The sequence below is a fragment of the Vibrio sp. 99-8-1 genome, assembly GCF_013114595.1.
In the GTDB taxonomy this organism is placed as follows: Bacteria; Pseudomonadota; Gammaproteobacteria; order Enterobacterales; family Vibrionaceae; genus Vibrio.
The window spans coordinates 1-87,197 of sequence record NZ_VTXE01000020.1; the positions used below are offsets into that span (position 1 = coordinate 1).

The window sequence follows — 87,197 nt, forward strand, 5'->3', positions numbered from 1 at the left end:
ACGAAACTGGAAGCAAGCGCTGAACCGCTTTATGATTATGTTCGAAGACCGATTAACTGAATACTTGTAACCAATGGCAGTTACACAGAATTATTTACAGGGTCGGATGTATAAATAGCCATTAACAACCGGAACAACGGTCTTTTTTGCTTTGGTAATCGATGATATTGCCTTGTTTATCAATAGAGAAGGTGCAACATTCATTATATAAATCATACAGTTTGGCACGACTTTTTTGTACTCTAGACTTCAGTGTTGAATAGTTTACCCCTAATTTCTGTGCGTACTGTTTTTGACTTAAGCCTTCTATTTCAATCGCGGTTAATAACTCCGCATCCTCTTTAGCTAACTCATTAATAAATGGAATAATGCACATTGATAGTTGTTGATTAACTTCAGGCTCGCTGTCGTGGTACCAAAGCTCCTTGTCCGTTATATCCGGTTGTTTGTTCTTTTTACGGTAGAAGTCAATAATGGTGTTTTTGGCGATTTGAAATAACCAAGATTTGACCTTTTTACTGTCATGTACTTTAGATAAATTCTGGTAGGTTTTAATCAGAATGTCTTGTAGAAGGTCATCTATATCATCAGGATCAGACACGTTGTTGTGTAGGAATCCTTTAAGACTGTTCTGATATTCTGACCAAACTTTTTCTACATTCACAATCGTGTACTCGTCAATATTCAATTTAAATTGGTGATAGATAGGTAAAGCGCTCGTTAGAGCGCTTGTCAAAAAATTAGTCGCAACAGTTGCTCGAACCGCATGCGGAAGGTTGAACATCTTTCCCTTGTTTAAGATAAGTATTGGTCAAATAAAAGTCTGAAAACTTTTCTATAAAATCTGAGGAAACCGACCTATCTGCTAGCCCTGTATCTAGAAGATTTTGCTGCCAAGTTTGAGCATTAGGCAAACCACACAAAAAGTCAAAACCAGTGTGTTGTTTTACGATAGCGGCACGGTGCAATAATGGTAACCAAGCAATATCAACATTGCTTATTACGTCAGATTTAAAGAACATTGAGTCATTGGTAAGTTGTTTCTCTACTTTTTCAAACACTGTTCTAAGTTTCGTTTCTCGCTGTTGGAAAGTGTCTTTATCCTTGCTACTCATTGTTCCACACTGCGGCAGATAATTTTTTGACCCTAAATAGCTCCACGCTCTATCTATGGCGCGTTGTTCGTTGGAAACCCCTTGCTCTAATGGGCCATATTCATCTTCGATATATTCAATAATCGCATCAGACTCAAACAAAACAGTGTCATTTTCCGTCGTTACAATAGGTACTTGGCCATTAGGTGATATCTCGAGAAACCATTGTGGCTTGTCTTTTAGGTTTATATATTCAATTTGATAAGGAAGATTTTTGGCTTCAAGAGCGGCCGTGACACGTTGAACAAATGGGCATATTTTAAAGCTTATTACTTTTAACATCATTTTCTCTCTTTTTAAGGGGGGCTTTGCTTACACTAGTAAGACGAATCAAGGGAAAAAAAGACGAACAAATATCGAAAAATATTTGAATATCTGGCATTAAACTAAAATGGACTTAGCCATTTCTTATGCTGGTACTACGCGGTAACGGATCGTATAATCCTCGGTTACTCAAAGATAAGGTAATGTTATGAAAATTTGTGGTGTTGAAATAAGTGGTAATGATGCAATTGTAAGTTTGCTCCAACTGTCTGATGGGGTATTTACCATTCTTGACTGCCGAGTAGCTAAGGTTTCTATAGGCAACGCAAACGACACTCAAAATATGAGAGACTTTCAGTTTTCTTTTGCTAAATTGATGCAAGATTACCAGATCAACAAAGTGGTGATCCGTCAACGTCAGACAAAAGGGAAATTTGCTGGTGGAGCGGTTGGTTTTAAATTGGAAGCAGCCATTCAGTTAATAGACGATCTTTCAGTGGAAGTCATTCCTGCAACTGAAACCAAAGAAGGTTTAAAAAAGAACCCACTCGCGGTGCCATTTAAAGAGACAGGTTTAAAACAGTACCAAGAATCTGCTTTCCTTGTCGGTTATGCTCACATCATGAGTTCTAAGCACTAATGCCAACATAGAAAAGGAGCACCTAAATGCTCCTTTTTTTGCGTTATTGTGCAGATCGCTTGTTATGCTTTAGCCAAAATATAAGTTCGGTATCCACCAATAAGGTTTCTTGCTTGAAAGCCGTTATTTACCAACTGTCTGTAGGCAACGTGGCCACGTAAACCCACCGCACAGTAGATAATGATCTCTTTATCTTTTGGTAGTTCATCCATACGATGGCGTAGGGCATCGACAGGGATGTTTACCGCACCTTCAATAAATCCAGTCGCTTTAAGTTCTCCCGGTGTACGTACATCAAGCAAAAACTGCTGGTCGGTCAGGCTATCCATTTGGTCATAATGAATCGCTTTCGCATCGCCCACTCTTATATTTTGTGCCACAAATGCCGCTTGGTTTATGACATCTTTTGCGCTGCCGAAAGGTGGTGCGTAAGTCAGTTCTAAGTGACGAAGTTGATCTACCGTCATTCCGGCACGTTGTGCTACTGCCATAATATCGATACGTTTATCGACGCCATCTTTACCTGCTGCTTGCGCACCAAGTATTTTTCCGGTGTATGGACAATAGAGCATCTTAAACGAAACCAGCTCTGCTCCCGGATAGTAGCTGGCGTGGCTGGCAGTATGAACATACACTTTTTCGTATGCGGTTCCTTCTGCTTTTAACGATTTCTCATTCTTTCCTGTGGAGGCAATCGCCAAATCGAATATTTTACAGATCGCTGTGCCTTGGGTGCCTTGGTAGCTGTCGTTTTTACCAAGCATGTTATCCGCAGCCATTCGGCCTTGTCGGTTTGCAGGACCGGCCAGTGGAACTAAAGTCGGCTGGCCAGTGACAAAATCTGCTTCTTCGATGGCATCGCCTACCGCGTAGATAGAAGGATCACTGGTTTGTAAATTTTCATTGGTATAAATGCCGCCCAATGCGCCAATTTGTAATCCGGCCTCAGCGGCAAGTTTGGTCTCTGGACGAACGCCAATAGCCATAATAAGAATCTCTGTATCCAGTGATTCACCATTGCTGAGTTGCAGGCTTAAATGCCCTTCGATATGCTGTTTGGTGTCTGTTTCTCCGCTTTCGAGTACAGGGACATGATCGCTGGGAATATACTCCACAGACTGCAAAGCGACACCGAGTTTAAGGTCAACACCTTTCTCTCTGATTTCTGCGTGTGCAAATCCTGCCATTTCGCGATCAACCGGCGTCATAACTTGATCTGCCAACTCTAACAGCGTTGTTTTAATACCCAATTGATGAAAGGCTTCCATCATTTCCAAACCGATAAAGCCACCACCAACCACGGTTGCGTGTTCTGGGCGGTTCATCTGCAAGGTTTTAATGATTTTATCCATGTCAGGGATATTGCGTAGCGAATGGGTAAGCGGGTTATCAATACCAGCGATTGGCGGAACAATTGGACCGGCACCGGGGCTAAGCAGCAAAAAGTCATAGCTTTCACTGTACTCGCTATTGTCCAGCTGGTTTTTAATTCGGATCTGTTTCTGTTCTCTATCGATACAAGTCACTTCGCTCATAACGCGAACATCAACATTAAATCTGCTGAGGAAGCTTTCTGGTGTTTGCAGTAATAAATTGCTTCGCTCTGTGATATCTCCACCAATATGGTAAGGCAATCCACAGTTGGCAAATGAGACGAAGGGGCCTCTTTCAAACATGATGATCTCAGCGTCTTCACTTAAACGACGCGCACGCGCAGCAGCGGAAGCGCCACCGGCAACTCCACCTACAATAACAATCTTAGTCATACTGGACTCCGTTATAAAACCTAAAAAAGCCGACAAGTGATCAGGGGCAGTTAACCTGATACTTGTCGTGCTTTTTTAGTGTCTATATTGTCTATCTGTATCGATAATGGCTTACGAACTCATGCCCATTTTTTTCAGTATCGATACCGCGGGACAAAACCCGGTAAATGCACTTTGTAATAGGTTTAACCCAACAAACACCGTTAGCCAAACAAAGTTAGCATGTACCGTTGCGGTTAAAATTACTGAGAGTAGTATCATGCTTCCTGCCAAAACTCTTACACCATTTTCAACTGTCATCTTTCTTCTCCTTAACTAGAAAACATGTAAACTATATATGTCTAATTTAGCAAAGTCTAATTAATTTGATAAATAATTAAAATTTACTAATAAAGAGTTGACTAAATTACATGTATTAGTAAAATCTAATTAAGATAAATTTAAAAGTTGAGGCAGTTATGGACGATGCAGTTATGAACATTGAAAAAATGCAAAGTAATGCGACCTATGTTTCTGAACTACTAAAAACCATGGCGCACCCTGAGAGACTGATGGTGTTGTGCCAGTTGATGCAAGAAGAGGTTGGGGCAGGCAAGCTTCAAGAGAACTCATCACTCAGCCAGTCGGCTTTTTCTCAGCATCTAACCGTACTGCGAAAGCAAGGGTTGGTCCAAATAAGGAAAGAGTCTCAGCAGGTTTTCTATTCCTTATCCGATGAACGTGTTGCGGCATTAATTAAGAACTTACATTCAATTTACTGTATTTAACTGCGCTGCTCTGTAACAACTTAGTGGCAGTGGAGAGCAAGGTTACGATGTAACTAATCCTCTACATGAAACAGCTTCTGAGTGAAACAGTAACAATGATTCTGCGGCCGCTGTATTAAGGTCATTGCCGGCTAAGTTTGCTGCGATACTCTCGGCATTCAAGATATTTTTCTAGCAATTAAGGCTTGTGATGCATCAGTAATTGACATGCATCAAGTGGCATCGTTTTGCCAGTCGAAAGTTATTAAACAACAACTAACATTAAGTTGTGTAATTTTACAATATTACCCATGTCTGATTATCGCGATGTGACGAGTAGTAAAAGGAGAACAAGATGACCAAGGAGTTTAAGGGTGGATTCGTTCATAGCGTTATGAACAGTTTTTTCCCGCCAATCCTGATCATTATGGCGCTGGTTGTTGGTGGAGTCTCTCTATGGCTTACGCCAAAAGAGGAAGATCCACAAATCGTGGTTCCTATGGCGGATGTATTAATTAATGCGCCGGGGCTCAGTGCCAAACAGGTGGAAAAACAAGTAACGGAGCCATTGGAAAAGTTGGTTAGCCAAATCGATGGTGTGGAATATGTCTATTCCTCGTCGATGAAAGGCGCAGCTCAAGTGATTGTTCGTTATTACGTGGGCGAAGGTCGTGAAGACGCGTTGGTCAAACTCTATAACAAGCTCTATTCCAATCAGGATCGAATTCCTTCATCGGTAACAAGCTGGGCGGTTAAGCCAATAGAAATTGATGATGTGCCGATTGTCGTCGCAGCGCTTTATTCAAAAAATCCTGAGCAAATCGATCGATACGAACTAAGAAGAATTGCCACACAAGCCACTCAGCGTCTTAAATCGCTGGACAGTACCAATATGGTAGAAGTCATTGGCGGGCAGTCTCGAAATGTTGAAGTAGCGCTAAATAGTGCTGCGATGGCAAGCCGAAAAACCACCATAGACGATTTACAAAACGCCTTTAAGCTTAGCCATCACAAACAGGACTCGGGCTTAATCCATCAGTCTGGAAATGTTTACGCGCTGGAGTCGGGACAATTTTTTACCAAAGCAGAAGAGCTCGGCTCTTTGGTGGTTAATGTTGTTAACGGCAAACCAGTTTACCTGCAAGATGTTGCGTCAATTATCGATGGTCCGGAAGAAGCCTCAAACGATACCTGGTTTCAGTATGGCCCGGCCGCTGAACAGAGTAGCGATGTTTATCCCGCAGTGTTTATCTCGGTAGCGAAACAGAAAGGATCGAATGCGGTAGCGGTAGCAGACAATGTGTTGCAAGAGCTCAATGAGTTACAGCTTACCCAGTTTCCAGACGAGGTTGGTGTAAGTATTATTCGTAACTATGGCCAAACAGCAGACGATAAAGTATCCAACTTGGTGTCAAGTTTGGGGATCTCTATCTTGACTGTGGTGGTATTTGTTGGCCTGTTTTTGAACTGGCGCAGTGCCTTGGTTGTGGGCATCGCCATTCCAATTAGTTACGGCGCTGCACTTGGCATGGATCTGGCCTTTGGTTATTCCATTAACCGTGTCACTCTGTTTGCGCTTATTTTGGCGTTAGGTTTGATCGTTGATGACCCCATTGCCAGTATCGACAACATTGAACGTTATCTAAAACGTAAAGAGTTAACCCGCACCAAAGCGATAGTGTTAGCAATGGCAGAGATACGAAGTGCGTTGTTGATGTCTACCGTTGCTATCGTCATTGTATTTACGCCTATGTTCTTTATTACCGGAATGATGGGCCCTTATATGGCACCCTTAGCGTTTAACGTTCCTATCAGTGTGGTATTTAGTACTATCGTTGCCTTTATGATCACGCCTTGGTTAGCAAGGAAGATACTACGCGCAGCCAATAATAGTGGACATTACGACGTCAAGACGACGCTGCTATATCGTTGGTACGAGAAGCTATTGCAACCCATCTTAAAAAGCCGCAGAAATAGTTGGTTGTTTCTTGGCCTTGTTGCTGTGTTATTTGTCGCAGCGGCCATGCTGCCTGCCATGCGTCTAGTGCCACTAAAACTGCTACCTTACGACAACAAAAATGAGTTTCAAATGGTACTAAATATGCCCGAGCAGACCAGTTTTGTTGAAACCTCTAACGTATTAAGAGACTTCTCTGACTACTTGGTGACGGTACCTGAGGTGGTTTCTGTCTCGGCGTTCTCCGCTGTGGCTTCGCCTATGGACTTTAATGGCATGGTACGTCACTACTTTATGCGAAGTTTGCCGAATCAAGGGGAATTGAGGATTGTATTGGCGGAAAAAGATCGTCGCCATCAGCAATCTCATGAAATTGTTACTCGGTTGCGGGCGGATCTAGAGCAGATTGCCGCTAAACATTCAGCGGATATCCAGTTAGTTGAAGTGCCACCCGGGCCGCCAGTTATCGCAACATTAACCGCGGAAGTCTACGGGGCGGAAACCACGCCGTATCAAACGCTGCAAAGTGAGGCGGAGAAGCTGGCGGATAGGTTACGTCGAGAGGAGTTTGTCTCTGAGGTCGATACCTCCATTCAGGGCGATTATCAAACATGGCAATTTATTGTTGATAGAGAGAAGGCCGCGTTGTCTGGTGTCTCTGTATACGATATTAACCAGACCATTTCAGCCGCGAACCAAGGCTTTGTGCTTGCTAATTTGCAAGCGGAAAGAGAGATTGAACCCTTACCAGTAAAAGTGCGTCTGCCTGCAACCAGTAGAGATGACCTCAATAAATTACTTTCTCTCTATGTTCGTGGTCAGCAGGGTATTGTTAAACAAGAAGTACACGGAGCTTTGATAGATGCGCCACAACCGTTGGTGCAATTGTCGGAACTTGGTGAGTTTGTAAAACAGCCTGTTGAACAACCTATTTATCACAAAAACTTAAAACCAGTGGTGTACGTGTATGCCGAGTCGGTAGGACGTGTTCCCGGTGAGATTGTGGCCGATGTGATTGCCGATTTTAATGGTGAGCAGAATGAATCTAGAGTGCCTGTTGCACAGAGAAGTTACCTAAACAACGGTGCGGGAGACAGCTGGAGCGTGGCGGACGATATTAATATCGTTTGGAGTGGCGAAGGCGAATGGAAGATCACAGTCGACGTGTTTATTGACCTAGGCATTGCGTATGGTGCTGCGCTACTTGGTGTGTTTATTGTCATGCTAGTGCAAACGGGTCTGCCTGCGGTATCAGGTATCATCATGCTGGCGATTCCTCTTACCGTTATAGGTATCATGCCCGGATTTTGGATTCTTAACGGGCTAGGGGATGAGATTAACGGTTACCCGAACCCTGCGCTGTTTACTGCGACAGCTATGATAGGCATGATCGCGTTGGCGGGGATTGTGGTGCGAAATTCACTGGTATTGATAGAGTTTATTCATCAGTCGCTCGCTGAAGGCAAACCGCTGCGTGAGGCATTAATTGAGTCTGGCGCGGTACGGATGAGGCCAATTCTATTAACCGCAGGTACTACGTTATTGGGGAACATTGTTATTACTTTAGACCCAATATTTAACGGTTTGGCGTGGGCTATCATCTTTGGTATCACAGCATCCACCGTCTTTACTTTGCTGGTTATCCCAGTGGTATACAACCTTGCTTATCAAAATACTCAAGGACACGGATTACCCGTGCTTAAGGAGGAAGAATAATGAATACGTCAAAAACCCTATTAGGTACGGTTCTTTTTGCAATATTAGGTGGTTTGTTTCTGTACATGGCGGGCTATTTTACCGAGAAGTTGCCCCAGCAAAGAGTGATCTCTCAATCTGACTATCCTGAGATGGAAACGGTAAAACTGCTGTCGAAAGCACAACCGATACAGCGTGAATTTACCGGAACGATTGTGGCGGATCAAAAGGCCATTCTGTCAGCCCGTATCACCGCTCGAGTCGCGGAAGTGCTGGTGGATGTGGGCAATGTGGTTAAGCAAGGTGATGTCATTATGCGTTTAGACAGTGATGATCTTGACGCACGAGTGAAACAGACGGAACAAGCTCTCTCCTCCGCACAAGCAAGGTTAAATGCCGCCCGAAAAGAGTACAAAAGAGTTTCTGAGCTGGTAAACAAGAAGCTGCTCTCTCAAGCAGAGTTTGATCGAGTGGAGAGTGAGTTAAAAACCGCACAAGCCAATTTTAAGCAATCACAAGCTGCTGTCTCTGAAGCAGAAACCACCTTTGGCTTTAGTATGATCACTGCACCATTCGATGGTTTGATCACGCAAAAGAACGTCAACCGAGGTGATACCGCTACTCCGGGTATGCAGCTAGTTAGCATGTACAACCCTGATACTTTGCAACTACAAGCCGATATTTCTGAGTCGCAAATTAAAGAGATCACCTTAGGTTCTTCGTTGCAATATCAATTGCCTACATACGGTATCCATGGTGTTGGAGACGTGGTGGAAATTGCGCCGGCGGCGGACAATACCTCTAGAACGTTTATTATTAAACTGTCACTCAATAGTGATGCTCTTATCTATCCCGGTAGTTTTGGTAAAGTCTCTGTGATGATTGGCGAGCAAGAGCTGTTAACACTGCCGAACAATACCCTTTATCAGGTTGGGCAACTCGATTACGTGAAAGTGGTGAATCAAGGGCTACTACAGACAAGACTGGTGCAGTTAAGTGACCAGAATGTGGTAAGGAAAGGTGTAGTCGCTGGCGATGTTTTAGTGGTTGACCCATTGAAATATGGGCAATAACAGGCTCTAATAGCCATGCAATTAACCACCTGTTATTTACGGACTTGTCACCATGATGAAAACAGCGCAACGTCGCAGCGAGATACTAGATTCAATACAACAAAATGGCTCCGGCGATGTGGAAGAGTTTGTTAAACGCTACGGCGTATCTAGTGTCACTATTCGTCATGATCTCAATCAGCTAGAAAAGCAAGGGTGTGTGGTGCGCTGCTATGGTGGCGCAACCTTAAATAACAGCTTTGCTTTTGATCGTTCGTTGCAAGAGAAGGGTAAAATAAAGGCGGATATTAAAACAAAATTGGCACAAAAAGCAGCGGAGTATATTGAACAAGGGGATACCATTATTCTAGATTCTGGTTCCACTACGGAAAAGATTGCCCATCAACTCTCTTTAGATATGCCGCTGGTTGTTATGACCAATGCCATTAATATCGCCTACCATCTGGCAAGCAGCGAAAGCATCGATGTTATGGTCACAGGTGGAACTATACGTAAAAATGCCTTTTCTCTGCACGGTGAAAATGCCGAAGAACAACTAAACAAATACCGATTTGATAAGTTGTTTTTGGGCGTTGACGGTTTTGATCTTTCTATGGGCATTACCACGCCTCATAAAGGCGAAGCGCAAGTGAACAGAACCATGTGTCAGGTGGCAAAAACCGTTATTGCCGTTTGTGATTCGAGTAAGTTTAACCGTAAAAGCTTTTGTATTATCGCGACTCTTGATGATATCGACATGCTTATTACTGACAGCGGTATTCCTGATAACTACCTCCACTCGTTGCAAGAACTCGGTATCGACGTTGTCGTTGTGCCGTTATAGCGTTGCGATTGACAACTTATTTTCGCTTAGCTTTGCCCTGAAACTGTTTGATACTTTTTTTACTATTGGTTCTTCGATTGGCCTGTTTATCTCTGGCAGCACGTTTATTTTCGCCAGTAGACGGCTTATCCGTGACTGGAAAACCATTGAGTTCACTTAACGGAAGCTCGCGCTGAGTCGTGTTTCTTATTGCGGCTAAATAGTCCGCTTCACCATGACAAACGAGAGAAATTGCGGTTCCTTTGTTACCCGCCCTTGCAGTTCGGCCTATTCGGTGCACATATACTTCGGCATTTGATGGCAGCTCTACGTTGATGACGACCGGTAAACTTTCTACATGGATACCGCGAGCCAGCAGATCGGTGGCGATAAGAACATTCACTTTTTGCTGTTTGAACAGTTTGAGCGTCGCTTCTCTTTCGCTTTGATCTTTGTTTCCATGCAATGCAGCAGCAGATAGGCCAGCTTTGTTCAACTTCTTACAAAGTCCATCTGCATTATCTTTAGAGCCGACAAATAGCAATACCTGTTGCCAGTTGTGCTGTTTAATTAACGCTATAAGGGCTTTAGTTTTACTGCCTTTGTTGACTAAATAAAGAGTCTCTTCAATGGCTTCTACAGAGCTGGTGGTTGTCTGCGCTTGAATTAAGATCGGATCATTGAGTAATGTCTTAGCCTTGTTTTCCAGCGGTTCTGGGAAGGTAGCAGAAAACATGATGGTTTGACGCTTGCTTGGAAGTTGTTCAATGATTTTTTGAACGTCTGTCCAAAACCCCATATCCAACATTCGGTCGGCTTCATCGAGAATCAATTTGCTTATCTTGTTCGCATCAATGACATTGGCGTTGAATAGTTCAATCAAGCGGCCAGGGGTGGCCACAAGGATTTCAGGCGCAGAAGCGAGCTGAACTATTTGTTGCTCTTTATCGACCCCACCACAAATGCAAACAGACGTGATATCGGTGTCCTTAGAGATTAAACAGAGTGCATCGTTTACTTGTGTGGCGAGTTCGCGAGTCGGAACCAAAACAAGAGACAGGAAGGAAGAGGTGCTCTGCTTTATCTGTTCTAACAGAGGCAAACCGTAAGCGTATGTTTTGCCGCTACCGGTCTTTGCTATTGCCAGCACATCCTGTTCATTGAGTATCGCAGGAATGGCAGCGGCCTGAATCTCAGTTGGTGTGCGAATTGGATCGGGCAGGGCATCAACAAGTTGCTGGCTTAGGGATAGCTTGGAAAACGGCATAGCTTATATCTTCATCTCTTGTTATAAGGTCAGTGTTACGCTTCGTGCTTGTCTTCAGGACGAAGTTGACGCTGAACACCCATCAAAAAGTTACGTAAAACCTGCGCGCCACATTCGTGGTAGTGTTTATTATCTGGTTTACGGAAAAATGCGCTGAGTTCATGCTTGCTCAGTCTAAAATCAACAACCTTTAGCGTCTCAAGTACATCTTCTGCTTTCATATTTAAAGCGATTCTAAGTTTCATAAAGATCATATTGTTGGTTAGACGACTTTCTGGTTGCGGCTGCTCCCCATCACGCTTGCCACGTTTAGTGTTGATCAACCCATTCAAGAATATGGCTAAATCAGTATCTGACGCGTCGCAATAGTCGGCTTCTGTGTCCTTTTTCAACCAGTTGGTCACTTGAATCTTGTTTACTGTGTGGTCTGCTGCTGCAAAGATCTCAACCATCTCTGTATCTTTAAAATCGAACGTATAGCGGATGCGGCGTAAAATATCGTTATTAGTCAAAATAGTTCCTAAATTATAGTATCAACTGTATGGCTTAGACATAGGGCTGTCTAATTGTGGTGCGCACCTTAACACAGCGGAAAAAGCATTGCTCTGTTTCTCTTTGTATCGCCATATATTCAAGTGACCTCAGGATTCAGAGCAACATCAACAAGTTCAGTTCAAGAAAGATAATTGAAGCAATGGCATTCCCTTTCAGGGTGTGTATATACGCTCGGTTAAATCGTCAAATAATCGCTTTCTTTCGGTCGCGGAAATAAAATATCGCGCTGAGTAGCAAGAACAAAAAAGTAAAATAATAGAAAAACGAAGAGAGAGACGCTAAAAAGTCGATGTTCTGTTCTATTTCTTCTGTGGTGTAGTTTTGAGAGAGTAATTTATAGTAGTAGGCATACAAAATGCCGATTAAACCATAGCCGAGATTAAACATCAGGCCTTTAAAGCTTAAAACGGTGGCTCTGTTGTGCGACTCGGTTTTTTTGTTTAGGTGATAACTGATAAATATATTCATTGTCATGATGATAAAGATCAGCACCAGAGCGGGTATGACTCCGTAAATCGACCATCCTAAGCTAATGCAGTAATAGGTCGCGATAGTGGCTAAGCCCATGACAATAATGAAGCTTTTTGGCGCCATACTTTCCGCTAACCGCCGGCTTTGTCCCGCTAGAATAATTTTGACGATACTGACTCCTGCGCCAATAAAACCAAAATAGAGAATGGGAATATCAATGGCGCGATAATATTGGCTATTCATGGTTAGAAACATCCGGGAGGTATGCTCGAATAGACTGTAGTAGAGCAATATGAACAGCACATAAGGGGTAGATAGTACCCATTTGCCAGTACTTGCGGTCAATTTGAGGCTGGCTATGGTGGTTGCTAACTTACTGCGGTCACTTGGTAAAGGTCGTTTCTCTTCCTTCATATTTATTGCTGCATAAATGGCGATCATGGCTACCATTAAGGTGGCATAAACGGGAATGCGCATGACCTCTTTTGTGCTTTCGGGCGCGGCCAATCCGAAGAATTGATAAATGTTAGCCATAAAATTAACATCATACATGGCAGCACCTAATAGGGTGACAAAGATACCGACACTGGATGCGACGCGAAGTTGAATCTGTAGCACCCGTGGCCACACATCTTCTTTTCCTTGCTCTTTGAGTGTGTCATAAGCCAATGCTTCGTCGGCACCGCTTGCTAACGCCATGGCTAAACCACTTAATATGCGGTTGATCAAAAATACCACGAACACCAGAGAGGGGTTACCGGTTGGTACAACGGCGATCATCGCTATTTCAATAAACATCACTACCGACGACAATATCACCAGCTTTTTGCGTCCTAAGGTGTCGGCAAATGCTCCAGATGGGACTTCAGCAAGAACAATGGTTGTCGCCCAAACCACATTAAGCATGGCGAATTGGGAGAGGGTTAAGCCGTAATCTAAATAGAGTAAGGTAAAAACCGGGTAGTAAAAGCGTGCAAAATAACTGCTTCGAAACATTAAGAAGTAGCGGACATTATCAACTTTAACAATTTCCTTGAGGGTCATTAGTTTCTTAGTATTCTTGAATAGCGCATTATTATCTATATCAGAGCATGGCATTGTTGCAGGAATTTTCAATTGCATTACGTTAATTTTTTACCTAGATATAAGCAGTTACCCGCAAAATCGATAAGTATTTCTGTGAAATGTATAAACATTGCTTAGCTTACAATTCTAAACGCGATTAATTTGCCAGCTCCCAGTAATGCCCATCATATGCGCAAGCTGTAACTTATCTAACTATCTTTGTTGAACTGAACCTGTTGAAGTCGCTCTGAGTCCTGCAGTTTGAGGCCACTTGAAGAACTCATTACTTAACCTCTCTGTTGAAAATCACTAAATGGCTTGATCGGAAATGTGCTACTGATTTCATTTTTTGACTATAAAGTAACTGGTAGTCTTAGCGACCAATAACTGTTACCTTGCGTGAGCATTTTAATCTATTGAAGTCATTATGGAAGCGACACTGGAACAACAAAACGGCGCATTAAATGGGCCGATTATTTCGACATTTCTAAAATACTTGCTGCCTTCTATTGTTGGTATGCTGGCGATGAGCTCTGCCTCAATCATTGATGGGATTTTTATCGGAAACTATGTAGGTGTCTCAGCGCTTGCTGCTGTAAATCTGATCATTCCGATACTCTCGGTGCTATTTGGTGTTGGTTTAATGCTGTCCATTGGTGGATCGGTAAGAGCAGGGAAATACCTAGGGGAAAAAAATAGCCTTGCCGCTTCAGCAATATTTAGTAAAACACTTATTGCTGTAACCATTTATGCGTTTGTCATTATAGTCCTAGGCCTTCTGTTTGAATCTTCACTGTTTCGACTTCTTGGGGCGAGCGAGCCATTGTTTCCATTAATGAGCGACTATTATCGCGTTATCATGCCGTTTCTTCTGGCGCAATTGATGATGATAGTGCTGTATTTTTTTATTAAGTTAGATGGCTTTCCCTCGCTCGCGTCTGCCGCTCTGGTTATCGGTTTGGTACTTAATATAGCCCTAGATTACTTATTTATTGCGGTGTTTAATTGGGGATTAAGTGGCGCAGCGTGGGCGACAGGTATCTCTCAGTTATTTCCGTTGCTAACGTTAATGACTTACTTTTTCAGTCGCAAGCGGAAGCTTCACTTCTCGATGCAGCAGAAGAATTGGTCAGAAGTCTTTCAAGCGGCTTATAACGGTTTATCTGAGTTCATTAATGAAATCTCAGGGGGAATAATCGCGTTTATTTTTAACTGGATGCTTATATCCCGAGCTGGTGTTGACGGTGTTGCGGCAATTACAGTTCTAAATTATCTATTGATGATCGGTTTCATGGTCTATTTTTCTATCGCTGATACGGCGCAGGTGATGCTCAGTCAGAACTTTGGCGCAAGAAACGAACATAGGCTAAAGCAGTTTCTAGCGATCACATTTTTTATCACCAGTGTGGTGAGTTTAGTTACCATCTTGATTTTGCTGTTTTTCAATGAGTCCCTCATTTATATGTTCCTAGATAAAGAAGGTGCAGAAGTGACGGTGGAAATGGCGATAGAATTCGTTTATTACGTCTGGCCTATGTTTATTTTTGCGGGGGCCAATATGACCATTTCAGGTTATCTTACGGCGATTCATTTACCGTTCCAGTCAGGAGTGGTTTCTCTCTGTCGTAGCCTTATTTTTCCTGCTTCATTGCTAATAATTTTGTTTATGATGTTTGATGATAATCGTTTTGTTACCGCGTTAGCCATTGGTGAATGCCTGACGTTTTTGGTTGCTTCTGTTTTCTATATTCGTCATAAACCAGAAAGAGCAATCGCAAAGGATATTTTGATAAACGGAAATAAATTATCGTAAAACGATAAATATATGTTGTTATACGTGTGTTTTGATCTTAGAATCTCTTTGTCAATTCAATAAGGTGAAAGATTATGTCTAAGATTCAAAAGCAAAGTCGACGGGTACGTATACTGTTTCAAAGTCTTTTTGTGCTTACTCCTATTATGGTGTGCTATTTCTGGCTGTTCGTTCAAACACCATACGACTTTCTTAGTACATTAGGTATTATACAAATGAGCTATGAAATAGATTCGTTCACACAGCAACCTCTTTCTTTAACGACTCGACTCCTTGCGGTTACTGCAAGCTTGTCGCTGTGCAGCATTATTATGTATGCTTTGAATGTACTCATTGCTCTATTTCGAAATTATGAACGTAACGAGGTTTTCTCGGCTAGTAACGCCAACTATTATCAAAAGTTAGGTTATTGTTTGTTTTACTGGGTAGCGGCTTCAATAGCGTATGGGGCGGTAATGTCGGTTATTCTATCTTTTAATAATCCACCTGGTGAAAGGGTGTTATCAATTAGCTTTGTAGGGATGGACTTTTTGACACTTGTTTTCGGCTTCATAGTTTTGATCATTTCTTGGGTAATGAAAGAGGGTTACATTCTTGCCGATGAAAATAGTCATACGATTTAAGGGGTCACAATGACGATCTGTATTAACTTAGACATAATGATGGCGAAAAGAAAGATACGTTTAAAAACATTGGCACAAGAAGTTGGGATCACAGAAGCTAATTTATCAGTATTAAAGAATGGCAAAGCAAAAGCGGTTAGGTTATCTACTCTCGATAAATTATGTGAAGTACTAGAGTGCCAGCCCGGTGATATTCTCGAATTTAAAGCCAATGATAATGACAACACGGTTATAGTTAAATGACGTAAAGGTACTGGCATGAACATCACATTGACGCTAGCCCTTTAGATAAAGCAAAGGAATGCTCTTTATTTATATGGATTAATGGTAATCAAATGATAAGAAGTGATTTTTTAACAATAGGAAAGTTATCTGAACGCAGCGGAGTAGCCGCTTCAGCATTGCGGTTTTATGAGTCTAAAGGCTTAATTGCCTCCATACGAACCCATGGGAATCAGCGACGTTACCTGCCGTCTATGTTACGTCGAATAGCATTAATTCAAGTCGCTCAATCTGTTGGGTTTACTCTGGAGGAGATCACAGAAGAGCTCAGTGAGTTACCCATGAATCGATCTGCCAGCAAAAGTGATTGGGATAAAGTGGCTAAAAAATGGCAAAAAGATTTAGATAGCAAAATATCTCGAATTGAGTCGTTAAAAAACAATCTAACGGGCTGTATTGGTTGTGGTTGTTTAAGTATGGATAAATGCCAACTATTGAACCCTGATGATCAACTTCATAAAGAAGGGCAAGGCGCTCAGCGACTCACTTAAGTTCCTTACTGTTAGTAACACTTACTTCGCAACATTTACTTCGACATTAACCACAGTGTTAGCGACAAACAATACAGAGCTTTGTTAGCCAACAAACTTGATACAGCAAACCACTCTATTTTTCATCAATCCCTAAGTTTCTTCTCGACAGGCCCGCTCCGATATCGGCTAGCCACTCTCTAACTCTTCGCTTCGCAATTACGCCAGCTCTTTTAACCGATAATAATCACCCATAAATACAAAAGTGTGACGTTGATCATTTCGAAAGCTGAAATATATAGGCTTCTTTCGTACGGTATTGACCTTTCACTTATTAGTCGCGTTATTTCCTTTTTATTGGCCTCTCGCCGCTTATTTTTTACAAAAACAAGCTTAAAACCTTTCGTTGTTGATCAAATGAAAGGTTTTTACCTTTCATTTTGCACCATGTTGCACTGTGATCCCCATTGCATCTTTTGCTCTTTGCCGATGTTTAAATAGATACCGTAAGAAAACGAAAGGCTGGTTTCTTACAGTGAAATAAAACAAAAGATATTTGGGGGCAATATGACCAGCACTGAGCGAAGACAAAAGATTGTCGAGTTGATTCGCAAAAACGGAGAAGGAAAAGTCGATGATTTTTCTGCGCGTTTTGCTGTTTCTACCGTCACTATTCGCCACGATTTAAATCTGCTGGAGCAACAAGGCTGCGTTTATCGCTGTTATGGCGGCGCTACTATCAATCATAATTTCGCTTTTGATCAACCTCTTCATCGCAAAGGTCTACTCAATAAAAGCACCAAAGAGAAGATCGCAATTGTTGCCGCATCAATGATTCAAGATGGCGAGGCCATCATTTTAGACTCTGGATCAACCATTGGTTATATGACTGAGTATTTGGATCGAAAGAAAGATCTGGTGGTTATGACTAACGCGATTAATACCGCTTATCAACTTACCGCGTATGAAAATGTAGACCTGTTTGTTGTGGGCGGAAACCTGCGTCGCTCTTCATGTTCTCTTATTGGTAGCCATGGTGTTCAACAAGTTAAGGACTACCGTTTTGACAAGTTGTTTCTAGGTGTAGATGGGTTTGACTTAGATGCAGGGGTAACTACGCCAAACCAAAATGAAGCACAAGTTAACCGGGCGATGTGTGAAGTCTCTCGTCAGGTTATTGCGGTAACGGACTCTAGTAAATTTGGCCGCAAAAGTTTTTGCATGATTAAAGCTGCAAAAGAGATAGATGTATTAATTACCGATAGCGAGATCCCTGAACATTATCTGCAAACACTAACAGATATGGGTGTTGAGGTGATTCTCGCTGACCAAGTAACGCTTAAGGGAAACAAATGAAAACGTTATTAGATGTTGTTAGTCAACATAAAGAAGGCCGTTCTATAGGTATCTATTCGGTCTGCTCAGCGCATCCAGTCGTCTTGCAAGCTGCATTACAGCAAGCCAAGCAGGACAGTAGCTATGTGTTGATTGAAGCGACATCGAACCAAGTTAACCAGTTTGGCGGTTATACCGGCATGAAACCAGCTGATTTTGTGGCTTTTGTCTACCAGTTGGCTGAGCAAGTAGGGGTAGCAAAAGAGTTGGTGTTACTGGGTGGCGATCACCTTGGGCCAAACTGTTGGCAGAACCTTACGGCCGAAGAGGCGATGGCAAACTCTGAACAACTTATCAAAGACTACATTGCTGCTGGATTTAGAAAAATCCACCTTGACTGCTCTATGTCGTGTAGCGATGACCCTGTTCCGTTAACGGATGAGATTGTGGCTCAGCGCGCCGCCAGACTTTGTGACATAGCCGAGTGCAGTTGGAAAACAGCTGGTGGTGAAGCTCCGGTCTACATTATTGGCACAGAAGTTCCGGTTCCAGGTGGGGCACAAGAATCGTTAGAGGACGAACTTGCAATTACAACACCAGAGGCGGCTAAACATACTATTGATGTTCACCGTGCTGCGTTTGAAGAGTTTGGCTTGCAACAGACGTGGCCTCGAGTCATCGGTTTAGTGGTACAGCCAGGTGTCGAGTTTGATCATCACAATGTTATTCATTATCAACCAGAAAAAGCAGTGGCGCTTTCTAAGTTGATTGACGCTTATCCAACAATGGTATTTGAAGCGCACTCTACGGACTATCAGCTCGACAGTTCATACCAAGCACTAGTGCGTGACCATTTCGCTATTTTAAAAGTGGGCCCTGCACTTACTTTTGCACTTCGTGAGGCGCTGTTTGCCCTAGACAAAATAGAGCAAGAGTGGATTGGCAGTGCCGATGCATCCCATTTACGAACCACGCTAGATCAAGTGATGCGTGAGACCCCTGACTATTGGCATTCATACTACAAGCAAGTAGGGCATCAACAATATTTGGATTGTGCATACAGCTTAAGTGATCGCATTCGATATTACTGGCCGCAAGCGGATGTACAAAAAGCGTACAACAAGCTGGTTGCCAACTTAGCCGCTAACCCTACACCAATTACGTTATTGAGTCAGTACATGCCTAATCAGGCAAAAGCAGTGGCAGCGGGAGAGATAGAAAACAACCCAGTTAATTTAATAATCAATAAGGTAATGGAAGTTACCAGCGTTTATGCACAGGCCTGCAACCAAGCAGCGAATGAGCATCAGGAGTACACGTTATGAGCAGTTATTTAGACCATGCCGAATCATGGTTGCTAGAAAAAAGAGCAATACACACGGCTAAGGAGATCGAGCAGCAACCTAGGTTGTGGCGCGAGTTAGCCGAGATAATAACGGAGAATAGAGAGTCGATAGATGCATTTTTGCAGCCACTATTTGCTAAACAGAATCTTCGTATCATTTTAACGGGAGCGGGCACCTCTGCATTTGCAGGTGATGCCATTGCACCGTATTTACAAAAATTTAATCAGTTTAGCGTTGATGCTATTGCCAGTACCGACATTGTTTCAAATCCAGCGCAATATTTGGATGCATCGCGTCCTACTCTGGTTGTTTCCTTTGCTCGTTCTGGCAACAGCCCTGAAAGTGTTGCTGCGGTAAAACTGGCGGATCAGGTTATTGATGATTGTTATCACCTGTTCTTGACCTGTAACCCAGATGGTCAGTTATCTAATCACGCAGACAATAGTTCAAACTCGCTGTGCGTGTTGATGCCAGAAGGATCAAATGATCAAAGTTTTGCAATGACCTCTAGTTTCACCTGCATGACCATGTCTGCGATTGCACTGCTTTCTCCTCACACTAATGAGGAACTGCAACAAAAAGTAGCAACCATCGCCGAGCTATGTCAGTCGCGTATTTCACAGTGGACTTCGATTACCGCTGAGTTGGCAAAGAAGAACTATCAACGGTTAGTGGTTCTGGGCAGCGGTGGATTTGCAGGACTCGCCCGAGAAGCATCCCTTAAATCACTTGAGCTGAGCGCGGGTAAAGTGATGGCGTCTTTTGAATCCTCGCTAGGTTTCCGTCACGGTCCAAAATTCACCATTAATGAGCAAACATTAGTTATTCAACTTTTATCGTCGGATCCATACACACGACAGTACGACATGGATCTGTACAACGAAATCAGTAAAGACGGTCAAGTGCTTAGTTTAGTTGCCCTTACCGAACAAGACTTTGACGGCGACGCCACCATAGAAATTGGTCGCACTGGCCTAGATGAGGTTTGGTTAAATTTCCCATTCATTATTTTTGCCCAGATGCTGGCGTTCGAAAAGTCCATACAGCTTGGACTTGGTCCGGATAACCCATGCCCAACAGGCGAAGTAAACCGTGTGGTTCAAGGGGTCATTATTCACCCTTACAAGCCACAGTAGAATCCAATTTATAAGGAATAGAACAATGCCAAATATTGTATTGAGTCGAATTGATGAACGCCTAGTGCACGGGCAAGTTGGCGTGCAGTGGGTAGGGTTTGCTGGTGCCAATATCGTTGTCGTCGTTAACGACGAAGTGGCGAATGATGAAATTCAACAAAACTTAATGGAAATGGTATTGGTTGAAGGTATCGCTATCCGTTTTTGGAGCGTACAAAAAACCATAGACACCATACATAAAGCGGCGGATCGTCAAAAGATCTTACTGGTTTGCCGTACACCTAAAGACTTCAGAATGTTGGTAGAAGGCGGAGTGCCTATTAGCAACATTAATGTCGGCAACATGCATTATGCAGACGGCAAAAACCAAATTGCCAAGACAGTATCTGTAGATGCTAACGACATTGAAGAATTCAACAAATTAAAAGCGCTTGGGGTGGCTTGTACTGTACAAGGCGTTCCCACAGAAAGTGCTACTGACATCTTTACTCTACTTTAATCTTAAGGAGCAAAATTATGGAGATAGGATTACTTCAGGCAGCGATGCTTGGCATCCTTGCTTTCTTTGCGGGGCTGGATTTATTTAATGGTCTAACCCACTTTCACCGTCCAGTTGTACTTGGACCTTTGGTCGGCCTGATACTGGGTGATCTTAATACCGGTATCTTGGTTGGTGGTACGTTAGAACTGATCTGGATGGGTCTAGCACCACTTGCTGGAGCTCAGCCACCAAACGTTATTATCGGCACGATCGTAGGGACGACATTTGCGATCACCACTAAAGTAGAGCCGAATGTTGCGGTAGGTGTCGCCGTACCGTTTGCGGTCGCTGTACAAATGGGTATCACCTTACTCTTCTCTGCCATGTCTGCTGTGATGTCACGTTGTGATGACTACGCCGCCAATGCTGACGGTGATGGTATTGAGCGAGTGAACTATTTTGCTTTGGCTGTTTTGGGAACCTTCTACTTTTTGTGTGCTTTTCTTCCAATCTATCTTGGAGCAGAACATGCAGGGGCGATTGTTGAGAAATTACCAAAAGACCTTATTGACGGCCTAGGGGTTGCGGGTGGAATCATGCCAGCAATTGGTTTCGCAGTATTGATGAAAATCATGATGAAGAATGTATATATCCCATATTTCATTCTTGGATTTGTAGCAGCAGCTTGGTTACAACTTCCTATTCTAGCAATTGCGGCAGCGGTTACCGCGATGGCAATTATCGATTTTATGCGCAAATCAGAACCTACTCCAGCAGCGGCACAAGCAGAGGACTTTAACGATGGAATCTAATGTAAGTAATGAAATAGAACTACGCCAAACCAACGCAAATGTTCAACCTGCTCCTGGCGTAAGTGATGACGAATATGAAAACAAGGAAGTCGGTACAGAACTGACTAAATCTGATATCAACAAAATGGCTTGGCGCTCGTTGCTACTGCAAGCATCGTTTAACTATGAACGTATGCAGGCTTCAGGTTGGTTGTACGGTATTTTGCCAGCACTGAAAAAGATTCACCCAAATCAGGCTGACCTTGCTAAATCAATGAAAGGTCATATGGGCTTCTTTAACACACACCCATTCTTGGTCACATTTGTTATGGGCATCGTGTTGGCAATGGAACGTTCTAAACAGAACATCAACAGTATCCAAAGTACTAAAATCGCCGTTGGTGCGCCAATGGGTGGTATCGGTGATGCGATGTTCTGGCTAACTCTGCTGCCTATTTGTGGCGGTATTGGCGCAGACCTTGCCTTGCAAGGCTCCATTATGGGCGCAGTGTTCTTTATGGTTCTGTTTAACGTTGTTCACTTTGGTTTACGTTTTGGTCTTGCACACTACGCATACAAAATGGGTGTAGCAGCAATACCAATGATCAAAGCCAACACCAAGAAAGTGGGTCATGCCGCTTCTATGGTCGGTATGACAGTCATCGGTGCCTTGGTTGCAACCTATGTAAGGCTGGCAACCACCGCAGAAATCACGGCTGGTGACGCTGTGGTGAAATTGCAAGCAGACGTCATTGACAAGCTTATGCCAGCATTTTTACCACTGATATACACCTTAGCGATGTACGCCTTAGTGAAACGTGGCTGGAGTCCTCTACGTCTCATCACTATCACTATGGTTCTAGGTGTTGCAGGCCGCTTTATGGGCATTCTTTAATCGAGACTATCGGGGCTGGTTTATATCAGCCCCAACTAAGGAAATAAAATGATCGCAGTAATTCTTTCAGGCCACGGTGGGTTTGCCTCAGGTTTGGCCAAAGCCATTGCACAGATTGTAGGTGAACAACCGCAGTTTCGTGCTATCGATTTTCCGGTAGAGATGACAACACCTCAGCTAGAACAAGCGATGAAAGAGGCCATGTCAGAAATTGATTCCGCTGAAGGTATTGTTTTTCTAACTGACTTACTAGGTGGAACACCGTTTAGAACAGCTTCTCTATTGAGCCAACAGCGAGACGATATTGAGGTAATTACTGGTACTAATTTGCAGATGGTAGCAGAGATGCTACTGGAACGTGACGAGCTAAATCTGGTTGAATTTAGAGATCAGGCGTTAGAAGCGGGTCATCGTGGAATGACATCTCTTGCAGAGCAGATGAGTAACAAACAACAACAGGAAATTGAGGCTGATGGCATCTGATATTCGTTATTATCGAGCCGCCAGAATCTTACAAGAGAGAGAGTGGCGAGATAACGCCATTATTGGCATTGATTCACTAGGCGCTATTGCCTCAATAGATGATGCCAAAGGATTTGCTAACCATTATACAGACTTAGGTGATTGCTCATTGATGCCGGGTTTGATCGACTCCCATGTACACGGAGCGATGGGATGCGATGTCATGGACGCGACTCATAGCAGTTTGGATACAATGTCGCAGTTTTTTGCTCAACAAGGTGTTACCGGCTTTGTGGCAACAACCGTGACGGCCCCTGTAGAAAAGATCAAACGAGCATTAATACAGATAGGCAAAAGTAAAGCTAAGGGTTTATCGGGGGCAGAACTGCTCGGTGGATTTTTGGAAGGACCGTATTTTACTGCAACACATAAAGGTGCTCATCCGGAACAACTATTTAGAGAGTTGGACAATGACGAACTCGATAAGTGGATAGGGTACTCAGATAGCAGTTTGATCGCGATTGCATTGGCACCAGAAAAAAACAACGCGCTAAAAGCGATTAAGCACTTAAAGCGCCAAGGTATCAAGGTGATGCTTGCTCATACAGATGCCAGTTATCAACAAGTGACGGACGCTCTGGATAACGGTGCGGATGGAATAGTTCATTGCTACAACGGCATGAGAGGCCTTCACCACAGAGATCCGGGCGTAGTTGGAGCAGGGTTATGTCACGATAACTGTTATGTGGAGATGATTGCTGACGGTCATCATGTTCACCCTGCGGCTATTGATGTTGCTCATCGTTGTTGCGGAGATAGGCTGACGTTAATTACAGACGCAATGCAGGCTGCGGGCATGCCTGACGGCCAGTATCAGTTGGGTGAGTACAACGTTACGATGTCACAAGGTGTGGTGAGAACGGACTCTGGTAGCCTTGCGGGCAGCAGCTTATTACTTATCGATAGCGTTAAAAACATAGCCGAATGGCTAAAAATACCTTTTGAAGAGGCGTGGTTATTGGCTTCATTAACCCCGGCTCGTTCTCTCAATCTGCACCATCAGTATGGCACCTTGTCGGTTGGCAAAATGGCCTCAATGGTCGCGGTTTCAGATTCTTATCAAATTTTACACACTTGGGTTAATGGCAAAAATGTATTTTCCAATAACTCGCACATTGCTTCGGAGGCAATATGTATCTGATTTCTTCTCGTGAAATGCTTAAACGAGCGCAAGCTGGCGGTTATGCTGTTCCTGCTTTTAATATTCATAACCTTGAAACTGTGCAAGTCATTGTTGAAACGGCATCGGAAATGGGATCTCCGGTGATATTAGCGGGTACGCCGGGAACCTATAGTTATGCTGGCACCGATTACTTAGTGAGCATCTGTAAAGAAGCCGCACACAAACACTCAATGCCATTGGTTTTACACCTTGATCATCACGAAGAGTTTGCTGACATAAAGAGCAAAGTAGACCAAGGCATTCGCTCAGTTATGATTGACGGTTCTCACTTTGCGTTTGATGAAAACATCAAAACAGTGAGGGAAGTAGTGCAATACTGTAACCGTTTTGACGCTAGCGTAGAGGCTGAGTTAGGACGCCTCGGTGGTCAGGAAGACGATCTGATCGTGGATAGCGCTGATGCGCTGATGACAGACCCTTCATCCGCTGCTGAATTTATTCGCTCTACGGGTATCGACTCGTTAGCTGTGGCGATTGGTACCGCTCATGGCATGTATAAAGCAGAACCAAAGCTGGACTTTGATCGCTTAGCTCAAATCCGAAACGTTGTTGATATTCCACTTGTGCTTCATGGCGCATCAGGGGTGCCAGACCAAGCGGTAAGACGCTGCATAGAGCTAGGCATCTGTAAAGTTAATGTGGCTACCGAGCTGAAAATAGCCTTCTCTAACGCCGTTAAACAGCACTTTGCCGAACATCCAGACGCCAACGATCCACGTAAGTACATCGTACCGGGTAAAGAAGCGATGAAAAAAGTGGTTATGGATAAAATCCGCGTGTGCGGCAGTGAAGGAAAAATATAAATAACATTTATTCACCTTCCCCCTATATAGTGGTGAATAAGAGAGGAAAGGAGACTTTCCTCTCGCTTCGTTTTATACCTCTTCTCTTTTTACTCATCTCTATCTTATTCCCTTACAAACATAACGAGCGTTACGGTTTTGATTGCATGGTTTTGGGCTACTTTTCTGTCTCAAAATTTAGACTATCCACAGGCTGATTTTGGCACTAGTGGTCGAGTTTGATCATGCTTGTGTATAAAACGGTCAACTATAGGTTTTTATGAATCAATAATCCCTAAGCATAAATTGTGAGATAAAACACCTACTTTTTACTGCGATATTTATCATTAAAAAACCTGAGTTAGCGTGAGCGCTTTTGCCAACAGGCTATCAAAAATTTCAACCCCAATTCCTCTATTTTTTATGTTTAATTTTCTTTATTTTGCTAATGGGATCTTAAGCACTAAGATCGATTTGATCTTACCCTTGCCTCTACTTTTATTGATCCAAATCAATACTTTTAAGTAGTGCTTCTCGTTAAATACGTCCACAATATATAGTGTTAGTCAGTTCGGTTTGTACCCTATATGGTGTATTTGTGGGTAATCTGTGGATATATCTAGGGTAAGGAGAAGTAGTGAAAGTAGTCGTAATTAAACGAGATGGTTCTCGGGCCCCATTTACAAGGGATCGCATAGTTGCAGCAGTGGAGAGCGCCTCGACTCACATAGATAATGAAGTGACCATTTATGCTAATAAAGTCGCTGAAGCCGTTGAGTTAAAACTTCTAGATCGCAATGAAGTTGATATTCAAGAAATCCAGACATTAGTTGAGAACGAAATGATGCAAGGCCCATATAAGGGTATGGCTCGTTCTTACATTGAATACCGACACGATCGTGACATTTCTCGTGAGAAGAAAAGTGCGTTAAGTAAAGAAATTCAAGGTCTGATTGAGCAAAGCAACGCAGATTTACTCAACGAGAACGCCAATAAAGATGGCAAAGTGATTCCTACTCAACGTGACTTGCTTGCGGGTATTGTGGCTAAACATTATGCAAAAACACACATTTTGCCACGAGATATCGTACAAGCGCACGACAATGGTGACATTCATTACCATGATCTAGACTACGCACCATTCTTTCCAATGTTTAACTGCATGCTGATTGATCTACGCGGCATGCTCACGCACGGTTTTAAAATGGGTAATGCTGAGATAGACACTCCAAAATCTATCTCTACTGCCACAGCGGTCACCGCACAGATTATTGCTCAAGTTGCCTCGCATATTTATGGCGGAACGACCATCAATGCCATTGATGAGATATTAGAGCCGTACGTAATTGCAAGCTATGAAAAACACTTAAAAATCGCGCAGGAGTGGGATATTCCTAATCCGAAAGAGTTTGCTACCTCGCGCACGGAAAAAGAGTGTTATGACGCATTCCAATCGCTTGAGTACGAAGTTAACACACTACATACTGCCAACGGCCAAACCCCGTTTGTTACATTTGGTTTTGGGCTAGGCACTAGCTGGGCGTCGAAACTGATTCAAGCTTCTATCCTCAAAAATAGAATTGCAGGCTTGGGTAAAAAAGGCAAAACAGCCGTATTCCCGAAACTTGTGTTTGCTATTAAAGATGGCTTAAACCACCAGCCAAGCGATCCGAACTACGATATTAAACGCTTAGCATTAGAGTGTGCATCGAAACGTATGTACCCAGACATTCTTAACTACGACAAAGTAGTTGAAGTTACGGGTTCGTTTAAAACGCCAATGGGCTGCCGTAGTTTCCTTAACCCTTATGAGGAAGAAGGTAAACTGGTACACGACGGCCGTAATAACCTTGGTGTGGTTAGCCTTAACTTGCCGCGCATTGCTATCAAAGCCAAAGGCGACGAGAAGGCATTTTATGCACTGCTGGATGAGAAACTAACGCTAGCAAGAAAAGCATTAGAAACTCGCATAAGCCGACTAGAAACGGTAAAAGCACGAGTGGCTCCTATTCTTTATATGGAAGGCGCATGTGGTGTTCGTCTAAATCCGGATGACTCTATTGCTGAGATTTTCAAGAATGGTCGTGCGTCTATCTCTCTTGGTTATATCGGTGTTCATGAAACAATTAACGCTTTATATGGTAATAGTGAGCACGTTTACGATAACCCTCAACTGTCTGAGAAAGCGTTAGATATTATTCGTCACCTTAAGCAAAAAGTGGATGAGTGGAAAGAAGAGACAGGCTATGCCTTTAGTCTTTACGGTACGCCAAGTGAGAACTTGTGCAGCCGCTTCTGCCGTGTTGATGCCAAAGAGTTTGGTGTTATCGAAGGCGTAACGGACAAAGGTTATTACACCAACAGTTTCCACTTGGATGTAGAAAAATCCGTGAACCCATACGACAAAATTGATTTTGAGATGCCATATCCACAGATCTCAACAGGCGGTTTTATCTGTTATGGAGAGTTCCCTAACATGCAGCGCAATATTGAAGCGTTAGAAAATGTCTGGGATTACAGCTATAGCCGGGTACCTTATTACGGCACCAATACACCAATTGATGAATGCTACGAATGCGGTTACGAAGGTGAGTTTGAATGCACAAGCCGTGGATTCACCTGTCCTAAATGTGGCAACCATGACGCAACAAAAGTATCGGTAACTCGTCGTGTATGTGGCTACTTAGGCAGCCCAGACGCAAGACCCTTTAACTTTGGTAAGCAAGAAGAAGTTAAACGTCGCGTTAAGCATATGTAACTGTAATGAACTATCAAAAATATCATCAAGTAGATGTTGTGAACGGAGAGGGTACTCGCTGTACTCTCTTTGTTTCAGGCTGCGAACATAACTGCCGTGGCTGCTACAACAAATCGACTCAAAATCCTAATTCTGGTCATCTGTTTACTCAAGAGCTTGAAGATCAGATCATCGCTGATTTGCAAGACACACGTATCAAACGTCGTGGATTGTCATTATCTGGTGGTGATCCGCTCTATCCGAGTAATCTTGACGCTATCTACCAATTGGTAACGCGAGTAAAGACAGAATGCCCAGATAAAGATATCTGGCTATGGACAGGCTATGTCATCGACGAACTGACGGATAAGCAGAAGTCTATTGTAGAACTGGTTGATGTGTTAATTGATGGTAAGTTCGAGCAAGATAACTACGACCCTGCGCTCTTATGGCGAGGCAGTTCTAACCAGATAATTCATCGGTTTAAGTTGGATTAAGCTTTACTTTCTTGTAGAAGTTTCGCTGCTTCAAATTAATGATTGAAATTGAAACGTTGACTTTTTAAGTTGGCGTTTTTTTTTGTAAAAGAGCTAAATCATGAGTTTTCAGTATATCAACCACTAAACCATAGTGTATGGCTAACTGACTGATCTATCATAAGATTATGGTTAGATCTGGATCAATTTAATTTTCGATATGTATAATAAAATTCTCTATGTTGCATATGAGCTATAAATGTAATTTATGTATTCTTGGCGGATTTATATTTAAATTTTGGCGTGGTAGTAGTTAATTATATAAGTTCTTCAATAAAATAAAATTCATTTAGGTTCAATTTTATACTTAAATATTACCTAACCATTTATAAAAGGAATAATAAAATTGAGATATTCAGCCATAATATTAAGTTTAGTTATTGTCGGTTGTTCTAGTACAGAATCGCAAAAAATAGAAGATACGACTCCTAGCGCTCTGCTATCTAAGGCTATTTTTTCTATTCAAAATAATAAATCACGAATAGCTATGGAGAAGTATCTTAATCCATTGATAAAGCATTGTAATAGTGAAGTTAAATCTGAAACTGAAAAAGTGTATAGTGCAAGAAGTAAAAAAGAGGAAGATTTCTATAAAAGCAAGACAGATACCAACGGAAGAACGATCAGGGTAATTGATGGGACTTGTGCTGATGCTCATTTTTTTGCGGGATATGTAAATGTCGAATTAAATAATGTTGATGCTGCTGAATATTATCTGATAAATGGCCTAAATATATCGCCTCAAAACTCTAGAATATTAAGCGAGTTAGGCAATATTTATCAAAATAAAAAATTATGGGATAAAACGCTAACAACTTATAAAAAAGCTCAGGTTTCAGCTAAATTATACTCACCAACTAATAGAGCGAATATGGAGTATTCTCGTGCACTAAGAGGAATAGGATTTGTACTGATTGAGCAAGGAAAATTAGATGATGCATCAACCAAATATCATGAAGCACTAGAGATAAACTCTAAAGATAAAATAGCATTGGCTGAGCTGCGTTATATAGAAAAATTAAAATTAAACAAATGATTTGATAGTAGGTTGTAAGTTCGAGGACAGGCACTTATGCAGGTACTTTAAGGGTGTAAATGGTGTCTGTCCCTTTTAGTGTAGTGATTAACCAAGGTGTTAATTTATATGAACTAACTCATTTAATGATAATTAGTATTAACAAAATATAAATATGGAGATTATAGTGTTTAAAAATAAAACTATCTTTTTATTAGTGTCGGTTGTATTGACTGGGTGTGCGAGCAACTCCGTTTCTTGGGACTCTCTTGAAGAGAATAACGCGGGTTCAAATTACTGTTCTACTGCGTTCACCAAGCCAGAGAAGATTGAGTCTTGTTCTGTTGAGTATACAGTTTATTCAAAAGCAAAGCGTGAATGTCAAAAAGATTCAAACCCAGGTTATTGTGTATTAATGGCTGAGTATAGCTGGGATACTTTCAAAGACATGGTTTTAAATGTCGAGCCAACCCAAGAGCATGCAAAAATGTTCCCTATCATGTGCGGTCACAAAGACAAAGCAGTCCAGCCATGTTCGAAACTCTAAGGTAGCTGAAATTAATAGCGAAATTAGAAATTAAAAAATTAATAAGACAGGCACAATAAACAAGTTTATTGTGCCTGTCCTGTTAGTTCGAGTATATACAGGAAGTAGTAAGCGACCAGATGAAATTGTTGTAACATACCAGATTGGTAATAGGGATCCGATATCTAAGTCGATAGAGAATGTGAGGATGTAAAGTGGATAACAACAAAATAAAAAATCCGCAAGAAATATATCAGGAAATAGGACGTCTGATTTGGTCTATCTTTCCAGAAAATGCTCTGGAGGCGTACTTTTATTGTCAAGTATATCGTTTATCTAGAGATTATAAGTATAACTGGTTGGATCATGATGGAAATATATCGAGGTATGATTTTGAACAACATCCAACTAGTGTTCTTCAGTTAATTTCAGCTCAGTTAAAAGAACTACAGCAGCATAGTGTTTTTGACCAAGAACGCTGGACGCATTGCAAAGTAACGCTAACTGATGAGGGACAGTTTCATATTAAGTTTGCGTATATTGAAGAAGAAGATAGCTGGAGTGGTCTGTACATGAGGGGTGTTAGCTCATTAACTAAAGAAGAAGCTGAAACATCTTCAGTTCCTGATAAGACTAACGGGGACAGCCATCTTAATAAACAATCAGTTAAGTTGATCTAAACGACGCCTTGTTATTTCCATAGAAAATCCAATCACAGCGTCAGTTGATCACCTCTATACAATAAATCCGCATAAAATTGTTGTTTTTCAATATGTTTCAACTAAATTATAGCAAAAATATATTAACCTACTTATAACTGAGCAGGTGAGAACTGGCTGGCTTGAACTTTTTTAAGATGCATGTCCTCGTTGTGCTTCTGGAACGACTCATCCGTCTGGTGTTGAATATACAGAGCAAGGTTTTCCAGACTTCTCGCCTTACGCAAAAGCAAAAGTTGAAATTAAAGGCTTAACTGGTAACTATGCTAAAGATGCAGCTATAGCAAATAAAGCTGTAGGCTTAAAAAGCACTCCCGATGGTTTTGTGTAGCATCACGTTGAAGACACGAAAACAATGCAGTTAAAACCTAAAGATATACATAATAATGCTAGACGTACAGGTGGAGCTGCCATTCTGAGGAATAAATAGGATCAGTGCATATACTATGAAAATAAAACTATCAAAACCATTAGCTATTTCAAGTCATGATATTGATGACTTTATTCAGGAAACAGGGGTAGACCTCCCAGAAGAGTTTGCTAAGTTTTTGCTTGAGTATAATGGTGCAAGACCCGAAACGAATATCTTCTCGATAACAGAGCTGAATGAATCAGGGGTAGATAAATTTATCCCTTTATCTTTGATGATTGAAGAAAGTGCTAGGCTTGAAAATATTGGAGCAAGTACTTTCCCAATTGCTTGGGCAGAAGGTGGGAACTATGTAGTGATAAACTTTGATAAAGAAGCGTCAGTTTACTTTTGGGATCATGAAGAACCCAGTCAAGAGTTCTTATTGGCGAAAGGGATTTACAAGTTCTTAGAAAAATTAGAAGCATTTGATCCTGAAAGCGTCGTCTTGAAAGATGGCCAGATAGAATCAGCATGGATAGACCCAGATTTCTTAAAAAGTCTTGAGTAGTAATCGTAAATTCATCTAACGCCACTCATCCGAGTGGCGTCCCACCCCCTAGAATCACCGAGCAACGGGGACAGGTATCTTATAAGAAGCTAACAGGGACAGTCATCTTAATACTGATACAGAAGCTAACTGTAGTGGTACATTGAATTTGGCCACCTGATTAGAGGTGTTATGATTCAGTTCATAGAAGAATTAGATCACAAAAAATAATCGATTCTTTAGTGTTTTCTAGTTGTTGAGATATGTGTTCTAGTTATTTAACAGTCTAATTTATATTATGTTTTCACTTTAAATTTAATGTTGAAATGAATCATGGTTATCGCTCGTAAAAGTGGATTTGTAGTAATATGTGCAGCTCTGTTGTTAACTGGATGTGTAAGTGATGTATGTAAAAAGCATGGTTTGACTTCCTACAAATGTACTCGATTAGAAGACTCTATCGCATACATCAAGGAGCATGAAGAGGAATTGGTTGAACTGACCAAGACATATAATAGTACTGGACTAGGATTCCCGTTATCGGAGTCAGATATAATCGGTTATAAACAAACGTTCTGTAAAAAATATCAAGATAAAAAGTTTGAACTTAAATCAGCAGAACAGGTGGCATTTAAGTTGGGCCCATACATGCAACATAGATTTTGCTACTACCTCAGTTCTATTGAAAAACCTATTATGATTGCGGCTCCAAAAGAGATGACGGACGAGGGTGGTAGAGTTTTTTACTATCTGATTGATCAAAACAGAGTTGTAGATTTTGATGTACACAACGTGGTTTATTCCAAGAATGGCTTTAAATACGGTAATTATTAGCATTTATACTTCAATGGAACATTTGATATTGAAGGTAAATAATAGTGATTAATAATGCATTGTCGAAAGAACAAGTTGCGGAAATATGCGCTCATTTAGAAGAGACTGCAAGCATGATAGGTGCACCTCTTTATAAGACTAAAGAGTCAATGGTAAATCTAGAGGGAATCCTTCTTAGTTTAAAAGAAATGACGGATGAAGAAGCACTCAATGGTGCAGAGTTTATGGCGGGAATTTATCTTGGAGAAGTACTATGTAAGTTCACGGGAGGTGAGTGGTTTTACTTTGATGCATCTGAGCAATTTACAGTTAAAATCAATGACCAATCATTTTTCCCCATTGAGCGAGTAAAGAGTTTTACTTCCAATCCGAATGATGAAGGTTTAGATTTTTACGTTCATGCTATTTTAGCGAAGCACAAGAAAGCGTAAATGTTACAAAAAGCCACTCACCCGAGTGGCGTCCCTCTTCCCAGAACCACCCAATCCACCCACAGAACCCTCTCTGATCTAACGAGGACAGCCATCTTAATACTAACTTTTTTAAGATGCATGTCCTCGTTGTGCTCTCCCTTGTTATTTCCATAGAAACGCCAATCACAGTATCTGCTGAGCACGTCTATACAATGAATTCGCATAAAATTGTTGTTTTTCAATATGTTTCAACTAAATGATAGCAAAAATATATTAACCTACTTATAACTGAGCAGATGAGAACGGGCTGGTTTGAATCTTTTTTAAGATGCATGTCCTCGTTGTGCCTACTCGTTGTGCCTACCATTAACTGGCGAAAAACAATCTAATGGAAAAAGGGATTATCAGTTAGGACACCCTGAAGACGATCCATGGGTGAAACAACAGGATACCTGGAAGGAGAAAGCAGAAAATAATGAAGATTTTACGAGGAAAGATGTATTGGATAAATATCAGGAAAGAGTAGAAGTTGAATGTGTAAATTGTAATGCTAGTGATGGTGCTAGAATAGGCCAAGAGAGAAAGAAACAGAAAAAAATCGAGAGTAATGAGAATGACTGATATAGCAGCTAATTTGATAAAAGGGCTGGGTAAAGTTCCTGAGAGAGCAGAAAGGTTTTATCTAGAATCCTTCGCAGTTGATGTTCTTATTTTTGAAGATAGGCCCTTTAAAGGTGCAAATTCACTGGTTACAGTTGGAGTTAGCAAACTTGATGATAGACAGGCTGAGCTAGTGGTTGTTTATGACCCAGAATCTCTCAATAAAGATACTGACCTTAGCGGTTTTACTATGACTTATCTTCAGCATTACTTTTTAAACTCGAAAGCCACGTATGGAGACTTGTTTATTAGAAGCCAATCTGTCTTGAATGGTTACGATTTTTCTGGAGTTTACATTACGTCTCCCTCATATTTCCCTGATGATGCATTGCTTGAAACTGATGGATTGAAGTTTCTTTGGTTAGTTTTATTACATGAAAAGGAGGTCGAGTATGCCTGTGATAAGGGTGTGTTAAAGCTAGAGGAATTACTGGAAGACATGGATCCTGATTTAAGTGATTTCCGTAGACCGTCAATGATCTAAAACGCAAGAAAGATAGGCTACTTATATGAGTTATTGGGGCATAGAGCCAGATAAAAATGATTTTGCATTCGATGGGGTAGGAGCCTATATACATTGTATCAGAATCCAACAGGGACATGCATCTTATGAAAAGGAACAACGGGGACAGCCATCTTAATAAACAGCATTAGCTGAGCACCTCTATACAATAAATTCGCATAAAATTGTTGTTTTTCAATATTTTTCAACTAAATGATAGAACAAGTATATTAACCTACTTATAGCTGAGCAGATGAGAACTGGTTGGTTTGATTCTTTTTTAAGATGCATGTCCTCGTTATGAGCTTTACCAAAATCTAATACAGCAGAGGTTGAACATAATGTGTCGTTAGGTAGCGACCAAGTTTTACTAGAAGGCAAAGGTCAAAGGGCAGCAAGGCCAGCAGTGGGCACATGATAATGCAATAGGTGGGGGCAATCAGGTCAGGTCGTTATAAATGGTGATATAAAAAGAGATGGTGAAGGGAAATGAATGTAAATAAACAGAACGAAAAGATTGTAGATGATATCTTAATGGCCTTTAATGAAGCAGGTTTTGAACGTGAAAGTCTGAGGCTTAAATGCTTTTGGCAAGAACTAAATTCAGGTGAATTAGGAAACAAAATTGAGGCAGCCCAAAGTATAATAGGATATTGCCATCCCAAAGCTTGGGGCGATCTATCGGTAGCAGGAAATGCAATTCCTATAAGTCTATTCAGGAATGGGATAGAGCTTTGGCAAAGCTGACAAGAATAACCAAGAATCAGTTAAAGCAGCACAAAAGAAATCTACAGGTCTAGCCCATCTTTATTATCGAGAACGTTCTACTTTTTTGTGTAAGCTTAAGCAAGCGCCACTCACCCGAGTGGCGTCCCTATTCCCAGAACCACCCAATCCGCCCACAGAACAATCTTGAATCTAACAAATCTAACAGTAAATCTAACAGGGACATGCATCTTATGAAAAGGACTAACGGGGACAGGCATCTTATAAGAGTTGCATCTTATAAGAGTTCGGTTATCAGTTAAGTTGATCTAAACGACACCTTGTTATTTCCAAAGAAACTCCAATCACAGCATTAGCTGAGCACCTCTATACAATAAATTCGCATAAAATTGTTGTTTTTCAATATGTTTCAACCTTTATTAAAACGTTTAAATATCAACCAAAAGGAGTGGCTAAAGGCGTGTACTCAACTAGAGAAGCAAAGAGCGCTCTGTATAGGCATGAAAGAGAGCATTCAGTGTAATTTATCAAGGCTACATCGACGACGAATGTGCGGTTATCAGTTAAATTAATCTAAACGACACCTTATTACTCTCATAGAAACTCCGGTCACAGCATTTGCTGAGCACCTCTATACAATAAATTCGCATAAAATTGTTGTTTTTCAATATGTTTCAACTAAATGATAGAAAAAGTATATTAACCTACTTATAACTGAGTAGATGAGAACGGGCTGGTTTGAATCTTTTTTAAGATGCATGTCCTCGTTATGAGCTTATGAGCTCGCAGATGATATTCGCATGTTAAGACAAGTGGGAGTGCCAAATGAGCGCATTTCAGAGTTACTGAAAATGAACAAGGATAAATATGAGTTTAGAAAACAAACAAAAGGTTGAGGACTTTGTGGCAGCTGTAAGGCATTCTAGTGATAGTGGGATGAGAATATTTGATGAGTGGATACATAGCGATCCGAAATTGTTAAAACAGTCAGACCCTGAATTTTATGATTGCTTAAAGTCATTATCAGAAAGTGAAATTGATAAAATTAAAATTATAGCTCCTATGCTTATAAGGAGTTCCTTTTACTCTCTTTTTGAGATGTTAGAGTTAGGCAAGCTAGAAGATACTTTTGAATTGTCTATGATTGTTGGTGAAACAGGTAATAAAAAAGTTTCACTTATTAATGATGGAGTTGATTTAGAACTTAGGAATAAAATAGATTTTTAGTTGGAGCTAGCCACTCATCCGAGTGGCGTCCCTCTTCCCAGAACCACTCAATCCACCCAGAGAACCCTCTCTCGCCACCAAAAACAGAAAATCCTAACGGTATCAGCCACGCAGACCTAACAGCAGATCTAACAGGGACATGCATCCCATGAAAAAACTAATATAAGTATTATGCAGAGTTTTCAATCTTTAATAGCTAATTGAATTTATTAAGATAATCATGAAGAAAGGCACCTAGAAAAGGTGCCTATCTTTTATCCGTTACTCTTCATCCTGATGCTTAAACTGGTTCAACAACGTCAGTAGAAAAACACGTATTTCGTTATCAATTGGGGTGTTCTCGCAGTTTGCGTTAAGGATAAAGTCTTCGACTTGAAGGTAGAAATCAGGTTGGTTTTGATGGGTCATGGTGACTTCCTAGTGATGAATTATGTTTAACACCACACAAAGGTTCCAATCTTAGGGTGGTGAACTGAACAAGGTTGGAACTACCGCCACACTAGGAAAACGGCGCGCCGAAGCGCCCCTGTCCAGCTCACCATAATTAAGTGTCTGCCTGAATACTAGACAAACTCACTTTCTTCAGGTGTGCTGAAGCCGCACATTAAAAGGCCAGCATAAAAAGCTGGCGACAATGCGCCCAGTGTTAGTCATTGCGGTGTTCCAATCCCGGCACTGGATTTTGCCAGTGCCGGGTAAGCATATGTTTTATCGGGTTTCTATGTCAATAACTGGCTGGTGGTTTGCGATAGGTTTGGTGTTTTTTATTAAATATCTCTTAACCACTCGGTCAGTGACCAACAAAACGGTCGCATGAATGAACGTGCAGCGAATTATGGATGCGCTTTGCTTATAGCCATTTAGGAACTGATGTTGCCTGAACCATCGCTAGATGAGTGGGAATGGATAATATTTTTGAGTAAGGGATTGAAATCGGCCTCTTGAGAGGGCAGATCAGGAGAGTGACATCAAACGCTCAGAGAGCAAAAAAGGGAAATCTATGTCTGAAAACAGTTTCGACGCATCGGAAGTTATCGGCAACAAAGATAATAAACGGCTCTCCATTCTGCTGGAGCTTTTACAATTTGTCCGTCCGTATAAATTAAAAATAGCGGCAGCCCTTATCGCACTGGTTTTTACCGCATCGGTGATGCTTTCTGTCGGGCAGGGGGTAAGAGTATTAATCGATGATGGATTTGCCCAGCAATCTTTAGAGCAGCTTAAAAATGCGGTGCTATTTATCTTTATTGTTACCGTACTGATTGCTGGTGGTACCTTTGCCCGCTTTTATCTGGTGTCGTGGCTAGGTGAAAGGGTGAGTGCAGATATCCGTAAAGCGGTGTTTAATCATGTAATTACCCTTCACCCTAGCTATTTCGAAACCAGCGGCAGCGGTGACATTATGTCGCGGCTGACAACAGACACCACGCTACTTCAAAGTATTATCGGCTCTTCTTTTTCTATGGCGATGCGAAGTGTGTTGATGTTTATTGGCGCATTGGTGATGCTGTTTGCTACCAATATCAAGCTGACCTTGATCGTGCTGGCCTCAGTTCCTTTTATCTTGTTGCCTATTCTAATTTATGGCCGAAGGGTAAGAGCTTTGTCGAGAAAGAGTCAGGACTCGATGTCTGATGTCGGCAGTTATGCCGGAGAAGCGATAGAGCATATTAAAACGGTTCAAAGCTACGTCAGGGAGTCACAGGAGAAGGCCTCTTTTGCTCGTGAAGTGGAGTCTGCCTTTCAGGTGGGCAGAAATCGCATCCAACAAAGGGCAACTTTGATTGCAGGTGTCATCATTATTGTGTTCGGAGCCATAACTGGCATGCTTTGGGTTGGTGGCAGTGATGTTATTTCTGGACAGATGAGTGGTGGTGACCTTGGCGCATTCGTGTTTTATTCCATACTGGTCGCTTCTTCTTTGGCAACGATTTCTGAAGTGCTGGGAGAGTTACAGCGTGCAGCGGGGGCAACCGAGCGCTTAATTGAGGTGCTTCAGGTTGAGAGCCATATTGTTCCGCCGGTAGAGAGTGCCGCCGATGCTTCTGCTCTGAGTGCGGAACTCAGTTTTAATCAGGTTAACTTCTGCTATCCATCTCGTCCTGCACAGCCTGCGCTTGCCAGTCTTTCCCTCAACGCTGAACAAGGTAAAGTCCTCGCGCTGGTCGGCCCTTCAGGGGCAGGAAAAACAACGCTGTTTGAGTTGTTGCAACGATTTTATGATCCTCAATCGGGTTCTATTGAGTTTGGTGGCACGGATATTCGTCAGTTGGAGCCAACGGAACTACGCCGGCAGATGGCGCTGGTTCCCCAACAACCGGCACTGTTTAGCAGTGATGTTTTGCACAATATCCGCTATGGCAACCCTGATGCAACGGATGAAGAGGTTGTTGCAGCAGCCAAAAAAGCTATGGCGCACGATTTTATTATGCAGTTGCCTGAAGGGTACAGCAGCTTTCTTGGTGAGCGTGGGGTTAGGTTATCCGGTGGTCAGAAACAACGTATCGCCATCGCTAGAGCGATCTTGAAAGATCCTCATATTCTTCTGCTGGATGAAGCCACCAGTGCCTTGGATAGTGAGAGCGAACACCATGTACAAAAAGCGCTTGAACAACTGATGAAAGGTCGCACCACCCTCATCATCGCTCATAGATTGTCGACCATTCAACATGCTGACAAGATAGCCGTGCTGGATCAAGGACAACTGGTGGCAACGGGTAATCATCAAACATTGATGGAGGAGTGCCAACTCTATCAACGATTGGTAGAGCTTCAGTTTAAACATATGCAGAACTAATGCTCAAAGAAATGTATAAGCTTAGAATAAACATCCGTCTTCGCGTGAAAACGGATGTCCAGCCTAAGGGATCAGTTGATTAAACCAAATGCTCTTGGTAATGCCAAACTGATGGATGGAATAAAGGTGATTAGTAATAAGGTAACAATCAACACCGCGCAGAACGGTAATATTGATTTAATCACACTTTCTATTTTAGCCCCACTAACACTACAGCCTACAAAGAGTGCGGTGCCTACTGGAGGGGTGGCGATACCAATGCAAAGGTTAAATATTATCATCATCGCAAAATGAATCGGGTGCATGCCAAGTTGTGTTGCAATAGGCATAAAGATAGGCGTAAAGATCAAAACCGCAGGGGTGAGATCCATAAACATACCGACCACAAGTAAGATGATGTTCATAAGGATGAAAATGATAACAGGATTATCAGAGATAGAGAGCATCCATTCGCTGATCATGCTAGGCAAGCCAGTAAACGCCATTGCCCACGACATAATGGTTGATGCACCGATCAAGAACAGCATAATGCCAGTGATCTCTGCGGTTTCCACACAAATGGTTCTTAACTCTTTTATGCCTAAACTTCGATAGCAGAGTGATAGACCAAATGAATAGAGTACTGCTATACACGCTCCCTCTGTTGCGGTAAAAATGCCGCCAATGATGCCACCAATAACCACAACAACTAAGCCTAAACTTGGTATCGCACGCCAAGTAATGGTCAGTTTTTCGCGTACAGTTAGCGTAATTGCCGCACTTTTATACCCTTTCTTGCGGGCGATCATGTAAGCGACAACCATACAACTTATACCCATCAGTATTCCTGGTACATACCCAGCGATAAATAGCGCGGCAATTGAAGTGCCACCACTTACAACAGAGAAAACAATCAGTGAATTACTTGGTGGTATGAGTAAACCTGCGGGGCAGGAAGCAACATTAACCGCGGTAGAATATGACTTGTCGTAGCCTTCTTTTTCTAATTCTGGTTCTAAGGTTTTACCAACTGCGGCTGCGGCAGCAACTGCAGAGCCGGATACCGAACCAAATAACATGTTGGCAAGCACGTTGACATGGGAAAGCGCACCGGGCAGACGACCAACCAATAACTTGGCAAACTGAACCAGTCGAGTTGCGATACCGCCTCGGTTCATAATATTACCCGCCAATATGAAGAATGGGATGGCAAGCAAACTAAAACTGTCTATACCCGTTACGATCTTTTGGCCAGCCGTCATAAAAGCAACATCCATAGGTAGGATGGTGCACATGATCACCAAAGAAGACATTGCAATGGCAATTGCAATAGGCACACTAAATGCGATTAGAACTAAGAATAAACACAGCAACCAAAAGCCGATGGAGATATCCATATCACTGTTCCTCTCTTGCTGATTGAACGGGTTTATACACATCGATGGTGCTTAGGGTTAAATAGATAACCATAAGCAGCCCTGTTAGTGGTAAGACTAAATAAACGTACGCCATAGGGATCTGTAATGCTGGCGAGTACTGCATCATGGTTCTCCCCATAAGCAACACTCCGCCTTTGATCATGGCTAAACTGATGAATACAATAGAAATTAAGTTGATAAGTGCATGAAAGTGTTTACGGTATTTGTGGTTAACAGAACCAATAAAGAGCGTTATTGCTAAGTGACCGTTTTTACCAAACAGGTAGCTCGCTCCACTCAAACCAAACCAAATCATGGTGTATCGAGCTAACTCGTCGGTAAATGAACTGGGATCATTCAGCACATAGCGGCTAAATACTTGCCAAGTAACGGTAATCACAAGAGTGACAATCGCGAACCCACAAAATGTGAGAATCGATTTATCTAATATGGCTTTTAGCCGACGCAAAATTGAATGCATCTTTCCTCCACGTCAAAAGTGGTCATATCGCCCTCCGGAAAGGAGGGCAGAAATAAAGGGATTAAATGGCGAGTTACATAGCTTCGATTGAGTTGATGTACTCTTTTAAGACAGGATCTTTCTTAGCGGTTTCAATCATAGGTAGAACCTTTTCGCGGAACTTGCTTGTATCCACCTCGATGAAAGTAACGCCAGATTCTTTTGCAATCTTCATGTTCTTGTCATCTGTTGCAGCCCAGATTTTTATCTCTTCTTCCATAGATTCAAGTGCGGCTTCTTTGACGATTTTTTGTTGTTCTGCAGTTAGCTCATTCCACGCATTTTCAGAGATCATGATAAGGTCAGGTGTCATCATGTGTTGATCCATTGCGTAAAATTTAGCTACTTCAGAGTGCTTCATCTCCACAAGACTAGAAATGTTGTTTTCTGCTGCGTCAATAACCCCTTGCTGCAGTGCTGTATATACTTCAGTAAACGGTACTGGCGTAGCGCGTGCGCCAAGTAAGCGAACCATTTCCATCATAGTTGGAGATTCTGGTACACGAATTTTCAACCCAGCCAGATCTTCAGGAGTATTGATTGGTTTTGCGCTGTAAAAGCTACGGGACCCAGAATCGTAGAGTGTTAGTCCAATAAACCCCTTGCCTTCACTTGACTTGAGGAGTTTCTCAGCAGCTTCACTACGCATGAAAGTGTGCATATGGTTAGAATCACGGAATAGATAAGGGATCGAAATTGCTTTATAAGTGGGTTCGAATGATTCTGCTAATGAGCCGTTAATTTTTGCCATATGCAGAGCACCTGTTACGACTTGTTCTGCTTGGTCTCGTTCGGATCCTAACATGCCATTAGGGAAGATCTTAACGTTAATATCTCCAGCTGATTTTTCTTTTACTTTATCTGCAAAGATAACCATTCCAGCGTGTGCAGCACTGTCTAAATTCATAGCGTGGCCTAGGGTAAGGGTTTTAGCATTCACGGCAAATGTAGATAGAACAGAGGTGGCGACTAATGTTATCAGAGTTTTCTTCATGTTGTTTTTCCTTGTTTTCACTTTTGTATTATGGGGATAGTAACGAGTCCGCTTATTAGTGTGACTGTATTAGCGTATTATTGTATGACAAATAAAATCAGAGGAAATAGATCTGAATCTCATTCTGATTTTTTATGCAATATTTTTAAAAGATTAGCGCTTTACGTCACACTATTTGGGTTGATATTTTTACACAAATGCTATCCATAATGACTGATTTATAAACTGGCTATTTTTAAATATATCAATATATTCAATTGGTTAGGTTTGATTTAACTGTCGAAGAAACTTGAGGCATAGGGTCTGTTTGAGATTTTCTTGGAATGAGTAAAGCTAAATTGATTATGTTGGCCAAATTATCCCCGGAAAGGGAGAATTAAACGGAGATAACGACCGTTAAAGAGAGTATAAGTGGAGGGCTTTTTGTAGAACAACTGGATACTTGAAAGTTTTTTTCGGAGCCGTTGCCTGTCAGATGTGTTACCCCAATATCACTTCAATGCCTTGTGCTTTAAGGTAAGCAATATCCTCTGCTGGTGCGGCATTATCGGTTAGTAGAATGGAAATCTCGCTAGGATCATTAATGCTAGAAGGGTAGATTTGGCCAAACTTACTTGAGTCAGTTAACACAATATTACGGCGTTTCTTGCTGATGATGGTATCCGCTATTTCAGCGCGCATCATATCTCTACTGGTAAAGCCAGTATCTTGATGATAGCCGTCTATCCCTAAAAACGCGGTACTAAAATGGATGTTGGCAATGCAAAGCTTGGTTAAAGGGCCAACTAAGCTCTCTCCTTGATGCTGGTACACGCCACCAAGCAGAATAATATTGGCAGAAGAGTTGCGAATAAGATGGGCAATGTAAGCTGACGGGGTAATAATGGTCACGTCCCCGCGCTCTGCTAGCGTTCTTGCTAACAATGCGTTCGCGCTTCCGCCTTCGATTAATACGGTTTCATTAGGTGCTACAAGGTCAGCCGCTTTGGAAGCAAGGGCCTGCTTAATATCAAATCGCACTTCAAGACGTGAATCTATGTCATCACTCTGTAGCGCGACAGCGGCGCCGTGAACGCGTTTTAAGTATCCCTGTTGTTCAAGAAAATTGAGATCCTGTCTTATGGTGACACCTGATACACCTATTGTCTCGACCAAGTCTGTGACTTGCACGCGTTTGCGTTGGTTTACAATTTGCAGAATTTCATTTTGTCTTGAGTTCACAACATTACTCCAGGTAAAAGATGAGACTATTGTAACGCCTCTTTCTTTCATATGAAAAGGACTTGAAACATAAAACAAACTTTATATAACAAGTCCTCTGCACTTACAGGTTAAATTTCATGCTCTGTTCGAGCAATAATATCGTCCTGAGCATCGGGAGAGAGGGCAGTGAAGAAAGCAGAGTAGCCTGCCACACGAACCACTAAATCACGGTATTGCTCAGGATTTTTCTTTGCCGCGAGCAGAGTATCCCGAGAAATAATGTTGTATTGAACATGCCACCCTTTATGGTGATTAAAGAAAGTTCGAATAAGCATCGAAAGCTTAAGTTTATCTTCCTCAGACTCGACTGCCGCAGGGTTCAATTTTTGGTTTAGTAACACTCCACCAAGGATTTTGTTGGCCGGAATTTTACCAACCGAGTTATAGACAGCCGTGGGACCTAAGCGATCAGAGCCTGATGCTGGGCTCGCACCTTCAGCAAGTGGCGTGTTGGCTTTACGACCGTCCGGAGTCGCCATGGTAGACGAGCCAAAAGGCACATTAGCAGAGATGGAGGAGGTTCCCGCATAGTAGCCTCCGCCTATTGGGCCACGACCATGACGAGTATTTACAAAATTCTCTACCTCATCAATATAGATTTGGTAGGCTTCTGCAAGTAGAGAGTCAACCGCGTCATTGTCGTTACCGTACTTAGGGGCAAAGTTTAAAATTCGCTGACGAAGTTGCTCCTGTTGAGATGACTGGAAGTTTTCAGCTAGTGCGTTTGCAAGTTCAGGCTGGGTTATCTGCGCGTCGTCGAAGACCATATGTTTGATTGCGGCGAGGCTATTACCGAGGTTGGCAATGCCGACCTGAAGGCCAGAGACCCAGTCATATTTTGCGCCGCCTTCTTTGACGGTTTTACCGCGCTCTAGGCAGTTGTCTACTAGCGATGAGCAGAAAATATCGTGCGCTTGCTGTTCAAGAACTGTGTCGACTACGGTATCTATCTCTATGGACTTACGAGTGTAGTAACGCACTTGATCCGCCCAAGACGCCATAACTTCATCAAAGTTATTGAAGTTGCCGTCTGCCAGTGACTTATCATGCGCTAAGAATGTTTTACCAGAGGTGGCGTCTTCGCCTTTATTAAGGGCAGCCAACAAAATACGAGCAAAGTTAATAAAGCTCATGCCGGTACAGCGATACCCCCACTTGCCGGGTACGGCAGTCTCAATGCATCCAATAGAGGCATAGTTGTATGCATCTTGCCGTTCGACTCCTAAGTTAATGAACTCTGGAATCACAATCTCATCGTTATTGAATGCTGGCATACCAAAGCCACATTTAATGACGTCGATACAGGCCATCAAAAACTGTTGATTCAAGTTTTGGTGATATCGAACACTTAGATTAGGCTGGGTAGAACGTAATTGACCACAGGATTCTAAAATCACCCATGAGAGGGGATTAACCGCATCTTCTGCTTCTCCCTTGTTATTGAGTTTTTGACCGCCAATGCAGACATTTTGATAAAGAGGCGAGCCTGCAGACGCCTTAGAGTGCGCACCTGAGCGGATTTTGTTTACCTCTAGCAGTTTTAACCAACAGCTTTGCAGAAGCTCTATCGCAAAACCTTTGTTTATTTCTCCGCGGCTAATGTCACTGAGATAGTAGTCATTTAAATACTGATCCATTCTTCCGAATGAAAGCGAGTGACCATTAGATTCAAGCTGCAGTATTAGCTGTACGAAATAGCACAGCTGTAGCGCTTGCCAAAAGTTATCAGGTGCGTGATAGGCGACATGGCGGCAGTTATTCGCGATGGTTTCAAGTTCTTCTTTGCGTTTTGCTCGTGTCTCTTTTAACGCCATTTCTGCAGCTAAGGTTGCGTAGCTGGCGATATGTTGCTGGATGGCGGATAGAACGATTTCAGTGGCTTTATAGAACTGCTCTTTCTTTAAGCCATCGAACGTTGCGGTGTCATTGTTGCTGCGGTATTGACGTACTTCGTTGATGAGTCCGTTCATGCCAAGGGATAAGATCTTTTCGTTATCTACCGCTAGGTGTGCATCTCCTGAGGTCATATTGCCTTCAGCTTTGATGATGGTGGTGGCAAGAATCGCTTGCTGTTCTTCGCTAAATAGCCCGTAACAGCGATCTTGAACCGTTTTACCTCGCCAATAAGGTGTTAGGGCGTGTATTGTTTCTTTATCTTGGTTACTCACCGCAAAACCGGCTCCCGGCCTGTCAGCAAGTTCATCAATTTCGCTTTCAATCCAACGCACTGTGTATTCAGGGAAAATTGGTGCAGCACGCAGTTTGCTGGCTTGGTTTCCAACTATCAGTTCATCGTTCTTAATCCAAATCGTCCGTGTTTCAAGGTGCTCTTTTAAAGCTAACGCTCTTTGGATGATGATCGGCTTATCTTCATTCGCTTTATAAGCATTGGTATAAGCCTGTGCTCGCTCGGTACAGATAGGAGGGGTAACGATATTAACCAATTCTGATTTGTGAGATTTGATGCGCTCAGGTAGAAAATGTAACTCCATAATTAACCTCTTACAGTTACGTTAAGTTGAGTGTTCTCTCTTGCGTATAGCTGTGCTCTTTCTAGTAACTCAGGATTGTTGAGTGGTTTGTCAGAACAAAGATAAGGCATATCGAGGAGACGATATTTGTTGATCCCTAGTGTGTGGTAGGGAAGTAAGTGAAGTTCGTTGCAGCTTTCAAGTGAAGCGGCAAAGTTAATGATCTCTTTCAGTTCGTCATCGGTGTCATTGAACTCAGCAACGACAGGAACGCGAATAACGATGCGTTTAGCGATGGAATCTAACTGTTTTAAGTTGCTTTTAATGCGTTTGGCTGAGCCTTTTGCCCAGCTGAAAAATTTTTCATCATCGGTATGTTTTAAGTCCGCAAGCCAGCTGTCTATATGAGGTGCGGTTTGTTGTATGTTTTTCCATGGCACGTGCAGGCAGGTTTCAATGGCGGTCGAGACACCATGTTGTTTAAGTTTTTCTGCTAATACGGAGACCAAACTTGCTTGCATTAAAGGTTCGCCACCAGAAAAAGTGACACCGCCGCCGCTTTGATCGTAGAAAGGTTTGTCTTTCATTAAGGTATCGAACAACTCTTCAGCTTTCGACTGTTGACCAACGACAGTAAGGGCTTGAGTAGGGCAGAGATCTTGCAACGCAATGAGTTGCTCTTGATTAAGCATTTGTCGGTTAATAGTAACTTTTCCGTTTGAGCGCTCAATAGCACTGCCTTGATTGCAGCATAAAGAGCAGTCGTTAAGGCAACTGCGTTCATCAAACAAAAGAGAGTACTTTTCACTGCGACTTTCAGGATTTTGGCACCATGGGCAAGCGAGGCTACATCCCTTAAGAAATAAAATTGAACGAATACCGTCACCATCGTGAGTTGAAAATCGTTGAATGTTGAAATGCATGCCTATTACCTTTGTCTCAATGGTTAAATACTAACGATCGCCAAGTTAGCTTACCGTTCATTTCTGATTTACTTTTATTAAATGAAGTTTGAATGCTTTCAAATGAAATTTCAATTGATTTATATCAAGATCTGATTCGATTGTCAGATCTATAGTGACCGAAACAACAAATGGTCTTATTGAATATGAGAGATATTAGAAATGATTGAACTTTACTTAGACACCGCAGATGTAGAACAAACCCAGCGTTTTAATCAATGTTTACCCCTTAAGGGCATTACCACGAATCCGACTATTCTCGCTAAGTCTCGACAAGGCCTTACTGATACACTAAAAGAGATGCAGAGTGTTTTGGGAGGCACTCCGCGCTTTCATGCACAAGTAGTGAGTAACACCATTGAAGGTATGGTAGAAGAAGCTCAACAGCTCAATGAGTTGCCCTATGATATTGTGGTTAAAGTGCCTGCGACAGAGAATGGATTAGCGGCGATTAAACGCATTAAAGCACAAGGCATTCAAGTATTAGCAACTGCGATATATTCTGCCCAACAAGGATTTCTCGCAGCACTGTGTGGCGCCGACTATCTAGCGCCATACGTTAACCGAATTGATGCAATGAACGGTAATGGGGTAGAGGTTGTTGCAGATCTGCAACTTCTGCTCGACCAAAATCAGCTTCCGGCAAAAATCTTAGCGGCGAGTTTTAAAAACACGCAACAAGCAATGGAAGTGATGAAACTAGGCATTGAAGCGATTACGCTGCCTGTAGATGTCGCCGCGGCAATGTTTGCCCACCCCGCTGTTGAGCCAGCTGTCGCTCAATTTGATAAAGACTGGAAAGAAGCATTTGGTGACAAGCGTTCATTTGAAAGCTAAGAGAATAACGTAACATTGGATATTTCAAGGTATAAAGAGGCGAATAGTCGCCTCTACTGACATGTTAGCTACTTATCTTATCAACAGCGTTGATGCCTTAAATCAGCGAGTTAAGTTCACTTGCCGCTATAAATCTCTTTTGATCTTGCGCAACTAATGATAACTTGGCTTCAATACTTGAATTGTAAAGGAATGTTACTTTCATGTTCTCAAATCTACCAGTACCACTTCAGGATCCTATCCTCTCTTTATCCGTTGCGTATCGTAACGATCCCCGCTCAGAAAAAGTAGATCTTGGCATCGGCGTATATAAAAACAGCCAAGGCCAAACGCCAATTATGCAGGCGGTTAAAGAAGCACAAATCATACTATCTGAAACTCAAACCAGTAAAGCGTATGTTGGCTTGGCGGGTTGCGAGCAGTTTAATCAATCTATGGTTGATCTATTGCTGTCAGGGACATCAGCAATGGACAGAGTCTCGGCCATTCAAACCCCCGGTGCGAGTGGGGCATTACGCATGCTTGGAGATTTAATTTCCGTAGCGCAACCGGGTACGACCGTTTGGCTAAGTAATCCAAGCTATGTTAACCATAAACCTGTTATGCAGGCTGCGGGCTTAAATGTTCGTCACTATCGTTACTTTAGTGCTGAAACCAAACAAGTTGATACCGCGGCGATGTTAGAGGATATTGCACAAGCTGGCCCCAAAGACGTGGTACTACTGCACGGTTGTTGTCATAACCCGACCGGAGCAGATATTGACTTTGATTGCTGGAAGGCGATTACTAAGCTAAGCCATAAAAATGGTTTCTTACCCTTTATTGATATCGCTTATCAAGGCTTTGGTGACGGTTTGCAAGAAGACGCCAAAGGTCTTAGATATATGGCCGATAACTTGCCTGAGTGCTTAATTACCACTTCTTGTTCGAAAAACTTCGGTCTGTATCGTGAAAGAACCGGCGCGGCGATTGTGATAGGTAATGATAAATCGCAAGCGGATAATGCTAAAGGCAAACTAATGCAGCTTGCCCGAGCTACTTACACCATGCCGCCAGATCATGGTGCCGCGTTAGTAAGAACCATACTTTCAAGCGATGCATTAACTCAAACATGGAAAAATGAGTTAGAAACAATGCAGTCCAGATTGGTTAATTTGCGAGCAGCACTTTGCAACGAATTCCGCTCAGTTCACAAATCGCAACAGTTTGATTTTATAGAAAGTCACAAAGGTATGTTTACTGTGCTAGGTTTTACTGAAGCACAAATGAGTAAGTTAAGAGAAAGCTACGGTATTTATGGTGTAGGTGATGGTCGAATTAATATTGCAGGCCTGACGGAAAAAGACATCCCTTATGTAGCAGATGCAATTATTAACGTCTTATAAAAACAATAAAAATGGCTTAGGAGTATTTATGATCAGTTATAAATCGACAATATCGGTACTGTTTTGTTTTTCTTTGGTGGCGTGTTCTACAACCAGTGTTCAAACTGACTCAACTGTAGATCAAAAGCCTGCGACTGAAGTTAAAACAGAGCAACCAGTAGTAAATCCTGAACCTGACGTTGTTGTAGAAAAGCCAGTTGAAGTGGTTGAAGAGAAACCTGAACAAAAACCGCAGCCACTTCCGACTAAAACAGCAGATGGTAAGTTGATTTTAGGTGAACAAGAGTGGGTCTTTATCCCTGGGTTGGATAAAAGTTTTAAAGCCAGAGTGGACACAGGTGCAACCACATCTTCTATTAGCGCAGTAGATATTGTTCGCTTTGAACGTGATGGTAAAGACTGGGTGAAATTTAAAATTGAGCATGACAATATTTCATCGAATGAAATCAGTTTGCCAATTTTGCGTTGGGCTAAAGTAAAGCAGTCCGGATCGGAAGAGATACAGAAGCGTCCAGTGGTAACCGCCTGGATAGAAATTGGCGATCTTAAAGATAAAGCGGATTTCACTCTATCGGATAGGAATCACTTAGAATTTCCTGTTCTTTTAGGAAGAAGTTTCTTCCGTGATGTGGCGCTGGTGGATATTGGCCGTAAATTTGTACAACCGAAAAAGAAATAGTGATATCCCCGTTAAGCGTATGACTTAGCGGGGATTATTTTATCTATTGGGGCTGTTTGTATTTGATGGCGAACACTATCAATGAAACTATCGCGCCTAATGTGTCACAAAGCATGTCTTTTTGTGCATCCCATATATCTCCCTGAGAACCAAGAAAAGCGATGCCTTCATCTCCTCCGGCAATAGCCGCATACCACCATTCGATGATCTCGTACCCCGCGGCAACACTCATCATTGCAAACAGTCCAAACAGTGCAGAGAGCAACTTGTTGCTGTGACCGTTTTTATAGAGAAACTCAGCAATTGGGAAAGCGTAAAGTCCGATAGAGAAGTGGGCTACGCGGTCAAAATTGTTTCTCTCTGAGCCAATCAGTTGGTTAAACCAATCAAAGGGAACTTCTGCAAAAGTGTACTTAGATCCTATGGTGTGCAACACCAGCCAAATAAACATCATAACGTATGCAGTGCGGCTAAAACTAAATTTAGCTGACAGTAGAAGTATGCCTGCCAGTATTAAAACCGCAGGAATAATCTCAGCAAACCAAACGGCTCTGGACAAAGGGTCAACAGCGGAAAACAGTAACACTAACCCATAGAGAGCGGTTAAAAGTTTAACGGTGCCAGTTAAGGGTTTTATTGATGCTGACATAGGGATACTCTCATAAACATATTTTATACGGTATAATTATGAACACTGTACAATTAAGGACGAAAAATTGCAATCCATAAGCAAATGTTATCAATATACAAAACAATTCTGTATATAAAACAAAGCTATAGATGCAATTCTAAATAGTAGAGAGCTTTCGTTAACTTAGATAAGCGACTAGCGGAACTGCGCTTTTCTCATCCGGTTTAATGTCGCCATCACATCAATGGTTCTTGGTTTAGCTAAATCACCGTACGCTGGCATTGTCGCTTTCCAATCGCCTTGTAAAAGTGACTTAATTGCTTCTGCTGGATCGTTACACCATCCCGGTTGCTGAGCCAGTTGAAACCACAGCCAGCCAATGGCGTTAACCTGATTGGAGGATTCAAGCTGTTCCAACGCTGTTAGGTCAACAAATTCTTTGCCGAAGCGAAGAGAGGTGAGGCCTTTTGCTGAAACTCGAAACTTGCCATCAGCCAGAATCTTTTGCAATGCTGCGGCATTAAGCGAGCGAGATTGAATTGTTTGGAAAGCGTCGCGATTTTCATGCACCCTTTGGCTAGGGTGAAGCTTGATAATTTCTTGAGCTTTTTCTGATACATCAACCGCTTGATAGTCATGCATCTGGATAACAGTATCAGCCACATCTAGGTAATCACCAGAGCCACCCATAACAATGATCGTTGAGATCCCTTGCTGATCTCTTAGCTGATCAATGCGATCAACTAAAGGGGTGATTGGCTCATCGCCTTTATTAACAAGCGCTTGCATGCGCTCATCACGGATCATAAAGTTGGTGGCAGAGGTATCTTCATCAATAAGAATAGTGCTCACCCCTGATTCCACTGACTCTTGTAACCATGCAGCTTGCGATGTCGAACCAGAAGCATCTTGAGTAGAAAAAGACTCAGTACTCTTATTTTGCGGCAGATGATTAATATAGTTGGAGAGGTTTAATGCATGAACACAACGGCCATCTTCTGCTCGTATTTTCATTGCATCGTGATTGGTGACGATGCCTTCTCGGCCATCTCCCGGAATATGGTTGTATATGGAGCGTTCAATCGCGTTCAGTAGCGTTGATTTACCGTGAAAGCCACCACCAACGATAACCGTGATGCCTTTGGCAATGCCCATTCCTTTGACCTTGCCATTATTGGGTGTCTCTAACTCTACCTCTAATTCTTTAGGGGATTGAAACGCGACAGCGTCTTTCATTGGAAGGTCACAGTTACCGGCGGATCTTGGTAGTATGCTGCCATTGCTCACAAATGCCGTTAGGTTCTGTTGGTTTAGTTGCTCGCGTAGTGCGTGTTGATTTTCGATAGTTTCGCAGTGGCTAATCAACGCCTCTTTATCTAGCTCGCGTTCAATGGTTGATTTTCGGATCATTTTAGGCAAGTGAAAGGTAAGAATATTCAGCGCTTTCTTAGCCAAAATATTACGCCCTTCGGCAGGCAGATTGACACGAAACCTTAACTCAATGCCGTGTTCGGTAAACAGTACGGCGCTGTTATCTAAAACCGTTTGACCGGTTGTAGCTATGGTCAGGTTATTGTCTTGTTTGGCGAAATCAGAAAATGTACGAGCAATAAAGTCGCGAGCGGCAATCTGGTAAGTTTCAGAACGTTGTTGTAGCCAATCTAAGCCTGTTAAAGACCAAGCACGAGTGGCGCGTAAGCGTGATGCACTCGCGTAGGGGTCACCTTGAACATGGTCTATGTACAGTTGGTAGTCTTCAAAATCATATTGACCTTTAATGGTTTGATAAGCGCGGTAGTTTTGCTTTTCGAGTTTCTTTAGTTTTGAGACTAGGTGATCCATAAATAATCGTACTTCTCTTTGGTAACATTGGCGGGTCCAATGTTATTCGATATTAAGGCGGCGATTATAAAAAACCTTGTTCAATATAGCAAAATTACTTCTAAGGCTAAGCACTATTGGCTTTAGCCTCCTTGAATGCAGTTTTCAAACTCTTTACCTGTCATTGGTTTACCGTATAAGTACCCCTGCGCGTAATCACACCCTTCATTAATGACAAAACGCTCTTGGTCGAGATCTTCTATGCCTTCAATCGTGACGTTAAGGTCGAGCCGTTTGGCGATTTGAACGATGGAGTGAACGATTTCTTTGTCATCTTGATTGTTATTGATGTTTTGGATAAAGCTTTTATCAATTTTAATGCAGTTAAACGGATAAGATTTTAAGTAACTGAAAGAAGCATATCCTGTACCAAAATCATCCAGAGACAAGGTAACGCCAAGTTGATGCAGTTTGGTTAAGGTTTGTTTGGCAAGATGTTCATTGGAAATTAAACAGCTTTCTGTGATCTCTATTTCTAGGCAACTTGGTGGAAAGTGGTAGCTCTGCAAAAGGTGCTGAAGATGATCGAAAAAGTGTTGGTTCTTCAATTGTATCGACGATACGTTGACGGCAATTTTGAAGTTCTTAAGCTGAGATGCCCATTGCGATGCGTGTTCAATTGCGGAGCGAAGCACAAAATTACCCACTTCAAAAATTAAGCCGTTTTGCTCTGCCATTTGAATGAGGTTCTCGTTGGATACATTGCCAAGAATAGGGTGGTTCCAGCGAATCAAGGCTTCGGCACCAATCCAGTTGCCTGATTTTAGTTCAACTTTTGGTTGAAAATAGAGAGTGAGATCGTCGTTACGAACGGCTTGAAGCAAGTAGCTTTCTATTTCGTTTTTGTGTTGCTGTTGTTGGTTGTCTTCATGAGAGTAATAGCTGTAGCATTGTCCTGTCTCTTTACAAGAGAAAGCCGCTTCATTTGCATAAAATAACAGCTGGTTAGCATCGTCGCTATTGTGACTGGTTGCTACCCCTACAAAAGCGTGCAGATGGATCTTCTCTTCACCAATGACGAATTCTGTGTGTGTTGTGTCCATAATGTGATGACTGAGCTCATCGATAAACGTATTTAACTCGGTTGTTTGAACCGCGATAACCATATTGGCTATGCTGGTTCTCGCTGTCATTGACACAATACTATCAATGTCACCTATTCGCTGACGAAACTCTTTGAGTAAGTGGCTAAGAGACTGTTCGCCAAATCGTTCCTGAATCTTCTTACCATTAGTAAAAATGATATGGAACACAATAAGATGGGTTGAGGATACCTTGGTGTCTACTAATAGCTGTTCTGTGCCTTTGGTAAGAGAAAGGTGATTTAAGAAACCAGTGGAAAGATCATGGTTGGTTTGATAGTTGAGCCGCTGTTCAATGGCTTTGCGTTTTTCGATCTCAGACGTCAATGAGTAATTAAGCGTTGCCAAATCCGTTGTGCGTTTGTTGATTCTCTGTTTGAGCTGATCGTTCAGTCTGGTCCATTTATTGTTTTGAAAGATGGTTGTTAGATAGCTCTCTATGGAGTTCTTAAAACAATGTAAGCTTTCGACGGTTAATGGATCAAAAGTGTTAGCCCCATTGGCTGTATTTTTGTCACCGTTGGTGCGGAGTAGACTGAGTACACCAAATAATGAACCATCAGGCCAATAAACAGGTTCTCCTAAATAGGCACTAATGCCATTAGAAGGCGAAAGAGCAGGGCTAGTAAAGGTGACTCGCTCTTTTTTGCGACACGCTGTATTGCAAAAGTCGGTGGCGTTGGCCATGCCGACCCTATATTGATCTGGGTGGTTGGCGCTAATGCAGATAAGTCTATTTTCCGTATCCTTGATATAACGGACAATAAGCGCACAGTCGGCCTGAGCAATTCCAACTAAGGTGTTAACAAAGCGCTGCCAGTGGTCGACAGCCTCGTTTGGTATTTCTATTAATGTGGTATTCACAATCGTCATAAAGCACCTATCCATGTGCATATGGGAATGGCAGCAGATAATGACATAACGTTATACTGCTATTAACATTAGTATATGCTTAAATTTCGTAATGTCAGTGTATAGAAGGGAGTTGTAGCCAAGATTGGGAGTTGGTTGGCCTTATCTGCAAATAATCTCCTCTGCTATTGATACCATTGTAATTTACTGCTAATAGAGTCTAATTGCACATCACTACTTAATTGGTTGAAGAATATTATTGTCTTAATCTATAGTGTTATCTTTGCTTATCTCTTTGATATGCTGATTTTGTGGTTATAACTATCGTCATAAATACTACTAATATAACATTATGCTAATTGGTGATGTGGTAAGGTGCTGCCTTATCATCGAATCAACTATTTATTTTCAGCAATGTAATCTCAGCAATAAATAGTAACAATATAAAGGACATGTAATGAGTGCAGTCATCGACACATTAAATCAATCCTATGCCTATTCCGTATGGAAGCATTTTCACGCCATAAGCCAAGTCCCTCGTGGATCTGGCAATGAAGCGGGTATTCGTCAATTGTTGATTGATTTTGCCAATGACAATAGCCTTGAATGGAAAACCGATACCATTGGCAACATTGTGATATACAAAGCTGCGTCTCAAGGTCGCGAAGAGAGCCCAGTGACTATACTGCAAAGCCATGTTGATATGGTCAATGAGAAAAACGATTTGAGTCAGCACGACTTTACTAAAGATGCGATCAGTTTTGTTCGAGATGGTGATTGGATAAGAGCGGATGGCACCACCTTAGGGGCTGATGATGGCATTGGTGTCGCGGCAACACTTGCCATACTTGAAGATAATTCGTTGAGTCATGGGGCGTTAGAGGCTTTATTTACCGTAGAAGAAGAGACAACTATGGCTGGCGCTATGGAAGTCGATGCGACTTTATTAAAAGGCAGACGCCTGATCAATATTGATTCGGAAGATAGTGAAACCTTAACGGTAGGGTGCGCTGGAGGGATTAACCTAGATATTGAGCACGAGTATAAAACGGATGTTGTACCGGACGGACACCAGATACAAAAAATTACTATCTCCGGACTAAAAGGCGGGCATTCAGGCTGTGATATTCATCTGCAAAGAGGCAATGCAATATTACTAATGGCACGCGTTATTCGATTGCTGCAGCAATTTAAGCTACGCCTTATCAGTTTAAACGGCGGGACGGTGGATAATGCCATTCCACGTAGCGCAGAAGCAGTATTTGCTATTGCTAGTGATCAGTTACAACCTTTTAGCAATCAGTTTTTATCTGTGGTTAGTGACATTCAAAGTGAGTTTAGAAGTGTAGAACCCGATGTGAAGTTTGACTTAGTAGCAACAGAGTCAACGGATCCTGTGATGGATAAGCAACAACAAGAACAGATCATTAAAGCCTTGCACGGATGTATTAATGGCGTTCATCGTAATAGTGATGATTTTGAATCTGTCGTTGAAACATCCAGTAACTTGGGTGTTTACCGACTAGAGAAAGGCAAAATGACAGCGGATTGTTTTATCCGTAGTTTGGTTGACTCTGCAACCGTTAATGCTGGTGAAAGGATTGCTGGGCACTTTGAGTTGTCTGGTGCAAAAGTAACTCGAAGAGGTCTGTTTCCGGGCTGGAAACCTGAGCCTAAGTCAAAACTGCTTGATTCTATGATTGAGAAGTATCGTGCCATAAACGGTAAAGCTCCAAAAGTTGAAGTGATTCATGCGGCATTGGAATGCGGGATTATTGGTTCGGCATTAGGTGGAGCGGATATGGTATCCATTGGTCCGATTATCGAACACCCACACTCTCCAGATGAAAAAGTTCACGTTAGTAGTGTGGACAGTTTTTATCGTTTATTGGTGGCTAGCTTAGCATCGGATTAATAGTAAAACATAATAAAAAGCACCACTTAGAAAAACTAAGTGGCGCTTTTTTATGTAAGTGAAAAACTAAGGCTGAAGTTTCTTTAACGTCTCGATATCAACAGGTTCATCATAATTTACGCCGTCTAAACCAAAACCATTAAGCTGCAAAAACTCATTTTTATAACCTAGGTAATCACCAACTTGTTTAAAGTTGTTGCTATCCATATGGGCCATAATGGTTTTTACTTCTCGCTGAGTATTGGCATCCAATTCGTATTCGTCCATCCTCAGCAGCCGTTGACCGTCAACTGGAACGACGTCTTGGCATAACTTGTCGGCAAACAGTCGCTGCATCTGTTGAATGCAGTTTTCATGGGTTCCCTTTTTCTTCATCACTTTGTATAACGCGAGAATATATGGGGTAAAGGCGGGAATATAAACGCTGGCTTTGGTCACTAACGCTTTACATACCGTCGCGTAAGCGCCACCGCCAAACTTTGCTAGCTTTAAGTTGAGAGAGTGACTGGTTTGGTGCAAGTCAACCTTTGCTCTACCCAATGTGCCCTCGTGATATATAGGATAGGTAGCTTGTGGACCAATGTAAGAAAATGCAATAGTTTGACAGCCTTGTGCGACAGAGTCTGAGTTGATTAATGTGTCTATCCACTCTTCCCAGTCTCCACCTCCCATCACTTTTATTGTGTCATCGATCTCTTGTGCTGTAGCGGGGGTCACTTGAGTATCTTGCCAGCTATTATCTTCTAGCAAAATGGTCGCGCCGGATACTGGCTCACCAATGGTTTTAATTGCCGAACGCCATACGCCTTCACCATTTGGCTTTGGTCTTATACCTGTTGCTAAGCTATAAATGATAAGGTCGACTTCACCTTCAAAGTAGGTCTCGATCGCTTCAACAACACTTTCTCTAACTTGTTTTGAAAACGCGTCGCCAACAATGTTAATTGCGGTTCTTCCGGCGGCTTCAGCTTTCTCTTTAAAGTAAATATTGTTGTACCAACCCGCGCTTCCTACACCTTTATCGGATGGGCCGCGTTCAAAAGAGACACCGATGGTATCTGCTTCGCTTCCACCAAACGTCGCGGCGATACGAGCAGCAAGGCCGAAACCGGATGATGCGCCAAGTATGAGTATTCGTTTAGGACCATTAGTAATAGGTTTGGCTGATTTTACGTAATCAATTTGGCTTTGAACGGCAGCTTTACATCCCTGTGGATGCGCGCTTTTGGCTATAACGCCCTGAATTATCGGCTCTATAATCATTACGTTAATGATCCTTCTATTACAATAAGTTAGCTCAATATATAAGTAATAGTGAGCTAACTCTTTGCGCTAGGGCATTTTTTTACGACTAAACCGTTATTTCTCTGTCAATCCAAATAAAGAGACAAATTGTCTGCAACATAGGAAGCAATCCAAGGTTGAGCGACTTCTTCAGGATGGAGCCCGTCTTGTTTCATCCATTCGTCTTTAAGTATTATCTGTTCTAAAAAGAAAGGAAGTAGTGGCAGTTGATATTCATTAGCCAGTTTAGGGTAGATGTTACTAAAAGCTTGGCTGTAACGTTTACCGTAATTTGGTGGCACCTGAATCTGCATTAACGCAACTTTTGCCTCGGCTTGTTGACTAATAGTTATGATCTGTTGCAGGTTTTTGTTGATAAGGTTGGGGTGAAAACCTCTTAAGCCATCATTGGCTCCAAGTTCAATCAGTACCCATGTAGGTTCATGTTGTTTAAGTAGATCGGGTAATCTATCTAGTCCATTTCCAGTGGTATCCCCAGAAATACTGGCGTTAATGACTGTGTAGTCGAAACCTTTTTGCTCAAGATCTTTCGCTAACAAATTTGGCCAAGCACTCGTTGCTGGCATTTGGTAGCCGGCACTTAAACTATCACCTAACACCAATAATGTGTTACTACTTGCAGTATAAGAAAATAAAATGATTATAAAGGAAATAAATCGAGTCATGCCTAGTCCTATTATCAAAGCGAGTTCATTAGCAAAAGTAGTCTCTACTAATCAAGAGCATTTAACAATCCTTGATGATGTAAATTTAGAAATTAACCAAGGTGAGACGGTGGCGATTGTCGGCTCATCAGGTGCAGGCAAGTCTACATTAATGACACTGTTAGCCGGGTTGGACACTCCGACATCAGGCGAAGTACATCTGCTTGGTAAATCAATTTCGTCACTCAACGACGAGCAGAGAGCGGCCATTAGAAGTGATTCGGTTGGTTTTGTATTCCAAAGTTTTTTATTGATTCCCAGCTTAACCGCGATAGAGAACGTCACTCTACCTTGCCTGTTAAAGGGCGATAAAGAAGATGTTGAGAGAGCGAAAGAGCTGCTGGAATCAGTTGGGCTTTCTCACCGTATAGATCATTTACCTTCGCAATTATCAGGTGGGGAACAACAGAGGGTCGCACTTGCTCGGGCCTTTATGATCAAACCTAAGATACTATTTGCTGATGAGCCAACGGGTAATCTTGATCAGCAAACCGCGTCGAAAATTATTGAGCTGCTGTTTGAGCTAAATAGTGTCCATGGAACGACATTAGTTTTGGTTACTCATGATACGGAGTTAGCTTCTCGCTGCCATAGAACCATACATATGCAAGCTGGTCATTTGGAGGTTAAATAATGGATGCGATAAATGCGTCTGGTTCAACCGTTAACCAGCGACTGTTTAAGTGGAGTATTGAAGAGATTAGACACGGGCAGCTTTGGCCTATCTCTATTGCTTTAACCCTGATTATTGCCTGTGTATTTGCCTTAACGGCGCTTGCAGAAAGAATGGAGCAGGTAGTGCTAAAGCAGGGTAAAGACGCGCTGACTGCCGATTTGGTTTATGTCTCTTCTAATCCTGTTCCTCCTGTGCTGCTCGATACTGTCTCTTCGGAGAACTCATTAGAACAATCCACAATGACTCGTTTCGCTACGATGGCCTTCAGTGATCAGCAAATGCAGTTAGTGACCGTAAAAGCGGTACAAAGTAGCTTTCCATTACGAGGTGAATTGCTGTTAGAGAGTACCGATTCAACCAGTCGTAGTATAAAGCCCGGTGAATTGTGGTTGGACGAAAGGGTTTTTGCACTTTTGGATATAACTAACGGTGACGTTGTCACTATAGGCGATGCGGATTTCGTTGTTTCTGGCAAAATAGCGCAAGAACCGGGCATCAGTTTTAATCCGTTTCAGCAAATGCCAACGGTGATGATTCACAACTCTGATATCGAGAAAACCGGTGCGTTAAGGTTAGGAAGTCGAGTTAGATTTAGCCTGTTTTTAACTGGCGAGCAGGAAGCTCTGCAGAAAGTAAAAGAGAGTGTGGAGTTAACACCTAGCGATAGGTGGCGTGATCAAGATAGCGGGTCTCGCAGCAATGATATGTTCCAAAGAACAACACAATATCTGTCACTTACTGTGGCTATAGTGATCATTATGGCTGCAACTACCTTAGTTTTAACCTGCCAAAATTATGTTACCGGCAGACGTAAAACAGTCGCTATGTTGAAAAGCCTAGGTGCCAGTAAATCTTGGTTGATCAGATGGCTATCCATTCAGATTATCTTGCTGTTTGTTATCGGTGTCTCTTTTGGTTTGCTCTTTGGTGTATCACTAGAAGTGCTACTGCGCATCCCATTAACCGACTTATTACCGGATCCTCTACCGGGATATGGAATTACACCTGCGATTACCGCTATTGCCAGTTGTTTATTGATTGGTGTTCCAGCTCTGGGCATTCCTTTGCTGAGTTTAATAAATACCTCTGCGGTTAATGTTATGCAGCCGCAACAGCAGAAAAAGAAGTGGACATCATTTCTTCTTATTCTGGTTCCTCTGGTTCCGATGTTGATCGCCTATCGGGAAAATACCTTAGTCTGGATTGTTCTTGGTGGAATCATTGGCTTATTTTTGCTTCTTGGGCTGGTGAGTATTTTAATTATACGTTTGATTAATTACTTGCCGCTGAACACATCAATGAAGCTAGCGGTGAGCCGAATTAGACGATCATCGCTTGCCAGTATTTTTCAGTTTGGTTCGCTAGCGATATCTTTGATGTTATTAGCGGTGATATGGCTCGTCCGTTCTGATTTACTTCAAGATTGGCAACAGACCATTCCTGAAGATGCACCCAATGTATTTGCAATTAATATTGCGCCTTATCAGCAGGAGCAGTATCTACAAGTTATCGATAATAAAAACCTTGAACGGTCGGAAGCGTATCCCATTATTCGTGGACGACTTGCGAAAATTAATGGTCAAGACGCTAAATCGCAACCAGATATCGACAAAGAGAGCGATTCGTTAAGTCGCGAGCTTAACTTTACTTGGTCAAATTCGATTCCGGACAGAAATCCGATTATCTCGGGAAGTTGGAGCGAAACCAATGGGGTATCTGTTGAATCTGAAGTTGCTCAAGAGCTAAATATTAAGGTTGGTGATACGCTTGGATTTGTCGTTAACAGCCAAGAGTTTAGCGCCGAAGTTAATAGCATTAGAGAAGTAGAATGGAGAGAGATGAAACCAAACTTCTACTTCATTTTTACACCGGACGTGTTAGAGAAACTACCTGCCAACTGGATGGTTAGTTTTCGTGTAGACGATAATCAAAGTGATTTTCTTAATCAGCTATCAAGAGATTTTCCTACCGTGAGCTTGATGGATATTCGAGCCATGGGGGATAAGATTCGGGGTTTACTTACTCAAATAATTTGGTCAATTACAGTGCTCGCTGGGTTAGGCGTTGTCGCGGGCGTGTTGCTAATATTTACGCTACTTCGTTTAAGCTTATCGCAAAGACAAGATGAGATTCGTTTATATCGAACTCTCGGAGCGTCGCGTAAACGTATTACTGCGACTATTTGGAGTGAGTATGGCTTAATGGCGGCAACGGCGGGTTTAGTGGCAAGTATGGGAGCGGAACTGAGCGTCAACAGTATTATGACCATGGGCTTCGATTTACAGAGTCAGCTGCATGGTTATTTATGGATATCTCTACCCGTCATTGCATTTGTGGTGTTGGCGCTGGTGGTAAGCACCATGTTAGGACGCTTGCTTAAGCCAATAAGAGGCACTGAATAGCGCCTCTTATAATGACTGTTTAAGTTGTATAACTGTTGGTTGTACAACTTAGATAGTGGTGACCGTCTATCATTGTTGCGGAATCTCTCCCTGTAGCGAAAACTACGCCGCGAGAGGGAAGCAGTAACCTTGGATATGGACAATAACTTGTTCTAAATTAAACAAGTGAGCGTACTCGGAGTTCGTGTAGGCATTGGGTTTGGTATCTCCATTTACCACAGCACGAATAGTGCCTACATTTACGGCTACACTGTCATTGTCTTGATAATGTGTTTCTATCAATAGATCGATGACTTGTCTTACGTAAGTGGTTTGATCGAGAGGATCAAGGTAGGTAACGCCTAACTGTTCACTGTCTGTTGTTAGCTTAAAAGGTTTACCTTGAAACAGATAATCAATCTCAATTGCTACATTCATCTTACTACGTCCATGTTCTATAAGCCTGACTACAATTATTAGCTCATGAAGCCAGTTTGTGGTGTTAGCTAGATCATACTTTAAGCAATATAATGAAAAGTTAATATAAGTGAGCAACAAACCTCCCTGAAACTATATTCTGCTAATTCAATAACAAACACAATTATCAATAACTGTTAAGGATTCTAGTGGTATAAACGACATATATACCTTTATTTATGTGGGGTTATACGTTGAGTGAGTAAGAACAACTAACGGGAAAACCGTTTTTACTTTTTGAGGTTATACAGTGAGGAGTGCGAGTTATCCACAATTTCGGTGGATAAAGTTTGGGATAACTTTCTTGCTATATTTACGTGCTATTCTGTACACCGCGCTACTCTTCTTCTGCGGGATTTTGGTTATACACAAAAGCCATTTTTCAAACTTATGAGTAAAATGAGTCAAGTATTTTTATGCAATATTTCTATGTTTTTTTTATACAAATATCAGAACATAATGCCAGCGATTAAACTCAACAAAATGACGACGCGGAAGTGTAACTATCTATGGCAAAGACAATTAATTCTGTTGCTGCTATGTAGTTGTAAAAAAAGCTAACGTTTCTAAGTTAGCTTTTTTAAAACATACGAGCACAAGGTGACGCATAAATCATCACCCGCAAGATCTATTTAATCATGGTTTAGTAACCAAAACGACGCGCCCATGAACACCATATATCTTGTAAGTGGCGTCTGTTACCACGGATAAACTTGATCTCTTGCCCCGGCTTGGCCTGTGCTAATCTTGGATGATCGATACGGGCCAGTACGCCAATCTTCGGATATCCACCCAATGTTTGCCTATCGTTTAACAAAACGATGGGTTGGCCGTCTGGTGGTATCTGAATAGAGCCGAGTGCGATTCCTTCCGAAATCACGCCATTAGAAGGGGGCGTGATGGGTTTACCATCTAATCGGTAGCCCATACGATCGCAAGATGGCCCCACGCGATATATTTGGTTGTAGAATGCCCGTTTTTGATCTTTGGCAAACTGATTTGCTTGGTATGACTCTAAAACCCGTAATCTAAGGGGCAGATTATAGTCTGGAGTAAAGCGAAAGGTGAGTTGTTGGCTTTGTTGTTTATGTTTGGTTTTACTATAAGAAATCTCATCACCGGCCGCGAGTGCGGAACCATCTTGATGTAAGCCACCAAGTTGTTCTCTTATAACCGTTGCACTGCTTCCTAAGTGATCTGGTACTTCAAATCCGCCGGATACCGCTAAGTATGCACGTAATCCATTAATTGGCAGACCAAATGTTAACTTTTGTCCTTTATAAGCATAAAAAGAGCTCCAATTGGTGACAGGTTTGTCATCCAATTTTGCTTGTAAATCTCCGCCACAAATTGCCAACATACAGTTTTCACTAAACTCAAACTCTGCCTGACCCAAGGTAATTTCGATTGTTGAACAGTTAGGTCGATTACCAAGCAAGTAATTTGACCAGCAATACGCATATTCATCCAGTGGACCACCTTGAGTCACCCCCAATGGGGCGATGCCATAGCGCCCAAAATCTTGGATTAAACTGAGTTGGCCGGGTTTGTGTACAATCAAACGTGCCATAGTTGACCTCCCAGCTGCAAAAATTGTTCTCTCTCTATCGCTTCAAACTGAACCGTATCGCCAATGCGTAGCGGAGAGAGCTCTTCGGAATCGGCATCAAATAAACAGGTAGGGCAGTTTCCAATGATGTTCCATCCCCCCGGTGTTTCTGATGGGTACACGGCGGTTTGGTTATCTGCAATACCAACACTGCCTTTAATTACTTTTAGCCTAGGCGTCGCGAGACGGGGTTTTGCTAGTGTTTCGTTCAACCCTGACAGAAACCCAAAACCTGGACTAAAGCCAATAGCACAGACTTTGTAGCTAGTTTGTGTATGAAGCTTAATCAGTTGTTGCTTGGTTATGTTTTTTTCTTTTAGTAAACCGGCAAGATCGGGAGCTACATCATCGTGGTAGTAAACGGGCAGTGTGATCAGTTTGGATTCGACGTTGCTTTGATAGTTGTCAACTTGGTGAATGATATGAGCTAGCCCAAGTAACATCTCCTCTTCAGGAGTTCGATAAGGTAGGTAGTCAATCAGCAAAGTTGTATAAGATGGCGTGAGATTCATTATGCTGTTTGCATAATCAGCGTAGATCAACTCTGACACCAAATTAATAAAGTGGGGAAGTTCTGACTGTATTTGGTCTGAAAATCGAATCAATATGGATGATTCGCAGACCGCTTCAATAGAAACTTTGTCGTATAGCATGTTTACCTCATCGCGTTGTTAACGCTTCTTTTAGCTTACGTACAACCGCTATAGATGCGTCGTTATCACCATGTATACATATGGTATCGGCCTGAATGGCAAGTTTTTGACCTGAAATTGTTGTTACGCTGCTATATTTTGCGATTTGCATGGTTTGATAGTAGATATCATCTGGGTTTTTAAGTACCGCTTTAGGGTGATTTCTTGCGGCTAAGAAGCCCGTGTCTTGATACGTTCGGTCGGCAAAGGCCTCAAACAAAATAGGGACGTTATATTGATCTGCGATATCAATATAAAAAGCGTTATTTTTTGTGGCGAGAATCATTAAGGGAATAGAATATATTGAGGCCGCTTTAACAATGGCAGTGAAAATAGTGGGATCTTTCATCATGTCATTATAAAGAGCGCCATGAGGCTTAATGTAATCTACCTTGCTGTTGTGTAGCCGACATAATGAGTCTAGTGCACCAACTTGGTATAACACAGCGTGAGTTATTTGCTGCTCGGTATAGTTTAAGCTTCGGCGACCAAAACCGGGTATATCGTAATAACTAGGATGTGCACCGATGGAAACATTATGAGCCAAAGCTAGTTTGATGGTGTCTGCCATTATGCATGGATCTGATGCGTGAAAGCCGCACGCTATATTGGCCATATCTAGCCATGGCATAACGTCACTGTCGGCACCTAAAGTCCAAATGCCATAACTTTCACCCATATCACAATTTAGCGTTAGTTTTTCAGTATCCATTTATAAAACGCCTATTTATTTAATCAAAAAGAGCATCTAATGTTTATCAGTATGGCATATTGCGCAGTTCTATTTCACTATCGCCAATTTTTCATTTTTAATCAATGTTATAGATAAAACTTGGTGGGAAAAGTGTGCAGTGACGGTTATAAATAACTAATAACGGAAATTTCTAATATTCATATATTAAATATTTGATCTACTCAGTTATTGATTAACATCTATTTTTGTACAAAAAAACAACATTTAACTGTTAGTTTCTATCACTCACTGTTAAGATCTAGAAGACTTTTGATTTTATACTTTTTGGGAGAATCTAATTTTGGAATTAGTGTTGATTATTACATTTATTGTTGCAGCAGCGGTGATGGTTAAAAAAGAGATGAGCAAAAAGTAGCAAGTGGCTGCTGATTGCAAATTTATTTATTGAGATATTTATTTAAGCCTAGATGTTGATTTAGATAAGACAGTGTTTCGTAGTGAAGAAATTCTTTAAAGGCCGCATTAGCGGCCTTTGTCGTATATTGAAGTAAACAAGCTATTTAGCCACAGAGTTGGCTAGTTTAAAGGTAACAACATATCTGCGGTTCCATCTGCAAACTCTATCTCTAGTTCAAAGCCCAGTTTTTGAGCAAGTGTGATCATACCTCTGTTGGTTGGCATGGTCATTCCAGACATCTGCTTTGTTCCTTTATTTTTACAGTAGCGAATAATACGTTCCATCAGTATTCGACCTAAACCACACCCTTTATGATCTGACCTGATCAATATGGCAAATTCTGCGTCTATATTTTCAGGATCTATCAACGCTCTGGATTCACCAAGAATCTCTCCTTGCTGAGTGACGGCTACAAAGGCGATTTCTCTGTCAAAATCGATTTGAGTTAAGTTTGCTAACGCTTCATGGTTAAACTCTCCGACATCACTGAAAAATCGTTTATAGAGATCTTCCTTAGACACATGGCTTAAAAATGTCGCGTGGGTGGGTTCATCTTCCGGCAATATAGGTCTTAGTAACACCTCTTCGCCAGATTTGAGCGTGACGTGTTCTTCAAGCTCTACCGGATAAGGGCGAATCGCGAGTCTTTTATGGGCGTCGCCGGTAAAAGGACGCAGTTTGAGATCGGCGTCTAATACGGTTAATGATTTTTCAACCGCAAGTAACGGGTGGATATCCAGTTCATGAATTTGTGGGTTATCTATAACCATCTGTGACAATCGAACCAAAAACTCACACAGTTCATCAATATCGATGTTCATCGCTTGCTGAGAACGAATTTTGTGTCCCTTTATGGCGCGAATAATAAGATAGCGAGCGAGTGCCATATTTAGAGGAAGAATGGCAACGGCTGCATCTATACTTTCGTCCCATTCTGAACCACCTTCGCCTAGCATAATGACAGGACCGAAAATCTCATCGGTTTTGATTTTTACTCGTAACTCATAAGTACCAACCCTGCTGGCCATGGCTTGAATTATCAGACCTTTAACAGATGCCGCGGGGTAATTGAGTTGCACTCCATCTAGGATGGATTGCGCTGCACTTTGCACTTCGGCTGGGTTACGTTGGTTCAATACAACGCCGTTAACATCAGACTTGTGGGCGATATCAGGGGAGCGTAATTTGACCGCTACAGGGTAACCGATTTGATCTGCAATCTGCACAGCTTCACTTGGTTCATACGCTATCCATGTATCCAATACGGTAAAATTGTATAGCTGCAATAGTGGTGTGATCTGGTGTGTGTCTAGTGTGACTTCATTGGCGCCGGTTTTTTTTGTTACCCATTCTTGTGCCAGTTTTACACTGGATTCGTCGATCTGCTCAGACGTAGTCGGGGTTTCCATCAATTGCTTTTGATTTCTTCTGTATTCAACTAGGTGCATGTAAGCCACGACGGCGCTTTCGGGTGTTCGATATGTTGGAATGCCGGATTGCGTAAACAGCGAGCGGGCGTCTCGGGTCGTTTTCTCTCCACTCCAGTTAGTTAGAATGTTAAAACGTTTATGGCGAGGATGTGCTTTTACGCAGTCAATGACGGCCTGCGCGGTTTCTGTTGAGTGAGCGATGGCTGAAGGCGAGTGCATGATTAATAGCGCATCAACATCATCGCTGTCTAACAGCGTGTTTATCGTATCGACGTAACGCTTTTGGTCGGCATCTCCAACCATATCAATAGGGTTACTCTGTGACCAAGAGGCTGGCAGTTTGCTATTTAATGATTCAATAGTTTCGTTACTTAACGTGGCTAGCTTTCCACCCCATTGCAGTAGTGTGTCCACTGCCATAATAGAAGGGCCGCCGCCATTGGTTACTATGCCTAATCGTTCTCCTCGCAAAGGAACTGAGTGAGTGAGAGTTTCTACTGCTGCGAACAGTTCGTGAGTATTGTTTACTCTTAGCATTCCCGTACGTCGGATTGCCGAGTCGTATATCACGTCTAGAGTGTCGCTGCCGCCTGTGTGGCGTATGGCCGCTTCTCTACCAGCGTGAGTTTTCCCCCCCTTTAGTACTAAGATACGTCGGTTACGTGAGGCGGCCCGTGCCGCGGACATAAATCGTCGAGCGTCTTTGATTGAATCGATATAGAGAAGTATGGCGTTGGTTTTGCTATCGGTACATAAGTGATCCAGCAGTTCCGCTACATCAATATCACTGCCGTTACCAATAGAGATAAAAGAAGAGAATCCGATGTTTTTGTCATTAGCCCAATCAAGAATAGTTGTGCAAACGGCAGCAGATTGAGAAATAAAGGCGATGTTGCCTTTGGATGCGGAAACCGGAGAGAAAGAGGCATTAAAATTTTGCCATGGCAAAATGATACCGAGACTGTTGGCACCAAGTACTCGTATTCCATGTTCTTTTGCAATTTCTAAACACTCTTGTTCGACGGTTTTTCCATTTTCAGTCGCAAGGTGCATATCTGAAGACAATACAATCGCGCATGAGACTCTCTTTTCTGCTAGTTGCAGAAAGATCTCTTTATTTCTACTGGCGTGAGTACAGAGGATGGCTACATCTGGAACGATTGGCAGTGAGTCGATATTTTTGTAGGCTAATACGCCGCAAACGGCTTTATATTTTGGCGTTACGGGCATGATTGCCCCTTGGAACTCACCAGCCAATAGGTTTTTCATTACCACTTCACCGGCGCGAAAGGAACGGTTAGATGCACCTATTACTGCAACTGACGTGGGCTTTAACAGTTTGGCGATATTATTCATAGATACCTCAGCGATACTCTTGTTATTGAATAGTAATCGATAATGAAATTTTTGTTTGCGATTTGAACAAGGTAGCGAAGGATCTTGCTTTATAACGTGTGTTAGCTCACACCAATATTTTCTAAATGTTAAATAGCCCCTTGATTATATGGGATTCGAAAGGCATGATGCGGATAAGAATATAACTGACTATATACAAACCGTTTATGAAAAAAATCTCGATACTTAGCCTCTCTATGTTGTTAGCAGCTTGTTCTACAGGTAATTACACTACAGATGTAACTACTGATAGTTTTAGAGAAGACTATAAACCGCAAGCCGTTGCGGAAACGACAGTTGCACCTAATATGACTGAAGAAGTTGTTGAGCAGCAGCCAATGGCGAGCTCTCAAAAAAACATGGTTAATGTTAGTCGCACAGAGCCAATGGCCAAACCTGCACCTAAAACAAGAAACGTTAAGATTATCGCGCCTACCAAAAAACAGGTAGAGTCATTTAAGCGATATGGATTTACCATTCAGGTTATCGCAGTTGATAGTGCAGTTAAAGCTGAGCAATTAGCCAAGAAGTTACCTCAAGGTCACTCTGTTTGGGAAAACTACAAGCAAGTGAATGGCACTGATTGGTATACCTTGCTGTATGGAGACTACCAGACGCGCTATGAAGCTAAAGCCGCTATCGATACTTTGCCGAAGATGTTTAAAGATTTGAAACCTTTTGTAAAAAGTCTGGATGACGTGAAAAACTCACCATATCCTAAACTGAAAAAAATAAGATAAGAAAAGGACCGTAAGGTCCTTTTTTTTGACCAAAATACAGGCAACCAACCATGATGTTCAAGCAAATGATGAGTTTTTGCTGTACCTATTAAGCTAATTGGTTATGATTGATTGCATTAACATCGTCATGATTCACGGAATAACAATTAATGGCTAAATCAACAATTCTACTTTTATGTGGTGGCGGATCGTCTGAACACGAAGTATCTCTAGTGTCTGCCTCGTATCTTTCTCAGCAATTGAAACGACATGATGACTTTGATGTTATTCAAGTTGAGATCACTAAAGACGCATGGAAACTAGATAATGTTGAGGTGATGCTGGATATTAATACTCGCTCGTTAGTGTCAAAAGAGAATAGCCTACACATTGATTATATTGTTCCTTGCATCCATGGCTACCCGGGAGAAACGGGAGACTTGCAATCAATGTTTGAGTTGTCAGGTATTCCTTATCTTGGCTGTGGACCTGAAGCGAGTAAGAACAGTTTTAATAAAATCACTTCCAAGCTTTGGTACGATGCGCTAGGCATCCCAAATACACCGTACCTTTTCCTCACCGATGATAGCAGTGAGTCTATAGATAAAGCGCTAGCGGCATTCGATCGCTGGGGAAATCTATTTGTGAAGGCCGCGAGTCAAGGCTCGTCAGTAGGCTGTTACAATGTCACTGATAGAGAAGGCGTTGTAGCTGCAGTTAAATCGGCATTTTTCTATTCAAATCAAGTATTAATTGAAAAGGCGCTCAAACCTAGAGAGCTTGAAGTCGCAGCATACGAATATAATGGTGCCCTGTATATTACTCCTCCAGGAGAGGTTATTGCCCCTGACGGTGCATTTTATAGCTATGAAGAGAAATACAGTTCAGACAGTCATTCACACACTGAGATAGAAGCAAAAAGGGTTGATGATGCGATTTTGCAAAAAATTCAACACTATTCGCAATTGGTGTTTACTCGAATGGCGTTAAAAGATTTATCCCGAATCGATTTCTTCCTGACCGAGCAAGGGGAGTTGTATCTCAATGAGGTGAATACGTTCCCGGGAATGACGCCTATCTCAATGTTTCCTAAAATGTTAGAGAACAATGGCCCTGAGTTTAGTGAGTTTCTTGCTTCGGCTATTCGCCAATCAATTAATCCCAAGGTTTAATGGACTTAAATTTTGCCATTTCTCCTTGTGCGGTGTTTGACTTTTGTAAGTATTGAGCAGGCATCGCTGGGCTTAACCAGCGCCCGTAATCTTGGATATCACGCAGGTTGTAACCTCTCTTCTCCAATTCTTGTGCCGCACCAACCCGAGCCGACTGTCCTGTAAAGCGGTGTTGATAGGGGAGATCGAGTAAGTCACTTGCCCGTCTTAAAATACGATAGATGGATGAGTCATCTAATTTGTCTAGTCCAATATTTCCGTGCCTGTCAATTCGTCTAAATAGATAACCGGAAGAACCCGTCATAAACTTAGTCCATCTAGTTAATGCTTTCTCTGCTGCTTTCGAAAGAACATACTCCGTGGTATCAATTTTTAAAGAAGTTAGATTATCTCTGGAACAAACATTATCTAGGGTGAGGTTCTTAAGTTCGGAGCGCTTTAAAGCACACTCAAACATGACGTGGTAAATCGACAAATCTCGGATATTCCGTAATGTAGTATTTCCACTTAACAAACGATCTAATTCTACTAAATGTTCTCTACTCATTGGAGAAGCTTGCGTAGCGTCACCATGTTTATTTAGGCGAATCTGTTGCAGGGTAAATCGTATTTGTCTGTGATTTGTAGGGGAGGGAAACCCATGCCATTGATGGATGTTTGAAATTGTGATGCTGTAACGTCGTAAGGTGGCGAATTTACGTTTAGCAGACTCACTTTCTAGAAATAACCTGACCGCTGTTATAGATGTAGGCAAGGCCGATACGTGTTTGGCTTCACAAAAAGAAACAAATCTATTCCAGTCCGTTGTCATCGCTAACTCTGAACTTCTTGAATAACTTGAGTGAGTTAACTTAGTTATGTCATCCGGTAAAACCAGAGACAGAAAGCGTTTCACGCTTATAGTACGTTCCTGTTCATCGGTAATTATCGGTATGTGTTTCTTCATTCTTATGCACTATAACTAATTAATTAGAATTCGATAATACACTTGAATCTTAGCCAAATACAATTATATTATGTAAAGAACTAACTAATAATAGAAAGAAATCAGATGGCGACGACATTTCATAGAGGTTATTGCATACAGTCTGGCTCAGATAAAGACGTATGGCACGTTAGGGTTAAGAATCATGTTCTTTCTGGCGCATTACCTGCGGTTAAGAAATCATTAGATTGGTGGTGTGATACTGCCACCCTTATAGATCCTAAAGAGTTTGCTTCTCTTGTTCCTCAGAAAGATGAAGAACTGAACGAGCAGCAAGAAGATTACAACGGCCATTTACTTAAGAGCGATAGTGGAGCTAAGAATAGTTGGTATTGCTTTTTTAATGGTAAACTAGTCAAAGGCTCTAAAAACGCCATTAAAAAACATATTGACCAGAATGAACCAAAAAGAAGTATTCAATGACATTAGTATATTCCACAGAAACCGGAAGAATTAAACCAGAAGAACAGAAACAACAGAGAGCCAAAGGGGATGGTGTCGTTAGAATACAGCGCCAAACCAAAGGTCGTAAAGGAAAAGGGGTATGTATTGTATCCGGTCTTGATTTGGATGATGCTCCACTAAAGCTACTAGCAGCAGAACTTAAGAAAGTGTGTGGCTGTGGCGGTGCCATAAAAGAAGGCACGATTGAAATCCAAGGTGATAATCGAGAGAAAATCAAAGTTCATCTAGAAAAAAAGGGATTGACCGTAAAACTTGCCGGAGGTTAATTTAACCTTTTCTTTTCCTTATTTGTTGCCCTTGCGAGTCATATCACATCTATATGTGAAAGGTTATTAATATTAGTTTTAATGGCCTTGTTTCATTTCTATACAATTATCATTATTTTAAACCATAAATTACTTTTCACGCCTTTCATTTTTATCTCAATGAAAGGCGTTTTTAATCCATTCAATTATAAATCAAATGTGATATCTAGCGTTTAACAGATTATTTAGTCAATTATAATTTGTTCGGAATTTAAGTGTAAGTTATTAAATATTCACTTATTTAATGTATTTCGAACTACTTATAATTAAGGATACTGAATGAAAAATTTACTTAGTAGAGTTATGTTTATTTTTTCAATGGTTATATTAAGTGTAAATGCCAATGAAAAACTCGACGTTCTTACCCCAATTAAAGGGGGCGTTCAAGACAAAGTTTACAGCAAGAACTTTCCAAAGCTCACAGTCTCAACCTTTAATATAGCAGCCGGTAGAGTAGGGAAACTTGAAAAAATCGCTGAAGGAATTACAGCATTGAACTCTGATATTACCGCTATTGTTGAGATAGACGACAAAACCAACCGAAGCGGTAAAGTAGATCAACTCAAGCTACTAAAAAATAAAACCGGTTTATATGGCCAGTTTGCTAAAACCATTGACTTTGATGATGGTGAATATGGTGTGGCCATAATGTCAAAATATCCGATTGGAAAAACAGAGATAATAAATATACCTTCCGCTGCGGAACAAGTCGTATTATTGGCTGCTGAAATTATGGTTCCAACATTTGATTCACCGATTATATTTATTAATGCGCATTTTGATTGGTATGCCGATCCAGCATTAAGAATCAAACAAGCTTATGCGGTTAATGATTATATTTTAGGTAATAGCAACAGTATTTTTGAAAATATAAGCAGCAGAGTGGTCATTTTAGCCGGTGATTTCAATGCCGTTCCTGGCTCAGAACCGATAGAAGAGCTAAGCAAGTATTGGACATTAGTGAATCAACAAGGGCTTGATATCAAGACATGGCCAACTGATAACCCCATTGTGGCTATTGACCATATTTTTACGTCAAACGCTCAAAAGTGGAAAACAGAACAGCTATCTATCCCTCAAAATAACAAAGCTTACTGGAAAAACTTAAGTGATCATCTACCCGTTACCGCCAAGCTAACGCTATTGGAACAATAGGGAGAGGAGTCTAAATCTTTCTTGCAATCATATAAGTCCACAGTTGTGGGCTTATATGATTTTATAGCTCGAGGGCACATCATCTAAACACTAAGTCAGTGCAAAGGATTGAGAAAAGACTGAAACAGGAGAGAACGTTATACGGGTCTCACTGAATTGTATTTAACATAACATACATAATGCGCACTTGATTATGTTCCGACTATAATTCCCATACACACTATCAATATTAAACCATTGTCATATTCAGTGAATGCTGATAATTTATAATTTAATAGAATCATAAAGGTGAAAAATGAAACGTTTATCAGCTTCAGTTGGAATTATAATACTAGTTTCTAGTTTAAATGTTTATGCATCAAACGATGAGAACAGCAAAAATCGTTGGGACGGCTTGTACATTGGAGGATCTATTGGTGCTGCATCAGGAAAAGCCTCACCGAATGTGACAACGACTGAAGATACATATTTTCATACTACTGATGATGAGCAGTTAGACTCTGCTGCATCAAAGAGCTTAAATGAAAATAGTCTTATCAGCGTTCTGTCGCTTGGATATAATGTACAACAAGATGGTTTGCTTTATGGCTTAGAAGGAGATGTTACCTACTCCAAATTTGATAAAACCTTGAACAGCTCTGGTGTCTACCTTACTAACGGTGACACTTTTCATCTTAGTACTAAAGTAGAAAGAAATTGGTTGGCCAGTATAAGAGGAAAACTTGGCTATGTTTCTGACGATTCAGTTATCTATTTCTCTCTAGGGCCCGCAATAACTCAAATTAAATACAAATTCTCATTTAATGACTCTAGTAAAGCATCTAGCTTTAGTGAAACCAAAACTCATTTAGGCATTAGTGCCTCTCTGGGATATGAGCGATCTTTGAGTAAAAACTGGTCAGTAAAGGCTGAGTATATGGTTTCGAGTTTTATAAATTTGGATTATGGGAAAAATACGTTACCAGGTATCAATGACGGGTTCAGTCATAAACTAGATCTTACAACGCATTCAATCAGTCTTGGTTTGAACTACTATTTTTAGGCATATCAGTATTTATTATTTAGCCAAGCGTGGTGTGACGCTGTCACACTATGCTTGGTCTTTTAATTCTCACTGACTCTATACCATTACTTCTGAATCGATTCGATATAGGCAAAAATATCGATAGCATCTTGCTTCGTCAGTACACTATTGAATGCTGGCATGCCCTTTTCAACTTTACCCGCTAAAACCTTACCTGCGAGCTGATCGGTCGACTTAAATGGATTATTTATCTTGTTAGGTAAGTTTGCCGGTCTTTTTGCTAACGACGCTGCAGCAACCCCATCGCCTTGCCCTTTAGTACCATGACAAGCAAGACAGAACTGCTGGTATTTCTGTTCACCGTTTGCTGTATCTCCGTTAATTGTACTTTGAGAAGCCGCAAACAGGCTGAAGGACAAGAGTGCAATAAGCGTGATTGAAATAGTATAAAGTTTAATTTTCATTTGTTTCTTCCAACATTAGTTTTTCACCCATCATAAGAATGAGTGATGAACTACCAATGAACACACTATTCAGACTCCTCTCTTTTTTCTCATACAACTTATAACGAGGAGCTTACAGATCGAAAAGTTAGCAACTACATGACTCTGTTATAAGCCTTAGCAATTAGTTTGTCGTCATTCCCATAGCAAGGATTAATCGTAATCAGTCACTATCAGACCGCCCAAGCATGGTATTCCCGAAAGGAATAGTAAGCGCTCGCTTATTTTTCTTTTAAAATTCCAATCAGCACGATCCACTGGTTGCAAAATCAGCATGACAGTTTCCTGTAATTTAGTTACAAAGCACCTTGTATTGATCTATTCTTAAGCTAAAAAAGAAGAGTCATACTCATTCTAAGTTGTTAATATTAAAGGGATAACGCCATAAGATTTCGTATAAAGCTCAGGTTGTTTTTGGGGAATTTAGGAGAGTATCTCTGAAAGGTAAATTGTTCGGTGTTATTTAATTTAGTTATAGTGCGCTAATGTCAAAAAGATAAAGCTTGATTGCAGACCAAACAAGCTCTTCAATTATTCTTGGTTAGATTTTTCTTCTCTGATTTTCTGAGCGACTATTTTGATGGCTTCGGCAGTGCTTATCCCCTGCTTCATCAATTCTTGAATTTGCTCTACAGCCGCTTGTTGCTCTTGGTGTGATAGTGGTGGAATATCGTCAAACATAAAAAGCCCCTCATAATTGAGGGGCGACTATAAAGTGTTTATCAATAAGTGGCAAGGAAGTTCACATAGCCTCCCATCGCATCCGCGTTGGTGTATGCAACAGCTACGTCGAGTTCAAATAATCCTAAAGGTGAGATGCCTACCCCTCCGGTAACTGTCCCTTCACTGTCGCTATATGCGAGATTCTTTCTGTAACCACCTCGTAACTGTAACTGGCGCATTACATCGATTTCCATGCCAACTCGAATCCATTGGGTATTGTCAGCAAACTTATCAAACTTCTCATCTTCGTTTATATCGTAATCGACACTAAACGAAAAGTAGTCTGCAACAAATCCTGCACCAACGGTATATTGAGGACGAATCTGATAAGCAAAGTCAGTGACAATTGTATTTGTTTCAGGGCCTAATTGACTGGTTAAGGTCGTAGTAATTTTGTCGGTTGCTACATCACGAGAGATCAAATTGGTACCGCTAATACCGATGCGGAAAGGACCATAAAACCATAGCGCCCCAACATCAATATTAAACATCGCTTCAGATGTACTGTTTTCGAGAATGTCTTTGATGTCGTATTTTTGGACCGATGCGGTATAAACGTAAGTATTGATTCGTTGGATTTTTGGAGAGATACCAAAAGACATGTGTTGGCCAAACACCGTTTGGTACTTGGCGAGCGTTAAGCCCGCTTCCAGTACGCCAATGGAAACGACGTTCATTGCACTGAGTTCAGCATTTTGAGCAGCGTCAACTGGACTTGCTAGTGTACTGGAGTCATAGATATCAGGAGAAACAAAGGCCTCGGTATAGGCTTTTGCAAATCCCGTCATAGATAAAAATGAGTTTGGGATACCAAAGGCAGCAGACAACCCCGCTTCGACTTTTGCACTGTCTCCCTTCATTTCCGTCAATAAGTTATTAATCTCAGTTCCTGTTGCAGGCGTTATGCTTCCTGGGTTCCCGTAATCTATGCCATCGAGGATATCCCCTAAGTCTTTGACGTTATCCTGTAACTGATCTTGATCGCTATACATCAAGCCGACAGCTGGTAGTAGCATACCCACATCATCATTACGTCGATAAATCGCTGCAAGAGCTGGGTTATAGAATGGCGAGGTTAAATAGGTTCCAGCAACAACACCAACACCACCCATAGCTTCACCACGAGCATCAACAGAATAGTTAGCTGCAACTGAAAGGGATGAAGACAAAGCGAGTGCAGTTGCTATCGAATAGCGAAGTTTGTTCATAATAAATAGCCTAGATATATTCCTTTAATGCTTTATCGGCAAGTTTGATATTATCTTTATCAGTTATTCTGCAGATATGTCGTATGTTTTGCTTATTACTTGCTGATCTTCGATTGCTATCGCCCCTTGCCATCTTTTTTGGGTAATAGAAACAGCCAATACGTATCGATCTGGCGTTAGTTTGCCCAAAGGCAGTGACGTCGGATAATCTGTTTCATACTCCTGATACCAAACTCTCTTGTATTCGCCATCTAAATAGTCGTATAACGCAACGGTAAGAACTGGAAGCGCGCAATACGGATTGAGCAAACCAAACTTATCGACAGCCCAACTATCCTTGGTATCCCAGCGAACAATTTCTTTCGACTTTGATTCTCCCATTACGACCCAGCTATTCCACTGCTCTCCATTGACGTTCTCAATTTCGATTCGATATAGCCCCGGACCAAGTCTTTGGCTCAATGCATAGCGAGCATGGTAGATAAACTCTCCATTAGACGATACTTGTTCAAAATCTGTTTCTGGAGAAATATCCGTGTCGGACCACTGACTAAAACGTATAGATTTAATTTCAACCGATGCTTGGCTTTCAATAATAAGCTTAGACGTAATTCGGCCAGGACTTTGTAAAGATTGACGTCTAATTACGATATTACTAATCCAGCTTGCTAACGGCTCTGAGGTTAAACTCTTTCCGCAATCGGGCTCTAATGATTTAAGGAGCAGTTCGTTTAAGTGATTATCAACATAATCATCTCTGTTGGTTTGCCACACCTGAATCAGAGCAGAAAAGCTTGCTTGCAAGTCATTCTCAAGCAACATTTTATGAGCCTGACTAAGCGGAGTTTGGTTATCAAACCACGCATTAGCTGTGCTGGTAAACATGCTTGATAGCAGTAATATCAGTAATGAGACGTACTTAATCATTATGACTTCATCTTATAACCAACGCCACGTAGAGTTTCTATCTCTACACCTGGAAGTTTTTGTCGTAGCTGCAAAATATGCGTATCTACCGTTCTGGTCGTTGGGAAATGGTTATAGCCCCAAACATGGTCTAACAACTCGTCTCTAGTAAACACTCTACCAAGGTTACTTGCCAAGAATAGAAGCAGGTCAAACTCGGTACGGGTTAGTGTTATCGCTTCTTGTTGGTAAAAAACTTCACGCGTTGCTTTATCTATTACCAAACAATCCGTAGTAACTTGATTACTCTGTTCTTCATTTTCCTCGTCTGGAGAGCGAAGTTGAGCGCGGATTCTTGCAAACAACTCAGCCTCAGCAAAAGGTTTAGTTAGATAATCATTTGCGCCGGCATCTAACCCGGACACTTTATCTTTAATCGTCACCAGTGCAGTCAGTAAAATCACCGGAACATTCTTAATTTCTTTCCACTTTGCTAGACGAGTGACAGAGTCACCATCGGGTAATTGACGATCTAGTATAACGAGATCTGCTTTTTCCCATAACGGATCAACCTCAGCGAGAGTCTCTGCGTGGAAACACTCATAACCTGCTTGTTCTAGGCTAACTAGTAGTCCATCTGCTAAATTTTTATCATCTTCAACGAGTAGCAATGTCTGTTTCACAAGGTATCTCCAATTTAAATGTAGTGGGCGGGCCGCCAAGAGTCAGTTCGCCGCCCATTCTTCCTACCATAGATTCAACAATAGTTAACCCTAGCCCTAATCCGGCTTTGCTAACAAAAGGTTTCTTTAGCGTACGCCAATCTTTTTTACTCAGATTTCCTTTGTCCATGACAAAGAAGGTAATCTGTTTCTCTTTTACTTCAATTTTCAATGTAATCGGCTGAACGCCATACTTAATTGCGTTATTTATTAAATTATCTAAGCAAGTACCTAGCCAATAAATATTCACTTTAGCGGCGGTATCTCGGTTTATTTCTACATGAATCTTTACTTTAGATTCTTCGTATCGATACATCATCCACTCTTCGATAGATGGTATCCATTCTGTCGCCATACTTTGGTTGCCAGATTGTAGATAATCTTTACTCGCTTCCGCCAGTTGTCTTAACCGGCGAGTGTCTTCACATAATCGTCTAAACTCATCATAAACCGATTCAGGAAGGCTTTCGAACTCACGTCTAAACCCTTCTACGGTCATTGATAAACTCGCTATTGGTGTTCTTAACTCGTGCGTCAAAATCTGTAGAACCAGCATCCTGCTCTTTAGTTCTTGTCGTTTAGTGTTCCAACGGTAACCCGCCCAACCAAATACCAAGGCGATATTGATGATCACCAAGGCGATCATGCTATTGAGTAAAAGATCCGATTTATCTTCTAACTCAAAACAGAGATTGCCCCGTCGCACAAAACACGACTTGTCACTATCAGTCAGTGTATATTTTAGTTGTGATTCACTCGCATTGTCCTGCCAAACACGCTGCGGGAAAATATAATACTTATCCCCTCGCCTCAGCCACAAGTTGTCATTTTCAACGAACATTCTTTCACTAGCAATAAGCGCATTGATCGCGCTGAAAGGCATTCTTTGCAAACGGCCAAGTAAGGTATTATCTGTTGAAAGTGGTCTCTCTAAAATGTGCATGTAAGGCTGCAAGTCATCAAAGCTTTCTGGATTTAGTTTCCCGTAGCGATAGGCATAACTTCCGCCCCCCGGATGAATAAGTCCAGTACGAGCAAACCACTTCACCGGTAATGGCGTTCCTTTACATATTGTCCTTACAAAGACTAATGGCTCGGTTACCAATGGGCTTAAAGGCAATTGTCCTGTGCAATTTTGTTCCAGAATGTAGAGTTGTTGAAGATCTTTAAGGGGATAATTAGCGGTTTGCGGTAGCATGAACTCCGGCGCAATCAACTTGTTGGGAAAGTCACTTTGTAGATTTCGAACGTCGTAGTGTTCGTTGGCCTGCGAGTAATCAAACAGATTGACGAACTCATCAATTCTTTCAGGCAGCGAAGAGCCCCATACATTCAACGGTGCTATCAATAAAGCGCTATAAATTAATTTACGTATTAACAAACGATTTTGCCAACTGTTTTATTCAAAAGTAAATATTCTATTCAACGGTAAAATATTATCGTTATTGCTAAACAATATAGCGTATAACTAGTGGAAATCACATAACTCTCAAGAAGATAGCGACATTTATAGCAAAAAAGTTAGATCCTTGTACGCAACGGATTGGTTTTACCACGTAGCGTGAGAGTTTATTGTTTTTTTCAGTACAGATTTTGTTCAATCTAGAAACAGTTTGAACAAGGTATCAGGAGAGCAATTAACCCAATCTCCTAACCATAAAAAAATGCTGCTCACTTTATGTGAACAGCACTTCTAAATTGCTTACTGTTTCTCTTAATTTATAGCAAACATAGCGCTATAGATGAGAAGAAATTTGTACGCACGACTCTTTTGCATCACCAAACAGCATTTGAGTATTCTCTTTGAAGAACAATGGATTTTGCACCCCGGCATAACCTGGGTTCATTGAGCGTTTAAAGACAATAACATTTTGCGCATTCCAAACTTCCAATACAGGCATACCTGCGATTGGGCTATTTGGATCGTCTAGTGCTGCTGGGTTAACCGTATCATTTGCACCGATAACTAAGATGGTATCCGTTTCAGGAAGATCATCATTAATTTCGTCCATTTCTAAAACGATGTCATATGGTACTTTTGCTTCCGCTAACAATACGTTCATGTGACCCGGTAACCTTCCCGCTACTGGGTGGATACCGAAACGAACATTAACACCTTGAGCTCTCAGTTTTTCCGTAATTTCATGAACCGGATACTGAGCTTGAGCTACTGCCATGCCGTACCCCGGAGTTATTACAACTGACTTAGAGTTCTTCAGCATTTCAGCCACTTCTTCTGCACTGGTTTCGCGGTGTTCACCGTACTCAGTGTCGTTACTGATCACAACTTCCTGTCCAAAACCACCTGCAATAACAGAGATAAATGAACGGTTCATTGCCTTACACATGATGTAAGAAAGTATCGCACCGGACGAACCAACCAAGGCACCCGTTACAATCAATAGATCGTTAGCTAACATAAAGCCAGCCGCCGCCGCTGCCCAACCTGAATAGGAGTTAAGCATTGAGACAACAACAGGCATGTCCGCCCCACCAATAGATGCAACCAGATGGTAACCAAATACGAAAGCAATTAGCGTCATTATAATTAACGCAAACATGCTACCTTGGGCACTAACAAACATGAACATTAACAAGAGCGAAGCAACCACCGCTGCTAGGTTCCATTTATGCTTATGTGGAATGCTAAGTGGAGAAGAAGAGATCACACCTCGTAATTTACAAAATGCGACAATAGAACCGGTAAAGGTAACCGCACCAATAAATACACCAAGGAACACTTCAACTAAGTGAATGTTCAGAAGCGCTGGGTCAGTGATCATACCGTGATCTAGGTAGCTATTATAACCAACTAAAACCGCAGCTAGACCCACAAAACTGTGCAGTATTGCGACCAGTTCAGGCATCTCTGTCATTTCAACTTTTCTAGCGTAATGGATACCGATGCCACCACCAATAACCATTGCGACTAATATCCAGCCAACAGCAGATGAACTTGGTGATAGAATTGTCGCCACCAACGCAATCGCCATACCAGCAATACCGTAGTAGTTACCTGATCTTGCTGATTCTTGCTTAGACAGCCCCGCTAGACTCATTATAAAGAGAACCGCAGCAACAATGTATGCGGCTTGTACTAATCCTGCAGACATGTAAATCTCCTTAGTCTTTACGGAACATTTCAAGCATACGCTTGGTGACGGTAAAACCACCAAATATGTTTATGCTTGCAATTAACACGGCAATGAACGACAGAATGGAGACAGCAGTATTGCCCTGCCCAATCTGCAACAATGCACCAACCACAATAATGCCAGAGATAGCATTAGTTACTGACATGAGTGGAGTATGCAACGCATGAGTCACGTTCCAAACCACGTAATATCCAACAACACAGGCCAATACAAATACGGTAAAGTGCGATAAGAACTCAGCAGGGGCAACGCTAGCAACCCACGCAAATGCCCCAATAGCAGCGGCAATACCAACCACTTTTTTCAACGGAGATGCAGGCTCTTCTACAACTTCTACCGCAGGTTTAGCTGGCTCAGCTTGAGGTTTTGGTTGCGCCGATACCTGAATAGGAGGAGCAGGCCAAGTAACTTCACCCTCTTTAACGACTGTCACACCGCGTAAAACAACATCTTCAAAATCGATGTTGATGTTGCCATCTTTCTCTTTACACAGCAGCTTCATCAAGTTGACAAGGTTTGTTGCGTATAGCTGAGATGACTGAGTCGGAAGACGGCCAACCATATCGGTGTAACCAATAATTTTTACACCGTTGTCAGTGGTGATAACTTTATCCGCGATCGTATAATCACAGTTACCGCCATTTGCAGCGGCGAGATCAACAATCACGCTTCCTGCTTTCATGCTGTCAACCATTTCCTTGGTAATCAGCTTAGGCGCAGGGCGACCAGGAATAAGCGCAGTGGTGACAATAATATCAACGTCTTTTGCTTGTTCAGCATAAAGCTCAGCTGCTTTTTTGTTGAACTCATCTGACATTTCTTTAGCGTAACCATCGCCGGCACCACTGTTTTCTTCGAAATCAACTTCGAGGAACTCAGCGCCCATTGACTGTACTTGCTCTTTTACTTCAGGACGAACGTCAAATGCACGAACAACCGCACCTAAGCTACCAGCAGCACCAATTGCCGCGAGTCCAGCGACACCAGCCCCAGCCACAAGTACTTTCGCTGGTGGAACTTTGCCCGCAGCCGTAATTTGACCTGTGAAGAAACGTCCAAACTCATGCGCCGCTTCAACAACTGCACGATAGCCTGCAATATTTGCCATAGAACTCAACGCATCCAACGCTTGAGCTCGAGAAATACGTGGCACTGAGTCCATTGCCATTACATTGATGTTTTTGCTTGAAAGCTTTTCCATCAAATCAGGGTTTTGTGCAGGCCAAATAAAGCTGACTAAGCTTGCGCCCTCTTTCATCGATTCAATTTCGTTGTCAGAAGGAGCATTCACTTTAAAGACAATGTCTGCATTCCATATTTCTTCAGTAGAGGCTACTGAAGCACCCGCTGCGACGTACGCAGCATTATCAAAACTGGCTAAAGCACCAGCATCAGATTCAACAATGACGTCGAATCCCAGTTTTTTAAGCTGTTCCACCGATTTCGGTGTTGCAGCAACTCGAGTTTCACCTGCGAGTATCTCTCTAGGCACACCAATTTGCATAGTTATTCCCTACTATTGGCACAATGAATTGTTGGTTTTTATCAAAAGATGGAGTAATAGGATAAAATATAGTCAATATACTAATATTTAATACAATACACCTAAAATAGCCGTGAATTTTCTCTCTTCGCCAGTGAAAAGACAACACATTAAGCACTGAGCTGAGGTCAAACCAGATACAGAAAATATAGGCTAACTAGTCGATAGTACGTGTCTGATCTTATCTAATTACAAAAAGAGTCATCAGCATATACGCTAATGACTCCTTCAAACATGATAAATATCAAACTGTATAATTTAAACAGTTGGAATATCAGTAGTTATCTTTAATCGAATATTTTGCCATTCATCTGATCAATAAACATCTTTGCTTTATTCAACATTAGATCATTAGCATCTTGTTCTGAAGAAACAACGTCAGAACGAATAAATCTATGTTCCTTTATCTCGCCGTCAATTTCTTTGGTAATTCTACCAGCAATTCTATACTGACCGGATTCAGCGATCGCTTGCTGATAAATTAAAAAATCTTTGTACTCTACAGGCTCAACATGCTTTGCTTGTTTCTCTTTGCCTGAGAATAAACTTGAAAAAAATCCCACCAACTACTCCTTAAAACCGAGGTTATTTCTTTTTATTACCTAAAATTGGCTCTTCAAACCATTCAAGTTCACGATCTTCTAACTCTTCTTTATCAACCGAGATAACTTCTTCTTCTGTGCGTTCCAATCGTCTGTCGTCTTTAATCATCGTCTCAGCGGCTTCTATTGCCATAGTTACCTGATGTTGGAACTGAACTCTTCTTTCTTCCGCTAAGCGGGACAGAAAGTCAATATCATAGCGAATATAAACAGGTCGTAACTGATTCAAAGCTAAGCAAGCAAGATCCGCAAGCTGTTCGTTATCGTAGTTTTCTGTATACACGTCTTCGGCCAACTTGGTCCCTACCAAAGTTTCCATATAATTGTGTACATCAACATTTATTTGCATATTCAAACTCCATAAATGACACATAGTAAAACTAGCACTATGAGAGAGAGTAGAAAACTATTCAGCGACATCTATTATCATTTTTCTACCAATTATGCCGATTTAACCACATTTTGCGGCGGTTAGAGGTTTTTTATTAAGACGATAGTCGTTATCCTATGCTAATGAGCTCAACGTTATTAAAACGCTAAATACAAAGCGTGTGATTCTATAAAAAATGTCAATAATTCATAGCAGTTTCTTTCGACTATCATTGCCTATTGTCCTTATTTCCATACTGTTTTACTTTATGGAAGAAGTAGCGATATTAGTTGAAGTAAACTTTAATCTAGCAGCTCAACTTCCCTACTTTCTGTTTGCGCTGTGCATAATCCTTTGCCAGAGCTTTAATCAAGGCCGAATGGGAATGATCGCTGTAGCCATGGCGATTGCTTACTGGGTTATTCAAAGCCGTCTACAGCACCCGCTTAGCTTTGGCACCACAAAAATAGAGTATGTGCTTCTCGCCTTCACATTCCCTACTGCCTGTGTCGTTGTTTATCTGTTTCCTGAAAAACGTTTCTTCTCTTTATCCTTTTCCGGATTCGCGTACTGTGCATTAATCGCGGCGTTGTTAGCGTGGAGTAACTTGTTTGTTGATCACATTGCCATCAATGGCATCAGTGAAACATGGCAAACCATCTTGTTTGAAATCCCACAAGTTTCACGCTTGCCCTTTATCATTATCCTATACAACGCTTTAGTGGTTGGCTTATTTGGTATTTTTATTCTTAAAAAGAACGTCATTATTGATGTGGCCATTTATACTGCATTGATCATTTCAACCCTGACATTTGTATTTTTTCAATACTCTTATATCTCAACCATTTTGTTCTCACTCGGTGGTGTATTACTTATTCTCTATATAATGATCACCAATCATAGCCTTGCTTATGTCGATCTGCTGACCAATATCCCCGGACGACGGGCGTTAGAAACCGAGATCAAACATCTTGGAAAAAAATACACAATCGCCATGTTAGATGTAGACCACTTTAAAAAGTTTAATGATACATACGGACACGATACCGGAGACGATGTTCTAAAATTAGTCGCATCTCAAATGACAAAAATTGGCGGTAAAGCAAGAGTTTATCGCTATGGTGGTGAAGAGTTTACAGTACTGTTTAAAGGTAAATATGTAGATGAAGCATTAGAGTACTTGGAAGAGTTGCGCGAGAACATCGCCAATTATCAAATGATGATACGAAACCAAGACATGAGGCCAAAAAGTAAACTGGGCCTAGTTAACCGGGGTAAAGGAACCAGAGATAAATCCGTTTCCGTCACTATCAGCATAGGTGTCGCCGACAGTTATGAAACTAAAAAACCACACCATGTGCTGAAAAATGCAGATACTGCTCTCTACAAAGCGAAAAATGCGGGCCGTAACTGTGTTTCGTCATAAGCAGTTCTTTCATAATCGCCTTTTCATCATAGAAAATTATCTAATAAGCGGCTAAATTGATAACGCTCAGCATCAACACAATCTCATCATAACAACAATGAAAACAAGGAAATGTTAATGATTTTAAAGATAGTCTCAGCTCTAGTTTTACTGGTCGTTGCTTTTATGTTTTATAAAAACAGCACCACTCCGGATTATTTGGGCGTTCAACAGGGCAAGTTTGCGCCAATGCCCAGCACACCAAATGCCGTTTCTTCTCAGACCGACATTGCAGAGAAAAAGGTCGCTTCATTGCCTTTTGACAGTGTTGAACAAGCTAAGCTTACCGTTACTAAGGTATTGCAAGCGATGGGCAACAACAACGTAGAGAGCGAGAGCGACAATTACATCCACATTGTTTTCACCACAGATAAAATGCGTTACAACGACGATGTGGAGCTGTTTTTTGATGTACAAAATCAGCAACTTCATTATCGCTCGCAATCTCGGGTTGGTTACAGTGATGGCGGCGCAAATTTAAAGCGTTATCAACGTTTTACTAAACACTATCAAGCGCTATCTGAATAACGATAACCTCTGGTAAATATTGACAATAGTCTTAGTAAACCGATTCACTTTGGAGCCACTTCGCGAAATTGCTACATTAATCGTTGTCGAGATCACATCTTAGTGAATTGGTGATTTTTTCGCCTATTTTGTTATTGTAACGTAAATTGTGTGATGCGCTTTTGCATCAGTTACTTAGGTGAATAGAGTTTTATTATGAGTGAAAAAATCAATGGCACTGTAAAGTGGTTTAATCAAGACAAAGGATTCGGCTTCATTACCCCTGAGAATGGTGGAAAAGATGTGTTTGTTCACTTCTCTGCGATTAACGGTTCTGGGCGTCGAAATTTACAAGACGGTCAGCAAGTTTCGTTTGTGGTAACCAATGGCCAAAAAGGCCCTCAAGCAGAAGATGTTGATGCCGTTTGATAAGCCAACACATTAGCTTATTATTAATGCAACGGTTACAACGCAATTTCATATATTACTTTCAAGCCACCGACTCTGAGTTCGGTGGTTTTTTATTTCTATCGCAACGTCATCTGCTTGCACTCTAGGTCAATTCTATCAATACCGTGATTCAGTAATTGATGCTTTTATCTACAAATCTTCAATGCCTTCGCTCTTTTTGCGTTACAACGTCTCTTTTATCCGAGTTTAAGTACCGTTTTTCATCGATAATTATTGACTTTTTTTGGGTTCTTTTTAGCATTGATTATTCAAATAACGACTAAGATAAAATTATGACTACCGAAGTAAATGAACCAACACCAGAAGCTGTAGATTTGGATCAAATTTCACCTGAACTAAAAAAGGTAATAGAGTTTGATCAAGTTCCTGAACAGATGTTCGATATGGTCGTTTCTATTCACGAAGTTTCCGAGCAAGCTGTTCGAGAATCATGGGATGCAATGCCAGCAAGCGCGCAAAACGTGTTAGACAATTTTGAACAGTTTCACGCGTTAATTTCTGTAAGCCAAGCATTTGCAGGTGTGAATTTTATGGAAGAATTCCCAACATTGGATCTTCCTAAAGATATGTCTGAAAGCGATCAAGAAGAGTACCGCGCACAACTACTCGATCAAGTATTGCATAACTGTGTTAAAGACATGGTTAAACAAGTCAAGAAAGCTCGTAGAGACGCCATCCTTAAGAAAGACTTTAAAGACGTATTTGCGAAATAGCCACAGCTGATTGTTCGATACAGTAAAGACTCTTGCTATAACCCAAGAGTCTTTTTGTATGCAGCCGGTTCTTATATAGAAAATAGCTGTCTAACAGAGAACTTATTGCTATTTGACAGAACTGTAAATAAGACTTATTTTCTATAGACATTGTATATACTTTGTAATTCTATGGACATTAGTATAAAAAAGGCCAATAGACGAGATATCAGCACCATAAAAGATATTCTCACTGAATCTCGCAATGAGCATTTGCCCTATGCTCCAATGCGTTATAGCGAAAAAGAGATACGCTATTGGGTTGGAGAAATACTGTTGGTTAAAGCCAACGTTTGGCTGGCGATTAAAAACGGTATTGCTATTGGCGTTTGCGCCTGTAGCGACAAAGGAATAGATACTTGGATAGAGCAACTCTATATTAAACCGGGTTACTTACAGCAAGGAGCAGGCTCTAAATTGCTCGACGTTGCTGTGAAGCAATCTAAGTTTAAACACATTAAAGTTGCCTGCTTTGAGCAAAATATTCAGGCAAAAAACTTCTATATTAAGATGGGTTTTAAAGTAAAACAGCAACGTGATGGTTCGCAAAACGAAGAAGGTTTGGCAGATTTGATCCTTGAGAAAAGGGTCTCTTGATTATAACTTCAACAAAAATTGTTCAGTTATTCTACATAATCGCCATTTCTTTCAATCCGTTGTTGACTCCGATTATTGAACGCATATAAAGTTCTATGCGTTGTATATACATGACTCAAGGTGTCACTGTGAACACTAAGAAAAAAAAAGAAGCAAACAAAAAAGATAGCCAACTGATCATTCGCATTAATGGCGAGCAAAGAGACGAATTTGTATCTCTTTGTGAAGATCTAGATACTTCCGCAGCACGAGAAGTTAGGCGCTTTATTAAACATTTTATTGCTGATAACAAGAAAGAAGAAGATGAATAAAAAAAAGACCAGGATTACTGGTCTTTTTTGTCTCTTTTATTGACCCTGTAAATAATTCTGTGTAACTGCCATTGGTTACAAGTATTCAGTTAATCGGTCTTCGAACATAATCATAAAGCGGTTCAGCGCTTGCTTCCAGTTTC

At 41.6% G+C, this 87,197-nt stretch carries 84 protein-coding genes; 49 read left to right on the forward strand and 35 right to left on the reverse strand.

The features are described from left to right. Positions 1–121: 121 nt before the first annotated feature. Both sigZ and F0227_RS12535 read right to left on the reverse strand, forming a co-directional pair. Positions 122–664 (reverse strand): RNA polymerase sigma factor SigZ, encoded by a 543-nt coding sequence (gene sigZ / locus F0227_RS12530; RefSeq protein ID WP_171753551.1) that lies wholly within the window; start codon positions 662–664, stop codon positions 122–124. A 76-nt stretch (positions 665–740) separates the two neighbouring features. Further along, entirely contained in the window at positions 741–1,436 is a 696-nt protein-coding gene (locus tag F0227_RS12535) for a glutathione S-transferase family protein (protein ID WP_171753628.1), read from the reverse strand. Positions 1,437–1,626: 190 nt separating this feature from the next. Here F0227_RS12535 and F0227_RS12540 point away from each other — a divergent pair, with 190 nt between their 5' ends. Beyond that, positions 1,627–2,058 carry a DUF3010 family protein gene (locus tag F0227_RS12540; RefSeq protein WP_171753552.1) on the forward strand — a complete coding sequence of 144 codons (432 nt, stop codon included), beginning with the start codon at positions 1,627–1,629 and terminating at the stop codon, positions 2,056–2,058. 62 nt (positions 2,059–2,120) lie between these two features. On the opposite strand, the gene F0227_RS12545 is transcribed toward F0227_RS12540, so the two are convergent. After that, positions 2,121–3,824, reverse strand: coding sequence for an FAD-dependent oxidoreductase (locus tag F0227_RS12545; protein ID WP_171753553.1), 1,704 nt, complete (start codon positions 3,822–3,824; stop codon positions 2,121–2,123). Between the two features lie 111 nt (positions 3,825–3,935). Then, positions 3,936–4,124, reverse strand: coding sequence for a DUF2892 domain-containing protein (locus F0227_RS12550; RefSeq protein WP_171753554.1), 189 nt, complete (start codon positions 4,122–4,124; stop codon positions 3,936–3,938). 158 nt (positions 4,125–4,282) lie between these two features. Here F0227_RS12550 and F0227_RS12555 point away from each other — a divergent pair, with 158 nt between their 5' ends. The 4 genes from F0227_RS12555 (at position 4,283) to agaR (F0227_RS12570) (ending at position 10,118) form a co-directional block, all read left to right on the forward strand. Further along, the gene (locus F0227_RS12555) at positions 4,283–4,591 is read left to right on the forward strand and encodes a metalloregulator ArsR/SmtB family transcription factor (protein ID WP_253822095.1); all 309 of its coding nucleotides are present in this window, start codon (positions 4,283–4,285) and stop codon (positions 4,589–4,591) included. Positions 4,592–4,925: 334 nt separating this feature from the next. Then, positions 4,926–8,243 (forward strand): efflux RND transporter permease subunit, encoded by a 3,318-nt coding sequence (locus F0227_RS12560; RefSeq protein ID WP_253822096.1) that lies wholly within the window; start codon positions 4,926–4,928, stop codon positions 8,241–8,243. Beyond that, a complete protein-coding gene (locus F0227_RS12565; protein WP_171753555.1) occupies positions 8,243–9,295 on the forward strand; it encodes an efflux RND transporter periplasmic adaptor subunit in 1,053 nt (350 codons plus the stop codon). The genes F0227_RS12560 and F0227_RS12565 overlap by 1 nt, the downstream gene beginning before the upstream one ends. Before the next feature lie 55 nt (positions 9,296–9,350). After that, the gene (gene agaR / locus F0227_RS12570) at positions 9,351–10,118 is read left to right on the forward strand and encodes a transcriptional repressor AgaR (protein ID WP_171753631.1); all 768 of its coding nucleotides are present in this window, start codon (positions 9,351–9,353) and stop codon (positions 10,116–10,118) included. 16 nt (positions 10,119–10,134) lie between these two features. Here agaR (F0227_RS12570) and F0227_RS12575 read toward each other — a convergent pair whose 3' ends face one another. The 3 genes from F0227_RS12575 to F0227_RS12585 form a co-directional block, all read right to left on the reverse strand. After that, entirely contained in the window at positions 10,135–11,364 is a 1,230-nt protein-coding gene (locus F0227_RS12575; protein WP_171753556.1) for a DEAD/DEAH box helicase, read from the reverse strand. 35 nt (positions 11,365–11,399) lie between these two features. Further along, positions 11,400–11,876 carry a DUF1456 family protein gene (locus F0227_RS12580; RefSeq protein WP_171753557.1) on the reverse strand — a complete coding sequence of 159 codons (477 nt, stop codon included), beginning with the start codon at positions 11,874–11,876 and terminating at the stop codon, positions 11,400–11,402. A gap of 226 nt (positions 11,877–12,102) precedes the next feature. After that, a complete protein-coding gene (locus tag F0227_RS12585; RefSeq protein ID WP_171753558.1) occupies positions 12,103–13,434 on the reverse strand; it encodes an MFS transporter in 1,332 nt (443 codons plus the stop codon). 448 nt (positions 13,435–13,882) lie between these two features. On the opposite strand from F0227_RS12585, the gene F0227_RS12590 reads away from it, so the two are divergent. The 25 genes from F0227_RS12590 to F0227_RS12710 all read left to right on the forward strand — a co-directional run bounded on the left by F0227_RS12590 (position 13,883) and on the right by F0227_RS12710 (position 35,908). Further along, positions 13,883–15,268, forward strand: a complete 1,386-nt coding sequence (locus F0227_RS12590; RefSeq protein ID WP_171753559.1) for an MATE family efflux transporter — start codon at positions 13,883–13,885, stop codon at positions 15,266–15,268. 74 nt (positions 15,269–15,342) lie between these two features. Continuing rightward, positions 15,343–15,891 (forward strand): DUF2975 domain-containing protein, encoded by a 549-nt coding sequence (locus F0227_RS12595; RefSeq protein WP_171753560.1) that lies wholly within the window; start codon positions 15,343–15,345, stop codon positions 15,889–15,891. A gap of 9 nt (positions 15,892–15,900) precedes the next feature. Then, positions 15,901–16,134 carry a helix-turn-helix transcriptional regulator gene (locus F0227_RS12600; protein ID WP_171753561.1) on the forward strand — a complete coding sequence of 78 codons (234 nt, stop codon included), beginning with the start codon at positions 15,901–15,903 and terminating at the stop codon, positions 16,132–16,134. Positions 16,135–16,226: 92 nt separating this feature from the next. Continuing rightward, complete coding sequence (gene soxR / locus F0227_RS12605) at positions 16,227–16,664, forward strand: redox-sensitive transcriptional activator SoxR (protein ID WP_171753562.1); 438 nt, start codon at positions 16,227–16,229, stop codon at positions 16,662–16,664. Positions 16,665–17,210: 546 nt separating this feature from the next. Further along, positions 17,211–17,999, forward strand: coding sequence for a transcriptional repressor AgaR (gene agaR, locus F0227_RS12610; RefSeq protein ID WP_171753563.1), 789 nt, complete (start codon positions 17,211–17,213; stop codon positions 17,997–17,999). Continuing rightward, complete coding sequence (locus F0227_RS12615; RefSeq protein WP_171753564.1) at positions 17,996–19,303, forward strand: D-tagatose-bisphosphate aldolase, class II, non-catalytic subunit; 1,308 nt, start codon at positions 17,996–17,998, stop codon at positions 19,301–19,303. Before agaR (F0227_RS12610) ends, F0227_RS12615 begins: the two co-directional genes overlap by 4 nt. After that, positions 19,300–20,460 (forward strand): SIS domain-containing protein, encoded by a 1,161-nt coding sequence (locus tag F0227_RS12620; RefSeq protein WP_171753565.1) that lies wholly within the window; start codon positions 19,300–19,302, stop codon positions 20,458–20,460. The genes F0227_RS12615 and F0227_RS12620 overlap by 4 nt, the downstream gene beginning before the upstream one ends. Positions 20,461–20,485: 25 nt before the next feature. Beyond that, positions 20,486–20,959, forward strand: a complete 474-nt coding sequence (gene agaV, locus F0227_RS12625) for a PTS N-acetylgalactosamine transporter subunit IIB (protein WP_171753566.1) — start codon at positions 20,486–20,488, stop codon at positions 20,957–20,959. Between the two features lie 17 nt (positions 20,960–20,976). Continuing rightward, on the forward strand, positions 20,977–21,753 hold the full coding sequence (gene agaW, locus F0227_RS12630; RefSeq protein WP_171753567.1) for a PTS N-acetylgalactosamine transporter subunit IIC: 777 nt from the start codon (positions 20,977–20,979) through the stop codon (positions 21,751–21,753). Further along, a complete protein-coding gene (gene agaE, locus F0227_RS12635; RefSeq protein WP_171753568.1) occupies positions 21,743–22,627 on the forward strand; it encodes a PTS N-acetylgalactosamine transporter subunit IID in 885 nt (294 codons plus the stop codon). The genes agaW and agaE overlap by 11 nt, the downstream gene beginning before the upstream one ends. Positions 22,628–22,675: 48 nt before the next feature. Then, positions 22,676–23,110, forward strand: a complete 435-nt coding sequence (gene agaF / locus F0227_RS12640; protein ID WP_171753569.1) for a PTS galactosamine/N-acetylgalactosamine transporter subunit IIA — start codon at positions 22,676–22,678, stop codon at positions 23,108–23,110. After that, on the forward strand, positions 23,100–24,290 hold the full coding sequence (gene nagA, locus F0227_RS12645; RefSeq protein ID WP_171753570.1) for an N-acetylglucosamine-6-phosphate deacetylase: 1,191 nt from the start codon (positions 23,100–23,102) through the stop codon (positions 24,288–24,290). Before agaF ends, nagA begins: the two co-directional genes overlap by 11 nt. Then, positions 24,281–25,135 (forward strand): tagatose bisphosphate family class II aldolase, encoded by an 855-nt coding sequence (locus F0227_RS12650; RefSeq protein WP_171753571.1) that lies wholly within the window; start codon positions 24,281–24,283, stop codon positions 25,133–25,135. The genes nagA and F0227_RS12650 overlap by 10 nt, the downstream gene beginning before the upstream one ends. 616 nt (positions 25,136–25,751) lie before the next feature. Next, complete coding sequence (gene nrdD / locus F0227_RS12655) at positions 25,752–27,872, forward strand: anaerobic ribonucleoside-triphosphate reductase (RefSeq protein ID WP_171753572.1); 2,121 nt, start codon at positions 25,752–25,754, stop codon at positions 27,870–27,872. 5 nt (positions 27,873–27,877) lie between these two features. Beyond that, complete coding sequence (gene nrdG, locus F0227_RS12660) at positions 27,878–28,348, forward strand: anaerobic ribonucleoside-triphosphate reductase-activating protein (protein ID WP_171753573.1); 471 nt, start codon at positions 27,878–27,880, stop codon at positions 28,346–28,348. Between the two features lie 385 nt (positions 28,349–28,733). Then, on the forward strand, positions 28,734–29,423 hold the full coding sequence (locus F0227_RS12665) for a tetratricopeptide repeat protein (RefSeq protein WP_171753574.1): 690 nt from the start codon (positions 28,734–28,736) through the stop codon (positions 29,421–29,423). A gap of 166 nt (positions 29,424–29,589) precedes the next feature. Continuing rightward, positions 29,590–29,949, forward strand: coding sequence for a hypothetical protein (locus tag F0227_RS12670; RefSeq protein ID WP_171753575.1), 360 nt, complete (start codon positions 29,590–29,592; stop codon positions 29,947–29,949). A 194-nt stretch (positions 29,950–30,143) separates the two neighbouring features. Beyond that, on the forward strand, positions 30,144–30,608 hold the full coding sequence (locus F0227_RS12675; protein ID WP_171753576.1) for an immunity protein YezG family protein: 465 nt from the start codon (positions 30,144–30,146) through the stop codon (positions 30,606–30,608). A gap of 485 nt (positions 30,609–31,093) precedes the next feature. Beyond that, the gene (locus F0227_RS12680) at positions 31,094–31,567 is read left to right on the forward strand and encodes an SMI1/KNR4 family protein (RefSeq protein ID WP_171753577.1); all 474 of its coding nucleotides are present in this window, start codon (positions 31,094–31,096) and stop codon (positions 31,565–31,567) included. 312 nt (positions 31,568–31,879) lie between these two features. Further along, positions 31,880–32,380: a hypothetical protein gene (locus F0227_RS12685; protein WP_171753578.1), complete on the forward strand. Its 501-nt coding sequence runs from the start codon at positions 31,880–31,882 to the stop codon at positions 32,378–32,380. A gap of 44 nt (positions 32,381–32,424) precedes the next feature. Then, the gene (locus F0227_RS12690) at positions 32,425–32,811 is read left to right on the forward strand and encodes a hypothetical protein (RefSeq protein WP_171753579.1); all 387 of its coding nucleotides are present in this window, start codon (positions 32,425–32,427) and stop codon (positions 32,809–32,811) included. A gap of 336 nt (positions 32,812–33,147) precedes the next feature. Further along, the gene (locus tag F0227_RS12695; protein ID WP_171753580.1) at positions 33,148–33,414 is read left to right on the forward strand and encodes a hypothetical protein; all 267 of its coding nucleotides are present in this window, start codon (positions 33,148–33,150) and stop codon (positions 33,412–33,414) included. Next, the gene (locus F0227_RS12700) at positions 33,407–33,937 is read left to right on the forward strand and encodes a suppressor of fused domain protein (protein WP_171753581.1); all 531 of its coding nucleotides are present in this window, start codon (positions 33,407–33,409) and stop codon (positions 33,935–33,937) included. Before F0227_RS12695 ends, F0227_RS12700 begins: the two co-directional genes overlap by 8 nt. A 507-nt stretch (positions 33,938–34,444) precedes the next feature. Next, the gene (locus tag F0227_RS12705; protein ID WP_171753582.1) at positions 34,445–34,702 is read left to right on the forward strand and encodes a hypothetical protein; all 258 of its coding nucleotides are present in this window, start codon (positions 34,445–34,447) and stop codon (positions 34,700–34,702) included. A gap of 846 nt (positions 34,703–35,548) precedes the next feature. After that, positions 35,549–35,908, forward strand: a complete 360-nt coding sequence (locus F0227_RS12710; protein WP_171753583.1) for a hypothetical protein — start codon at positions 35,549–35,551, stop codon at positions 35,906–35,908. 261 nt (positions 35,909–36,169) lie between these two features. Here F0227_RS12710 and F0227_RS12715 read toward each other — a convergent pair whose 3' ends face one another. Next, entirely contained in the window at positions 36,170–36,316 is a 147-nt protein-coding gene (locus F0227_RS12715; protein ID WP_171753584.1) for a hypothetical protein, read from the reverse strand. A 592-nt stretch (positions 36,317–36,908) separates the two neighbouring features. Here F0227_RS12715 and F0227_RS12720 point away from each other — a divergent pair. After that, positions 36,909–38,705, forward strand: coding sequence for an ABC transporter transmembrane domain-containing protein (locus F0227_RS12720; protein ID WP_171753585.1), 1,797 nt, complete (start codon positions 36,909–36,911; stop codon positions 38,703–38,705). Between the two features lie 71 nt (positions 38,706–38,776). Here F0227_RS12720 and F0227_RS12725 read toward each other — a convergent pair whose 3' ends face one another. From F0227_RS12725 to F0227_RS12750, 6 genes are all read right to left on the reverse strand, one after another. Next, positions 38,777–40,081, reverse strand: coding sequence for a TRAP transporter large permease (locus F0227_RS12725; protein WP_171753586.1), 1,305 nt, complete (start codon positions 40,079–40,081; stop codon positions 38,777–38,779). Position 40,082: 1 nt separating this feature from the next. Next, entirely contained in the window at positions 40,083–40,574 is a 492-nt protein-coding gene (locus F0227_RS12730) for a TRAP transporter small permease subunit (protein WP_171753632.1), read from the reverse strand. Between the two features lie 82 nt (positions 40,575–40,656). After that, positions 40,657–41,616 carry a TRAP transporter substrate-binding protein gene (locus tag F0227_RS12735; RefSeq protein ID WP_171753587.1) on the reverse strand — a complete coding sequence of 320 codons (960 nt, stop codon included), beginning with the start codon at positions 41,614–41,616 and terminating at the stop codon, positions 40,657–40,659. A 480-nt stretch (positions 41,617–42,096) separates the two neighbouring features. After that, positions 42,097–42,837: a DNA-binding transcriptional regulator YciT gene (locus F0227_RS12740; RefSeq protein WP_171753588.1), complete on the reverse strand. Its 741-nt coding sequence runs from the start codon at positions 42,835–42,837 to the stop codon at positions 42,097–42,099. Positions 42,838–42,947: 110 nt separating this feature from the next. After that, complete coding sequence (locus F0227_RS12745; protein WP_171753589.1) at positions 42,948–45,371, reverse strand: formate C-acetyltransferase/glycerol dehydratase family glycyl radical enzyme; 2,424 nt, start codon at positions 45,369–45,371, stop codon at positions 42,948–42,950. A gap of 2 nt (positions 45,372–45,373) precedes the next feature. After that, the gene (locus tag F0227_RS12750) at positions 45,374–46,273 is read right to left on the reverse strand and encodes a glycyl-radical enzyme activating protein (RefSeq protein ID WP_171753590.1); all 900 of its coding nucleotides are present in this window, start codon (positions 46,271–46,273) and stop codon (positions 45,374–45,376) included. Positions 46,274–46,474: 201 nt separating this feature from the next. On the opposite strand from F0227_RS12750, the gene F0227_RS12755 reads away from it, so the two are divergent. The 3 genes from F0227_RS12755 (at position 46,475) to F0227_RS12765 (ending at position 49,213) form a co-directional block, all read left to right on the forward strand. Beyond that, a complete protein-coding gene (locus tag F0227_RS12755) occupies positions 46,475–47,149 on the forward strand; it encodes a fructose-6-phosphate aldolase (RefSeq protein ID WP_171753591.1) in 675 nt (224 codons plus the stop codon). A 203-nt stretch (positions 47,150–47,352) separates the two neighbouring features. Continuing rightward, positions 47,353–48,534, forward strand: a complete 1,182-nt coding sequence (locus F0227_RS12760; RefSeq protein WP_171753592.1) for an amino acid aminotransferase — start codon at positions 47,353–47,355, stop codon at positions 48,532–48,534. A gap of 28 nt (positions 48,535–48,562) precedes the next feature. After that, positions 48,563–49,213, forward strand: coding sequence for an ATP-dependent zinc protease (locus F0227_RS12765; protein WP_171753593.1), 651 nt, complete (start codon positions 48,563–48,565; stop codon positions 49,211–49,213). Between the two features lie 43 nt (positions 49,214–49,256). On the opposite strand, the gene F0227_RS12770 is transcribed toward F0227_RS12765, so the two are convergent. The 3 genes from F0227_RS12770 to F0227_RS12780 all read right to left on the reverse strand — a co-directional run bounded on the left by F0227_RS12770 (position 49,257) and on the right by F0227_RS12780 (position 53,680). After that, entirely contained in the window at positions 49,257–49,862 is a 606-nt protein-coding gene (locus tag F0227_RS12770) for a DUF2238 domain-containing protein (protein ID WP_171753594.1), read from the reverse strand. Between the two features lie 177 nt (positions 49,863–50,039). After that, positions 50,040–51,686, reverse strand: coding sequence for an ABC-ATPase domain-containing protein (locus tag F0227_RS12775; RefSeq protein WP_171753595.1), 1,647 nt, complete (start codon positions 51,684–51,686; stop codon positions 50,040–50,042). A 122-nt stretch (positions 51,687–51,808) separates the two neighbouring features. Continuing rightward, entirely contained in the window at positions 51,809–53,680 is a 1,872-nt protein-coding gene (locus tag F0227_RS12780) for a bifunctional diguanylate cyclase/phosphodiesterase (protein ID WP_171753596.1), read from the reverse strand. 436 nt (positions 53,681–54,116) lie between these two features. Between F0227_RS12780 and F0227_RS12785 the strand changes: the two genes are divergently transcribed. After that, positions 54,117–55,574 carry an aminoacyl-histidine dipeptidase gene (locus F0227_RS12785; RefSeq protein ID WP_171753597.1) on the forward strand — a complete coding sequence of 486 codons (1,458 nt, stop codon included), beginning with the start codon at positions 54,117–54,119 and terminating at the stop codon, positions 55,572–55,574. Positions 55,575–55,640: 66 nt separating this feature from the next. On the opposite strand, the gene fabV is transcribed toward F0227_RS12785, so the two are convergent. Beyond that, complete coding sequence (fabV, locus tag F0227_RS12790) at positions 55,641–56,837, reverse strand: enoyl-ACP reductase FabV (protein ID WP_171753598.1); 1,197 nt, start codon at positions 56,835–56,837, stop codon at positions 55,641–55,643. Between the two features lie 107 nt (positions 56,838–56,944). Then, entirely contained in the window at positions 56,945–57,544 is a 600-nt protein-coding gene (gene tesA / locus F0227_RS12795; RefSeq protein WP_171753599.1) for a multifunctional acyl-CoA thioesterase I/protease I/lysophospholipase L1, read from the reverse strand. Between tesA and F0227_RS12800 the strand changes: the two genes are divergently transcribed. Next, entirely contained in the window at positions 57,543–58,217 is a 675-nt protein-coding gene (locus tag F0227_RS12800) for an ABC transporter ATP-binding protein (RefSeq protein ID WP_171753600.1), read from the forward strand. The genes tesA and F0227_RS12800 overlap by 2 nt on opposite strands. Before the next feature lie 8 nt (positions 58,218–58,225). Next, positions 58,226–60,661: an FtsX-like permease family protein gene (locus F0227_RS12805; RefSeq protein ID WP_171753633.1), complete on the forward strand. Its 2,436-nt coding sequence runs from the start codon at positions 58,226–58,228 to the stop codon at positions 60,659–60,661. 102 nt (positions 60,662–60,763) lie between these two features. Here the strand turns inward: F0227_RS12805 and F0227_RS12810 are convergent, their stop codons facing one another. The 5 genes from F0227_RS12810 to F0227_RS12830 form a co-directional block, all read right to left on the reverse strand. Next, positions 60,764–61,078: a hypothetical protein gene (locus tag F0227_RS12810; protein WP_171753601.1), complete on the reverse strand. Its 315-nt coding sequence runs from the start codon at positions 61,076–61,078 to the stop codon at positions 60,764–60,766. Positions 61,079–61,760: 682 nt separating this feature from the next. Continuing rightward, positions 61,761–62,687 (reverse strand): biotin-dependent carboxyltransferase family protein, encoded by a 927-nt coding sequence (locus F0227_RS12815; RefSeq protein ID WP_171753602.1) that lies wholly within the window; start codon positions 62,685–62,687, stop codon positions 61,761–61,763. Then, entirely contained in the window at positions 62,675–63,379 is a 705-nt protein-coding gene (locus tag F0227_RS12820) for an allophanate hydrolase subunit 1 (RefSeq protein ID WP_171753603.1), read from the reverse strand. Before F0227_RS12820 ends, F0227_RS12815 begins: the two co-directional genes overlap by 13 nt. A gap of 7 nt (positions 63,380–63,386) precedes the next feature. Next, positions 63,387–64,130 carry a 5-oxoprolinase subunit PxpA gene (locus F0227_RS12825; protein ID WP_171753604.1) on the reverse strand — a complete coding sequence of 248 codons (744 nt, stop codon included), beginning with the start codon at positions 64,128–64,130 and terminating at the stop codon, positions 63,387–63,389. A gap of 558 nt (positions 64,131–64,688) precedes the next feature. Beyond that, the gene (locus tag F0227_RS12830; RefSeq protein ID WP_171753605.1) at positions 64,689–67,355 is read right to left on the reverse strand and encodes a GNAT family N-acetyltransferase; all 2,667 of its coding nucleotides are present in this window, start codon (positions 67,353–67,355) and stop codon (positions 64,689–64,691) included. A 206-nt stretch (positions 67,356–67,561) separates the two neighbouring features. Between F0227_RS12830 and F0227_RS12835 the strand changes: the two genes are divergently transcribed. Both F0227_RS12835 and F0227_RS12840 read left to right on the forward strand, forming a co-directional pair. Continuing rightward, positions 67,562–68,134, forward strand: a complete 573-nt coding sequence (locus F0227_RS12835) for an SPOR domain-containing protein (protein ID WP_171753606.1) — start codon at positions 67,562–67,564, stop codon at positions 68,132–68,134. A 149-nt stretch (positions 68,135–68,283) separates the two neighbouring features. Then, positions 68,284–69,285 carry a D-alanine--D-alanine ligase gene (locus F0227_RS12840; RefSeq protein WP_171753607.1) on the forward strand — a complete coding sequence of 334 codons (1,002 nt, stop codon included), beginning with the start codon at positions 68,284–68,286 and terminating at the stop codon, positions 69,283–69,285. On the opposite strand, the gene F0227_RS12845 is transcribed toward F0227_RS12840, so the two are convergent. Continuing rightward, positions 69,269–70,231: a tyrosine-type recombinase/integrase gene (locus F0227_RS12845; protein ID WP_171753608.1), complete on the reverse strand. Its 963-nt coding sequence runs from the start codon at positions 70,229–70,231 to the stop codon at positions 69,269–69,271. The two genes, F0227_RS12840 and F0227_RS12845, sit on opposite strands and share 17 nt — an antisense overlap. A gap of 105 nt (positions 70,232–70,336) precedes the next feature. Between F0227_RS12845 and F0227_RS12850 the strand changes: the two genes are divergently transcribed. The 4 genes from F0227_RS12850 to F0227_RS12865 all read left to right on the forward strand — a co-directional run bounded on the left by F0227_RS12850 (position 70,337) and on the right by F0227_RS12865 (position 73,237). After that, positions 70,337–70,693: a DUF3319 domain-containing protein gene (locus F0227_RS12850; RefSeq protein ID WP_171753609.1), complete on the forward strand. Its 357-nt coding sequence runs from the start codon at positions 70,337–70,339 to the stop codon at positions 70,691–70,693. Beyond that, a complete protein-coding gene (gene yciH / locus F0227_RS12855; protein WP_171753610.1) occupies positions 70,690–71,001 on the forward strand; it encodes a stress response translation initiation inhibitor YciH in 312 nt (103 codons plus the stop codon). Before F0227_RS12850 ends, yciH begins: the two co-directional genes overlap by 4 nt. A gap of 318 nt (positions 71,002–71,319) precedes the next feature. Further along, positions 71,320–72,195, forward strand: coding sequence for an endonuclease/exonuclease/phosphatase family protein (locus F0227_RS12860; RefSeq protein ID WP_171753611.1), 876 nt, complete (start codon positions 71,320–71,322; stop codon positions 72,193–72,195). 295 nt (positions 72,196–72,490) lie between these two features. After that, positions 72,491–73,237 carry an outer membrane beta-barrel protein gene (locus F0227_RS12865; protein ID WP_171753612.1) on the forward strand — a complete coding sequence of 249 codons (747 nt, stop codon included), beginning with the start codon at positions 72,491–72,493 and terminating at the stop codon, positions 73,235–73,237. 86 nt (positions 73,238–73,323) lie between these two features. On the opposite strand, the gene F0227_RS12870 is transcribed toward F0227_RS12865, so the two are convergent. From F0227_RS12870 to F0227_RS12915, 10 genes are all read right to left on the reverse strand, one after another. Then, a complete protein-coding gene (locus tag F0227_RS12870) occupies positions 73,324–73,683 on the reverse strand; it encodes a cytochrome c (protein ID WP_171753613.1) in 360 nt (119 codons plus the stop codon). A gap of 570 nt (positions 73,684–74,253) precedes the next feature. Next, the gene (locus F0227_RS12875; protein WP_171753614.1) at positions 74,254–74,403 is read right to left on the reverse strand and encodes a YoaH family protein; all 150 of its coding nucleotides are present in this window, start codon (positions 74,401–74,403) and stop codon (positions 74,254–74,256) included. A 41-nt stretch (positions 74,404–74,444) separates the two neighbouring features. Continuing rightward, positions 74,445–75,653 (reverse strand): conjugal transfer protein TraF, encoded by a 1,209-nt coding sequence (locus F0227_RS12880; protein WP_171753615.1) that lies wholly within the window; start codon positions 75,651–75,653, stop codon positions 74,445–74,447. Positions 75,654–75,716: 63 nt separating this feature from the next. After that, positions 75,717–76,580, reverse strand: coding sequence for a DUF2861 family protein (locus F0227_RS12885; RefSeq protein WP_171753616.1), 864 nt, complete (start codon positions 76,578–76,580; stop codon positions 75,717–75,719). After that, positions 76,580–77,242, reverse strand: a complete 663-nt coding sequence (gene vxrB / locus F0227_RS12890; RefSeq protein ID WP_171753617.1) for a response regulator transcription factor VxrB — start codon at positions 77,240–77,242, stop codon at positions 76,580–76,582. Before vxrB ends, F0227_RS12885 begins: the two co-directional genes overlap by 1 nt. After that, positions 77,217–78,656, reverse strand: coding sequence for a sensor histidine kinase VxrA (vxrA, locus tag F0227_RS12895; RefSeq protein ID WP_317919228.1), 1,440 nt, complete (start codon positions 78,654–78,656; stop codon positions 77,217–77,219). The genes vxrB and vxrA overlap by 26 nt, the downstream gene beginning before the upstream one ends. 361 nt (positions 78,657–79,017) lie before the next feature. Beyond that, positions 79,018–80,394 carry a Re/Si-specific NAD(P)(+) transhydrogenase subunit beta gene (gene pntB / locus F0227_RS12900; RefSeq protein ID WP_171753619.1) on the reverse strand — a complete coding sequence of 459 codons (1,377 nt, stop codon included), beginning with the start codon at positions 80,392–80,394 and terminating at the stop codon, positions 79,018–79,020. A 10-nt stretch (positions 80,395–80,404) separates the two neighbouring features. After that, a complete protein-coding gene (gene pntA / locus F0227_RS12905) occupies positions 80,405–81,940 on the reverse strand; it encodes a Re/Si-specific NAD(P)(+) transhydrogenase subunit alpha (RefSeq protein WP_171753620.1) in 1,536 nt (511 codons plus the stop codon). Between the two features lie 326 nt (positions 81,941–82,266). Next, positions 82,267–82,542 carry an HlyU family transcriptional regulator gene (locus F0227_RS12910; RefSeq protein ID WP_171753621.1) on the reverse strand — a complete coding sequence of 92 codons (276 nt, stop codon included), beginning with the start codon at positions 82,540–82,542 and terminating at the stop codon, positions 82,267–82,269. 22 nt (positions 82,543–82,564) lie between these two features. Continuing rightward, positions 82,565–82,930: a late competence development ComFB family protein gene (locus F0227_RS12915; RefSeq protein WP_171753622.1), complete on the reverse strand. Its 366-nt coding sequence runs from the start codon at positions 82,928–82,930 to the stop codon at positions 82,565–82,567. A 217-nt stretch (positions 82,931–83,147) separates the two neighbouring features. Here F0227_RS12915 and F0227_RS12920 point away from each other — a divergent pair, with 217 nt between their 5' ends. From F0227_RS12920 to F0227_RS12945, 6 genes are all read left to right on the forward strand, one after another. Next, entirely contained in the window at positions 83,148–84,377 is a 1,230-nt protein-coding gene (locus F0227_RS12920; protein ID WP_253822097.1) for a GGDEF domain-containing protein, read from the forward strand. Positions 84,378–84,494: 117 nt separating this feature from the next. Continuing rightward, positions 84,495–84,944, forward strand: coding sequence for a DUF1499 domain-containing protein (locus F0227_RS12925; protein WP_171753623.1), 450 nt, complete (start codon positions 84,495–84,497; stop codon positions 84,942–84,944). Positions 84,945–85,139: 195 nt separating this feature from the next. Beyond that, a complete protein-coding gene (locus F0227_RS12930) occupies positions 85,140–85,352 on the forward strand; it encodes a cold-shock protein (protein ID WP_171753624.1) in 213 nt (70 codons plus the stop codon). Between the two features lie 314 nt (positions 85,353–85,666). Continuing rightward, positions 85,667–86,107, forward strand: a complete 441-nt coding sequence (locus F0227_RS12935; RefSeq protein WP_171753625.1) for a DUF3069 domain-containing protein — start codon at positions 85,667–85,669, stop codon at positions 86,105–86,107. Positions 86,108–86,278: 171 nt separating this feature from the next. Then, complete coding sequence (locus F0227_RS12940) at positions 86,279–86,743, forward strand: GNAT family N-acetyltransferase (protein ID WP_171753626.1); 465 nt, start codon at positions 86,279–86,281, stop codon at positions 86,741–86,743. A gap of 128 nt (positions 86,744–86,871) precedes the next feature. Beyond that, complete coding sequence (locus F0227_RS12945; RefSeq protein ID WP_171753627.1) at positions 86,872–87,054, forward strand: hypothetical protein; 183 nt, start codon at positions 86,872–86,874, stop codon at positions 87,052–87,054. Positions 87,055–87,197 lie beyond the last annotated feature (143 nt).

Coding starts and splice junctions, on each gene's coding strand:
- F0227_RS12835 (WP_171753606.1), top strand. CDS start 67,562: ATGAAAAAAATCTCGATACTTAGCCTCTCTATGTTGTTAGCAGCTTGT.
- F0227_RS12560 (WP_253822096.1), top strand. CDS start 4,926: ATGACCAAGGAGTTTAAGGGTGGATTCGTTCATAGCGTTATGAACAGT.
- F0227_RS12850 (WP_171753609.1), top strand. CDS start 70,337: ATGGCGACGACATTTCATAGAGGTTATTGCATACAGTCTGGCTCAGAT.
- F0227_RS12830 (WP_171753605.1), bottom strand. CDS start 67,355: ATGAATAATATCGCCAAACTGTTAAAGCCCACGTCAGTTGCAGTAATA.
- F0227_RS12810 (WP_171753601.1), bottom strand. CDS start 61,078: ATGAATGTAGCAATTGAGATTGATTATCTGTTTCAAGGTAAACCTTTT.
- F0227_RS12745 (WP_171753589.1), bottom strand. CDS start 45,371: ATGGAGTTACATTTTCTACCTGAGCGCATCAAATCTCACAAATCAGAA.
- F0227_RS12870 (WP_171753613.1), bottom strand. CDS start 73,683: ATGAAAATTAAACTTTATACTATTTCAATCACGCTTATTGCACTCTTG.
- F0227_RS12540 (WP_171753552.1), top strand. CDS start 1,627: ATGAAAATTTGTGGTGTTGAAATAAGTGGTAATGATGCAATTGTAAGT.
- F0227_RS12865 (WP_171753612.1), top strand. CDS start 72,491: ATGAAACGTTTATCAGCTTCAGTTGGAATTATAATACTAGTTTCTAGT.
- F0227_RS12920 (WP_253822097.1), top strand. CDS start 83,148: ATGTCAATAATTCATAGCAGTTTCTTTCGACTATCATTGCCTATTGTC.
- F0227_RS12700 (WP_171753581.1), top strand. CDS start 33,407: ATGACTGATATAGCAGCTAATTTGATAAAAGGGCTGGGTAAAGTTCCT.
- F0227_RS12680 (WP_171753577.1), top strand. CDS start 31,094: ATGAAAATAAAACTATCAAAACCATTAGCTATTTCAAGTCATGATATT.
- F0227_RS12615 (WP_171753564.1), top strand. CDS start 17,996: ATGAAAACGTTATTAGATGTTGTTAGTCAACATAAAGAAGGCCGTTCT.
- F0227_RS12590 (WP_171753559.1), top strand. CDS start 13,883: ATGGAAGCGACACTGGAACAACAAAACGGCGCATTAAATGGGCCGATT.
- F0227_RS12885 (WP_171753616.1), bottom strand. CDS start 76,580: ATGATTAAGTACGTCTCATTACTGATATTACTGCTATCAAGCATGTTT.
- F0227_RS12705 (WP_171753582.1), top strand. CDS start 34,445: ATGAATGTAAATAAACAGAACGAAAAGATTGTAGATGATATCTTAATG.
- F0227_RS12760 (WP_171753592.1), top strand. CDS start 47,353: ATGTTCTCAAATCTACCAGTACCACTTCAGGATCCTATCCTCTCTTTA.
- F0227_RS12925 (WP_171753623.1), top strand. CDS start 84,495: ATGATTTTAAAGATAGTCTCAGCTCTAGTTTTACTGGTCGTTGCTTTT.
- nrdG (WP_171753573.1), top strand. CDS start 27,878: ATGAACTATCAAAAATATCATCAAGTAGATGTTGTGAACGGAGAGGGT.
- F0227_RS12785 (WP_171753597.1), top strand. CDS start 54,117: ATGAGTGCAGTCATCGACACATTAAATCAATCCTATGCCTATTCCGTA.
- F0227_RS12840 (WP_171753607.1), top strand. CDS start 68,284: ATGGCTAAATCAACAATTCTACTTTTATGTGGTGGCGGATCGTCTGAA.
- F0227_RS12775 (WP_171753595.1), bottom strand. CDS start 51,686: ATGGATCACCTAGTCTCAAAACTAAAGAAACTCGAAAAGCAAAACTAC.
- F0227_RS12860 (WP_171753611.1), top strand. CDS start 71,320: ATGAAAAATTTACTTAGTAGAGTTATGTTTATTTTTTCAATGGTTATA.
- F0227_RS12720 (WP_171753585.1), top strand. CDS start 36,909: ATGTCTGAAAACAGTTTCGACGCATCGGAAGTTATCGGCAACAAAGAT.
- F0227_RS12715 (WP_171753584.1), bottom strand. CDS start 36,316: ATGACCCATCAAAACCAACCTGATTTCTACCTTCAAGTCGAAGACTTT.
- F0227_RS12875 (WP_171753614.1), bottom strand. CDS start 74,403: ATGTTTGACGATATTCCACCACTATCACACCAAGAGCAACAAGCGGCT.
- F0227_RS12725 (WP_171753586.1), bottom strand. CDS start 40,081: ATGGATATCTCCATCGGCTTTTGGTTGCTGTGTTTATTCTTAGTTCTA.
- F0227_RS12825 (WP_171753604.1), bottom strand. CDS start 64,130: ATGGATACTGAAAAACTAACGCTAAATTGTGATATGGGTGAAAGTTAT.
- F0227_RS12815 (WP_171753602.1), bottom strand. CDS start 62,687: ATGGCACGTTTGATTGTACACAAACCCGGCCAACTCAGTTTAATCCAA.
- F0227_RS12755 (WP_171753591.1), top strand. CDS start 46,475: ATGATTGAACTTTACTTAGACACCGCAGATGTAGAACAAACCCAGCGT.
- F0227_RS12545 (WP_171753553.1), bottom strand. CDS start 3,824: ATGACTAAGATTGTTATTGTAGGTGGAGTTGCCGGTGGCGCTTCCGCT.
- F0227_RS12710 (WP_171753583.1), top strand. CDS start 35,549: ATGAGTTTAGAAAACAAACAAAAGGTTGAGGACTTTGTGGCAGCTGTA.
- F0227_RS12915 (WP_171753622.1), bottom strand. CDS start 82,930: ATGCAAATAAATGTTGATGTACACAATTATATGGAAACTTTGGTAGGG.
- F0227_RS12820 (WP_171753603.1), bottom strand. CDS start 63,379: ATGCTATACGACAAAGTTTCTATTGAAGCGGTCTGCGAATCATCCATA.
- F0227_RS12940 (WP_171753626.1), top strand. CDS start 86,279: ATGGACATTAGTATAAAAAAGGCCAATAGACGAGATATCAGCACCATA.
- F0227_RS12800 (WP_171753600.1), top strand. CDS start 57,543: ATGCCTAGTCCTATTATCAAAGCGAGTTCATTAGCAAAAGTAGTCTCT.
- F0227_RS12750 (WP_171753590.1), bottom strand. CDS start 46,273: ATGCATTTCAACATTCAACGATTTTCAACTCACGATGGTGACGGTATT.
- F0227_RS12550 (WP_171753554.1), bottom strand. CDS start 4,124: ATGACAGTTGAAAATGGTGTAAGAGTTTTGGCAGGAAGCATGATACTA.
- fabV (WP_171753598.1), bottom strand. CDS start 56,837: ATGATTATAGAGCCGATAATTCAGGGCGTTATAGCCAAAAGCGCGCAT.
- agaF (WP_171753569.1), top strand. CDS start 22,676: ATGATCGCAGTAATTCTTTCAGGCCACGGTGGGTTTGCCTCAGGTTTG.
- F0227_RS12930 (WP_171753624.1), top strand. CDS start 85,140: ATGAGTGAAAAAATCAATGGCACTGTAAAGTGGTTTAATCAAGACAAA.
- F0227_RS12650 (WP_171753571.1), top strand. CDS start 24,281: ATGTATCTGATTTCTTCTCGTGAAATGCTTAAACGAGCGCAAGCTGGC.
- pntA (WP_171753620.1), bottom strand. CDS start 81,940: ATGCAAATTGGTGTGCCTAGAGAGATACTCGCAGGTGAAACTCGAGTT.
- agaR (WP_171753563.1), top strand. CDS start 17,211: ATGACCAGCACTGAGCGAAGACAAAAGATTGTCGAGTTGATTCGCAAA.
- F0227_RS12780 (WP_171753596.1), bottom strand. CDS start 53,680: ATGACGATTGTGAATACCACATTAATAGAAATACCAAACGAGGCTGTC.
- F0227_RS12535 (WP_171753628.1), bottom strand. CDS start 1,436: ATGTTAAAAGTAATAAGCTTTAAAATATGCCCATTTGTTCAACGTGTC.
- F0227_RS12575 (WP_171753556.1), bottom strand. CDS start 11,364: ATGCCGTTTTCCAAGCTATCCCTAAGCCAGCAACTTGTTGATGCCCTG.
- F0227_RS12765 (WP_171753593.1), top strand. CDS start 48,563: ATGATCAGTTATAAATCGACAATATCGGTACTGTTTTGTTTTTCTTTG.
- nagA (WP_171753570.1), top strand. CDS start 23,100: ATGGCATCTGATATTCGTTATTATCGAGCCGCCAGAATCTTACAAGAG.
- agaE (WP_171753568.1), top strand. CDS start 21,743: ATGGAATCTAATGTAAGTAATGAAATAGAACTACGCCAAACCAACGCA.
- F0227_RS12770 (WP_171753594.1), bottom strand. CDS start 49,862: ATGTCAGCATCAATAAAACCCTTAACTGGCACCGTTAAACTTTTAACC.
- F0227_RS12935 (WP_171753625.1), top strand. CDS start 85,667: ATGACTACCGAAGTAAATGAACCAACACCAGAAGCTGTAGATTTGGAT.
- F0227_RS12595 (WP_171753560.1), top strand. CDS start 15,343: ATGTCTAAGATTCAAAAGCAAAGTCGACGGGTACGTATACTGTTTCAA.
- F0227_RS12845 (WP_171753608.1), bottom strand. CDS start 70,231: ATGAAGAAACACATACCGATAATTACCGATGAACAGGAACGTACTATA.
- agaR (WP_171753631.1), top strand. CDS start 9,351: ATGAAAACAGCGCAACGTCGCAGCGAGATACTAGATTCAATACAACAA.
- F0227_RS12880 (WP_171753615.1), bottom strand. CDS start 75,653: ATGAACAAACTTCGCTATTCGATAGCAACTGCACTCGCTTTGTCTTCA.
- pntB (WP_171753619.1), bottom strand. CDS start 80,394: ATGTCTGCAGGATTAGTACAAGCCGCATACATTGTTGCTGCGGTTCTC.
- F0227_RS12600 (WP_171753561.1), top strand. CDS start 15,901: ATGACGATCTGTATTAACTTAGACATAATGATGGCGAAAAGAAAGATA.
- agaW (WP_171753567.1), top strand. CDS start 20,977: ATGGAGATAGGATTACTTCAGGCAGCGATGCTTGGCATCCTTGCTTTC.
- yciH (WP_171753610.1), top strand. CDS start 70,690: ATGACATTAGTATATTCCACAGAAACCGGAAGAATTAAACCAGAAGAA.
- F0227_RS12735 (WP_171753587.1), bottom strand. CDS start 41,616: ATGAAGAAAACTCTGATAACATTAGTCGCCACCTCTGTTCTATCTACA.
- soxR (WP_171753562.1), top strand. CDS start 16,227: ATGATAAGAAGTGATTTTTTAACAATAGGAAAGTTATCTGAACGCAGC.
- F0227_RS12555 (WP_253822095.1), top strand. CDS start 4,283: ATGGACGATGCAGTTATGAACATTGAAAAAATGCAAAGTAATGCGACC.
- tesA (WP_171753599.1), bottom strand. CDS start 57,544: ATGACTCGATTTATTTCCTTTATAATCATTTTATTTTCTTATACTGCA.
- F0227_RS12585 (WP_171753558.1), bottom strand. CDS start 13,434: ATGACCCTCAAGGAAATTGTTAAAGTTGATAATGTCCGCTACTTCTTA.
- F0227_RS12685 (WP_171753578.1), top strand. CDS start 31,880: ATGGTTATCGCTCGTAAAAGTGGATTTGTAGTAATATGTGCAGCTCTG.
- F0227_RS12620 (WP_171753565.1), top strand. CDS start 19,300: ATGAGCAGTTATTTAGACCATGCCGAATCATGGTTGCTAGAAAAAAGA.
- agaV (WP_171753566.1), top strand. CDS start 20,486: ATGCCAAATATTGTATTGAGTCGAATTGATGAACGCCTAGTGCACGGG.
- F0227_RS12565 (WP_171753555.1), top strand. CDS start 8,243: ATGAATACGTCAAAAACCCTATTAGGTACGGTTCTTTTTGCAATATTA.